This is a genomic window from uncultured Veillonella sp., from assembly GCF_963534045.1.
Lineage (GTDB): Bacteria > Bacillota > Negativicutes > Veillonellales > Veillonellaceae > Veillonella.
In genome coordinates, this window is sequence record NZ_CAUSQT010000001.1 from 1 (window position 1) to 115,343 (window position 115,343).

Annotated in this window: 122 protein-coding genes, 1 tRNA gene, 2 other RNA genes, 1 pseudogene and 1 other annotated feature (1 of these 127 running past the window's edge); of the genes and pseudogenes, 5 read left to right on the forward strand and 121 right to left on the reverse strand. The window is 40.8% G+C overall.

Going from position 1 to position 115,343, the window contains the following annotated elements; translation table 11 throughout:
- From RYP29_RS00005 to RYP29_RS00015, 3 genes and pseudogenes are all read right to left on the reverse strand, one after another.
- Positions 1-223, reverse strand: a pseudogene (locus RYP29_RS00005) (methionine sulfoxide reductase); the annotation flags it as partial.
- A gap of 486 nt (positions 224-709) precedes the next feature.
- A complete protein-coding gene (locus RYP29_RS00010) occupies positions 710-1,552 on the reverse strand; it encodes a BRO family protein (RefSeq protein ID WP_311531369.1) in 843 nt (280 codons plus the stop codon).
- 247 nt (positions 1,553-1,799) lie between these two features.
- Positions 1,800-3,137 carry a hypothetical protein gene (locus RYP29_RS00015; RefSeq protein ID WP_311531371.1) on the reverse strand — a complete coding sequence of 446 codons (1,338 nt, stop codon included), beginning with the start codon at positions 3,135-3,137 and terminating at the stop codon, positions 1,800-1,802.
- Positions 3,138-3,250: 113 nt separating this feature from the next.
- On the opposite strand from RYP29_RS00015, the gene RYP29_RS00020 reads away from it, so the two are divergent.
- A complete protein-coding gene (locus RYP29_RS00020) occupies positions 3,251-3,478 on the forward strand; it encodes a hypothetical protein (RefSeq protein ID WP_311531373.1) in 228 nt (75 codons plus the stop codon).
- Positions 3,479-3,935: 457 nt separating this feature from the next.
- Here RYP29_RS00020 and RYP29_RS00025 read toward each other — a convergent pair whose 3' ends face one another.
- From RYP29_RS00025 to infC, 5 genes are all read right to left on the reverse strand, one after another.
- Complete coding sequence (locus RYP29_RS00025; protein WP_311531375.1) at positions 3,936-4,481, reverse strand: hypothetical protein; 546 nt, start codon at positions 4,479-4,481, stop codon at positions 3,936-3,938.
- 16 nt (positions 4,482-4,497) lie between these two features.
- Positions 4,498-5,139, reverse strand: coding sequence for a PdaC/SigV domain-containing protein (locus RYP29_RS00030; protein WP_156931410.1), 642 nt, complete (start codon positions 5,137-5,139; stop codon positions 4,498-4,500).
- Between the two features lie 170 nt (positions 5,140-5,309).
- Positions 5,310-5,660 carry a 50S ribosomal protein L20 gene (rplT, locus tag RYP29_RS00035; protein ID WP_005376311.1) on the reverse strand — a complete coding sequence of 117 codons (351 nt, stop codon included), beginning with the start codon at positions 5,658-5,660 and terminating at the stop codon, positions 5,310-5,312.
- Between the two features lie 46 nt (positions 5,661-5,706).
- Positions 5,707-5,904, reverse strand: coding sequence for a 50S ribosomal protein L35 (gene rpmI / locus RYP29_RS00040; protein WP_005376016.1), 198 nt, complete (start codon positions 5,902-5,904; stop codon positions 5,707-5,709).
- Positions 5,905-5,925: 21 nt separating this feature from the next.
- Complete coding sequence (gene infC, locus RYP29_RS00045; RefSeq protein WP_005376236.1) at positions 5,926-6,480, reverse strand: translation initiation factor IF-3; 555 nt, start codon at positions 6,478-6,480, stop codon at positions 5,926-5,928.
- A 309-nt stretch (positions 6,481-6,789) separates the two neighbouring features.
- On the opposite strand from infC, the gene RYP29_RS00050 reads away from it, so the two are divergent.
- Positions 6,790-8,304 carry a DASS family sodium-coupled anion symporter gene (locus RYP29_RS00050; RefSeq protein ID WP_311531376.1) on the forward strand — a complete coding sequence of 505 codons (1,515 nt, stop codon included), beginning with the start codon at positions 6,790-6,792 and terminating at the stop codon, positions 8,302-8,304.
- Between the two features lie 445 nt (positions 8,305-8,749).
- Here the strand turns inward: RYP29_RS00050 and RYP29_RS00055 are convergent, their stop codons facing one another.
- The 68 genes from RYP29_RS00055 to RYP29_RS00390 form a co-directional block, all read right to left on the reverse strand.
- Complete coding sequence (locus tag RYP29_RS00055) at positions 8,750-9,271, reverse strand: winged helix DNA-binding protein (RefSeq protein WP_311531378.1); 522 nt, start codon at positions 9,269-9,271, stop codon at positions 8,750-8,752.
- Positions 9,272-9,498: 227 nt separating this feature from the next.
- Positions 9,499-11,409 (reverse strand): threonine--tRNA ligase, encoded by a 1,911-nt coding sequence (gene thrS / locus RYP29_RS00060; protein ID WP_311531380.1) that lies wholly within the window; start codon positions 11,407-11,409, stop codon positions 9,499-9,501.
- Positions 11,410-11,482: 73 nt separating this feature from the next.
- Positions 11,483-11,713, reverse strand: a binding site (T-box leader).
- A gap of 195 nt (positions 11,714-11,908) precedes the next feature.
- Positions 11,909-12,901, reverse strand: coding sequence for a hypothetical protein (locus RYP29_RS00065; RefSeq protein WP_311531382.1), 993 nt, complete (start codon positions 12,899-12,901; stop codon positions 11,909-11,911).
- A 67-nt stretch (positions 12,902-12,968) separates the two neighbouring features.
- On the reverse strand, positions 12,969-13,298 hold the full coding sequence (locus tag RYP29_RS00070) for a DUF4911 domain-containing protein (RefSeq protein WP_311531384.1): 330 nt from the start codon (positions 13,296-13,298) through the stop codon (positions 12,969-12,971).
- Position 13,299: 1 nt separating this feature from the next.
- Positions 13,300-14,541 (reverse strand): U32 family peptidase, encoded by a 1,242-nt coding sequence (locus tag RYP29_RS00075; protein ID WP_311531386.1) that lies wholly within the window; start codon positions 14,539-14,541, stop codon positions 13,300-13,302.
- Positions 14,541-15,146, reverse strand: a complete 606-nt coding sequence (locus tag RYP29_RS00080; RefSeq protein WP_005382665.1) for an O-methyltransferase — start codon at positions 15,144-15,146, stop codon at positions 14,541-14,543. The genes RYP29_RS00075 and RYP29_RS00080 overlap by 1 nt, the downstream gene beginning before the upstream one ends.
- Positions 15,147-15,267: 121 nt before the next feature.
- Positions 15,268-16,680: an endolytic transglycosylase MltG gene (gene mltG / locus RYP29_RS00085; RefSeq protein WP_311531388.1), complete on the reverse strand. Its 1,413-nt coding sequence runs from the start codon at positions 16,678-16,680 to the stop codon at positions 15,268-15,270.
- Between the two features lie 192 nt (positions 16,681-16,872).
- A complete protein-coding gene (locus tag RYP29_RS00090; protein WP_005376289.1) occupies positions 16,873-17,163 on the reverse strand; it encodes a DUF1292 domain-containing protein in 291 nt (96 codons plus the stop codon).
- Between the two features lie 66 nt (positions 17,164-17,229).
- Complete coding sequence (ruvX, locus tag RYP29_RS00095) at positions 17,230-17,652, reverse strand: Holliday junction resolvase RuvX (protein WP_005380531.1); 423 nt, start codon at positions 17,650-17,652, stop codon at positions 17,230-17,232.
- Positions 17,652-17,912, reverse strand: a complete 261-nt coding sequence (locus RYP29_RS00100; RefSeq protein ID WP_005376219.1) for an IreB family regulatory phosphoprotein — start codon at positions 17,910-17,912, stop codon at positions 17,652-17,654. The genes ruvX and RYP29_RS00100 overlap by 1 nt, the downstream gene beginning before the upstream one ends.
- A 99-nt stretch (positions 17,913-18,011) precedes the next feature.
- Entirely contained in the window at positions 18,012-20,630 is a 2,619-nt protein-coding gene (alaS, locus tag RYP29_RS00105) for an alanine--tRNA ligase (protein ID WP_311531390.1), read from the reverse strand.
- A gap of 243 nt (positions 20,631-20,873) precedes the next feature.
- Entirely contained in the window at positions 20,874-21,668 is a 795-nt protein-coding gene (locus tag RYP29_RS00110) for an NlpC/P60 family protein (protein WP_005382650.1), read from the reverse strand.
- An 83-nt stretch (positions 21,669-21,751) separates the two neighbouring features.
- Positions 21,752-22,762: a glycosyltransferase family 2 protein gene (locus tag RYP29_RS00115; RefSeq protein WP_005376014.1), complete on the reverse strand. Its 1,011-nt coding sequence runs from the start codon at positions 22,760-22,762 to the stop codon at positions 21,752-21,754.
- A 247-nt stretch (positions 22,763-23,009) separates the two neighbouring features.
- A complete protein-coding gene (locus RYP29_RS00120; RefSeq protein WP_311531392.1) occupies positions 23,010-23,387 on the reverse strand; it encodes a hydrogenase expression/formation C-terminal domain-containing protein in 378 nt (125 codons plus the stop codon).
- A gap of 58 nt (positions 23,388-23,445) precedes the next feature.
- Entirely contained in the window at positions 23,446-24,021 is a 576-nt protein-coding gene (locus tag RYP29_RS00125; RefSeq protein ID WP_311531394.1) for a HyaD/HybD family hydrogenase maturation endopeptidase, read from the reverse strand.
- Positions 24,014-24,820 (reverse strand): Ni/Fe-hydrogenase, b-type cytochrome subunit, encoded by an 807-nt coding sequence (gene cybH, locus RYP29_RS00130; protein WP_038123078.1) that lies wholly within the window; start codon positions 24,818-24,820, stop codon positions 24,014-24,016. The genes RYP29_RS00125 and cybH overlap by 8 nt, the downstream gene beginning before the upstream one ends.
- 14 nt (positions 24,821-24,834) lie before the next feature.
- Positions 24,835-26,736 (reverse strand): nickel-dependent hydrogenase large subunit, encoded by a 1,902-nt coding sequence (locus tag RYP29_RS00135; RefSeq protein ID WP_295226625.1) that lies wholly within the window; start codon positions 26,734-26,736, stop codon positions 24,835-24,837.
- Positions 26,736-27,875, reverse strand: a complete 1,140-nt coding sequence (locus tag RYP29_RS00140) for a hydrogenase small subunit (RefSeq protein WP_156718424.1) — start codon at positions 27,873-27,875, stop codon at positions 26,736-26,738. The genes RYP29_RS00135 and RYP29_RS00140 overlap by 1 nt, the downstream gene beginning before the upstream one ends.
- 217 nt (positions 27,876-28,092) lie before the next feature.
- Entirely contained in the window at positions 28,093-28,425 is a 333-nt protein-coding gene (locus RYP29_RS00145) for a co-chaperone YbbN (RefSeq protein ID WP_295226629.1), read from the reverse strand.
- A 38-nt stretch (positions 28,426-28,463) separates the two neighbouring features.
- Positions 28,464-28,820, reverse strand: an RNA gene (gene rnpB / locus RYP29_RS00150) — RNase P RNA component class A.
- 65 nt (positions 28,821-28,885) lie between these two features.
- Complete coding sequence (locus tag RYP29_RS00155; RefSeq protein WP_311531400.1) at positions 28,886-29,992, reverse strand: Nif3-like dinuclear metal center hexameric protein; 1,107 nt, start codon at positions 29,990-29,992, stop codon at positions 28,886-28,888.
- 21 nt (positions 29,993-30,013) lie between these two features.
- Positions 30,014-30,751, reverse strand: a complete 738-nt coding sequence (locus tag RYP29_RS00160; RefSeq protein WP_311531402.1) for a class I SAM-dependent methyltransferase — start codon at positions 30,749-30,751, stop codon at positions 30,014-30,016.
- 490 nt (positions 30,752-31,241) lie between these two features.
- The gene (locus tag RYP29_RS00165; RefSeq protein ID WP_311531404.1) at positions 31,242-31,703 is read right to left on the reverse strand and encodes a hypothetical protein; all 462 of its coding nucleotides are present in this window, start codon (positions 31,701-31,703) and stop codon (positions 31,242-31,244) included.
- 15 nt (positions 31,704-31,718) lie between these two features.
- A complete protein-coding gene (locus RYP29_RS00170) occupies positions 31,719-32,108 on the reverse strand; it encodes a D-Ala-D-Ala carboxypeptidase family metallohydrolase (RefSeq protein WP_311531405.1) in 390 nt (129 codons plus the stop codon).
- Between the two features lie 71 nt (positions 32,109-32,179).
- Complete coding sequence (locus RYP29_RS00175) at positions 32,180-32,710, reverse strand: phage holin family protein (protein ID WP_311531407.1); 531 nt, start codon at positions 32,708-32,710, stop codon at positions 32,180-32,182.
- A 24-nt stretch (positions 32,711-32,734) separates the two neighbouring features.
- On the reverse strand, positions 32,735-33,874 hold the full coding sequence (locus tag RYP29_RS00180) for a collagen-like protein (protein WP_311531409.1): 1,140 nt from the start codon (positions 33,872-33,874) through the stop codon (positions 32,735-32,737).
- 11 nt (positions 33,875-33,885) lie between these two features.
- Complete coding sequence (locus RYP29_RS00185; RefSeq protein WP_311531411.1) at positions 33,886-34,206, reverse strand: hypothetical protein; 321 nt, start codon at positions 34,204-34,206, stop codon at positions 33,886-33,888.
- A gap of 13 nt (positions 34,207-34,219) precedes the next feature.
- On the reverse strand, positions 34,220-35,053 hold the full coding sequence (locus RYP29_RS00190) for a hypothetical protein (protein ID WP_311531413.1): 834 nt from the start codon (positions 35,051-35,053) through the stop codon (positions 34,220-34,222).
- A 1-nt stretch (position 35,054) separates the two neighbouring features.
- Positions 35,055-35,369 (reverse strand): hypothetical protein, encoded by a 315-nt coding sequence (locus RYP29_RS00195; protein WP_311531415.1) that lies wholly within the window; start codon positions 35,367-35,369, stop codon positions 35,055-35,057.
- A 56-nt stretch (positions 35,370-35,425) separates the two neighbouring features.
- Positions 35,426-38,656: a phage tail protein gene (locus RYP29_RS00200; RefSeq protein ID WP_311531416.1), complete on the reverse strand. Its 3,231-nt coding sequence runs from the start codon at positions 38,654-38,656 to the stop codon at positions 35,426-35,428.
- Positions 38,656-39,129 carry an NlpC/P60 family protein gene (locus tag RYP29_RS00205; protein WP_298608024.1) on the reverse strand — a complete coding sequence of 158 codons (474 nt, stop codon included), beginning with the start codon at positions 39,127-39,129 and terminating at the stop codon, positions 38,656-38,658. The genes RYP29_RS00200 and RYP29_RS00205 overlap by 1 nt, the downstream gene beginning before the upstream one ends.
- Positions 39,126-39,980: a DUF2163 domain-containing protein gene (locus tag RYP29_RS00210; RefSeq protein ID WP_311531418.1), complete on the reverse strand. Its 855-nt coding sequence runs from the start codon at positions 39,978-39,980 to the stop codon at positions 39,126-39,128. Before RYP29_RS00210 ends, RYP29_RS00205 begins: the two co-directional genes overlap by 4 nt.
- A gap of 9 nt (positions 39,981-39,989) precedes the next feature.
- A complete protein-coding gene (locus RYP29_RS00215) occupies positions 39,990-40,556 on the reverse strand; it encodes a DUF2460 domain-containing protein (RefSeq protein WP_311531419.1) in 567 nt (188 codons plus the stop codon).
- A gap of 1 nt (position 40,557) precedes the next feature.
- Positions 40,558-43,800, reverse strand: a complete 3,243-nt coding sequence (locus tag RYP29_RS00220) for a tape measure protein (RefSeq protein WP_311531421.1) — start codon at positions 43,798-43,800, stop codon at positions 40,558-40,560.
- Between the two features lie 3 nt (positions 43,801-43,803).
- The gene (locus tag RYP29_RS00225) at positions 43,804-43,938 is read right to left on the reverse strand and encodes a hypothetical protein (protein WP_311531423.1); all 135 of its coding nucleotides are present in this window, start codon (positions 43,936-43,938) and stop codon (positions 43,804-43,806) included.
- A 191-nt stretch (positions 43,939-44,129) separates the two neighbouring features.
- Positions 44,130-44,519, reverse strand: coding sequence for a hypothetical protein (locus RYP29_RS00230; protein WP_311531425.1), 390 nt, complete (start codon positions 44,517-44,519; stop codon positions 44,130-44,132).
- 52 nt (positions 44,520-44,571) lie between these two features.
- Positions 44,572-45,057, reverse strand: coding sequence for a phage major tail protein, TP901-1 family (locus RYP29_RS00235; RefSeq protein ID WP_311531426.1), 486 nt, complete (start codon positions 45,055-45,057; stop codon positions 44,572-44,574).
- The gene (locus tag RYP29_RS00240) at positions 45,057-45,575 is read right to left on the reverse strand and encodes a hypothetical protein (protein ID WP_311531427.1); all 519 of its coding nucleotides are present in this window, start codon (positions 45,573-45,575) and stop codon (positions 45,057-45,059) included. Before RYP29_RS00240 ends, RYP29_RS00235 begins: the two co-directional genes overlap by 1 nt.
- Positions 45,535-45,918 carry a hypothetical protein gene (locus RYP29_RS00245; RefSeq protein ID WP_311531428.1) on the reverse strand — a complete coding sequence of 128 codons (384 nt, stop codon included), beginning with the start codon at positions 45,916-45,918 and terminating at the stop codon, positions 45,535-45,537. The genes RYP29_RS00240 and RYP29_RS00245 overlap by 41 nt, the downstream gene beginning before the upstream one ends.
- Positions 45,919-45,930: 12 nt before the next feature.
- Entirely contained in the window at positions 45,931-46,368 is a 438-nt protein-coding gene (locus RYP29_RS00250; protein ID WP_311531429.1) for a hypothetical protein, read from the reverse strand.
- Between the two features lie 32 nt (positions 46,369-46,400).
- Positions 46,401-46,589, reverse strand: a complete 189-nt coding sequence (locus RYP29_RS00255) for a hypothetical protein (RefSeq protein ID WP_311531431.1) — start codon at positions 46,587-46,589, stop codon at positions 46,401-46,403.
- Between the two features lie 44 nt (positions 46,590-46,633).
- Positions 46,634-47,554 carry a hypothetical protein gene (locus RYP29_RS00260; RefSeq protein WP_311531433.1) on the reverse strand — a complete coding sequence of 307 codons (921 nt, stop codon included), beginning with the start codon at positions 47,552-47,554 and terminating at the stop codon, positions 46,634-46,636.
- Positions 47,555-47,579: 25 nt separating this feature from the next.
- Positions 47,580-48,200, reverse strand: coding sequence for a hypothetical protein (locus tag RYP29_RS00265; RefSeq protein WP_311531434.1), 621 nt, complete (start codon positions 48,198-48,200; stop codon positions 47,580-47,582).
- A gap of 109 nt (positions 48,201-48,309) precedes the next feature.
- Positions 48,310-49,392 carry a hypothetical protein gene (locus RYP29_RS00270; protein WP_311531435.1) on the reverse strand — a complete coding sequence of 361 codons (1,083 nt, stop codon included), beginning with the start codon at positions 49,390-49,392 and terminating at the stop codon, positions 48,310-48,312.
- Between the two features lie 25 nt (positions 49,393-49,417).
- Positions 49,418-50,830 carry a hypothetical protein gene (locus RYP29_RS00275; protein ID WP_311531437.1) on the reverse strand — a complete coding sequence of 471 codons (1,413 nt, stop codon included), beginning with the start codon at positions 50,828-50,830 and terminating at the stop codon, positions 49,418-49,420.
- A 12-nt stretch (positions 50,831-50,842) separates the two neighbouring features.
- Entirely contained in the window at positions 50,843-52,003 is a 1,161-nt protein-coding gene (terL, locus tag RYP29_RS00280) for a phage terminase large subunit (RefSeq protein ID WP_314985468.1), read from the reverse strand.
- A 75-nt stretch (positions 52,004-52,078) separates the two neighbouring features.
- Positions 52,079-52,282 (reverse strand): hypothetical protein, encoded by a 204-nt coding sequence (locus RYP29_RS00285; RefSeq protein ID WP_311531441.1) that lies wholly within the window; start codon positions 52,280-52,282, stop codon positions 52,079-52,081.
- A gap of 33 nt (positions 52,283-52,315) precedes the next feature.
- Positions 52,316-52,840, reverse strand: coding sequence for a helix-turn-helix domain-containing protein (locus tag RYP29_RS00290; protein ID WP_311531443.1), 525 nt, complete (start codon positions 52,838-52,840; stop codon positions 52,316-52,318).
- A 198-nt stretch (positions 52,841-53,038) separates the two neighbouring features.
- Complete coding sequence (locus tag RYP29_RS00295) at positions 53,039-53,581, reverse strand: helix-turn-helix domain-containing protein (RefSeq protein WP_311531445.1); 543 nt, start codon at positions 53,579-53,581, stop codon at positions 53,039-53,041.
- Positions 53,582-53,717: 136 nt separating this feature from the next.
- Positions 53,718-54,116 (reverse strand): hypothetical protein, encoded by a 399-nt coding sequence (locus RYP29_RS00300; RefSeq protein ID WP_311531446.1) that lies wholly within the window; start codon positions 54,114-54,116, stop codon positions 53,718-53,720.
- Positions 54,113-54,511, reverse strand: coding sequence for a hypothetical protein (locus tag RYP29_RS00305; protein ID WP_311531447.1), 399 nt, complete (start codon positions 54,509-54,511; stop codon positions 54,113-54,115). Before RYP29_RS00305 ends, RYP29_RS00300 begins: the two co-directional genes overlap by 4 nt.
- A gap of 432 nt (positions 54,512-54,943) precedes the next feature.
- Positions 54,944-55,150 (reverse strand): hypothetical protein, encoded by a 207-nt coding sequence (locus tag RYP29_RS00310; protein WP_311531449.1) that lies wholly within the window; start codon positions 55,148-55,150, stop codon positions 54,944-54,946.
- Positions 55,150-56,571 (reverse strand): YadA-like family protein, encoded by a 1,422-nt coding sequence (locus RYP29_RS00315; RefSeq protein WP_311531451.1) that lies wholly within the window; start codon positions 56,569-56,571, stop codon positions 55,150-55,152. The genes RYP29_RS00310 and RYP29_RS00315 overlap by 1 nt, the downstream gene beginning before the upstream one ends.
- 20 nt (positions 56,572-56,591) lie before the next feature.
- Positions 56,592-57,722 carry a DNA cytosine methyltransferase gene (locus RYP29_RS00320; protein ID WP_311531453.1) on the reverse strand — a complete coding sequence of 377 codons (1,131 nt, stop codon included), beginning with the start codon at positions 57,720-57,722 and terminating at the stop codon, positions 56,592-56,594.
- 6 nt (positions 57,723-57,728) lie between these two features.
- Complete coding sequence (locus RYP29_RS00325) at positions 57,729-58,145, reverse strand: hypothetical protein (protein ID WP_311531455.1); 417 nt, start codon at positions 58,143-58,145, stop codon at positions 57,729-57,731.
- Positions 58,146-58,147: 2 nt separating this feature from the next.
- On the reverse strand, positions 58,148-58,444 hold the full coding sequence (locus tag RYP29_RS00330; protein ID WP_311531456.1) for a hypothetical protein: 297 nt from the start codon (positions 58,442-58,444) through the stop codon (positions 58,148-58,150).
- The gene (locus RYP29_RS00335) at positions 58,422-58,646 is read right to left on the reverse strand and encodes a hypothetical protein (RefSeq protein ID WP_311531457.1); all 225 of its coding nucleotides are present in this window, start codon (positions 58,644-58,646) and stop codon (positions 58,422-58,424) included. The genes RYP29_RS00330 and RYP29_RS00335 overlap by 23 nt, the downstream gene beginning before the upstream one ends.
- 10 nt (positions 58,647-58,656) lie before the next feature.
- The gene (locus RYP29_RS00340; RefSeq protein ID WP_311531459.1) at positions 58,657-58,875 is read right to left on the reverse strand and encodes a hypothetical protein; all 219 of its coding nucleotides are present in this window, start codon (positions 58,873-58,875) and stop codon (positions 58,657-58,659) included.
- Entirely contained in the window at positions 58,832-59,410 is a 579-nt protein-coding gene (locus RYP29_RS00345; protein WP_311531461.1) for a hypothetical protein, read from the reverse strand. The genes RYP29_RS00340 and RYP29_RS00345 overlap by 44 nt, the downstream gene beginning before the upstream one ends.
- 130 nt (positions 59,411-59,540) lie before the next feature.
- Positions 59,541-60,224 carry an ATP-binding protein gene (locus RYP29_RS00350; RefSeq protein WP_311531462.1) on the reverse strand — a complete coding sequence of 228 codons (684 nt, stop codon included), beginning with the start codon at positions 60,222-60,224 and terminating at the stop codon, positions 59,541-59,543.
- Positions 60,172-61,005, reverse strand: coding sequence for a phage replisome organizer N-terminal domain-containing protein (locus tag RYP29_RS00355; protein WP_311531465.1), 834 nt, complete (start codon positions 61,003-61,005; stop codon positions 60,172-60,174). Before RYP29_RS00355 ends, RYP29_RS00350 begins: the two co-directional genes overlap by 53 nt.
- An 11-nt stretch (positions 61,006-61,016) precedes the next feature.
- Positions 61,017-61,259 carry a hypothetical protein gene (locus tag RYP29_RS00360; RefSeq protein ID WP_311531466.1) on the reverse strand — a complete coding sequence of 81 codons (243 nt, stop codon included), beginning with the start codon at positions 61,257-61,259 and terminating at the stop codon, positions 61,017-61,019.
- Positions 61,246-62,121 carry a recombinase RecT gene (locus RYP29_RS00365; RefSeq protein WP_311531468.1) on the reverse strand — a complete coding sequence of 292 codons (876 nt, stop codon included), beginning with the start codon at positions 62,119-62,121 and terminating at the stop codon, positions 61,246-61,248. The genes RYP29_RS00360 and RYP29_RS00365 overlap by 14 nt, the downstream gene beginning before the upstream one ends.
- The gene (locus tag RYP29_RS00370; protein WP_311531470.1) at positions 62,121-62,366 is read right to left on the reverse strand and encodes a hypothetical protein; all 246 of its coding nucleotides are present in this window, start codon (positions 62,364-62,366) and stop codon (positions 62,121-62,123) included. Before RYP29_RS00370 ends, RYP29_RS00365 begins: the two co-directional genes overlap by 1 nt.
- A 142-nt stretch (positions 62,367-62,508) precedes the next feature.
- The gene (locus RYP29_RS00375) at positions 62,509-63,438 is read right to left on the reverse strand and encodes a lambda-exonuclease family protein (protein ID WP_311531472.1); all 930 of its coding nucleotides are present in this window, start codon (positions 63,436-63,438) and stop codon (positions 62,509-62,511) included.
- Between the two features lie 383 nt (positions 63,439-63,821).
- A complete protein-coding gene (locus tag RYP29_RS00380) occupies positions 63,822-64,016 on the reverse strand; it encodes a hypothetical protein (protein ID WP_311531474.1) in 195 nt (64 codons plus the stop codon).
- Positions 63,998-64,747 (reverse strand): phage antirepressor KilAC domain-containing protein, encoded by a 750-nt coding sequence (locus RYP29_RS00385; RefSeq protein ID WP_311531476.1) that lies wholly within the window; start codon positions 64,745-64,747, stop codon positions 63,998-64,000. Before RYP29_RS00385 ends, RYP29_RS00380 begins: the two co-directional genes overlap by 19 nt.
- A 17-nt stretch (positions 64,748-64,764) precedes the next feature.
- Positions 64,765-64,947 carry a helix-turn-helix transcriptional regulator gene (locus RYP29_RS00390; protein ID WP_298608104.1) on the reverse strand — a complete coding sequence of 61 codons (183 nt, stop codon included), beginning with the start codon at positions 64,945-64,947 and terminating at the stop codon, positions 64,765-64,767.
- A 183-nt stretch (positions 64,948-65,130) separates the two neighbouring features.
- Here RYP29_RS00390 and RYP29_RS00395 point away from each other — a divergent pair, with 183 nt between their 5' ends.
- From RYP29_RS00395 to RYP29_RS08905, 3 genes are read left to right on the forward strand one after another with little or no spacing between them, the layout of a single operon-like run.
- Positions 65,131-65,658 carry a helix-turn-helix transcriptional regulator gene (locus RYP29_RS00395; protein WP_311531479.1) on the forward strand — a complete coding sequence of 176 codons (528 nt, stop codon included), beginning with the start codon at positions 65,131-65,133 and terminating at the stop codon, positions 65,656-65,658.
- Positions 65,659-65,682: 24 nt separating this feature from the next.
- Positions 65,683-66,162, forward strand: a complete 480-nt coding sequence (locus tag RYP29_RS00400) for a hypothetical protein (protein WP_311531480.1) — start codon at positions 65,683-65,685, stop codon at positions 66,160-66,162.
- Between the two features lie 55 nt (positions 66,163-66,217).
- A complete protein-coding gene (locus RYP29_RS08905; protein WP_399553307.1) occupies positions 66,218-67,735 on the forward strand; it encodes a recombinase family protein in 1,518 nt (505 codons plus the stop codon).
- On the opposite strand, the gene RYP29_RS00405 is transcribed toward RYP29_RS08905, so the two are convergent.
- The 45 genes from RYP29_RS00405 to RYP29_RS00625 form a co-directional block, all read right to left on the reverse strand.
- Positions 67,692-67,766: transfer RNA gene (locus RYP29_RS00405), tRNA-Ile, on the reverse strand. The genes RYP29_RS08905 and RYP29_RS00405 overlap by 44 nt on opposite strands.
- A gap of 397 nt (positions 67,767-68,163) precedes the next feature.
- Entirely contained in the window at positions 68,164-68,727 is a 564-nt protein-coding gene (gene folE / locus RYP29_RS00410) for a GTP cyclohydrolase I (RefSeq protein WP_311531529.1), read from the reverse strand.
- A 1-nt stretch (position 68,728) separates the two neighbouring features.
- The gene (locus RYP29_RS00415) at positions 68,729-69,391 is read right to left on the reverse strand and encodes a radical SAM protein (RefSeq protein ID WP_311531481.1); all 663 of its coding nucleotides are present in this window, start codon (positions 69,389-69,391) and stop codon (positions 68,729-68,731) included.
- On the reverse strand, positions 69,366-69,704 hold the full coding sequence (queD, locus tag RYP29_RS00420; RefSeq protein ID WP_270523569.1) for a 6-carboxytetrahydropterin synthase QueD: 339 nt from the start codon (positions 69,702-69,704) through the stop codon (positions 69,366-69,368). Before queD ends, RYP29_RS00415 begins: the two co-directional genes overlap by 26 nt.
- Positions 69,705-69,812: 108 nt before the next feature.
- Entirely contained in the window at positions 69,813-70,979 is a 1,167-nt protein-coding gene (rpoD, locus tag RYP29_RS00425) for an RNA polymerase sigma factor RpoD (RefSeq protein ID WP_311531485.1), read from the reverse strand.
- A gap of 21 nt (positions 70,980-71,000) precedes the next feature.
- Positions 71,001-72,758, reverse strand: a complete 1,758-nt coding sequence (gene dnaG, locus RYP29_RS00430) for a DNA primase (protein ID WP_311531487.1) — start codon at positions 72,756-72,758, stop codon at positions 71,001-71,003.
- Positions 72,759-72,922: 164 nt separating this feature from the next.
- The gene (gene rny, locus RYP29_RS00435; RefSeq protein WP_255324120.1) at positions 72,923-74,467 is read right to left on the reverse strand and encodes a ribonuclease Y; all 1,545 of its coding nucleotides are present in this window, start codon (positions 74,465-74,467) and stop codon (positions 72,923-72,925) included.
- A gap of 128 nt (positions 74,468-74,595) precedes the next feature.
- Positions 74,596-75,048, reverse strand: coding sequence for a regulatory protein RecX (locus tag RYP29_RS00440; RefSeq protein ID WP_311531490.1), 453 nt, complete (start codon positions 75,046-75,048; stop codon positions 74,596-74,598).
- A 56-nt stretch (positions 75,049-75,104) separates the two neighbouring features.
- Positions 75,105-76,148 carry a recombinase RecA gene (recA, locus tag RYP29_RS00445; protein ID WP_005376148.1) on the reverse strand — a complete coding sequence of 348 codons (1,044 nt, stop codon included), beginning with the start codon at positions 76,146-76,148 and terminating at the stop codon, positions 75,105-75,107.
- A complete protein-coding gene (locus tag RYP29_RS00450; protein WP_311531492.1) occupies positions 76,148-77,398 on the reverse strand; it encodes a competence/damage-inducible protein A in 1,251 nt (416 codons plus the stop codon). The genes recA and RYP29_RS00450 overlap by 1 nt, the downstream gene beginning before the upstream one ends.
- 63 nt (positions 77,399-77,461) lie before the next feature.
- Complete coding sequence (gene rimO, locus RYP29_RS00455) at positions 77,462-78,808, reverse strand: 30S ribosomal protein S12 methylthiotransferase RimO (protein WP_311531493.1); 1,347 nt, start codon at positions 78,806-78,808, stop codon at positions 77,462-77,464.
- 64 nt (positions 78,809-78,872) lie between these two features.
- Positions 78,873-79,913 carry an extracellular solute-binding protein gene (locus RYP29_RS00460; protein ID WP_311531494.1) on the reverse strand — a complete coding sequence of 347 codons (1,041 nt, stop codon included), beginning with the start codon at positions 79,911-79,913 and terminating at the stop codon, positions 78,873-78,875.
- Complete coding sequence (locus tag RYP29_RS00465) at positions 79,910-81,838, reverse strand: YgiQ family radical SAM protein (protein WP_311531495.1); 1,929 nt, start codon at positions 81,836-81,838, stop codon at positions 79,910-79,912. The genes RYP29_RS00460 and RYP29_RS00465 overlap by 4 nt, the downstream gene beginning before the upstream one ends.
- Positions 81,839-81,872: 34 nt before the next feature.
- On the reverse strand, positions 81,873-82,325 hold the full coding sequence (locus RYP29_RS00470) for a helix-turn-helix transcriptional regulator (protein ID WP_005376169.1): 453 nt from the start codon (positions 82,323-82,325) through the stop codon (positions 81,873-81,875).
- A gap of 13 nt (positions 82,326-82,338) precedes the next feature.
- A complete protein-coding gene (locus RYP29_RS00475; RefSeq protein WP_311531496.1) occupies positions 82,339-85,032 on the reverse strand; it encodes a DNA translocase FtsK 4TM domain-containing protein in 2,694 nt (897 codons plus the stop codon).
- Between the two features lie 77 nt (positions 85,033-85,109).
- Positions 85,110-86,414, reverse strand: coding sequence for a replication-associated recombination protein A (locus tag RYP29_RS00480; protein ID WP_311531497.1), 1,305 nt, complete (start codon positions 86,412-86,414; stop codon positions 85,110-85,112).
- A 28-nt stretch (positions 86,415-86,442) separates the two neighbouring features.
- A non-coding RNA gene (gene ssrS / locus RYP29_RS00485) (6S RNA) lies at positions 86,443-86,615 on the reverse strand.
- Between the two features lie 100 nt (positions 86,616-86,715).
- Complete coding sequence (gene aspS / locus RYP29_RS00490; protein ID WP_005380601.1) at positions 86,716-88,518, reverse strand: aspartate--tRNA ligase; 1,803 nt, start codon at positions 88,516-88,518, stop codon at positions 86,716-86,718.
- A 7-nt stretch (positions 88,519-88,525) separates the two neighbouring features.
- Positions 88,526-89,797, reverse strand: a complete 1,272-nt coding sequence (hisS, locus tag RYP29_RS00495; RefSeq protein WP_005376362.1) for a histidine--tRNA ligase — start codon at positions 89,795-89,797, stop codon at positions 88,526-88,528.
- Positions 89,797-91,224, reverse strand: a complete 1,428-nt coding sequence (gene hemZ / locus RYP29_RS00500; RefSeq protein WP_311531498.1) for a coproporphyrinogen dehydrogenase HemZ — start codon at positions 91,222-91,224, stop codon at positions 89,797-89,799. The genes hisS and hemZ overlap by 1 nt, the downstream gene beginning before the upstream one ends.
- Positions 91,217-91,705, reverse strand: coding sequence for a Fur family transcriptional regulator (locus RYP29_RS00505; RefSeq protein WP_005380706.1), 489 nt, complete (start codon positions 91,703-91,705; stop codon positions 91,217-91,219). The genes hemZ and RYP29_RS00505 overlap by 8 nt, the downstream gene beginning before the upstream one ends.
- Positions 91,706-91,735: 30 nt before the next feature.
- Entirely contained in the window at positions 91,736-92,371 is a 636-nt protein-coding gene (locus RYP29_RS00510; RefSeq protein WP_311531499.1) for an MBL fold metallo-hydrolase, read from the reverse strand.
- Positions 92,371-94,611 (reverse strand): bifunctional (p)ppGpp synthetase/guanosine-3',5'-bis(diphosphate) 3'-pyrophosphohydrolase, encoded by a 2,241-nt coding sequence (locus RYP29_RS00515; protein WP_005376171.1) that lies wholly within the window; start codon positions 94,609-94,611, stop codon positions 92,371-92,373. Before RYP29_RS00515 ends, RYP29_RS00510 begins: the two co-directional genes overlap by 1 nt.
- On the reverse strand, positions 94,608-96,602 hold the full coding sequence (recJ, locus tag RYP29_RS00520) for a single-stranded-DNA-specific exonuclease RecJ (RefSeq protein WP_311531502.1): 1,995 nt from the start codon (positions 96,600-96,602) through the stop codon (positions 94,608-94,610). Before recJ ends, RYP29_RS00515 begins: the two co-directional genes overlap by 4 nt.
- A 278-nt stretch (positions 96,603-96,880) precedes the next feature.
- Positions 96,881-98,299, reverse strand: a complete 1,419-nt coding sequence (hydG, locus tag RYP29_RS00525) for a [FeFe] hydrogenase H-cluster radical SAM maturase HydG (protein WP_016475799.1) — start codon at positions 98,297-98,299, stop codon at positions 96,881-96,883.
- Positions 98,300-98,415: 116 nt separating this feature from the next.
- Positions 98,416-98,607 (reverse strand): hypothetical protein, encoded by a 192-nt coding sequence (locus RYP29_RS00530; RefSeq protein ID WP_182448383.1) that lies wholly within the window; start codon positions 98,605-98,607, stop codon positions 98,416-98,418.
- Positions 98,608-98,657: 50 nt separating this feature from the next.
- Positions 98,658-99,422 carry an ABC transporter permease gene (locus RYP29_RS00535; protein WP_118353686.1) on the reverse strand — a complete coding sequence of 255 codons (765 nt, stop codon included), beginning with the start codon at positions 99,420-99,422 and terminating at the stop codon, positions 98,658-98,660.
- Positions 99,419-100,075 carry an ATP-binding cassette domain-containing protein gene (locus RYP29_RS00540; protein WP_311531505.1) on the reverse strand — a complete coding sequence of 219 codons (657 nt, stop codon included), beginning with the start codon at positions 100,073-100,075 and terminating at the stop codon, positions 99,419-99,421. The genes RYP29_RS00535 and RYP29_RS00540 overlap by 4 nt, the downstream gene beginning before the upstream one ends.
- 216 nt (positions 100,076-100,291) lie before the next feature.
- Complete coding sequence (gene rpmA, locus RYP29_RS00545; protein ID WP_004696430.1) at positions 100,292-100,576, reverse strand: 50S ribosomal protein L27; 285 nt, start codon at positions 100,574-100,576, stop codon at positions 100,292-100,294.
- Between the two features lie 12 nt (positions 100,577-100,588).
- The gene (locus tag RYP29_RS00550) at positions 100,589-100,903 is read right to left on the reverse strand and encodes a ribosomal-processing cysteine protease Prp (protein ID WP_105084698.1); all 315 of its coding nucleotides are present in this window, start codon (positions 100,901-100,903) and stop codon (positions 100,589-100,591) included.
- Between the two features lie 2 nt (positions 100,904-100,905).
- Positions 100,906-101,217: a 50S ribosomal protein L21 gene (gene rplU / locus RYP29_RS00555; RefSeq protein WP_005377353.1), complete on the reverse strand. Its 312-nt coding sequence runs from the start codon at positions 101,215-101,217 to the stop codon at positions 100,906-100,908.
- A gap of 210 nt (positions 101,218-101,427) precedes the next feature.
- Positions 101,428-101,997 carry a manganese efflux pump MntP family protein gene (locus RYP29_RS00560; protein WP_311531508.1) on the reverse strand — a complete coding sequence of 190 codons (570 nt, stop codon included), beginning with the start codon at positions 101,995-101,997 and terminating at the stop codon, positions 101,428-101,430.
- Between the two features lie 28 nt (positions 101,998-102,025).
- Positions 102,026-103,453 (reverse strand): Rne/Rng family ribonuclease, encoded by a 1,428-nt coding sequence (locus tag RYP29_RS00565; protein ID WP_311531510.1) that lies wholly within the window; start codon positions 103,451-103,453, stop codon positions 102,026-102,028.
- Between the two features lie 58 nt (positions 103,454-103,511).
- Complete coding sequence (locus RYP29_RS00570; RefSeq protein ID WP_311531511.1) at positions 103,512-104,207, reverse strand: TIGR03936 family radical SAM-associated protein; 696 nt, start codon at positions 104,205-104,207, stop codon at positions 103,512-103,514.
- On the reverse strand, positions 104,179-106,062 hold the full coding sequence (locus RYP29_RS00575) for a TIGR03960 family B12-binding radical SAM protein (RefSeq protein WP_311531513.1): 1,884 nt from the start codon (positions 106,060-106,062) through the stop codon (positions 104,179-104,181). Before RYP29_RS00575 ends, RYP29_RS00570 begins: the two co-directional genes overlap by 29 nt.
- Before the next feature lie 59 nt (positions 106,063-106,121).
- On the reverse strand, positions 106,122-107,225 hold the full coding sequence (gene rodA, locus RYP29_RS00580; protein ID WP_005377365.1) for a rod shape-determining protein RodA: 1,104 nt from the start codon (positions 107,223-107,225) through the stop codon (positions 106,122-106,124).
- Positions 107,226-107,232: 7 nt separating this feature from the next.
- Entirely contained in the window at positions 107,233-108,147 is a 915-nt protein-coding gene (locus tag RYP29_RS00585) for a P-loop NTPase (protein ID WP_005382591.1), read from the reverse strand.
- A gap of 12 nt (positions 108,148-108,159) precedes the next feature.
- Positions 108,160-110,052 (reverse strand): penicillin-binding protein 2, encoded by a 1,893-nt coding sequence (gene mrdA / locus RYP29_RS00590; RefSeq protein ID WP_311531514.1) that lies wholly within the window; start codon positions 110,050-110,052, stop codon positions 108,160-108,162.
- A 38-nt stretch (positions 110,053-110,090) separates the two neighbouring features.
- The gene (gene mreD, locus RYP29_RS00595) at positions 110,091-110,582 is read right to left on the reverse strand and encodes a rod shape-determining protein MreD (RefSeq protein WP_275249265.1); all 492 of its coding nucleotides are present in this window, start codon (positions 110,580-110,582) and stop codon (positions 110,091-110,093) included.
- Entirely contained in the window at positions 110,579-111,496 is a 918-nt protein-coding gene (gene mreC, locus RYP29_RS00600) for a rod shape-determining protein MreC (RefSeq protein ID WP_005377430.1), read from the reverse strand. Before mreC ends, mreD begins: the two co-directional genes overlap by 4 nt.
- A complete protein-coding gene (locus tag RYP29_RS00605) occupies positions 111,493-112,530 on the reverse strand; it encodes a rod shape-determining protein (protein WP_311531517.1) in 1,038 nt (345 codons plus the stop codon). The genes mreC and RYP29_RS00605 overlap by 4 nt, the downstream gene beginning before the upstream one ends.
- Positions 112,531-112,574: 44 nt before the next feature.
- On the reverse strand, positions 112,575-113,273 hold the full coding sequence (radC, locus tag RYP29_RS00610; protein ID WP_311531519.1) for a DNA repair protein RadC: 699 nt from the start codon (positions 113,271-113,273) through the stop codon (positions 112,575-112,577).
- A gap of 102 nt (positions 113,274-113,375) precedes the next feature.
- Positions 113,376-113,945, reverse strand: coding sequence for a nucleoside triphosphate pyrophosphatase (locus RYP29_RS00615; RefSeq protein WP_005377410.1), 570 nt, complete (start codon positions 113,943-113,945; stop codon positions 113,376-113,378).
- On the reverse strand, positions 113,942-114,559 hold the full coding sequence (locus RYP29_RS00620) for a hypothetical protein (protein ID WP_311531521.1): 618 nt from the start codon (positions 114,557-114,559) through the stop codon (positions 113,942-113,944). The genes RYP29_RS00615 and RYP29_RS00620 overlap by 4 nt, the downstream gene beginning before the upstream one ends.
- Before the next feature lie 138 nt (positions 114,560-114,697).
- Positions 114,698-115,343 carry the 3' portion of an acetate/propionate family kinase gene (locus RYP29_RS00625; RefSeq protein WP_227041523.1) on the reverse strand. It continues 560 nt past the right edge of the window, so only the last 646 of its 1,206 coding nucleotides appear in the window; its start codon lies beyond the right edge, outside the window; its stop codon occupies positions 114,698-114,700.

Below are 115,343 nucleotides of genomic sequence, written 5' to 3' on the forward strand. Positions count from 1 at the left end.
GAATTCCAGCCTGACCAATATATACTAATGGTTCATTATTATCATCCATGCCAAATAACATATAGATTGCACTTTGATGTAATGCACTAATCTCTTTTGATTCATCTAATAAGGATCTAGGTATTTTATAAACCAAACCAGTCCAATTAGCTAAAGTACATTTAATACGACCAGTAACCTCTCCATCTAATAAAAATAAATTTACATTTTGTCCCTTTACCATATATATGCTCTCCTATTTATTATGTGTAATTCTTTTGAATAACAAATCTCATACCAAACAGCTTCATGTGACTCTCATTCTACTACAAAAATAGCCACATATAAACACTTTACAACAGTAATAGTGAAATATATGGCCAAAATTGAATATCATAAAATTATAAACTACTATTCTCTTTTTACTTTAAATTGACTATTTTGCAATGCACCAATATATTCCATAAATTGCGCCCAATATAGATAGTGCACATAATACTTCATCTATATATTCTGGTAGTAACTTAATACGGTATATATCAAGATATCGATATATAATTTTTGTTGGAACATTCTTTGTAAACATAGAAACAAAATACCACATCATACGGGACCAAAAATTCCTATATGATGTGGTATTATTTTCTTTACGACCTATTTCATCACTATATATTAAATGTAATACTACGTTTCGGATTCTTTAGTTTTGGGTTTCATTCATTCAAGTCGTTCATCTATCATGTTTCATCACGTCACTAATTAGTCGCCCTAAATCAATAGCATTTTTAGATGTAATAACAGGTTTGCCTGTTCTAGCTTCAATCGATTTACGTGCATCACCAGCAATAGAACCACCATCTTGAACAACTTGTTTATTCTCGTCTAATCCTTGAGGAGTAGTTGCCTCCGCAATATCCTTTGTAGCCGTTTCGGCTAACATATTTAAGATAAGTTCTGTAGTAGACATATTATCTCGTAGATTTTCTTTTTTTAGCCCCTTAAAGTCCTTATATTCTCTAGTCGTCATTCCAGACCAAGCTTTAGAGATTTCATTCGTTAGGATAGCATATTCATTACCACCCTTAACACCATGATCTTGCCATGTATCTGTAAGTTCTTTACGCACTTGAATCGCCTGTAATCGTTGGTTAATCCATTCTCGGCTATATCCTTTTCTAGCATATCCGTCTAAGGCTCTATCTATAGTTAGCTCTGGATCAATTATTTCATCAATACGTTCTTTACCAACCTCTGCTAACCACATTTTAAAAGGTTCTGCCTTAGGTGATGGAACAGATTGTATGATACGGAAAATACCTTGCATATCGGCTACATCAGTCTTATATGACTTACCATCTGCCGACTTAAGTTTCAGTTGTCGACAAAATGTCGACAACTCACTTCGTTCTTCTTCTGACATACGTTTTTTCACTCGATACCAATAATCACGTGGATTATTGCTTTCAGTCAGAGAACCTATCACATCAACAACACTAAAATACCACTCTTCCCTTTCATTATCCCACACAGAACGAATATGACTACCTTCAAATATCTTTACATCATCACTCATACATCTTCCTCCTCTCTTTAAATGCAAATATATGTTCTATGTTATTATCTATAGTATACGCCTTTTAGCATAAGAAATAAAGATATTTTCTAGAAAAATAGAGCTCTTTTTTAACTTTCATCACACATAAAAAGCCCTCTATCACAAGGTATATACCTCACAACAGAGAGCCTATAGTTACATGAAAAAATCTAACCTATGGTGAGAGTTACTTCACAAGGTATTTTTAAATTCCTTACATTATCTATTATTTCGCATTCTTAATATCAACCGTCGCCATGTCTTTTGGCATCTTAGCCCCAAGTCCACTTTGGAATGTGTTATAGTAGTCCTTATTGTTATTAGTATCTACATATTGCACAATATCTCGCAAATCTTTTTCGACCAAAGAGCTAGTATTATAGATCATAATAAAGTGATTGTATACGTATTGTTTATCATGTGATATTAACATATATATCGTTGTTTTAGGACGCTTAATTTGCATATATATTGATGGCATAGCATCATTCCATACGGTAGCAAATTGGATTGGTTGGTGCATCGAATATTTGTCAGTTAGGATAATACTGCGTACGGCTTTAGGAAAAATCTTCTCTGGATGTTGTATATCTTCAGCCTCAACTGGCATAACCATGATACCTTCTCTATACTGATCGCTATCGTATACATACATGTACGAATCATTCTTATCTTCCCGTATCATTTTACTTGTTTTTAGCGTTAAGAATGTAAAATCATTAATTGTTAATGCTTTGCTTTTTGAAAGTATATCCTTCGCTGGTTCAATGGATGGTAATACATAGTTAACCAACGGGGACATTATTATGTCTTTAGCCTTATCAACACCTTGAGCTTTTAACACGCTAAACTGTTTTCTAGGCATAAAATTATAACCCACATGATACGAAATTGTCGGTGTATTCTTCATCGTAAAATTAAGGCTCCCCACCATTGGTGCATCCTTAGCATACGTGACATCCCATGTCGCTTTTTCAACCGTAGGATACGTAAATTTACCAGCATATAATGAATGGTCATCACCACGAAATACGCCAGCTGTTTTCTCTGCGATAGCTTTCATATCATCAACAGTCAATTTGCTATAAGGAATCTTACTATCCTCCCAATTATTGCCTGCTGGTTGATGACGTAATTCATAAGCCATCATACCGTCGGGGCTCATAATCATTGCATTTCTGAAAGCAGGTGTACCATCTGCAATCTTCTCAGTATTCCCATATCGACTCGAGTATGGCATAGTGAATTTTACATTGGCCCCATCCTCTTTCAATATAAATACGGATGAAGAAAAATCCAATGCATGGTTCAACTCACGATTAGAATAAATGACATCATTTAAATCTAATTCACCGTTACCTACCACTTCTTTTGGCATATATGTTTTTATATCCTTTTCAATCTCCCGTTCCATTTGCTGTGCATCCGCATCAGTCTTGCGATAATTCTGATACGCATCCTTTGATACAGTTGGATCTGCACCAGGTATATTAATATCAATTGCGTTACTACTAAAGGCAACACAACTTAAACAGAGCGTAGCCATCAATACACGTTTCATCATAATAATGCTTCCTTTCACATAAACTCTCTCAAATAGTATATATGTATAGAATATCATATTTTGCTTGACATATTGTAGTACAATATAAGTATAGAAATAAGGAGATGATTACTATGAAATTTACAAAACGTATACTCGTCATGACTGCTTTAGCTGTAACTGCTGTGGTATCTACAGGATTTGCTTACGATTATGTATGCAATAACTCTCAGTACAATTGCAACACTAACACACAATACAACTGCAATAACAATGCTAACTATGCACCATGTAACAATAACAACCAAAACTATTGCGGTCCAAATTCTAATTCTAGAGGATGCGGCGGATACAGAAGATAATATATTAAACATGACAGAAGCCTATAGTACGATTTTCGTACTATAGGCTTTTATCATCTATAAGTATACATAACTCTATAGCACATTAACATAAACAAGGTTAAATAAGTGTCGACAAATTGTCGACACTTATTTATACTGAACCTAGAGTCATCAACGTGAGTTAGGCTCATCACCGAAAGGTGGTGATGCTATGAACAATTATGAAAAAGTAATGCTCATCATTGCTATATTGTCTCTAGCAGTATCCATTCTTACTTTTATTTTAAAATAGAGTAAGAAAAACGCCTAACGTATAAAAGCATTCGCAGTGCTTACACGTTAGGCGCATTCTAAATTTGCAATTTTGTAGATGGGCCTAACGCTAGCTACACGTTGATGGCTCTCTTTGTATTTATAATATAACATACTTTACGTTATATAGCAAAATACAAAATTCAAAGTATCTTACATTTTATTAATGCACAATCAATCCCGCTATCCCCCACATCACGGCGATAGCGCCAAATATAAATCCCCATATACTAAGGAATAGATGCACCATAGAATAATGTGGATAGACTCTAATAGAATACGTGCTATAATCATCATCACTACTAATTAGATAGCGACGAATCGTACCAAATATCTTTACTATTCGACTAGGCTTATCGTTAAATAATAGCTGATATGTCCCAGGATTAGCATAAAATGTATAGAGCTCGAATCGTACGTCGATTACTTTAGTCACACTAACGGGTATCAAGTTAGCTCTTAATGGGACTTCCTTTTCTGTTTTACAGTTAATAAGCTGTAGTCCAAACAGCCCCAACGGAGCTTTTCTAAACCGATTACCATTAAGCCATATACCATAGCGACCAGCGGTTTGTATAGTAAATATCCCTTTGTCTGTTCTATAAGGCATATCATGTATGGCCGTTACAGTATACACTTTCACAATATGTTTAATGCTCAGTACGAGTAACAACAGTCCTAGGGGAATCATCAGTCCGAAAACATACAATATAACGCCACCTTTATTACGAGTTCATGCGGTTAAAGTATTCAATAGATTGCGGTGTAAATCCAATATAGGTAGTGCCATTAGAATAAGGTCCTAATTCATATGGTTGGTAAACTAGATCGATGTTCCCCTTACCGCGTAGGCAGTAGTTATCGGTTACATATTTTACACTCCATCCTTGTGGAATACGACTCTTTGTATGGGAACCGGTGTAATAATCTAATACATAAGACCGTAAACCTCTGTCCAACTGTTCTGCATTAGCAATTTTTACATAATTGTATAGAGGAACACGTTGACCTGTTATTTTGTTATATACAAGACCTCTGGTATTAGTCATACCATGAACGGCACCGGCATAGTAATGATAGGTCGTCAATAGAATGGAAACAACTTGGCTATCTTCATAGGTTACCTTATAATTTTGAGCCACCTTATAAATATGTTGGTTGTAATACATATCCTTTGCTTCTAGCACATAGTTTGCGATATCTGTATTAATCGCTTGTTGAGCATAAGCAGAATCAGTATATACCAAAGGATATTTTAAATCTAAATTGGCATCTGATTGGCTACCAGTTACAACCTTTGCATAACCTGGTACGGCTAACATAACACCTACGGCCCCTAAAACTAAAGCTTTCTTTAATACGTTCATACTAAGCCCTCCTCTATCTGAGATTTGTTAACGAAATATCTATACTGAGTATTTCGCCATGAACTAGTAAATCTCCTTTTTATTGTTTCTGTACCATCGTACTAGAGGAGGCTTTCACCATACAAAAAAGGACCCTCCAAAGAGAGTCCTTAATTTGTTATGGTATGCTATTAAGCGTTTTTAGCTACTTCAACAAGTTTAGCGAATGCTGCTGCATCGTTAACTGCCAAGTCAGCCAACATTTTACGGTTAACTTCAACGCCTGCTTTAGTCAAACCAGCGATGAAACGGCTGTAAGTTGTGCCATTGATGCGAGCTGCTGCGTTGATACGAGCGATCCACAATTGACGGAATTCGCGTTTTTTCGCACGACGGTCACGACGAGCATAGTACAACGCTTTCATTACTGTTTCGTTAGCTTTTTTGAACAAACGAGAACGAGTACCGCGGTAACCTTTAGCTAATTTCAAAATCTTTTTATGACGTGCATGAGCTGTAACGCCCTTTTTCACTCTTGCCATTGTATATTCCTCCTAAATTACGATATATCAATCTAATAGTTAGCGATTAAGCGTATGGTAAGCATTTAACTACGCGTTTGTAGTCAGATTTAGCAACCAATGTAGCTTTACGTAAATTACGTTTACGAGCTGGAGATTTTTTCTCAAGAATGTGGCTTTTGAAAGCTTTTGCACGCTTGAATTCACCAGTACCAGTTACTGCGAAACGTTTAGCCGCTGCGCGACGAGTTTTAATTTTTGGCATAATTATAATCCTCCCAATATCCTATTTACTTACTAAAATCATGGTCATATTACGACCTTCTAATTTAGCTGCTTTTTCAATAGACGCCGTTTCTTTGAGTTCTTCAGCGAAACGTGTCAACACGGCCATACCAAGTTCAGGGTGAGAAAGTTCACGACCGCGGAACATGATGGTTACTTTTACTTTGTTACCTTCACCCAAGAATTTGGATGCGTTTTTCATTTTTACGTAAAAGTCATGGTCTTCAATATGTGGACGTAACTTAACTTCTTTTAAAGTTACGATTTTTTGTTTCTTCTTCGCTTCTTTCTCGCGTTTTTGTTGTTCATAACGATATTTACCGTAGTTCATAATGCGAGCTACTGGTGGTTTAGCGTTAGGCGCAATTTCCACAAGATCAAGATGCTTTTCTTCAGCCAATGCCAACGCCTCACGGCCAGACATAATACCGATTTGTTCGTTTTCAGGACCTACGACACGAAGTTCACGAGCACGAATCTCTTCATTAATGCGTGGTGTATCCTTGCTAATAGCTTTCACCTCCAAGAGAATAAAAAAACGGATGGCATACACCATCCGAATAGAGTTCTCTATATGTAACCTCATACTTCATGGTATTAGGTGAGTGGCGGATGGCCTCTGCTTCATAAATTACTTAATTATAATAACAAATTGACTGGTGAAAGTCAACACTAATCTTGTACTTTCCCATATATTTATTATTACAACTCCTATAGTATAACAAAGTTTGTGAATTTCGTATAGGTCCATACATCTCATTTTAATTATAATGATACCCTCGTATGTATACAATATTCTTATATATTATCACATACTTATTTATGAAATACTGTATAATAATAGCTACAGAAAGGAGTGTTTATTATGAGTACAGTAAGTAGTACTAACACAACACAACAAGCTGCGGCTCCTCCGAAGGGTCGTACGACAGCACAAAATATCGGACTTATTCTCGCATTTATCGTTTTAGGCGTCATTTTATTATTACCAACGCCGGAAACATTATCCACTGGTGGCCATCGCATGATTGGTGTCCTCGCCTTTGCCATCATCTTATGGATGACATCGGCTGTATCCTATCCGGTCAGTGCGACCATGATTACCGCCCTTACGGCCTTATTACTCGGTTTTTCACCAAGTCCTGAAGCTCCGGCAAAAATGATGGGCACCGCTAACGCATTAAAGCTCATCATTTCTGGTTTTTCATCACCTGCCATGATCCTCGTTGGGGCGGCCATGTTTATCTCGGTAGCCATGCGCAAAACAGGCCTTGACCGACGCATCGCCATGCTCGTTTTATCTAGCGTCGGCACCAAGGTAAGTCGCATTTATCTCGGCGTTATTATTACAGGTCTTATCCTCGCCTTCTTTGTACCTAGTGCAACGGCTCGTATTGCCTGCTTGGCACCGATTATCATCGGTATCGTTGAGAACTTAGGTATTGAACGTAAAAGCCGCGTTGCAGCCCTTCTCATGGTGGGCGCTGTACAGGCTGATACATTCTGGAACATCATGATTCAAACGGCGGCCGCCCAAAACCTTGTGGCCGTAGGATTTATGCAAACACAGATGAATACATCTGTTAGCTGGATTGACTGGCTCACAGCTGCTGCTCCATTTTCCATCATCATGGTAATTATTGCCTACTTCTTAACACAAGCATTAATTAAACCAGAGTTCAAAGAACTCGTTGGCGGCGATGTCCAACTCGCTAAGATGCGTAAAGAAATCGGTCCTATGAGCACCGATGAAAAGAAACTCTTATGCATCTCCATCGGTTTACTTGCATTGTGGGCTACAGGTGGTAAATTACATTCCATCGACACCACCACAACTACGATCATAGCGATTGCCCTATTCTTCTTCCCTAAAATTGGTATTATGGATTGGAAATTCGCACAACCAAACATCGACTGGGGTTCCATCGTTATGTTTGGTGCTGGTATCGGTCTCGGTACAGTTTTACTTAAAACAAAAGCAGCCACATGGCTCGCTCAAGTATTCGTTAACGCATTCTCTTTAGAATCCGCTACGGTATTCTTGTTGATTGCCATCATGGCTGCGTTCCTCATCGTAATCCATCTAGGATTTGCCTCTGCTACCGCCCTTTCATCAGCGATGATACCTATCGTCATCTCCATCGTTGTAGGTCATAATGCAGAAGGACTCAATCCCATTGGCGTAACCATGATCATGCAATATGCCATCTGCTTTGGTCTAGTATTACCAGTAAACTCACCACAAGGTATGGTAGCTTACGGTACAGACACATTCGACGTAAAAACATTTATGACAACAGGTATTCCTTTGACCATCATCGGCTATGTAATGATGCTCGTATTTGCACTTACATACTGGCACTGGATAGGGATAGCCTAAAATACTACAGGCCTGTATTATTTCTTGGGACCGTTAATACACCTTCCTAAGAATAGAACAGGCCTGTTCTTTTTCTAGAGACGCATATACATACCTTCCCCAAATTAGTACAGGCCTGTTCTATTTCTAGAGGCGCACATTCACACCTTCCCCAAATTAGTACAGGCCTGTTCTTTTTCTAGAGGCACGCACACACACCTTCCTAAAATTAGTACAGGCCTGTTCTATTTCTAGAGGCGCACATTCACACCTTCCCAAAATTAGAACAGGCCTGTTCTTTTTCTAGAGGCACGCATATACACACCTTCCCAAAATTAGAACAGGCCTGTTCTATTTCTAGAGATGCACATATACATCTCCCTAAAATTAGTACAGGCCTGTTCTATTTCTAGAGATGCACATATACATCTTCCCCAAAAATAGTACAGGCCTGTTCTATTTATTTTTATTGGATATAATCCAAATCAATAAAGTTAGCTATAGGTTTCTTTGCCATTCTATTATGTATATGAATTAATAGTCTTGTTGTTTGTTCTCGTTGTTCTTTAGGTATTTGAGAAAATAAGGCCCCCATTACCTTATTATGCGTTGATGATATGCGTTCATAGGTACGAATTCCTTTCTTTGTTAGCATAACATCCCGAGATCGTTGGTCGCTCCAATGTTTTACAGTGGTAACTAAACCTTTTTTCTCAAGATTTTTTATAACCCACCCCACATGACTAAGGTGTTTATTATTTAACAAGGCTTTGATTTCCGTATAATTTACTACATGCCTAGTTTTATATACATGTTTAATAATAGAAAATTCTTCACGTGTTACATTGCCAGCATCATAGATTTTAGATTCTTTATCATAGAAATCTTTATAAACCAAGTCAATCATCCCCCATAATTGACGATGCGCGAGCGTAAGATTTTTATTCTTTTTACGTTGCAAAATTGAAGCTAAATTTGACTTCTCCACACAAGGTCACCACCTAATCATAATAAGATGTTCATTATAATTTCTCCCGCTACTATAATGAAAGAAAAATCCCCTTATATATGAACTGCTACTATTAGATTATAAAATCTAAAGATAACTGTCCAGTATATAAGAGGATTTTTTATACTAAATTATTATTGACCAAATATCGTTAAATCCATCAAAAAATGATAGATAAATAATCAGATATATCAACAATTATATAATTAGTTGCGTTCTGTAATTTCAATTTTAATGGAATTGAAGAATTCGTCGAATGAAACTGTACCTAATTCGTCGCCACCGTGTTTACGTACGTTAACGGAATTATCTTCCATTTCTTTATCGCCAACAACGAGCATGTAAGGAACTTTTTCCATTTGTGCTTGGCGAATTTTGTAACCAATTTTTTCGTTGCGATCGTCTACTTCTACGCGAACGTAGTCATGGCGCATTTGTTTTGCCAATTGGTTAGCGTATTCCACGTGTTTTTCGGAAATAGGTAATACTTTCACTTGAACAGGCGCCATCCAAGTTGGGAATGCACCAGCATAGTGTTCAGTCAAGATACCGATGAAACGTTCCATGGAACCGAAGCATGCACGGTGAATCATGATAGTACGATGTTTTTGACCATCTTCACCGATATATTCTACGTTGAAGCGTTCAGGCAAGTTCATATCCAATTGGATAGTACCACATTGCCATGTACGGCCCAAGGAATCTTCGATATGGTAATCGAGTTTAGGGCCATAGAACGCGCCATCGCCAGGGTTGATAACATAATCAATGCCTTTTGCTTCGATAGCGTTACGCAATGCTTCTGTAGCTGCTTCCCAAATTGCATCATCACCCATTGCATTGTCTGGTTTAGTAGACAATTCAACATGGTATTTCAAACCGAATTGACTATAGATACGGTCGAACAATTCGATAACTTTCATCAATTCGGATTGCATTTGTTCAGGCAACATAAATACGTGCGCATCGTCTTGTGTGAAAGCACGAACGCGGAACAAGCCGTGTAGTGCGCCGGACAATTCGTGACGGTGAACTAAACCAAGTTCTGCATAACGAAGTGGCAAGTCACGGTAGGAATGCATTTCGTTTTGGTAAACCAAGATACCGCCTGGGCAGTTCATAGGTTTAATTGCATATTCTTCGTCATCAATGATTGTAGTATACATATTTTCACGGTAATGATCCCAGTGACCAGATGTTTCCCACAATTGTTTATTCAAGATGATTGGTGTGCGGATTTCATCATATTCGAAATCATGATGTACTTCACGCCAGAAGTTTTCCAATTCGTTGCGAAGAGCCATGCCTTTTGGCAAGAAGAATGGGAAGCCAGGACCTTCTTCTTTGATAACGAACAAGCCTAGTTCTTTACCGAGTTTACGATGGTCGCGTTTAGCCGCTTCTTCAAGCATGTGAAGGTATGCATCTAGTTCTTCTTTCTTTTCAAATGCTGTACCGTAGATACGTTGCAACATTTTGTTCTTTTCATCGCCGCGCCAGTATGCACCTGCAATGCTTTGTAATTTGAAAGCTTTCACCTTACCAGTAGATGCAACGTGAGGGCCTGCACAAAGGTCAACAAAATCGCCTTGTGCATAGCAAGAAATCACAGCATCTTCAGGAAGGTCTTCGATCAATTCTACCTTGTAGTCTTCGTTTTTAGATTTGAAGAACTCGATAGCTTCTTGACGAGACATTACGGATTTAGTGATAGGCAAGTTTTCTTTCACAATACGGCTCATTTCCTTTTCGATTTTGCCCAAATCTTCAGGAGTCAAAGTATGTTCCATATCGATATCATAGTAGAAACCTTTATCGATAGCAGGACCGATAGCCAATTTTGCTTCTGGCCATAAGCGTTTAACTGCTTGTGCCATAACATGAGAAGCTGTATGACGTAATGTGTGTTTACCACCATCTTCTTCAAATGTTAAGAACGCTACTTCAGAACCATCTACGAGCTCTTCACGAAGGTCTGTTAATTCACCATTTACATTGGCTGCTAACACTTTTTTAGCCAAACTATTAGACAATTTTTTTACTGCTTCCCCAAGAGTAGTGCCAGCAGCGTATTCCTTTGCACTACCATCAGGTAAAATGATTTTTACATCTGCCATTTTAATTTCCTCCAATTTATTATCTAGGATAGACTGAATTTTTGTAATAAAAAAAGACCCTCTATCCCTACCAACAAGGGACGAAGATCATTCGCGGTTCCACCCTAGTTAATTCACCGCATCACAAGGATACAGTTCATTCACTTCATTAAGCCCGATAACGGTGGCGGCCGTATTTGCCTACTTTAAGTTCGACAAATCAGTTTAAAGGGGGTAACTCTAATATATGTGTAAGGCATTTCCAGCATCAGCCTCTCTCTGGTACACAGGGATATGAGAATCATGTCCTTTGCATCACTTTTACTAAGATATCTTATCATAGGTACTAAAAAATTTCAACTATATAAGTACCTCCTAAAAAATAGAACAGGCCTGTTCTATTCCTAAAGACACGCATACACATCTCTCTAAAAATTAGTACAGGCCTGTTCTATTTCTAAAGATACGAATACGCATCTTTCCAAAATTAGTACAGGCCTGTAGTATTTCCAAGAACTACCTATTTACGTTCAAAGTGCGCAGATAGCATGGATCCAATTACTTTTTCAATTTTAGAGTTTGTAATGTCTGGGCCCTTGAATAGGATCAACATTACGTCATCGGAATTGTCTTGTTTAGATACCATCAAGACGCCGCTACCACGAGCACCATTATCGTCGTAATCTTTTGCAACGATAATCATGTTGAGGTAATGGTCTTTCATGTATGTGTAGACTTTGCTTTGTTTAGCGGAGTTGCCGATGCTGCTCGCCATGCCCATAGCGCGGTTAAATACGATGGCATTCGCATTATGCGGGTTGTTGCGAAGTTGTTGTTTTTCTTCATCGTTCAATGGCAATAGGTTAACCATCATGGATTCGCCCATGCGTCCACGAAGCATAGCTGGCATTGTTTCACGAACATCTGCAGGAATGTCGTTACTAGGATTGAGTTTTAAATCCTTAGGCACGGTCATGTACAATGTACCCTTGCTGTTTTGGCCTTGTACGGTTTTACTATTATCGATAGCGCCCATTGTGAAAGTATCTTTAATGATATCCATTTGTACGCCCAATGGTTTTTCAGGTACACCACGGCTAGCCACTTGGATATCGCCAGATTTGGTTTTCTTAATTGTTTCCACGGACCAAGTTGCACCTGGTTTGCCTTCATCGCTAGGAGATGTCAACGCAGCAGGCACTTCTTTAGCACCTGTAAATACATAGGTTTGTGCTGGCACAATTGTATCAGGCGCACCGGACTTGTTGAATACGGCACCATATAATACATTTGGTACAACAGTAGAACCAATTTTCAAATTATTATTTTCTTGGCTTTCAACATCAAAGTTAATATTGCCAGCAAATGTTACATCTGGATTATGATTAATCACAACAACCGTACCTGGTTGTGGAATCATGACAGGACCATTTGGCGCTGCAAAAGCAGCGGTTGCCATAGAGGCACCAAGTGCTGTTAAAACAAATGCGCGTTTTAATACATTACATTTCATTATTATTCTCCTAAATTTGAATAATTCTCTAATCGATGTTGATAATTCTCTAATCGATGTTATTGAACTATATTTCTAAGGTAACCTCTGGCAAGCGCGATAGGATTTCGCTGGCTAGACTGCGCGTATCCGGTGTACACCGCACCATGCAGCGCCCCGACTTGTCTAGGCTAGTCATAACACCTACGTATTCATAGCCTTCTAAGATGCGATTGACATAATTTGTATATTTTGGGTCTATGTAAAAGTACAAATATCCTTCCTCCCCTGTGCCGCTATACAAAGGCGGTTCAGGAAAGCCTGACAGTGAACGAGACGGCATCAATGGTTCTCGATTATCGCGTAATGGTGTCGTTTCATCAAGCATTGACATAGTAGCAGTATTTTCATGTACCATGTTACTCTGCTTTCACCTTGCACTCGCGGCGCATCATGGAATATGGTTCCAATTTTGTATCCATATACAAACGAACCTTCATTTGCGCATGAGGTGCTACGTCGATAGGATTGCCATCTTCGTCTGTCATTTTTTCAATAACAGCCTCTACAAGTTCACCCTTAGGTTGGCAAAATTCTACCTTATCCCCTACCTTGAAATTATTGCGTTGTTCAAGGTCCACATATTTTTCTTCATCGTTATAGCCAAGCACTAAACCGATGAAATCATGGGTTTGAGTATTTGTAGATTTCCCGTAGTTTTGTGCGCTTTCATCAGGGCGACCATTCGCAAAGCCATCTGTGTAAGGGCGGTGGGAAATTTTTTCTAATTCAGCAATCCATTCTGGACGAACGTACCAGTTTTCACGTTCTTTCAAATAGGTATCGATAGCTGTACGGTATACTTTAGCTACCGTTGCACAATAGTGAACGGATTTCATGCGACCTTCAATTTTAAGGCTATCGATGCCTGCTTCATACAATTCTGGAATGCGATGAATGAGGCATAAATCCTTGGAGTTAAAGATGTATGTACCATGTTCATCTTCTTCGATTGGATAATATTCACCAGGGCGATTGGATTCTACAATGCTATATTTCCATCGGCAAGATTGAGAACATTGACCGCGGTTAGCATCGCGTGTGCCTGTCATGTAGTTAGACAAGAGACAACGACCAGAATAAGAAATACACATAGAACCATGAACGAAAGACTCGATTTCAATATCTACATGTTCCTTCATTTCCTTAAGATCTGCTACAGATACTTCGCGAGCTGCTACAACGCGAGCCGCACCAAGTTCCCTCCACATTTGCACAGTATGCCAGTTCGTCGTGGATGCTTGTGTACTTACATGAAGTTCAAGGCCTGGAGCTACGCGTTTAGCCAAGCTAAAGATGCCCATATCAGCAACGATAATCGCATCTACACCGATACTTTCAAGAAATTTCAAATAGTCCTCAAGACCTTCAAAGTCCTCGTTATGAGGAATAATATTGCATGTAACGTGGATTTTTTTACCATGTTCATGTACAAATTGAACGGCTTCCTTCAATTCTTCGTCGGAAAAATTGGAGTTACCTGCACGCAAACCAAATCGTTTACCTGCACAATAAACGGCATCCGCACCATAGCGAATGGCCATTTTTAATTTGTCCATATTACCTGCTGGACAAAGCAATTCCATAAAATGATCTGCCATTATTTGTTGTGTCCTTTCCACACACTTACACTCATGCCATCTCCCATCGGGTAAATGGTGGTGTTAAATAATTCTTTATTTTCTACATATGCTAAATACGCTTGTAATCGCTTAACAATAGTTTTGAATCGATGCGGAGCCTCTTTGTCGCCACGCACATAGCCTCTAAAGAGAACATTATCGGCAAGGATGACGCCACCTTCTTTCACATGAGGTAATATGACCTCTAGCTGATTAAGATATTGTCCCTTAGGCCCATCGAGAAATACGAGATCATATTCACCTTTAATTTGTGTTAATACGTCCTTCGCATCACCTTTAATCAACGTAATTTGATCCTTATACTCGGATTGACCTATATAGTATTTCGCCATCTCATGGCGAACCTCATCCAATTCAATAGATGTGATTTTTCCGCCTCGTTCAATAAGAGGTGCCATCAGTAATGTAGAGTAACCAATGGCGGTGCCCACCTCTAACACAGAGGTGGGCCGGTATAATCCAATCAATTCTTCAAATAAATGCACCTCAGATTCCCGAAGGATTGGTACATTATTAATCATCGCGTAAATACGCTGCTCATTTAATATCTCATTTAATTCCATAAAATGTATTATAAGTTCCCGCTATATATTTGACTATGAAAGTAATCATATACGCACAAATTACTGTGCGTATATGACATGCTAATACAATATAATAGTTTACCGTATCTAAATACACTGATTATCTATCAACGCCGCCTCGATTATTACCAGAAGCAGGTACCGTTTGTGTACTAGGTCTGACCACACGAGGTTCTTCCGCTGCTGGCGCCGATTGAACCGGTGCTGATTGCTGTGGAACTACTTGTTGCATACTTTCCGGTATTTGGCTAGGCGATGATGTTGTAGCCGGTTGTTCAGTCGCCGCTGGTGCTGCTGGCGTTGGCGTTACTTGAGTTGCTGCCGGTACAGTTGTCGGTGTATATGTATATGTTGGTTCTACATCTACATATTGAGAATCCGCTGCTACAGCCTCTGCAGAGCTATAGTTATAATCAGGTTCGGATGTAGCCGCCACATCATAGTTAGGACCAGCTTGTGCCAATGCAGGAGCCTGACCTTGATTAGAAGAGCCTGCACTCGCTTGTTCAGCACCATAAATTTTTTCAACCTCAGCCAAATGCTCAGCATATGTTTTGGAGAAATGATTATGACCATCTTTATCTGCTACAAAGTATAGATAATCTGTATCTTCAGAATGAAGTACCGCATCTAACGCCTTTTTACCTGGGTTTGCAATCGGTCCTGGTGGCAAACCTTTACTTACATATGTATTGTAAGGACTTTGTAACTGCGTATCTCCAAGCGTTACATTTTCCTTTGCATAACCAAGAACATAAGAAATAGTTGCATCAGATTGCAATGGAATACCATGTGCTAAGCGTTTCTTAAATACACCCGCAATAGTTGGGCGATCCGCATCATATAATGATTCACGTTCAACGATGGATGCTAAGGTTACAAAGTCATGAATACTCATATGTTGTGCTTGAATTTGCTTTTTCACAGCTGGTGTTAAATAGCGATTCATTTGCTCAGACATCATCAGAATGACATCCTTTGGCGTAGCACCAACTGGCACTTCATAAGTGCTTGGGAAAAGGAAACCTTCTACAGGATATGTAGTCGGTTTAGTACCCTTCATATATGGGTATGGGACGAATGTTTTCGCCTCTGCCAAGAAATCGGAAGCTTTCATAATTTGAGCTTTTTCAAGAGCAATGGCAATATCCCCTACGGTATACCCTTCAGGAATCGTTAATTTAATGGACTCAACGTGACCCTCTTGTAATAAGTTAATTAATTCATGGACCGATACCTTATTTGGAATTTGGTAGTGACCAGATTGTAATTTTGAACCGGTTCCACTAAGAGCTAACCATAATTTAAATACCTGTGTAGACCGAATTAGTCCATGTTCATAGAGCATATCGGCAATTTCTGTTCCTGTAGCATCCTTACCTATTACGAGGACTTGAGATCCTCCGTCATCATTAAAGGTATTTGGTACAAAATAGGATGCACCTAAAGCACCACCACCTAAAATAGCAAGGCTAAGAACACCTACGGAAACATATTTTAAGGCTTTTCTCATGGATGAGTTCCTTTCTATTACAAACCATTGTATATCACCTTATTATACCATATTAAAGGCTTTCGATGTATCTCTTCTTTTATATTATTCATATACAAAATAACCATGAGTCAATTACTACACAAGGTGTTTACATTATAAAAAAGACCCTAATATAACAGCCGTTATACTAGAGTCTTTAGAACTTAGAAATTACTCTTCTTCGCCCATTGCTTCGTACATATTTACCAATACTTCGAAGTTTTCATCATCTTCATCTAATGGAACATATTCCTCTTCGCCTTCATCGTTTGTTTCGATGCGAGCCAAAATCATATATGTATCATCTTGACCTTCATGTTCTTCATCTTGTACATGAACAAGTACAGCGTATTCTTGACCTTCATGATTCAAGATTACATCTTCTGTAAAATATTGTTTGTTACCATCTTCATCTTCAAATTCGAGATAGAAAATTTCACCTTCGTAATTTTGATCAACCACGAGTAATCCCTCCTTTATTATGTATATAAGAACCTGTATGATATTCGCATTAGATATCTATGCGAATTAAGATTTACTAAATTGTAGTCTGTCTAAATAGCCTTGTAAAATAACGACAGCAGCCATTTTATCGATGACGCCCTTTCGTTTTTTACGACTCACATCAGCTGCGATGAGTTGACGTTCGGCCATAACGGTAGATAACCGTTCATCCCAAAATGTAACAGGCAAGTCGATGACAGCCTTCATTTTTTCGACAAATTCTTCCGTTTTTTCAGCGCGCTCACCCTTGGTGCCGTTCATATTCTTCGGCATGCCCACTACGAGTTCATGCACTTCGTATTCTGAAATCAATTCACGCAATCGGTTAAAGTCATTTTCTAAGGATGTACGACGAATCGTTTCTATACCTTGAGCAGTCATCAATAGCGCATCACTACATGCGATGCCAATGGTGCGACTACCTACGTCTAATGCCATAATTCTCATTATAGTTGTTTAGCCTTTGCGTATTCTTTTAATAATTCTTCGATTAAATCATCGCGTTCTAAACGGCGAATATCACTACGTGCATTATTATAGCTTGTAATGTACGCTGGATCCCCAGAGATAAGATAACCTAAGATTTGATTGATAGGATTATATCCTTTTTCTTGAATAGATTTATAAACGCGAGTTAATACCTCTTCGGCAGTCATCGGTTCATCGTCTACTTTACGGAATAACATAGTTTCATCTGAAACCTTCATGGGTATCCCTCCTTTGTATGAATGGGCCACGTACGTGGCCCACATATATGTATTGTATGTTTCTATTATAGCATATGCAAGATATACCTATAGAACGTATTATGTGTTAAGAGCTTCTTTAACAGCTTCGCCAGCTGCTTTTAATGCATCCATCAATTTAGCTGGTTCTTTACCACCTGCTTGTGCCATATCTGGACGACCACCGCCATTACCACCAGCTACTTGAGCTGCTGCTTTAACGATATTACCAGCTTTTACGCCTTTACCGACAACATCTTTGGAAACTTTACATACAAAGTTTACCTTGTCATCGCCCATAGCGGCACCTACGAGTACTACGCCAGAACCATCTAATTTATCAAGGCCCATATCAGCGAAGTCACGCAATTCATCAATAGAGGATGCTTTCACAGACGCAGCAACAAATGCTACATCGCCAATCATAACCTTACCAGCTACGATATCAGCAGCACCTGCAGCAGAAACCTCTTTGCGAATTTGGTCTAATTCTTTAGCTGTTTCTTTAGCCTCTGCCAATACTTGGTGCAAACGTTCTTCTACTTGGGCAGGTTTAGTTTTTAATTCACTAGCAATGCGTTCGATAGTCAAACGATCATGTTTTGCTGCGTCAAGAGCGGCACGACCTGTAATCGCTTCGATACGACGTACACCAGAACCGATACCGGATTCAGATGTTAAACGGAAGGAACTGATGAAAGCTGTATTGCCTACATGAGAACCGCCGCACAATTCAACGGAGAAACCAGGAACCTCTACTACGCGAACTACATCGCCATATTTATCGCCAAAGAGTGCCATAGCACCTTTTGCTTTTGCTTCGTCCATAGACATTTCAGCAATAGCAAGATCTGTGGCCTTAAGAATTTCTTCGTTTACAAGAGCTTCGATTTGGTCAAGTTCCTCTTGTGTTACAGGAGAGAAATGAGTGAAGTCGAAACGCAAGTAATCTGGTGTTACCAAAGAACCTGCTTGGTTAACATGTTCGCCAAGCACGCGTTTTAATGCAGCATGCAACAAGTGAGTTGCCGTATGATTACGAGCCATCGCTGCACGACGAGCTGTATCTACTTCAAGAGTTACATCATCGCCTTCAGAGATGGAACCTTCTACAACGGTACCGATGTGGTATACAGTACCTTCTGGCAAGCGTTTTGTATTATGAACCTCTACCTTGCCCATTGGACCGACGATAAAGCCAGTATCGCCTAATTGACCGCCCCCTTCTGCATGGAATGGTGTAGTGCGTACGATAACAGTGATTTCATCGCCATCAACAGCGGTTTGCAAGCGTTCAGAGCCTTTACCAAGCATCAATACAGAGGATGCAGTTTCCGCTTCATTTTCTACAAGTTCTTCATCTTTTAAGAATGTAATATCTGGTGTAGCTACCTTTGCATCTTCTTTTACGCGAGCTTCACGAGCACGTTCACGTTGTTCTTTCATGGCAGCATCAAAGCCTTCATGGTCGATTGTGAAACCGCGTTCGGATGCGATTTCTTCTGTTAATTCCCAAGGGAATCCATATGTATCATATAGTTTGAATACTTCTGTACCAGGAACTACAGTTGCTTTTTCAGCAGCCAATGTATCGATTAAGGAATTCAATAATTCAAGGCCTTGTTCCAATGTTTGGTTGAAACGTTCTTCTTCGTTTTGAACGACACGTTTAACGAAGTCTTGTTTTTCAGCAATGGATTTGATACCAGGGCCAAGAATATCTACAACTACATCAATTAACGGAGTTAAGAATAGACCTTCGATACCAAGCAAACGGCCATGACGTACGGCACGGCGCAAGATACGACGCAATACGTAACCGCGTCCTTCATTGGATGGTAATACACCATCGGAAATCAACGCAGTTACAGCACGAGCATGGTCAGCGATAACTTTCAAAGACACATCTGTATTTGGGTCTTCGTTATACTTAACACCAGCGCGTTTTGCAGTTGCTTCTATGATTGGGAAAATCAAATCTGTTTCAAAGTTTGTTTTGCAATGTTGCAATACGGAAGCCAATCGTTCAAGACCAGCGCCAGTATCGATGTTTTTATGTTGCAATGGCTCATAGGAACCGTCTGGCATTTTATTGAATTGAGTGAACACGAGGTTCCAAATTTCAAGGTAACGGTCACAGTCACAACCAGGTGCACAGTTAGGATCATCACAACCATGTTCAGGGCCTTGGTCGAAGAAGATTTCGCTATCTGGACCACATGGGCCTTCACCGATTTCCCAGAAGTTATCTTCAAGGCGTGTAATGTGGCTTTCTTCTACGCCACAATCGTTGTGCCATGTATCATATGCTTCTTGGTCATCTGGATATACAGTGACATATAATCTGTTTTTGTCGAGTTTAATAACTTCTGTTAGGAATTCCCATGCCCAATGAATAGCATCTTTTTTAAAGTAATCTCCAAAGGAGAAGTTACCAAGCATTTCAAAGAATGTATGGTGACGTGCTGTGCGGCCTACGTTTTCAAGGTCACCAGTACGCATACATTTTTGGCTTGTCGTAATACGATGACAAGGAGGTACCAATTTACCTGTAAAGAAAGGCTTTAATGGCGCCATACCTGCCCCGATCAATAATAGAGACGGATCGTTTTCTGGTATAAGAGAAAAACTATCTAATTTTAAATGTCCTTTGCTTTCAAAAAACTGCAAGTATGCTTGACGCAGTTCATTACCTTTCATGTGTATATTCCTCCTAAAATAATTTACTCTTAATTATAACGTAAAAACCATAGAAAATCTATTATAACCTATATATATCCGGATATAATTAACCTTCATTAGCATTCTCTATTCCATCTAGTTGCCATAAAAAGAGATACAAAAAAGAGGTTATACAAATCAACAGAACATAATTGATTCGTATAGCCCCTTTTTATGGCTCATATATAGTTCACCAATGGTTCTACATAGAGAAACCATATATTATATAACGCGTTTCGCGCCAATATAGCGTTCGCCCCAATAACCAGTATCAAGATCAGCTACGGCTACGCCACGGCTAGATGTAGCACTGATAAATTTACCATTGCCAATGTAAATACCGGAATGAGATGGACCTGGTTCATAGGTTTCAAAGAACACCAAATCCCCTGCTTTTAAGTTCGCGCGAGAAACTTCAACACCTACGTTGTATTGTTCATCCGCTAAGCGTGGCAGAGAAATCCCCTGTTTTGCAAACACATATTTAACATAACCAGAGCAGTCAAAACCACTTGGTGTAGTGCCGCCAAATACATAAGGAACACCGCGATATTTATCGGCTTCTGCCAAAATAGCATGAATATTGTTTGGCGTTTGTACCTTTTTCAAATTATTCAATTTAACATTTTGGCCTGCAAGACGTCTAGATTGTGCATTTTGATTTGTGAAAGCAGATTTTGTTGCCACTGCTTTTGTAGCTGCATTATTGGATAGTACTGCTTTAGTTGTACGAGGAGCCCCCATCAACGCATTGTACGTTGCAGGTCCGATAATACCATCTACAGGTAAACCACGATCTTGTTGGAATAGGCGTACAGCCCATTTCGTTTCTTTGCCATACACACCATTTTTATCGGTTGCATTATAACCATGTTTGATTAATTGTTGTTGTACAGCAATTACGTTTCTACCTTTATCACCATATTGTAATGTTGTAGCGCTTGCCATCGCAGTGGTCGCACATACAAATGTTAATGTTAATGCCGCAATTTTACTCTTACTATATTTTGACTTCATATTCTTCCTTCCTAAAACTTCAAAGTGAGTTTACTTATTCAAAATATACTAACCGTCTCTCTATTTGCATCCAACAAATACAGCTAGTCTTTATCTTCTTCAGGGCCAGGTACTTGATTGGCTATAAATATATCAGCTTTTGATGGTTCATAAGCTATTTCTGGATTTTCACCATCAAAATTTATAGCAGCTTTCACCCAGTATAATGGACGTTGTTTTACCTCTTCAAATACGCGTCCCACGTATTCGCCGATAATGCCAAGCCCAACTAATTGGATGCCACCGATAAATAATATGGACACGCCCAAGGTGGTCCACCCGTTTAATGCTTGACCCGTTAAGTACACGTAGAGCAAATGTAGAATCAAGAGAAAACTCAAGCCCCCACATAGGACACCTACATACAAAGCCGCACGCAATGGAACGCGCGAAAACGCCGTTACCCCATCAAGAGCAAAGCGAATCATTTTGCGCACACTGAATTTCGAAACCCCTGCAAAGCGAGGAGGCGCAACAAAATGAAGTTCCGCTTGGCGATAGCCAAGTGCACCAACGATGCCACGCAAGAAACGCCCGTGTTCACGGAAATGTTTCAAAGTTTCTAGCGACTTACGATTCATTAAACGGAAATCAGATCCCCCTTCTACGATGGGAACATCTGCCATTTTATTCATCAGTTTATAATAATATTTAGAAGTGAAGGATTTTGCCCAACTGGCATCCTCCGTAGAGTCGCGTATGGTACGTACCACATCGTAACCAGCCTCCCACAAACGTATCAGTTCTGGAATCAAAGCCGGCGGATGTTGCATATCACCATCCATGGTGATTACCGCATCACCTTTGGCATAATCAAGGCCACACGTCAACGCAGTCTGATGACCAAAGTTTCGTGCCAATAACACGACCTTAACTCGCGTATCAAGTTTTGCAATCTCGCGCAAAACGACAACAGACGAGTCCGTAGATCCATCATCGACATAGATAAGTTCATATTCATATGGTAGACCTGTCATAACTTTTGTTACGGCATTGTAAAAAATAGCTATATTTTCTTCTTCATTATATACAGGTACAACAATTGAAACTAACATATATCCTCCGTCGATTACTTCTATATTTTAGCGTTAAATAGTCAATATAGGCAAATTTAAAAGGTTAACAATAAAGAAGATGAACCTCATAATTCCCATAGCTATGCTACTTTTCAGGATTTTGAGGTTCATTCTCTTCATATTACCATTTTATCTTAAACACTTATTAATAAGCACTATATTTATTAAATTGTTATATTTATACACTTTTACGCAAATCATATATATAGGCATTAAACTATTTATTTTATAGTCCAGCTGCATCAATCCATGTCGTAAGATCTTCTTCTGCTGTCATGATATCTTCATCAAAAGCACCAACTACTTCAGGATAACGAGCTACCTCTACCGTATGTAGGATTGAGTCATCACGACCATTTTTATAGGTACCAATCCAAATGCCAGAAAATTGAGATTCATACCATTCTACAGGTTGATCTGTTTCATTGAAGGTAATCGTAATATGTCCACGTCCCAAAGTTTCTAGCACCTCTACTTGCTCTTCTTCAGTAAGGCCTGTCTTCTCAATATATATGGAATAGGTTGCACCAGTTTCTCGTAATTGCTTTAGTGCTTGACGCAACTCATTTAGAACGGCCCGTACATTATTATAATTTTCAATCATAGTGTCCCTCCTTTCTCATCCTATCAGTCTATTCTTATTTATCTATAGACATATCAGTTTATTTAGGTTCGATTTGTACGCCCCATTCACGAAGAACACGTAGAACACGATCCTTTACCTCAGGTAATGCCTTTTGTACAGGCACGCTAGGTTCAAATCCTACGTCTAAGGACTCCGGTTCAACACCTATAACAATAGCATCTTCCAATGGATTTTCTTGAATGGCACGAATGCGCAATATATCTTGCATGCCTACTTCATGAACAGAAATATGGTCCGTAAAATACTGTTCTAATTCGCGATGTGGGAACTCATAGATTGTGCCAGGTGCTTCGCCACCATTAACGGCGTCAATCAAGAGGATTTTCTTCATGCCCCGCATATAGGTCAATAATTCCATGCCCATCGTTCCGCCATCAATCAAGCTTATCTGAGGGGTGAAAGTATAATTAGCTTTCAAATCCTCTACAACATGAACACCAAGGCCCTCATCGGTAAGCAAAATATTACCTACCCCTAGAACGACAATAGAGTTCTCATAATCATCATAAATGGCATGTAAATCAATACGCGGGCTCTCAGAGCCCGCGTATTCTATGCCACTAAATTGTTCTTCAGTGGATATATTAGTCATCTTGTAATTCCTTTTCTCGTGGATCGTCAGGATTGCTTGGACGATATGTAGTACCAGATGGTTTATCGATACGTTCACCACGACGGCGTTTACCGTTAAGGTCTTCAATATCGATAGGATCATGGGCATAATATTTCATGCCTGAAACCATAGCGGATACTTCGCCAGATTCTTCCATAACATCTTCTCGGAATGCCATGTACACATGAATAATGGTAAAGAATAAGAAGCCCCATGCAATATAGTGATGGATTATATGAACTTTATATTCACCACCAAATAGCGTAATAATCGGTGCAAAAAGAGTTCCTATAATACCATTAGGATCAATCATAGCATACATTGAAAAACCTGTGATGATTTCAAAGAAGAACATGATGTACACCATCATATATGCCGTTCTCGCCAAGGAGTTACGTAACCAGTGATGTTCATGCTTTTGTGGAATCATCAAATAGTGCAATGTTGTTTCGCGAAGGCCATACCAATACCGTTTTTGACGGAATTTAGGCAATAATCTATCCCCGCGATTCCAAAGTGCACCAGCAAATCGGAATATAAAGGAGAATGTCAAAATAACACCCGCAATGAAATGGATACGGCGCATCGTTTCCATAGCGAACCAGCCATCAATGGCAAACGTTGGTTCCGGATGTCCTGTAATAGCTGCAAACCCTGGATCGCCAATATAAAGGCCTGTCCAGAATAAAGCTGTTACGGAAAGCACCATTGTCCAGTGGAATATGCGCAGCCATAAACTAAATACAACATACGCTTTTTTGTCAGTATGTATTAACATAAGCCCACCACCCTTTATTTACACAATGCATCTGTATTGACGGAAACGATTTTTTCGCCTTTTTTATTGTATAAATGGGTTGCACATGCGAGACATGGGTCGAAGGAGTGGATTACCTTCAAGATTTCAAGTGGTTTATCTGCAATTTTTACATGTGTATCAATCATAGAGTCTTCGTAGGCACCATGTTCGTTAGCTGCAGTCTTAGGACATGCATTCCATGTAGATGGTACGATACATTGATAGTTTGCAGAACGACCGTCTTTAATATGAATCCAGTGACCCAAACCACCGCGTGGTGCTTCTACAAGGCCAACGCCCTTAGCATCCTTAGGCCATTTATTTGGTTCAAATTTAGATGTATCCGCCACAGTAGTATCACCATTTTTGATGTTAGCTACGAGTTTATCAAAGAAGTATTGGCTAATATTAGAAGCCACTTGTGCATCGAGACCACGACATGCAGTACGACCAACCATTGTTGTCATCCATACATGAGCAGGCACACCCAATACTTGGGATACAGTATCGATTTGACGAACCATCATGGATTCAGCCCAAGTTGGATCAGTGATAATACCTTGTTTTACCTTTGTATATACAACGATATATTTAGCTAATGGACCCACTTCTGCTGTTTTGCCTTTGAAAGTTGGGGACTTGATCCAAGAATATTTTTTATCTTCATCAAGGTATTCCCATTTTTCTTTTGTACCAGATTTAGGGCCTGTAAATTTAGGATCTGTCACACCATCAAGTGGATGAAGTGTGCTAGTGCCATCTGGATATGCAAACCAAGAGTGATCAACCTCTTCACTGAGGTATTGAGGATCCATAAAATCCTTACCTTCTAATGGGATAAATGTAGCTTTATCTACACCTAATGCAAAGTTTTCTACAACACCATTAGAGCGAACGATACATTTTTTATGGTAATCGCCATCAGAAATACCTGTATACGCATCATCAGGATAATCGCCATAAGACAAAACGCGTTTTTTCGCAAGGCCACCACCATCGACCATGCCTTTTTCAACGTAAATTTTGCCGATAGCTAATAGATCAGGCAAATAGAAATTACTTACTAAATCCTTAGCCAATGCAATAGATTGTTCTACAGCAGCAAGACGTTGTGTATTGATAGGTGCATTCATGTCATTCATAGAAATAGAACATGGCATACCACCTACAATATAGTGTGGATGAGGGTTTTTGCCACCGAATACAACATGAGGAATAACTACGTCACGTTGACGGTCTAAAATGTTCAAATAATGAGATACGGCCATTAAATGAACTTCTGGTGGCAATAATTGGTAATCAGGATGATCCCACCATTGAGCAGAGAAAATGCCTAATTGACCAGATTCTACAATTTTCTTTACCTTTTGTTGTACAGCTGTAAAGTAAGCAGTTGTAGCTTTAGGGAATTCTTTAGGATATGCAGAATCCTTAGATGCTGTTTCAGCTGGTGCTAGACCGCTTACATTATAAGTAGCTAATACATCATTTTGTAATTGAGCTGTTTTAGCTGGATCTGCACTAAGTGCTGCTACTGGGCTAACCCAATCAAGTGCATGTAAATGATAGAAATGCACGAGATGGTCATGTACATCTAAAGAGCTATGCATGATATTACGAATGTAGTTCGCATTTTTAGGAATGGAAATACCAAGTGCATCTTCTACAGCACGTAATGATGCCAATGCATGTGTTGTTGTACATACGCCACAAATACGTTGTACGAATGCCCAAAGGTCACGAGGATCGCGGTCCTTTGCAACAAGTTCGATGCCACGCCAAGCAGTACCAGAGGATAATGCGTCCTCTACCTTACCACTTGCTTCATCAACTTTTATTTCTACCCGTAAATGACCTTCAATACGGGAAATCGGATCTACTACTACGCGTTTCATTAGTGACCTCCTCCATTATTGTGTTTCTTTTCATCCCATAAGCCTTGTTCTTTCAAGCGTTTTTCTTCTTTCATATCAAGAATTTTATTACGCGTAAGAGTTGCAGCACCATGTACGATAACTGCAGCGGTAGCACCAACAGCAGCTACTGTGCCGATTGTATCAGCTGTAGTAATGGTGTTTGCCAATGGAATATCTGGTAATCGTTTGTAGAATACATCGTTATCCCAGAAGCCTTTTTCAGAGCAACCAATACAACCGTGACCGGATTGAATTGGATAGGACAAACCATTCCACCAACGCAAGTTACCACAAGAATTATATGTTTGAGGTCCACGACAACCTACTTTATATAAGCACCAACCAGCTTTGGATGCATCATCGTCAAATTCTTCAACGAATAAACCGGAGTCAAAGAACGCACGGCGGTAGCAAGTATCGTGAATGCGATTGCCATAAAATTGTTTAGGACGGCCTTGAGAATCCAAAGGAGGAATTTGACCAAATAATGCGTAGTGCATAACTACACCAGTCATAACCTCTGGAATTGGAGGACAGCCAGGAACTTTAATAATAGGTTTACCAGATACAACAGAGGATACAGACACTGTATTTGTTGGATTTGGTTTTGCCGCTTGAATACCGCCCCAAGATGCACAAGAACCATACTCGATAATTGCAGCAGCGCCTTTAGCAGCTTCTAATAAAGATTCCTTAAATGTACGGCCACCTACTGTACAGTAGATACCATTTTCATCCAATGGAACCCCACCTTCAACAGCGAGGATATATTTGCCATTTTTCTCAGCCATGATTTTTTTTAGGTGTTCCTCTAAAGGTTCTCCGGATGCTGCAGCCAATGTATCATCATATTCCAAAGAAATCATATTTAAGATAACATCGGATGTAAATGGTGAAGAAGATCGAATAAAGGATTCACTACAACCGGTACATTCATGACCATGAAGCCAGATTACAGTAGGTAATTCTGTTGTTTCTGCAGCTTTTACAACTGTATCAAGCATAGTAGGTGGCAACCCTAGAATAGCAGTCAACGCCACGCAAGATTTCATAAATGTACGCCGACTGAGACGTCTCTCTTGGAAGAGAGTCCATAAACTGTTCACACGATTTTTCATGGAATACAGCCTCCTTACAACAACTTTGCAGCAATATGTATATATTACCTAATCAACTATAACTATTGAGAGATATATTATCTCGATTAACTCATTATATCATTTTAAATTACATAAAACTATGACATTATGTATATATATCAAAAAAATTGATAAGAAAAACACCTATCTAGATAATATTTATAATTATCCAGATAGGTGTTCTTATTAATTGGAATTATTTAATCACTTCATTGATCAAAGATTCTAGTACATCAGCCTTTTTATAACCTGCGATGCGATCCAATAATTTACCATCTTTAAAGAATACCATAGAAGGAATACCTTCTACATCTTCTTTCAAAAGAATAGGACGCAAGGCCTTATCTTCTGCATCTACGCTGAAAAACTTAACGCGGCCGTCTAATTTTGCTGCTACCGCTTCTACTTCTGGACGCATAATTGTGCAAGGTTCGCACCAGCCAGCCCAAAAATCTACAATAACGAGCTCTTTAGAACCTAATACTAATTCATCAAATTGTTCTACGCTTGTAATAGCAGTGATAGCCATCAAAAGGCCTCCTTTATGTGTTAAATAGTATAAACAATATAAGAAGCAAGCAATCATTAAGCCGAGTTCTGTTCCGCTTGCGCGGTGACGATTATCTTTCTAGGCGTACAGTCGCCTGCACGCTCGAGCGACACAACCCGGAAGGTAGGCGGGACCACCGTTAACCCTTCCCTATTCGGTCTTGCTCCGGATGGGGTTTACCGAGCCAGCCTGTTACCAGACTGCTGGTGAGCTCTTACCTCACCTTTCCACCCTTACCACTTGCGTGGCGGTTTCCTTTTCTATGGCACTTTCCCTAAGGTCACCCTCGCCAGACGTTATCTGGCATCCTGCCCTATGGAGCTCGGACTTTCCTCGAGTCCAATGGACTCGCAACCGTCTTTCATACTTGCTTCAATTCAGTTTATCATAGCTGTATATACTATGCAAGAATATCGAAATTTACTATTAAAACAGATTTTTATTCAAAGAAAAAATCTGCTTGATCCTCAAAGGATTGTACCTCAATTTTCCATCCGCCTTTGTCAGATTGGTCTCGTAAATAATCGCGAATACCATCAGCCACAATTTCCTCTGTACCAAAATGGCCGGCATCTACTACGAGCAAGCCTAGTTCTTTAGCTAACTGTGCATCATGGTATTTTACATCTCCCGTTACATATGCATCAGCCTTAGCCGCATTTTTGATAAACTCTGCACCACCACCAGAGCAAAGGGCTACTGTTTTAATGCTATCTTTTTTCAGGCCCCCAAATCGTAAATTAGCATATGGCAAAGATTCTTGGAGATGCTCGCGAAAGCTTTCAAAATCCATAGTCTCAGGCAATTCACCGATACGACCCAACGTACGACCTACATTAGGTTCATGTAAAGTAAATACTTCGTATGCCACCTCTTCATAAGGGTGAGCCTCTTTCATAGCATTGATAACAGCCTGTTTATGAGCACCATCTACGATAACATTAACGGCCACCTCTGGTACAACCGTCAATGTTCCAGCTTCACCAATGACCGGATGGGATTCATCATTACCTCTAAACCGACCTTCGCCTGCAAAACTAAAGCTACATGCTTCGTAATTACCAATACGCCCGGCGCCAGCACTAGCCATTGCTTCACGTACTTCATCGGCAGTATCGGTCGGCACAAAGGTGGTAATTTTATATACTACATCCGAACCAGTCGGAACAAAGCCTCTCACATTCGTCAATCCTAATCGATTCGCCAACATATCATTGAGTCCGCCGGTAGTAATGTCTAAGTTCGTATGCGCACTATATACAACAATATCATTTTTTATCAGTTTCTCGATTAATGTTCCTTGAGGACTATCTAAATGTAATGATTTCAAACCTTTAAAAATAAATGGATGATGGCTAATGATCATTTGGGCCTGTTCAACTATCGCATATTCTATGACCTCAGGTGTAATATCGAGAGTCGTAACGATTTTGGATACATCGCGTTGTTTCGAACCCACCATAAGGCCTACATTATCCCATGACTCAGCATAATGAGGCGGTGCCCATTGTTCCATCGATTCTATAATTTGTTTTGCTAACACCATCGTATCACTCCTAACCGATAATTAGCGCAGGCTGGCTAATTCATCTATTTCATGTTTTAATTGTTTATATTTCTCCGTATGTGAAAGTTCCACTGTCATGCCATCCAGCGCACATTGTCGTTGATATATCAAAAAATCTACATATTCATTCCACAATGCAGGTTTCTCTTTGGTTAATAAAGCCCCTACAGACCAAAGAATAGAGCTCTTTGGCAATGTATCATAAAGAGCATCGTCAGAATGAATCGAATAACTAGCATTGTCACCATATGTATCGATACAGTCAGAACGAACGGCTACAAATGCAGTGTACATTTTCCCCATATCCTTCATGATAATTTCTTTGACAATACGGTATCCTTTTTTCATCATATATTGTCGTAATTCAGCTTGGCCATTCTGAGGTTGTAACACATAGAACTCCAGCGGTTCTGGACCTTCCTCGACGATATCGCGCATTAAAAATCCACCCATACCGCAACAGATGGCGCCATTTAATTCGCCCTTTTTAGTAACTTGCAAGCCATCACCAAGGCGACAGTCAATCACATTGCTAAGCCCTTGAGATGTAACATAGGACTTTGCCGATTCCAAAGGGCCCTTATGAACATCACCAGCGATAACGCGTTTGGCCTTTCCCCTCACAATTAGCTCTACAGCTAAATAACCATGATCTGTTCCAATATCTGCAATAGATTCTGCATGGGGAACGATATCAAAGACCGCCTCTAAACGATCCGTCATAGTTCTTGCTTTCATAACTACCTCGTATACTAACAGGTCCACCGACCTTCATACTATCTATTCTTCATATCTATATTATAACAAAAAACCTGCCCCAGTCGGAGCAGGTTTCATTGATTCAATTTATACAAGTTTGGTGGGCAACTCGTACAGTAAAGCGAACCACTTTTATATAAATTCTACCGCCTACCCTATTACTTTAATAATGCCTTTCGGTGTTTAAAGTGTATATAATGTATTATATAAGATATATTAAATATATTACACTACTATACTATAAATAAAAGGCTTTAAATAGTCAAAAAAATAAAGGCCTATCGTGCTAGTACATCACTAACCACGATAGGCCTTTTATTCTTTTGTCATTCTTTCGATAATCTTTTGAAATCAATCCATATGTCCACCCTCATATGGTAGGGAGATAAAAGGACCACCCCCATATTATTTAACAGCCGCCGCAACTGTAACCACGCCAGCCACTACGCCCCATATTGTGCGTTGCCGTTTAAGGCGCTGTTCTGTCCGTTTGTTGCGTTTTATTTGCTCTCTCAATTCTGTCAACGAGTTCGAGGCCTCTCTCAATTTCTCCTCTTGCTGCGTCGAGATGTTCGAGGCTCTCGCCAATTCTTGCGCCTGTTTCTCGTTGATTTGTTTCAAGGCGTTCAATTCCTGCCCCTGTTTGTTGTTGATAGTCTTGAGCTTGGTCAATTCGTCGCCCTGCGTCGCTGTTAAGTTGTTGGCTTGCTGCAATGCTTGCTTTGAGCTGTTGATTGAGTTTTCTGCTTTCGTCAAGCGCCCTTTGAGTTCGTTCCAACTGCTCAAAGGTACGTTTATAGTCGGCTCTTGTTTCAAAGTATCCGCTTGCGAGGCTGCCAATGAGATAGACGAGCAAAATGCCAAGAATACCATAAACAACGCGCCGAATAGTAACCGCATGTACAATTTTGTTCTTGATAATTTCATACATCACACGCCCCCTATATTAATCTTGGTCTGTCCAACGAGCGGCCCAGCCTCGCACATCAACATGAACGAAATCTTGATTATAATATCGCCCAATGCCGTCGGCACCACATTCCTCGGCCACTTCGGCGAGATAATCAACGTTAATGCCGTCATAAGTAATGTCGGCTGCCGTACCTTCAACGTGTTGAGAGTTAGGAACGCCACCGACTTCCTCATTATGGATAGGGCAACGATAGCCGCTTAACACTTCGATAGGCTTGCCAATACGTTCGCGGATAGCGTCCAATACATCAACGAGCCTTTTATCAATCACATGGTCAAGAATAGGGTGTCCGTCGCTATCGTATCCATGACGGCCGCATTTGCATGCGAATTCATAATCATCGAAATATGTACCAATTTTCATTGTATGCACCTCTGTTTCTGCAATATAAAGCCACGCCCATATATCTCGAGCGTGGCACAAACAACACTATATTATTTTTTGAGTATCATATCCACTCTTGCATGAACCACGTCAAGCAAGCCCGATATGGTAGTATTTCCGCCGTCTCGCATGTTCTCGAGAATGCTCAATAGTTCTACCGAGCCGAGATACAACCACACGATATTGACGGCGAAAGCGTATTGACCTGCCATATAGTCAAAGCACCATGCGGCGCCAGTGGCAAGGCAATATGTTAAAACTTTTGTAACGAAAGGCTTGCGCATATGCTTTGAGGATATAATACCTTTTCCCCATGCAGCAGGTATGGCTATGTATTTATCCGCCATGCTTAGGTTGTCTGGATTAGCACCCATGTCTACCAGCATTTTATACCCAAGCGCCGCCCATTTTGTGATGAGGTCTAGGAATACCAGTAATATGAATATTCCTAGCACCTGCACATGTTTTAAGCCAATCATATATATCGCTACATCAGCGATTACGGCAAGCAAGGCTTTGAGTACGAACGAATCCGTCAACGTCCGCCAAGCCTCGCCCATGAAATCAGTTAATTCTTGCATGTGTTCCCCCTGTGGTTCGATTAATTATAAATGGTCGACTGTATCACCAGTATTTACATATTTGTGTTGACTGTCAGACCATTCAATTTGAGATGTTGTAAATCGAACATCAGATGTGCCATATTCTACGCTTCCGAGCTTAACATATAAATCAGACTTTTCGTTATTTTCAAATGTTAAATTCTTAGGGGTATCAACTAAAATCGGAATATTGCCAATAGGATTGCCAGATACGTCTTTAACAGAGTAACCTCTACCATACCAAGCACCAATTTTAAGAACCGTCGGACGGCTAGCCTTAATCAAGATATTATCGATTGCAGATACTTGCCATTTACCCAAGAATTTAAAATTATGTTCGAAATCGCCATTAAAGTTAACTGCATTAATTTCTAAATTACGACCAAATAGGGCATATTTAACGCCATTTTCCTCGTAAATTTCATCTGGCGTTCTAGTACTTTCAACAATGCCAGCAATTACTGTTTCGCTAACTTTTTCGCCAATAAAGTTATGATAAGTTAAACGCACATCATCTTCACCTAATGGCGGAATTGTAACAGTGCAAGCCCCAGTACTATCTAGCGTGAAAGGTGTATCGTTACCGACTACCTTAACGCTGTAATGAGGCTCACCTGTAACGGATACAATTTGTTGCCCTTGGATTACGCTAGGAATAGTCAGAGGCTTAAATTCTGTACGAGGAAACGGTTTCCCCATATTACCGATTAAGGCTGTGAGCACGTCGTCAACGCTAGCACTATTGCACCATACGTTACCTTGCAGCAATAATTGATGAGCATTGTCAGCTGTAGCACTTGTGCCGTCCTTGCCTTTTAACGATTTTAGCCACTCAACATATGTACCTTGAAATCCGTTTAATTGAGCGATTTGAAAGGCACTTAGCCCGTCCTCGCCCTTATCACCTTTAGGCCCTTTTAAAGCCTCTAACTGTTCTTGTGTAAAATCTGCATAGGTGAATGGGTCGCCTTTATCCCCTTTAGGACCTTGCTCACCTCTTGGCCCTTGTTCGCCCTGTGGTCCTTGTAGGCCTTGCTTTCCTTGTTCGCCCGGTAATCCTTGCGCCCCCGGAATAACAATATCAATCACTTTCGGAACCCTTGCTTTAACGTTCACATATTCAAAGTTATTTGTATCTTCCATAATTGCACCCCCTAATGTGCTGAAATATCATGAATGAATTTCATATCACCCATTACGATTTTAGTGGTATCGTTCCCATGAATAAGGAACACATCATATTGACCGCTCCTATAATTGCGGTTGATGTTCTTAGTTGCCTCGGCGCTGATTGTGCAGTAAACGATATTCTCATGAATCACACATTCAGCCTCGGCCAATAATTTGCCTTGTAGGCTCCGCACTTTCATGATTGCCGTGCAGTTGCTTAAATCAAAATCGGCACTGACCTCGTAACCTCTACGATAGTCCGCGCCGATGTGTAATGTTTCTGGCTCATTTCTTATAAAGTTCATATGCACCTCGCTATTAAATCATCATTATTTCAATAGCTGGAATATTTTGAGTTCCGTCAAGTTCACAAATCAATACTTGTGTTGTTGTGATTGAGTTTTGTCTAATAGTGCCGCCAGCATTTCCGCCGTACGTTGTTATAATATCAACGCCGTCGCCGTCCCAGCTAACTTTATGGGCCATAAAGCCACTATCTGAGCCAATAGCTGCCAATGGATAGGTAAAACTCAACCCAGCTTTTTTAATGCCATGAAATTTGACCTTGCCTATTTCATATTCTTCCTTAGATAAGAATGTAGCAGGATAATCCTTATGAATGACTAATGCTAACCGCATTGTTAATAGATTGCTGTTAAATATAACGTTGCCATTCTTATCGTATATTTCCATGCCATATTTATCTGTTTTAGGCATTTTGTTAGAAAATACATATACTTCCATAGTGTCAGCAATCTTGCGTATGTTTTCAAGGCTATCTGTTTTAAAGCTGATTCGCAAGTAATTCGTCCATTTCCCGATGCGAGTAGGGTGGTTCTTATTTCTTGTTTCTGCAAGTTCAATGTCCTTGATAGGCATGTTCGTACTCATAGCATATACATATTGCTCGTTAGCTTGTCGCTGCAAGATTGGAATGTATAAATAAGTGTGGTATATATCCCCGTTTGGTGTCCTCTGAACGACGTATATAATTCCGTCGCCATTGTATCCGTAATATTTATTTTGTGCCACTTCAATCGACTGTTTAATTGGCATACCCTTGAGGCTAATTTTATATTTTAAATACAAACAACTATCTGTATCGTTAATTGTTACTATGCTGTCATTATTATGACTTTCAAAATGTTTCATATTACATCACCCCATAGATTAATGCTACTTTACAAGGTTTATTGACGTTATTAGGTGCTTTTAAATTCCACGAAATTTTACCACCCTCAACAACAATATTGTAATTAGGCCCGAATCCATACAAAAGGTCATCATTATCGCCTGCATACGAATTTAAGTAATACCATATATGCTGGTCTTTGCTCAATTCGACTGTAGCGCTACCGCTTTCCTCAATCACGTCAAACCGTTTAACGCCAGATACTTTTGTAAGTCTATCCGTTAAGCTAACAATTTGAACGCCATTCTTATTAAATACTTGTAATCCCGCTGGCATGTTATTTTCACCCCCATGCTTAAATAATCGCTTAAATAACTTCTTGAAAAATATAATTATTCCCATACGCCTAACCTCACTCGCAATTGATTGTCATCGTCATACACTTCAATAAGATTATCGCTAATCTCAACCCTTGCGCCACTCGTTTTAGTTCGCAATGTGCCGATTGTTGCGGTGATAGATGAAAGGCTATCCACCTGCATTTTATCAGCAGTAACAGCCTTAGCCTGTATCATGCCCTCGGTAATGATGTTCTTATCAAATAATGCGTCGCCAGTAACATGCAGTACTTTGCCGTCAATGCGTGTACCTGCTGGGCTCAAATTAATACGGCTCACCAGTTCGGCGCCGTCCATATTATTGATAGCTTGCGTTACTTTAAAATCAATACCGCTTGAAATCTGCGTGATTTGTGAATTTACGTTATTTTGATAATCGCTCAAAGTGCGCTGGTAAGCCTTGCCAATGTCGATTATCTTGCTATCCATGTCATTGACGGCTGTCTTGACTGTGCCGACTTCGCCTTTTAAGTCATTTACTGCTTTGTCTATACCCTCTAGGCCTAGGCTTTCCATATCGAGTAGGGACTTATCGATTTTAGCTTTCACTGCTACATTCTCCGCGCTGCTGCGTGGCCCCTCTCCGAACATATCAACATACGCCACTTGTACAGCATATACGCCAGCCTCGAGCGGTACACTGATAATGTTTGTAGTGATGTAATACACATTGTCATCAATATATACGTTTGCACCCTTGCAATTGACTGGAATCGGCTCAAACGTAACACCTATACCGCTGATATTGGCCGTTGCTTTGACTTTCGTCGGCTGCTTTGGTACAGGTATGTTATAAGTCAATTCGGCTGGTGCGCCGTATCCTTTAGCAGGATTATGAGCGATACAATACACTTTAGCGGTACGTTCCGTTAATAGGGTGCTGAATGTGGTGTTATTACTTCGGCCAATTAGTCCGTCATTTTGCCCTGCGCTGAGGTCTAATCTGATTTCATAATAATCTACATCGGCATTTCTAACTTCTAGCCAATTAAAATGCGCCATATCGCCGAATGAAACAGAAAAGCCCTGCGGTGCATTCGGTATTTCGCTTTTCATTTCAACTGTAATGCTTTTAGTTAAGCCCTGCGATGTATTCCCATGTGTGTCCTTTACTTGAATTTTCACGTCATATGTATGGCCGAGTTCGCACCCGCTAACAGTAATAAGGCCCTCACCAGCGCCGCCGTATTTCCATGTGCTGCCTTGTTCTCTATACCACAATTCGACTGTATCAAGGCTATTGATACGCGGTACATCGAATTGAGCTACTACGTCAAAGGATAATACCCCGTTGCCAATTTCGTAATATTTGGTATATAGCGCTAAATTGCTGACCTCTGGGATATAGTAAGGTACTATCTTATATGAATAAGCCTGTACTTCATCAAGACCTTGCTCATTCGTGCCGAACAGATTCATAGAGGTAAACTTCAAATATACTGTTTTCCCTATATCTTCCTTTCGATAAGAATGGCGATATAACGCCTCATCAATCCGAATGAACCGCGCACCGCTTGCGTGGTCTGTTGGTATGGTTGCATATTGTCCGCGTACTAATCCAGTCAGTTTATAGCTGCCGTCGGTTTGTAGCTGCGCACCCTCATAACTCAACGCCTCGCCGTCAATCCATGATAGGGTATTCGCACGTTCGGCGTCGATGTGTGTACCGCCTTTCATGCTGCCTTGATTGAGTTTGACGCTTACGCTGTCGCCTGTATTAGACAATGCGGTAAGAGTTCGCCCCATGCGTGCCTGCTGCGTGATAGAACCTACTCTTGCATAGTTTTCATCATTATCAGATAGCCACACGGAACAGCCACCCCAGCCACTCGGCGCATTTACACCGATAAATACTTGATTACCGCCAACGTCGCCGACTGTTTGGAATATTGCCACATCATTGACGCTCGGCGCCTCTTGATTGTAATCCACAAAAGGGCGCTCGTTTTCATGCACATCATAACGTGCTGGCGCGTATGTCCCTGCTGGCTTGCCCTCAGCCGTGAATTCAAGTTGCCCGTCGGCGGCCTCATTGACTGCGGTTATAACAACGATTTGCTTATTGAGTTGACAAGCCTCATCTGTGAGCGTTACAAGGTCGCCGACTTCAAGCGTACAAAAGGCCCAATCTAGCCTAAAAGTATACTGTGTTTTTGAATACAGCCGTTTCATGGCTAATTGCTCGGCATAGTACTGCGCTCTAGCTTTTGTATAAAGGTAGTGAGCTGTTTTCTTTGAGGCTGGTTTGAGGCCGTTCTTTTGCACGTCCGCTACTACTTCAAAAGAAACTGTTTCTTTCTCGTAGCTATTGGCGCGGTTAATAAATTCAACTGTTGCCTCGTTGTATGCCTCGCTTGTATCCTTACGCTTATATAAAATAAGTTGCCCGTCTGTGCCTGCGATAAAATCATCGGCCGTGAGGTCATATTGAATTTGATTTTCTGGCGTCCAATCGCCTACAGGCTTATCGGCCAAAGGTACAATTTTTAGGCGGTCGGTACTCCAAAATACAAGGCTGTTAGTAATCTCGGCTATATCGTTGATAATACTTTGAGCCTTGGCACTCTTTTGCTCGGGCGGTGTGCTGATTAATATATCGGCTGCTCTACAATAGGCTCGATAATTCTCAATGCCCTCGATTTGTACATCGGCCCCAACTGATTGCAGTACATGCTCGATATAGTCCGCTGGGTTTACGTCAATTCCGTCGCCTGTATCTCTGAGTTTACCCATAATTTCAAAGTTGTATTGTGGTAAGCTGCCACGCTCACCCAAATCAACCACGCCAGCCATGTAAGCCAATCCACTATATGGTAGCGCCTTGTCTGGGTGCTTAGACAACATATAAGGCCAAGGGGCTTGCCCTTGCTCGCCATTGAATAAGGTGAGTTCGATTTTTTCACTAGGATAAGAATATATTTCCTTATCTCGCCACACCTTGCCAACGCCAGCGATAGGCCCCTCACATAATGCAATGGCTGCCGCCACTGTATATGTGTAAGTAATTTCAGTGTGCGATGAACCACCGCCGCCCTTACCCGTTCGGGTGGTGCTGCTGTGTTCGTGCGCTGTGAAATCCTCATAGTCGATAATATTACCACTAACCCGAGTAGTCCCCAATATTTCGGGAACCACCTCACCATAAGAGGCCGTATTGATTTGAAAATCGGCTATCATGTCGGCGCGGGTTGTAGTATTTTTCCCTCTATGAAATAGAAAGCCCATTATTCACGCTCCTCTCTGTATCGGTACACTGCTCTCAATCGTGAGCGGCCTTTTTTATCGAAAAATAGTACATCGTCAAGTTTTGAGATGATTACGCCATAGTCAACAAACGAATGAATTACAAGACCTTTCCCTATATAGATAGCGCCGTGAGAAATACAACGTCCATATTGATATAGTAGGAAGTCGCCTATTTCAAGCGGTGCGCCCTCTTTCACCTCATCGGCTACTTGCTGCACATACTTGAGGTATTTTTCCTCGGAATGGTGCAGGTGCCACTCGTTTGAATAATCTTCTATGTCAATTCTGTCGCGTTTCATTACGCCGCTATCAACAACTGCCGCAACGAGCAAATAAGAACAGTCAACGCCTACGCCTTTAACCATTGAATTATTGACATACGGCGTACCTAACCATTTAACGGCCGCATTGGCGATTTTCTCGCCTGTTGTTAATTCATTAATATCTGTCATCGTATGCTCTCCTTTAATGGAACGTAAGGCGTTGCTCTGTTCCTATCCCAATTATTGAATTTATTCTTGCACTCTGTAGGCGTCTTATTGCAGCCCGCATATATATAGAATTGGTCGCCAACTCTTGGGCTTACTTCGAGAGCGCTCATGTACAGAATTACGCCGTCATTGCTTTGTAATATCTGTGTTGATTGCCCCGCCATTGGGCCAGTGAGCCAATCTATACCGCCAGCCGTGTAATAGCCATTCTCGAATGGAATATCTATTCTTATCGAATTGGCGCCGCTACCTAGACCTGTAACCTTGCCACTTTTGCGGAACCGCTTAATATCAACGCCGCACTCCTTAGAGTACACGCTGAAAGGGCATTGAGGATAATATCGGCGGTTAGGATATTCAATATTGAGCTTTTGCACGATTGATTTTACATTGAGCTTTAATGTGAGGCCACCGCCTTGTGTAACCTCACATAAGCCAGTAAATAAACCAACTACACCGATGATTTTATAGCTATCGTCAAAGAACGCTCGGCGTAGCGTCATCTCAGCGCCGTCGAATCCACCATTATGAGCCACGGCCATAATAGGGACGCCGCCTATTGTATCCTGTTCATTCGTCGAAATGCTAACAGTCATTTTATCAACGCTTACAGTGCTGTTTGTGGTTATCTTATCCCTTACAATAATAGGCCCGTTACTCTTATAGACTTGGCCGTTATAAGAAACGTCCGCGTCTGAATCGGCCCAATAGTAAGAAACACCACTGCGCAAGCGCAACTCGTAGAGGTCGCAACTTACGAAATACTTATCATTGTTTAGGTGCTGCCTTAGCGCCTCATTTACTGCTTTCATGATTGCCCCCTATCGAGTTGTTACTAATTTGAATGTTTTCGATTTGTAAACATCGGTAAAAATATACTCGGCCGTCATATCGCCGCTAAACCGCACTAACCAATAGTAGGTATAATCTGCAGTTATAACTGCATTCGGTGCTACTGTCTCGCCTTGCGCTAACTTTATAACGCCTTTATCGCTAACTGCACGAATCGGCGTACCATTGGCGTATAGTTTCAAATCCTCAACATGATAAACAGGCTCGAGGAAGTCGCCGAATTTTCTCACGGCTTGCCATGAACCCTCTGAGCCTGTGCCGAGTTGTATGCCCTTTTCTTGATTGTCCTCGGGGTCTAACCACAAGAAAGGAATTGTACCGCCCTTTGTCTTGGAATAGAACCCCATGAGTTCCTTATATTCCGCTGGCTTTAGTACCTCGAAATCTGTCGAAATCGTATATTGCGGATATTTCCACGTTGTCATGGTCCGCACCTTACCAGAGCCAGTTGTCTTGATTTTAGTATCCCATTTTTGTATTTTTTGAGATTTCCACCCCAACGAAATAATCTTAGGGAATTTCAATAAATCTGCCATGCTACCACGTCCCCGCTGTTGCTATGAATTCCCTATCTTGATTTACAAGGAATTGACGTAAAGCCCTACCGCCTCGACTTTCGAGGAATCCGCCAAAGCTTTCGGCGTCAATCGCATTAATATTGATAGTAGCGCCGCCAGTACCTGCACCACCATTCGCGCGGTTGATTCCGTCGCCTAATCGGTCGAATACTGTATCAGATAACGGGAGAACAGCCTCTTCATATTTACCCTCACCAATTTGTGCAAGGGTAGCGCCATAGGTAAGACCACCCTCGGCCAATTTTGGCATGCTTTTATTGCTAAACATAGCGCCAAAGTTGCCGCCTTTGAGTGAGCCGCCTAAATTGCCGACGTTACTCAATGCGGTGGCTTGTGCTATACCTGCCGCCGTGCTACTGCTCCAAGCAGCTAACCCAGCCGCCGCACTAGCGCCAAACGTTGCCATACTAACCTGTTGGGCTAATTGGGACCATGCAGGGAGTTGAGCCTGTGCCGCTGCCACGCTCGCCGCTGTTTGTTGCGATTGTAGCATTTTACCAAGAACGGCCTGCTTAACCTGTGCCGCTACCCATTGAGCCAAACTATCGGCGATTGTTTTCAATATAGCTTTACCCATATTTTGAAAAGCCTGTGTAATCGTCATAGTGCCTTGTAATAATCCAGAAATGCCCTCTTGTAACTTATCAATACCAGCACTTGCAGCGTCCCATATCAATTGTTGGCTGTTGAAATGGCTGTTCATTACTGCGTCTTGATATTCTGTAAGTAGTTCTTTCTTAAGGTCATAGCTTTGTTGGGTTGCTACATATTCATCGTCAAGTGCTTGCTGCAACGCCTCGAAATTCTGCGTCCGCATAGCCTCATCAATAGCCCATTTCTCTTCCTGTAATTCGCGATGATATTGTAAGGCTTTATCGTTATATTCTTTTTGTTTCGCCAATAACTCAGCATTTTTCATTTCTTCAAACGAAATAGTGCCGTCATCATGGTCCTTGAATATAACGCCCTTTTCTTTTAACGTGTCAATGTAATGCTGTTGTTGCATTTTATCCATTTTCACGAAATCATCGTTCATTTTAGCGTACTTATCAGTGATTTCATCAATTGCGTCGGTGTAATCCTTTTTGAGTTGCGTCATAGGGGACGCGCTGCCTGTGGAATCCTTACTTACAAGATTAAAATTGAAATCCTTGACGTAATCGCGTACAGATTGCTCAATTTCTAGTAATTTTTGAGCCTCTTCCTGCTTGGCTTTTATGCGCTTGTCTGAGTATACCGCCTCTAGGTTGGCTAAATCCTCATTATAATTGACATTTGCGGCTTTCGATTTGTTGAGTTCATCAAGCTCTTTCTTGTATTCAAGTTCGATGAGTTCCTCTTTATTCCCAAGCATTTCAAGATAAGACTGTAAAATCTTTTCATGTGTTTGCTTGGCCTCTTTGGCTAGGTCTTTGCCTTTACTACCTTTGCCACCACCGCCGCCGCCTTTGCCTTTACCTTTGCCGCCGCCAGTGTCATAGTCGCCACCACCGCCGCCACCGCCAACGTCTAGGCCTGTATCACCGCCAGCGGATATGCCCTCTGTGATTTGAGCCGCCATATTGACGCCAGTATTTACAATATCTTGCGCCGTGTCAGCGCTGATAGTATCAACCTGTTGAATTGCTGTGAATGTTCCGCCGAAGAATTTCGCAACTTTCTCGCCTACGCTGTTTAATTTAGCAATCAACCAATTAAGGCCCTCAATAATCTTATTCACGCCCCAAACGGCCGTATGAACAATTGTAGAAAATACTGAGGCCAACGTATTGCCGAACCCATTAGATGCCGCCGCTGCTGTTGCAAATACAGTTACGAGCGTCATAATTACGGATATTAATATCCCGATTGGGTTGGCCCTCATCACCAAATTAAGCACCCGCTGCGCCGTAGCTGCCGCTAGTGTACTGCCACGCAATGCCAAGAATAAGGATTTCAATACAGTAGTCCCCATTGTTAGCGCCCCAACTGTCAATATAGTGCCTTGAATTGCCACTCTGACCGCCGTCATTGCCACGCCGTAGGCCCTAGTTGCTACTGCCGAGGCTAATTGTGCCGTTTTCAATGCTACTGTTTTAACAGTCAATGCTGCCGTCTGAGTGCCGCATAGTGCCATAGCCGCCCTATATGTAGTAAACGCTACAACAACAGCCAATACGGCTGCGCTAACCCTTGGCATGGTAGTGATAAATAAGCTTGTAAAGCTGCGTATCGTTTGGCTTATGACTGTTACGATTGTTTTAAGCCCATTAAATGAGGCGCTTATAATGCCAATCGAGGCCGAGGCTGTAGCAGCCATAGCACGAATTGCAACGCCAACGCCTTGAACGAACCCTTGAAAGTCGCCGTTTTGAGGAATAGCTGAAAGCTGTTCAAGTACAGGCTGAAAGGCTAATAACATTTCATTCTGGATAGACTGCCCCATTTCTGCGAACGTCATCGGAATTTCTGCAAATTTTGCATTTGTTTCCTCAGCACTATTGAACAAAGCCTCTTTGATAATATCGGCGGTGATTAGGCCTTGTGATGACATATCTTTTAATTGACCTACAGTAAGGCCCATTTCTTGCGCAATAGATTGGGCAAGCATTGGCGCGTTTTCCATAATAGAATGGAATTCATCGCCTTGCAATTTCCCCGCCGCCATTGCTTGCGTCAATTGATACATCGCCGCGCTTGATTCTTCAATGCTGGCGCCCGAGACTTTGAATTGTTTGTTCAACTGCTCAACAAACATAATTGCCTCATCATTCGAGCTGAATGCGTCTTTTGCTAACATATTCAGCTTGGCTACACTGTCCGCCATATCTACATAGCTACCACGGGACCGCTGTGCAGCGTCGAATACCTTATCCATAATTTCGGCCGTGGTCTGCGTGCCGTCATTAATAAGATTAATCCGTGAGCGTACGCTCGTTAATTGGTCGGCGGTCTGTGCTGCTGCCGTTGCCACGTCTTTGACGGCTGTCGCGGCCAAACTAATGCCAGTAACAGCGCCAGCAAATTGCAAGCCCTTATTCACTTGGGTCATTATAGATTTGATTTCATCACGAATGCCAGCCGCCTCTTTGGCTACCTTACTGCCCGCCTCTGATACGCCTTTCGGTATATCTGTACTCAGCTTATTGGCAACCTTGCTTATGGCCGCCTGTGCCTCTGTACTGTCCGCGCTAATCCGTACATTGATATTACTATCTGCCATTGTCTATATTTCACCCCCTGCCTCTCTAAATTCACGAATAAAATCCGCCTCATCTTGGCGCTTTTGTGCGTCTGTAGGCGGATATAAAATGTCTATAAATTTCTTCGGCTCAATTGCCTTTGATAATTGCGTGTTCATGATGTTTGTTACCCAAAACGCTCTATTCTGGTCTTGGATTTTGCAGCGCCGTTCATAGCCCTGTACGAGTTTCCTATACTCAATAGGCTGTAATCGCATTAATTCCCAAGGTTTTAGCTCTAGCACGCTGTAAGCAATTTCTTCGGCGTTTCTTAGCCATAAAGAAAAAGAGGGGGCGCGTTGGCCCCCGTCTAGTTTTTTAGTTGTTCGGCCTCTTCCTTGATTGCCAATTTATCAGCTTTTGTAAGTTCGTCGGGGAACATTTTATAATACATTTTCATGCCGTATGCTCCGCTCGCAACAATCGCTTTCATCAATGGCGCTTGCAGTGTCAACAAGCTTACATCGCTATCTTCCTTAGAAAGTAAATCGTCAATCAATTCAAAGTATTGCTGAGGGTTCCGCTTATGGTGTTTCATGCCGATAGCGTAACCCGAAACAATACTATTAATAGGCCATGTCGGCATTTGTAAAAGTTCACCAATAGGCTTGCCTACTGCCGCCTCTAATTCCATGAGGCGCTGAATGTTGAACATAATATAATCGCCGTCTCTAAATAAATTACATGTAACTGTTTTCATAAATAACTCTCCTATTGTTTAGCGCTAAAAAAAGTAGGATTATTCTGTTAAATTAGCCGCCAACCGCTGGGCTGCTTGCTGGTGCGTCTTGTAATTCGGATAAAGGACCGACGCCATTCAAGGACCCTTTATAAGTCGCTACGCCGTCATGAGGCGTGTTGATAGATAATTCTGTTACGCTGGCGATACCAGTGAAATAGCGTTTATCTGGGTACTCGAATTTAATCATTACATTGTCGCCGTCAAGGAATGCTTTTTCTAATAGTTTTAAGCTTTCCTCTTTTGGCATGAGCAATGTTTCGATAGAGAAAGACCATTCCTTAAGGCCTGCAATAGTAGATTTCCAACCGCCAGAACCTTTGTGAGACGCGTCAATGCTATCAGCTTTACGAGAAAGGTCGCCGCTACGTTGACCGCCTAATAATAGCCATTTAGCGCCAGCTTTTTCGTCTGTGCCAACGTTCAAATATAAAAGGTAGTTCTTGCCAGCCGTTGGCATATCTACCGCCGCTGGTTTATATAGTTTTGTTTCAGCCATTAATAAATACCCCCTTTAGTATCATTGTTTAAGTCATACAAACGAGCCTCGAGCCTGTATTGAGTGCCTATAAAAGGCCTCATACTGTCATGGTCGTCTGTCTTGTTAGTGCAGCGAATATCAACAACTTGATAGCCGCTATTTTGCAATACACAATACTCCTCATTAAGCACGCCGCACGCCTCACGAAACGCAATCAAGATTTTCTCTATTTTGCTTTCAAGTTCCGATATTTGTGCATAGGCCGCACCAAATTCGTTGCCGTCCTCTTTAGTCCATACCTCAACATAAAACTCTTGTTTCAGCATGTTATGCACTTTATCGTCTATCGGCGTACATTCGCCACGCCCTAGCATTACCATGCCAAGCGTATCAACGCCAGCATTTTGAGGATTTAAAAAGCCGAGTTCGACTTTTCCGTCGAACCCAGCTTTCTCGATTGTGTATTTAATTTTGTTCAATAATTCAAGCCACATATTAGCCACCTCGATATAGTGGAATACATCTATATCCCGCATATTTAGCTGGCTGCCCTGTTAGCTGCTCCGCCGTGATTTGGTTTTCTAAAACCGCTATTCTAGCATTGATATATGTCAATTTCTTAGAATAATAATCATCGTCTTGGCCGTTGCGGCTATACTGCCCTACCAATGAGGCTGCTTTATTCATGCATGTCTCTCGATAGCAGTATAGTGTTACGAGTTCATCAGCAACAAATGAACGTATTACATCGCTCTCTTGCACGCCTAGCCGTTTAGCTAGCACATACAGCCATTGCTCGGCTTTTGTCAGCGTTGTTTCAAGCACGTTAGGGCCTAGTAGCTCATCGTCGAATGTCATCTCTTGAAATTCGTATAGCATATATCAAACCCCTTACAGTTTAATTTCTAAATGCGTGCGGTTAGCGTTTAATTCAATATCTCGAGCCACATCATTGAGAGATACATCAACCGCTTTTGAAAATATATCACGAATTTCGTCGCGGCTATGGTCTAGTGCCTCGTATAAGAACGGGTCGGCCTTTGTGCCTCTGTGATGTACACGTTTAGCGAATACAAACCCATTACCGCCTACAGGAACCCAACGCAAGGCCTTTTTATTTTTCGGAAAAATGTCATGCGGTCGAGTTCCCTCATGCACGAATGGGCCATAATATGCGGCTTGACTGTCGATATATACCTCTGCTGTCTTATCGCCAATCATGCGCACATCAATAGCCCTCTCGAGTTGCCCAGTGTGCGATGTGAATTTATGGTTATTTTGCGCCGCCGTTTGTACCTCTCTAGCGCTAGCCTTTACCGCTTGCCTCAATCTTCTCTCAAAGATTTCACGAGCATTCATGATTATTTCTTACTGGATTTTGTAGACTTTTTCGCGCCGTCTGTTGGCTCTTTGTCTGGCTCTTTATCGTCTACTCCGCCAGCGCCGTCTGTTGGCTCTTTGTCTGGCTCCAATACAGGGCTTAATGAGTAGCCCTCGTCAAGCAATTGCTCAAGAATGAATTCATCATCTGTATATTTGACTACGTTCATTCTTACAAGTCTGTATTTCTCCATGATGTACCCCCCGTTATTAATTAAGCGCCAAAGTTAGCCCATACACTAGCCAAGCGATTTTTTGGAACCCATACATCGTGGAATTTACGATAATCAAGCGCCCAAGCGTCTGCCTGTTGGTTTACTGTAGGGTCGAAAATACGCATTTTGTCAGTTTTAGATACCGCAATAGCTGCCGCACGGCTCATAATAATCCAGTTGATAGCTTTCGCGCCTGTATCTGCTTTAAATCCGCCTTTTTCTTGGCCGCTAGTTGTGCCGTCATTGAAAACATATTGAGATTTCATACGAGCACTAGGCACGCCAATAATAGGAATTTCATTGTAAGTGCGAACGCGTGTATTGTATGCGCCATGTGTAAAGTTAGCTACATCGAGCAAGCCTTTTTTACCTGCTGCCTCGTTCAAAATACTTTGAACGCGCGCACTCATTACAATTACAAGGTCGCCAGTTTCACCGATTAAGTCCTCGATTTCCGTGATTTCCTTGTTTAATTGTTTGATGATGTTTGTATCATCTGGCGTGAATGCGTCGGTTTTACGGCTTTCGCGAGTTGCGTATGCAGCTACTTTTGAGTAACGATAAGCGTCTACTTCTGGAATTACTTGTTCTTTTTGGAACGTAGTCATAACGTTGGTACCTGTTGCAAGGAAGTTTGTTTCATCTACGTCCATAGAATCAAGCAAGAATTTACGGCCGCGGTCTTGTGTTAGTTTGAAATCTTCAAATTTCAAGGATACTGCACCACGATTATAACCATTGTCGCGGTCATAATTAGCCAAGCCGTCAACGGATAAAGTAGGAATTTTAACAGTGTCGCCTCCGTTGTATTTAACCTCGCCAGCGTTTACTTCCATAAATCCAGATGTAGCACCTACTACCATTTGTTGGTCTAGCAATGTTTGAAAGTTTTGTGCCATTTGTAAAGTATTAATTGCCATGTTTTACCTCTTTTCTGTGAGTAAATCAATTATTTTCGCTTGGCGGTTTAATGCCAGCGATTTTGAACATTTCGACAAGTTGTGCGTTTCCGCCTGTTGCATTGCCAGCACCTGCACCGCTGCCGCCATTTTGTGCAGGTTTAACAGCATAAGGCTTGTCAGCAAGGAATGCAGTCGCACACTCTTCAATAGTGCCAATAGTGCCGTCCTCTTTCTTCCAGCCATATGAGCCGTCATCTTGTACGCTGATTTGTCCAGCGACTAGCTTGCTGAATGTTTGGGCATCCGTACAATTTGCCTTTGTTAGTGCCGCAATAGTTTGGGCACTAATTTCTGAATCGGTACGCTTTTGAATTTCATCTTGTCGAGCCTTTTCTGCTGCCTCGTATTTGTCTGTGAGGCCTTTGATTTGCTTTTCAAGTGCAATAATTTCGGGTGTTTTTTGTCCTTTGTTCGCCTCGTACTCGTCAACTTTACCTTTCAACTCGTCGCGCGCCGTGGTTAATTCGGTAATTTTGCTTTCCAATTTCAGGCGTTCCGTTTTTGCCCCGTCATTGATTTTAGAAATCTCGGATTTGAACCCTGCAATTAGGTCTTTACCGCCCTCAATTCCCTCTAATTTTGCGTACAATTCTGCTAAAGTCATGTATCTGTCTCCTTTTCAACATGAATGCGCCACCTTTCGCCGCTTGCTACTTAATGGCAATATAAAAGGCCTATGAGTTCACTCTCATAGGCCTGTAGTTCTGATAATATTATGTTTTCTTTGGTTCTCGAACCTCGAACGGCTGATTATTCCAACTTCGCGCCTGTTCTTGCCACGATACTTTACCTTTTTGCACATCTTTCCGCCCTTGAACGCCAAGAATGCGCTCTTGATTGACTTTAGACAATGAATTAATGTATCGCTTTCCGCCCTCTTCGATGTTTTCTTTTGCTTGATGTATATCAACCTCGAAATCATAAACAGGGGCAATCTTGCATAAACAGTGAGGATGAGCGGGTAACGTTGGAAATTTATCCTTTGGATATATTCCTCTACCTAATCCGTAGAAATCAGCATTTGCATACACGTCGCATATATCGCATACAGGGTGGCGGCTGTTTAGCTGCCACTTCAAGGCCACTACATCATCATCATTCTTATAACGTAGCATTTGCCCGTCTGCGTAGGCTCTCGCCGCCTCTGTGCGTGCTATCCGTTCGGCGTTGTATCGTGCTTTCTCTTGCACGGCCACGTTTACCGATTTTGATAGGTCAATCGCACTCGCCTCGTCAACGGCTTTTATCAATCCAGTATATGCAGCGCGTAGGCTCGGCGTTGTATTCTGCCGAACCTGCCTTTCTGTTTGGCGTAGCACATGCTTGAATTGAGCCACCTCGTCATCATTCAAATAGTTAGGCCATTTTAGTCCTCTAACCATTTCGATATATTTAGGTAGCTTATCCGTCTGAATTGTTCCGCCGTTTCCGTAGCCCTCAAATATGGCTCTTGCCATTTGCTTGATTGATTTACCGCGTTTCAGCGATTGCCGAATCACTTCCGCCGTATCTCGTTGTATCTTCGCTGTATTATTGTGTAACCGCATTGATAGGGTTAGGCCGTCGCTCGTCCATGCCTCTTGCATTGCCTCGCTAATTGACTGCGTAGAGTAATTAAAAGGCATATGACCCGCTACATGATTAGCAACCAGCACGCCATGATATGCATTATTGAAATTCTGCACCATATCAGCCGTAAGAGGTACCTCTAACAATTTCATAATAGGATAAGACTTATAGGCTACTCTAACCGCCATATCGGAGGAATAGCCAAGGTCTATAAGTTCATTTATCATGCGTTCAAATTGTTCGAGTGCCTCGTCAATCGTTTTCGCCGTCTCTGTTTTCTTCATCGTCTACGCCCTCATCATTGTCATGCGGTGCGCCGCTGTCTAAATCATCAAACGCTTTATTTTGACGTGCCTCATCGGCTGCTTGTTGTGCCTCTTTGATGATTTTGTCTTTAACTTCCTTATCAAGGTTAGGCATATAAGCGTCAAGCACTTTTTTCAAGATTTCACTGTCGAATGTATCAGAATTAAATTCAAGGTCTTTCGCTTGTTGCGCCTGTGTTAGGCTTTCCGTTACATCATTTACTTTGAAATCTCTAGGGTACTCGCAAGAATACTCAATATTATCACCGCTCCATAGTTTATATAACGCGATAATGTCATATTCTGCGTTTTCGCATTGTACCGCAAAATCAGAAAGTCGCTGATTAGTACGCTCAAAGTCCCATTGTTTAGCCACGCCGCTTTTAGCTTGCTGCACTCCAATTACCGAATCAATGCCACTCATGCGATACATTTCATTGATTAGCTTATCGATTTGAGCCATAAGCACCTCAGCGGGTCCCTTATCTGGTGCGATAAAGTCGGGAGCCCTCGCTGAATCATGAGGATATGCGAGCAGGTTATCCGTGCCAATTGTTACATCTGAAAGGCCGTTGCTATCTACAGGCATAGTTAAGATTGAGAATGTTTGATTGTAAAGGATTTGAGACAATAATGAGCATAGGTTATAAACATGTGCATTCGTTTTGGCGATACTCAAATACTCGGGCGGTGGTAATATATCCCGCTTACGAGCAGCACGGCCAAACCACTGCACAATAGGAATGCGCCCGATGTTATGCTCACCCTCGCCAATCGTCTTGCCGTTGCCGTCTTTGATGTTCCATGATGTAGGCGTCCAAGTATGGTAATGCGTTTTGACTGTGCCGTCCGCATTTGCCAAGTATGTCGCATAGGTGAATACAGATAATCGGCCATTATCATCGAATGTGAAATTCATTACATTCTTAGGCTCTACCGCTGTTAGGTATGGCATAGAACGATTTGCCAACGTATCAGCCAACGAATTGCCGAATTCCGTTACATTGTCAACAACGATGTACATAACGCCGTAGAGTTTCGCAAGCGTTGCGTTTTGACGTGTGAATTCCTGTAATGTGGTACCCTCTCGGTCTACATCGTTAATGAATTCATCAAATAGTACAGATTTGCTATACTCCCGTTTGATTTCATCTTTAAAAATAGGGTCTACGCTCGCGTTGAGGATAGGCCCTGTATAGTTTAGATAATATGCAATTTGACGCCTGAAATTAATCGATTCAGTTCCCTCTCGCCTGTGTGGCGTAATTGCTGCGCCGCTGGCGAACATACCGCTACCATAATAGGCGTCATGCAGTATTTCATACTCGTCTGTTCGAGGATTAGAATAAATAGTTGCCATGTATTCCCCTTTCTAATATATGTTAATGCGGCCACTTCTAACCTGTGGCGCGTTTATCTTCTCCGCTATCCCTGTTAATGCGTCGGGTGCGTCATCATGTGCATTCTTGCCCTCTCTTTGGTATCTCGTAATGTCAGCAGCCAACTGAGGCCACCTATCACGCCAATTTTTAGGCATATACACATGATTCATAACCCATGTAGCATTTGACTGAATGCGGGCTATTTTGTTGCCGCTTTGATGAAACATATTAATCACGCACTTATTAGAATTGTATTTCTGTTTGAGTATACTTTGAACGTTACGGCCAAACCCTCGGCCGCCGTTATTGCTTTCAATGTCCGCCACATTCACGCCGTTTCTATGTAGCATATCCGCTACCTCTGGCTCTGTGGTTTCCATAGCGTCCTTTGTATAGACTACATCAAGGATATAAGCCTCGCTCTCATATACGCCGTATGTAAAGCTAGCTAGGTAATCGCTGCCAGTATCGGCTGTATCTGTATAGTTCTTGATACAAGAAAATAACACATTGCCTTTGGAATCTCTTGGCAATGCGTCATATGTAAGTATTTGCGTATACAAGCACCCTTTGAGGTCAATCGGTACTTGCTGATAGTTAGCGCTGGCTATATCTTCGCCCATAGCCCTAACCTTTGACATATACGAGGCCTTGGATAGCACCTCTTCGCATAGCATTGAGCCGTCATCTTGCAGGGCTTTCATGGTAATGACTTTCGCCTTGAATAGAGGGTCATCTTTAAAGTGTTCAATGGCTCGGCCTGCTAGGTCATCGCTAGCCCAGCGCGTCATGATGATGATAATCTTGCCGCCCTCTTCGAGCCGTGAAAGCATGGTATTGGTAAACCATTCCCAGTGCTTTTCTTTCACGCTGGCATTATAGGCCTCTTCGCTGTTCTTAATAATATCGTCAATAATCATCAAGGAACAGCCGAACCCTGTCGCCGTACCTGTTGGCGATGTAGCTAGATATGAATTCGTATATCCCTCTAGGCTCCATAGATGAGCCTGTGCGTCGCCTACTGCTACATGAACACTAGGGAATACATCGCTAAACACGATAATATCATCGTCGGCCTTATTCTCTTGAATCGCATTTCTTACCGATTTGCTGAACATTTTAGATAATGTCTCGTTATATGAACCAGTCATTATCTTGGCGGCTGGATTATTCCCAAGCCACCACTGCGTAAGGTGCTGCGCTGTTAAACTCTTACCATGTCGAGGCTACGGAGGCAAATTCATGATAAGAACGTTATATTCATCATTTTTGATAAAGTTCTCTAGCTCATCGCATAGCTTAACTAGGTATTTTCTGCTCTTTTTATAAAAGCTGCCCGTTTTTAGTTGGCAATAATAAAAAAACTCGCGCCGTGCGAGTTCCCTTTTAGCTAGCTCTATAATTGTTTCTTTCTTATCTCGAATTTGCATATCCTCACCACCTTTCATGCGTGTATATCGAGTTTAGTCATCGCCTACGAGTTTTTTAATATCAGCCGTATCAATGCCGTCAAATGGGTTTTTAACCTCAACGGCTGCGTCTATGTTCTTAGTGTCTCGCCAATCTGCTGGGCGTCGATTCTTAAGCCAGAATATTAATGAGGTCGAATTCGGCGCCACTTCCTTAGTAGTTCGCTTTACCTCTACAATTTCGCTCTCGCCTGTATCTGGGTTGTATATACGCTCTTTTACCACTTCGTCATACTTATAGCCCATAGCACTTTTAAGCAAGGCATTTTCAACCATAATGTCGATAACTTCCTTACCTCTTTTTAATGCGTTTGAAAAGTCGGTATATTTTGCTTTCCATGCGTACAAAGTAGTTCGATTAATACCGATATTGTTGGCTATTTGTTCATCGGTGAGGCCATTACGCGCCCAACCCTCTAGCTTAATCAAATTATCTGGCTCAAGCCATTGCTCATATTTAGGCGTACGCCCTACTCTACGTTTTTTCTTTGGTTCTGCTTTCTTCGTCTCAGTCGCCATAGTCTCACCTCGTTTCTATGAATAGCAAAAGCACCCCGCCGAGTTCCCTGTTACTCGTGCGAGGTGCTTTCTGCCGTTATGCATTATAAGTACTATGAAAGGAGGATAAACGAATCGTAAAATCTTTTACAACACCATTCACCACTAACATTATACCATTGCTATATTGCACTGAATATGACAACTTTTTGACAACTTTTACAACGCATAAGCTCCAAACAGATATATTGAAAGGTCATCTATCCCTTTTTCTAGCCACCTGTATATGTTCCGCTCTACTGTGTTATGTTTCTCGGCTATTTCGCCGATAGTCATATCGTTAATATAGCGGTCAATCACACATTCACAATAATGCTTGCCGCTATTTGTGCAATATTCGCTATAAGACACTAGCATTCTATCAATGTGTTCAATAATCAATTCGGTGCGCCGCTTGCTGGCAAGAATCGCCTCAATTTGCAGTAGTCCGCGGCGGTTGAATACTTCATACAATACTGTTTGTAAGTCGCTCGGCGTCAATGTATCCTCACTTTTAGCGATAGCGCTTTTACAATGCGCTTTCATGGCTGTGTATCCCTCGAGTAGCGTTGTAGTGTTCTTATAGGCTCGCTCGTTTTTCTTGGCAAGCATATCTTCATTGTGCCTGTTAAATTCAGAAATCGCCGTTTGTGCTGCTGTTTCTGCAGCTATTTTGACGATTTGCTCTACTTCCCCCTCTGTGAAAGTCCTTTGATGTTCCATATGCTACCCCTTTGCCCATTGCGAAAGTACTGCTACTACAAATATGCCAATCATGAGAAGAGTTGTGCAAAACGCCACCCCTATAATCAACATGGCAATATCGAATACTTTTTCCATTATCTCGTTAAGCGTCTCTTTATCCAATTCTTACCGCCTTTCCGTTGACTATCTTATAGGCTGTTTCATTTCCATAATATGCACCTTTGGGGATACGCTTGTTTCTTATTAGCCACTGCTTAACCAACTTTTCCACACCTTGACGCAATTCGTCAGTTTCAGCCTTTGATACATTACTCATCACGTCATCATCGTCTGCTAAAAGTTCGCATTCGTCTTTAAGAACATTGACAAGCTCATAAGCCCAACTATATGCACGAGGCCACCACTGCGTACATTCAACGAGATAAAATATATCTTTATTTTGCTCTTTTGCCTTTTGTGCGCCTATACACTTAGCGGCCGCCATGCCTTTGATTTCTTTTTCTTTGGTCCATTCATAATTGCCGCTCTCGAATGTAATCAAGTATTTATTCATTCCCTATCACCTGCCAATTTTGCATAACGCCAAGGCGCAACATCGCTTGCATTTCCTTTACTCCACGATGTAGACCCGTAACACCATGTATACACTCTTCCGCACGTATATCTTGCAAAATGGCGCTTATGCCAGTTTGTCCCGTCATCGCTCACTAACACCCGTGTGTCAATCTTTACTTTATCCCAGTCAACAACGCCGAGATACTCGCCAATATCAATACATTGCCATTTATCAGCGAAACATGTGCATTCTGTCGGCACTCTAGGCGTCCATACAGTCATGAGCGTGTCGCCCTTGTAAAAAAATACTCCGCCTTTTGCAACTTCGGCTTTTTTGTACCCTAATTCGTACATAATTTTAAATAAATAATCCGTGAATTCTTTCTTTGTCATACTGCCGCCTCATTTCCTATCAATTAATACATTGGCTCTTACATATATTTCGTTACAAGGCTCGCCTTTTGTAATTTCTCGAACGTACTGCAAGGCTTTTTGAAAATTATCGGGGCTTATCTTATCCATACATTTGAATTCAACTATTACGAACCCTCTATAATCCGTATAGCTTACAATTTCATCAATTCCGATTTTTATCAATTCATTGCGATTATACATGCTACACCTCTTTTACAATCCAATTCTCTCGCATTTGCAACCTTTTAAAACTACCCTGTCGATACATTTCATTAGCTTTCGATGTTCTAGCTTTGTGATTTCTCCATTATCGTAAAACGCTGTGCATTTATGGCTGGCGTTGATTAAACTGCTTAAATCATAGCTTTTTAAAATGTAGTCTTTAAGCTTTTTGTATAACAATGTCATATGCTAGTCCTCTTTTGATTCGGCGATTACAAACAACATTATCGACGCTGTGTAAAGTCCAATTACTGTAAATAGTACTCTTAACACATCTGCGCCAGTAATTCCGAATAACCCAATTAGCCAAAGTATGAGGGCGATTGCGAGCGCAACGCTCGCAACCTTTCCCATTAATCCCAATACAACCACAATTGTTAGTAATAACCCCTTCATTATTTCGCCTCTTTCAATTCTGCCACTTCATTAATCAACTCATTGACTAGCGCCTCGAGCTGTGCGATTTTGCCTTTATGGTTCAATTCGTACTCGCTGCCTTTACCCAATCGGAATGATATGCCAGCGTTTATCATTGCAGTGCCGCCAAGCGTTGCGCCGATGTTGAATAATACACGTTCATTCGGTGCGTAGAATGCCCCAATAGCGGCCGCATTAGCGTTTTTGTAATGTCCATAGCCAGCTGCAAAAGTTAGTTTATCATCGGCGTTATAACCTAGATAATGCAAGGCGGAAAGCGCTGCATTAGCTGCGCCAGTTTTTGCCACTTCGCTCAATACATGAGAAATCTGCCCCGCTGTGTTATGTTCCAGCGTTGTAATTCTAGCCTCATGATTTTGTAATTGGCTTTCATGTTGAAAAATCGCTGCCGTATTATCGCCTATGCGCGTATTTTGTGCGGTGATAGTATTATTTACCGCTGCGAATTGTTGGCTGGTAGTATTGGCTAAATTTTGAATTGCTACGCCGTTGCTGCTGATTTCGTCATAAGCAGCATACAGCTGACTGCCATTAATGGCGTCGGTACTGCTAGGGTCTACTTGCCCCGCTGCGACGTTGGTGATTTGTCGAGTGTAATATTGCACGCCGCCATAACCAGCGCGGCCCTTGCTGCCTACCGATACAACGGATTGAGGAGAATCACCAGCGAATACATGTGTTACGCCGTTTACAATTGCTTGACGAATGGCTACAGCCTCATCTGTAACGCTGTTAGTCCCCAATGCCACACTGTTCGACTTATCTGCGATTGTATTATTGCCAATCGCTAAAGCGTCAATTGCTGTTGCTTTAGAGTGCGTCCCGATAACTGTCGCGCCTTGTCCTGCTGTTTGGCTGTTAGCGCCTAGAATAGTCTGTTCTTGGGAATTATCAACGCGGTTATTGTATCCGAGTACAGTTGACTGCCCGCCGTCTACTTGCATATTATTAGCACCAATTACAACGCTATTCTTGCCGTTGACTGTGTTAGTTCTACCGATAACGATAGTACTCTCACCGCCTGCATAAGCGCCGTTTCCTACGGCGATTGTGTCATAAGCCGACGTTTTGGCCTGCGAGCCAATCGCGTAGGTATATTCGGTTAGTGCCTCGGCGTGGCTGCCGAATGCGAATGTATTCCGCCCATCGGCTTTGGAATTATTACCACCTGCGAACGCATTCGTTCCGTTTGTGATGTTATTCTCGCCGAATGTTAGCGTATTATTGGCGTTTGTTTGGTTTTGATAACCGAACACCGCCGCACTATTAGCCGTGGCGATGTTATCAGTGCCACCGATTGTATTGTTTGTACCAGTTGCATATGCTGGCGCTGTTAATGCTGTGATTGTCATAATTGCTGCTAAATATTTTGTGTTCATTGTGTTATCTCCTTGTATGATTAATTTCCGTTTTCTATGTTCATAATATGCTTGCCAATTTCCGTTACCACATTGACTGTTACGGCGTTGCCAGCTTGCTTATATAGTTGGCTATTGCTGTTTATTGCCGCTGCTTTATCAAATTGTTCATCTGTAAATCCTTGCAAACGCCAGCACTCTCTAGGTGTCAGCTTTCTTATTTTTATACACTGATTATCAATCAATACGCCTAAATTATCGCTACTTGTCAGTGTAAATGACGGCTCGCCCTCACTTTTTACTCTTCTGCCGTTTTGCCGTTTTTCTAATCTATCTGGTGTAAGAATTGGCATGACTTTAATATGATTATTATCAAGTGCTACTTTAGGCACATGCTTATAATCTGTTGCGGTTAATGTTCTACTAATGCCAGTGGCTAAAACAGTATTTTCATTTTTGTAAGCTGTGGTATTCCCTAGACTTTGAACGTCGCTTTTTATTTTATACAGCCCTGTTTTTGCACCCATACCACCGCCTTGAGATGATAAAGTGCAACTTATTGTATTAAGGTTATACACTCGCATTCCTTGTGAACCGCCTATAATTTGCTCAAGAGTTGCTGTGTTTTCTCTTTTGATAGGTAAAAGTCCGCTGGCACATCGTTCTCCATAATATCCAACAATGTACACGCGTTCTCTGTTTTGAGGGACTCCATAATTTTTGGAATTGTACACTTTCCATTCAACACTGTACCCTCTTTCGGCCATTTCACTAACAACATTGAGGAATCCGCCCCCCCCGTCGATTGATAGCAAATTCTTAACGTTTTCACACACAAGCCATTTGGGTTTATTTTCTTTCCGCTCATCTAATAACCTCATAATTTCATAAAACAATCCGCTACGAGTACCTTTTTTTAATCCTTTTTGTTTACCTGCAATGCTCACGTCTTGGCAAGGAAAGCCGAAAGTCCATAAGTCAGCACTTGACAATTCTGAACCTTTAACTTTTGTTACATCGTCGCCGAACCATAAATTCGTTGTATCGTATATTGCTCTATAAGAGGCTTGTGCAAATTTGTCGAATTCACACCAGCCGACGCACTCCATGCCAGCAAGTTCTAGACCGCTATGAAAGCCACCTATACCGCTGAAAAAATCTATAAATTTCATTTCGATTTATTTGATTCCCCTTTCATTGATATTTTTCGTCTCGCCTCGTTTAATATGATATAGCTCGCTATTCTCTACGAACATACCTCTATGGTGGTATCCGTGGCGGTTACACCACGCACGAAATACATTCGTTAGTTCTTTACTTAACTCGTCTACATGCTCACGTTCGACGTTATATAAATAATCCTCGTCCGTGTCATAGACTTCATCTGGTAATAAATCTATAACGCTTTCAATCACGCTGTCCCCGTCAATATCAGGAATGTAAAAACTAGGGTGTCCGATTCCGATAACAATATCATCGTTATCTGGTCTATGTAATTCTAGGTAGCTTTTGACTGCCTGCTCTACGCTATCCTCTGGGCCGCCGATTCCGTTGGGCTTAACCCAGCAATATTGTGTATTATCTTCTACAAACACAATTAGTCTCCTTTCATCGCTGCTTTCCGTTTTGCCATTGTCTCGCCTCGTCTAATACCGCCTAATCTATTACCGCACGCTCTACTGCAACATAATTGGCGTTTGTTGTAATTTGTACAAGTGAATGTTTTCCCGCAAATTACACACTTTTTAGTGTAATTCTGTTTGTGCATTTCGCGCTTATAATTGTGTGTTGTATATTTGCAATCATTCATAGGTGTGTCGTTCCATATATCGAGATGAGCCAAGAATGTCGGAATTTTGCGTTCAAAGCGTTCAGATATTGCTTTCATAGTCATTCATTTCCATTCTTTCAATTTCATCAATGAGCAACCCTTTATATCCCTCAAACGCTATGGCACTACCATGCGCTACATTGTTGAGAATTGTATCTGCCACGCCACTCACAAAAGCCAAACACTCAATTGCGTTAAGCCCTTTGATTTCGACTTCTAACTCGAATTTTCTATTCTTGCCGCATTCTGCCTTAATATATCCCATGTTATCCCCCTTAATCCGCAATTTCTGCGCATACGAATTTCAATGTAATTTCATTTGTGATAATTTCTTTCACGTTGGCGATATTACCGCAATCAATTGTGATTTGATTGTTGATTGCCTCTTGCACTGCGGCCGCTTTATCAATTGCATAGCTTTCCGATGAGGCCGCTATAACCGCCTCTATATCAATTTCGCCTTTTAGGCGTAGTCTGTACTCTGTTTCGTTCATGTGTGTGGTTTCCTTTCATCATTAACTTTCGATATTCGATATATGAGATTGAGGTAGGGGCTTTCGGTTTAGCCTTAGCCCCTCTCTTGGCAACTTGTCGGCGTTTTGGCTGTTGAGCGGTGTCGCACTCTCTAGCTTTTGCCTTGGCATATTCATCGCATAAGATACTTGATTCGGCAATTTGATGAATTGCAATCACTACTCTAGGATTATCCTTATCAAGCCCTACGATTTCCGAGCCGTCATAATTCACGATATATTTATCGTCCTCAATGATTCCAGCGTCTTGCAATATGTCGGAAGTTGCTTGTAATAGGCCAACCAAATCGGGCCAGCTCCGTCTGTCTTGTAAGTAATAACGGCAACATACTGAGATTGGTCCTTGAACAGCGCCAACATGTGCCAGCTGCAACAATGCCGCCTTTTCGTATCGAATAAATGCGTCCGAGGGTAGGAGTTTTGTGATATTGTCCCTCTTAACAATGCGGCTGCTGTTCTTTTTCGTCCTTGGTTGGCCGTGAATTACAATTTCCAAGATTTCACCTCTATATCTTTTACATTATTTTTTGATTTAACATTGATTTCCGCCACGTCTTGCCCTATGTAATATTTCTCACGAGTATTTTATCGTCGAAAAATTTAAATGAGCATACAGGGCGAATAAATCAATTTTGGGTTCTATGAGACTGCCCCATGAATACCGCGACTTTATACTCGCCGCGTAAGCGGTCATATATGCGGCCGCTGTAATTGTCCTTAGTCCATTGGTCGCTGTAGTTTGTGGTAAGGATAATCGGCCTCATGCTGTTGTATCGTTCAATGATGATACTTTCGACTTTAGCAGCCACCCAATCCGATTTAGAATATTCCGCCCCGAAATCATCAAGCAGCAACATTGGGATGTGTTTCAATTTTTGCTCATAGGCAAGGTACGCCACTCTATCGCCCTTTGATAAGGTGAGCATAGTATCAAGCAAGTTAGGCATTGAAATCATCATTGCCCCTGTGTTTAACTTCATCACCTCTTTTAAAATGCATACAGCGAGGGACGTCTTACCTGTGCCAGCTGGTCCCCTTAATATGAGGCCCTTTCCTGTATTCATGTACTCCGCCAGATTATCCCTGTAATCTTTAACAACGGCATACGCCTCTTTATCATCACTTTGAAATACGCCATTTTCTTTAAGCCAGTCAAAACTCATGCCGTAGTAACGTTTAGGAATGCCAGCAGCTGCATATGTTTCATTGATGTTCGAGCGGATTACAATCGGCTTGTCATAGATTGGCTTAAAAAACTCAATCTTGTCCGTAGGTCTTGGCCGCCTCTTGTTCCCAGTCGACTTGCTCATCTTGTCTCGTAGTCGCTCGAGCGCTGCCATTACGTCCATTTGCTCCATTTTCTAACCTCTGATTTTTCAAAATTCCCTCTACATATTGCACCCGTGATTTTCCTCGCTCTTTTGCTATGCGTAAGGCGTCCGCTACATTGACAAGGCCATATTCAGCGATAAGGTCATCAAGTGAGCCTTTCACAAAAGAGGAAATCACCCCGAATGAGTTCGTCCATAAATCATAAATATCAATATTTGAAACAGGGGAAAGAGATTGAGGATTTTCGATTTCTTTATCCTCTCTAGTTGTAGATATAGTTATATCTCTATCTCTGTGTTCTATCTCTATATCTTTCTCTTTATCTATCTCTATCTCTCCGTTACATAAATGTTTCATTTGCGTTACATCGGTGTTACATTGTAACGCTTTTTGTTTCTCTCTATGTCTGCGAACCCTTGCAGCTACTGCGGTCTCGCACCCTGTACTATTTTTTGTATCGGGAAGATAATATTCATCGTCGGAACGCATTTCTAACAAGCCACTATTTAGCAAATATGTGATAGTTATTTGTACGTTTTCCTCGCTTTCGTCTAGGTCAAGCGCCACCTCAGCGGCGAAATCTTCCTCTAATCCGTCAAAATATAGCTTGCCCTCGCTCATAATCGAGCGTAAAAGCATTTTTAAATAGATGATTGTATATGTATCGCCGCCAGCGATTTTTCTCAAGCGCTTGATTTCTTTACGTTGAAAAAAATCCTTGTGCAGTTTCAACCAAAAATATCGCTTAGGTTCTGCCATGTTGCTCCTTTCTATTTAACAGGTGCAAATGTGATTATGTCGCGGTCATTTGTGCGCCTAAATAATCCAATTTGTAAGCCGTAATCTAGCACGCTTTTTACAGTATTAGCCTTTACGCCTGTTCTTGTTTCTACATTCACCATGAATGACGGCGTATATGGTATATCGCAATTACCAAGGGCGAGCAATATATCTCTTACCTTTACCCAGTCAGCGCCGAATTGAGCGAGCATTTTATCATTATTTGTCATCATGCACTACCTCGCCAGTTTCTGCGTCGATAACCTCGCCACCTACGATATAGGTATCGTGATTTTCTGCAGGTTTGTCCGTCGATTCCTCTGTTTCGGTTTCTGCGTCGATAGTTTCACCGCTAAAATTGACATCAAAATCGCCGTCATTATTCATGCTAATCACGCCGCCGTCATTGGCTAAGGCTTGGTTCATTTGAATGCTTTCAATGCTCAACGGGCCATATTTTGAAAGCAGGCGTTTAAGTACTGTTTTCTCGGCCATTACATCAAAATCCGCAAGGCCCCATTTGCTCGTGCCGCCTTTGTAGTTCTTGCTGTATTTCTTGGCGTGTGCCTGTGCCTCATCAAGAGTCATATACAGCATTTTTTCAAACCCATTTGTTAGTCTGAAATAGGCTAGGTATCCGATGACTTTATCGCTTGTGCGTTCGCCAAATCTAAACTTATCAAGCAGTCTGTTTTCGTATTCAAGCTCGCCCTCGTATACTGTTTTGGCCCCAATATCTGCATATTGTCCGCTACGTTGAGCTAGTTGGATATACCCCTTATATCCGAGTTGGAATTGCGCCTCGCCTTTATAAGGAACGATATAGGCGAACCCAAGAGACTGATTAATCGGCAAGTCTAGCATGGCCGCTTGTGCAGCTGCGCCGATGACTGTCGCGGGGTTAGCTTGCATCAGATGATTGTTGCTGTTCGTAACGGCGATAATACTAGAAATAAACCCAGCCGCCTTTTTGCCGAGCATTTCTTCAAATTTCTTTTTGAATGCTGGTGTTTCAAGCATGCCTTTTACTGTTTTAGCCTCTTTTTGAGCTACGATGTTATTTTTCTTTAGTTCAATTCCTTTTGTTGTTGCCATTATTTATCCTCACTTTCTGGGAATGCATCGCCTTTAACACCAGCCACATAGGCACGCAATGCGGTGATTTCTGCTTTTAAATCTGCGATTTCATCTTTCTGATTTTCAATCTTGTAACCGTTATATCTGAGGTCATCTTCTAGCTTTTTGTTAAGCTCTTTTAATTGAGCTATTTCAGCAAGTAAATGTTTTCTTTTTGGCTTTGTTTCTACTGTTTCGATTGTTGTATTTTCTGTATTTTCCATTATTCCACCCCTATGGTTACTGTCTTTCTTTTATAATCAACTCGTACAATATACGCGGTATCAACTCCGCAATTGCCTATGATTTTTACATCAAAATCACAAGGAACAACATTAAGCAGCTGTGTCAATGAATATGCTTTCATTATTTAATGTCCATTCTGCGGCTAGGTTCGCCGACTTTAATATATTGCTTATGCAACTCTGGATAGTCATTCTTAAACGCTTTGGCGTCGAACGTTTCCCGCGCTTTTGTGGATTTCCATGAGACAAAATGCTCGCCGTATGTGGCTCTTTCATTGTCTTTCAAGAAATCTTTCATCACGTTTTCAATACCACGCTTTTTAGTTTCTAGCTCGGATAGTTGATTCTTGATTTCTAAATAGTCAATAATCATGTTCCCGTAGTTAGCAGGTAGTTCCACGCTTTGGCCATTGCTCTTTTGATAGAGTTTTTTGAGTGCATTTTCGCATTGTTTCGTATCGTCTGGCGCTGGCATGGTCTTATTTTTAACCAATTCCCAGAATTCCGCCCCAGTATCAATAATCGCTTGAATGACTTCATCATTGCGCTTGATTTCTTTATAAACAAACGTATTGCCACCAATAAGAGCCGCTATCCACCAGCTAGATTTGCCAGTTACCGCCATATAATGCTGACATTGGATATAATAGGCATCTGGCACATTGTCGCCGTCCCATTCATTAGCTTTGAATGCGTTCGCTGTCTTACATTCGAGGCCAGCGTCTAGGCCGAGGATTTCGCGGTCAATGTTAGCCAATAAATAGGGATATTCCTCACTTTGTAGAGTAAAGTTGTTATTGCGTACCTTATACCCGCTGCGTTTGGCGAATTCTTGCGCTACTACTTCCTCAAGTACGTTACCCCAATACATCGGCTCGCTTTCTTTTTCCTCAACGGCGTCGCTCGTTTTATCGAGCCATACGTCAATAGGACTGCGCCAAGGGCTTAGCCCTAATACTGCGGCCATATCTGAACCGCCGAGGCCTAACTTGCGAGCCTTTAACCACTCCTCACGAGTGGCGTTTTTACTGTCAAAAATTTTCTTGTACATGTTTGTGTGGTTTCCTTTCTTTTGACAATTAAGAATAGATACATTACAATGTTGTTGTGTGGTTTCCTTTCGTTATTAACGATTGGAATGTTGAACAGTCAGCTTTTTGTTGACTGTTCTTTTTTTATGCCAATAACACGGCGATAATAACGAGGCAATGTAAAACGAGTACCGCCGAGAGTGCCATACCTGCAATCATTAAACATTCAATAATAAAATTCATCGTTTCACCTCTAAACTACCCAAAGCACCAAGGCCGCATATATCAACGCTACCCAGCCAATAACGCCTATAATGTCAATGAGTTTCATTCTGTTTTTCTTCACACGTCTGCGTCTGCGCCGTGGTTTTTGTTGTGTCATCATTGTTGCTATTTCCTTTCTTTAAAGTGATATACTAGCTGGCTTAGAATGTCGCCGTACACCCAGCCCATTAATTTGTGAGCTTTCTTTAGTTGCTGCGTTCTTGTTTTCATGTTTTTTCTTTCTCCATTCTTCAAAAGCTTTCACGTTTTGAGGGTTACTATAAAATTTGTGAATTTCGTCAATGAACAACGTCATCACATCACGCCCTTGCATACCGCCTCAATACCTTTAGCGGTTAGGATTTCATGAATTCGTAAGCGCCCTTTTTGCGTCCATTTCGTTTGAATTTTAGAATCAAGTCGGCCGTCATTTCGTGTGAATGTAAACGTTTCTGATTTTGTATATCCTTTACCCATTTCGGATTTATACAATATCCATTGTCCGTTTACGTTCCGCTGGATTTTTGCCTCATGTAAAATCTGATTCAAGGCTCTAGCCGATAAATCATAATCAGCAGCGACTTGCGTAGTTGTTAGTGTGCTTGTGCTGCTTAGAATTTCGTCAACATAATCTCTTACTGGTTGAAATTCTGCGATTTGTTGCTCTTGCTGTGCTATAAGTGCCTTTTGCTCATTGATTACATTGTTGGCAATCTTTAAGGCTCGGCTCATGACTTTTTCTGGGCTGTTCCAGTCTCTTTCTACTGCGATAAAGTACTCTCTAGCCTCTCGGCCTTTGTCATTTCTTGCAAGCATACAAAGCTGTTTCGCCATTTCAATGGTTAATTCATGGTCTGTAACAGTACGTTTGACCTCACGATTACCCTCAATTTGAACTCGCTCTTTTTTGAGCGAGTTGAAATCTACGCCAGATTTAAAGCCGTATTCACACATTCGAGGGAACCAATCTTTATAACCTGTTTCAATTTCTAGGAACATATGTAAATCTCTACCGCTTACATATTGCTCATCGTTTTCGCTTACGTTGATTGGAATCAAATTCATATTGTGTGGTTTCCTTTCTATAAGAAATAATCAATAGTAGTCCCAAAGAAATCAGCAATCTTTTTCAAGTTGTCGACGCTCGGCTTATATTTACCCTGTTTCCATGCCGTCATAGATGATGTTTTAATGCCAAGCACCTTGCACATTCTATAAGGTGTAATGTTGTTGTCTTTTAATAACTTGTCGATTTTTTCATACATATTGTAAAATCACCTCTTTTCTGATATATTGGAATTAATTAATATTTGTTAGCTAATAAATACGAATTTATGTGTTTGTTAGTCTATCTCGTATTTGTTAGCTATCTTGTGATTACATAATATCTCACATTTACGAGTTAGTCCAATTAAGCGTTCATAAAAATTTTAAATAGGAAATTAACAATGAGTAAAAATATTATTTGGGAACGGATAGAAAGCCTCATAAAGAAAGAAAATATCAGCGCTTATAAGCTCGGAAAGGATACAGGTATATCCACCGCATCACTTACAGATTGGAAAAAAGGCCGCTCGTCGCCTAAACTTGATAAATTAAAAACGATAGCCGACTATTTCGGCGTATCCGTGTATTACTTAACTGGCGAGGTTGACGGTTTCGACGCCATGCGTCAACAAAAAATAGACTTCATTCATCAATGTGGTGCTGATATTGACTTATCCATGTACGATGACGAGGCTATTGATGATTTATATGTGGCGTGTGCTTTAAAAAAGGACGTTATCCAGCAACTTGAAATACCACAACTAAAAAAGGAACCCTCTACATTGCTAAATATAGAAAGTTCCGACGGGATTAATTTAAAGGTTATTCTTGAGCGTGATAATGTATTATCTTATGGCAAGCACATCATCACCGATGATGAGAGGGCTACCATTAAGGCACTTATAGAGGCGTTTTTAAAAGGGAAATAAATATATACTATTGGGGGTATTAGTATGAAAAAGTTAATTATTGCGGCTGTATTATGCTCATTTTTATCAATTCCAGTAATGGCACATAATCCAAACGCGCCATTTGTACCAGCTTACACTACGGCCAATGGCGTAAACGTTAGCGTGCGGGCTGATTTAGATGTAAAGAATTATGACGGCGGGAGCGTTGAAATACTCTTATATACCAGCCAAGATGACCCAAGCAAGCCATATATTACATGGAAGTTAAACCATTTTCATTATATTCTTGACCCGCACGGCTCGGGCAAGCCTTACGCCGTACTCTATCAAGTAGATAGAGAGACAAACTTCGCGCGCAACGCTGATTATGTGATAGGTGGCACAATCACGCCTACGCCTATAGTTCCAATCGTCGAGGGTTCCGACGAATACAAAACGGCAATATATGCTTTCAATTTCGCCGTTCAAAGTGGCAAAATGGCCGAGGCACAAGCAAAATATAATAGTAAGCATAAGAAATAAAAAAAGCCCCCTATCAAGGGGGCTATACTTATACAATTTGAAAGGAAATCACACAATGAACACTACCGATTTACAAACAGGCGTGATATATGCACGTTACTCGTCCGATAAGCAACGGGACGAATCCATAGAGGGCCAAATACGAGAATGCACCGAATACGCCCAGCGTGAGGGTATTCTTATTACTAAAATATATACAGATAGGGCTTTATCGGCGCGAACGGATAACCGCCCAGAATTCTTACAGATGATACGAGATAGCAACAATCAAACATTTAATTATGTGATAGTGTATCAGCTCGATAGGTTCAGCCGTAGCCGCGAGGATAGCGCTAAATACAAGGGTATACTCCGCCGTAATGGGGTTAGAGTGTTGAGCGCCAAGGAACACATCACCAATGAGCCTGCTGGCATTATTTTAGAAAGCATGCTTGAGGGTATGGCTGAATATTATTCCGTTGAATTATCGCAAAAGGTAAAGCGAGGCATGACCGAAAACGCACTCAAAGGCAAGATGAACGGCTCGGCCATTCCGCTCGGATATGACCTTACAGAAAGCCACCATTTAGCCGTGAATGTTCATGAGGCCAAGGCGGTAAGGTTAATATATGACTTGTATCTCAAACAGTACTCGCTGACTAAAATAGCGAATATTCTACATAGTAAAGGATATACAACCAAACGAGGCGGCAAGATTTCGTATAGCGTTGTCCGTAGCATATTGAGTAATGAGAAATATATCGGCGTGTATCAATGGGGCGATATTAGAATCGAGAATTCTATCCCGCCTATTATATCAAGAGAAATATTTGACGAGGTGCAACGAGTGCTACCGACTAGAATTAAGAACAAAGGACGTAGAAGTGAAATGTATAATTTATGTGGCCGTTTGATATGCGGTCAGTGCGGCGGGCATTATATGGGTTCCACCGCTACATCACGCAACGGCGAGAAACATCATTATTATGTATGCACAAATCGCCGTAAACATCACACATGCAGCGCGCCAAACATACGCCGTGATGAATTAGAAGATTTAGTAATCAATCGTACTCTTGAAATCTTAAAGCAACCACAAATTATCGCCCGTATAGTCGATTTGGTTATGTCTGGGTATAATAACACTACCCAAGAGGCTAAAACAGCCATACAGGGCATACAGAGCAAAATAAAGGCCATTGATATAGAATTGAATAATTGCATGACGGCCATTAAACAGGGTTTTATTAACGAACGTTTAAAAGCTGAAATTGAAAGCCTAGAAAAAGAACGTCAAGACCTACTCGAGCAAAAAGCGAACCACGAAAGCGTAATCTCGCCTATCAAATTTACAGCCGAACATATCGAGTATTTCCTCGAAAGAATGGCAAACGAAAACCCTACCACAAAAGCAGGCCGTTCGCGTATTCTTGATACTTTCATCAAGAACGTAACCATACATAGTGATAGGGTTGAAATCGTATTTAATTATAAGAATGAAATGCCAGAATTTAGCGTTCAATCTGCAAGCGGTTCGCATTTTAGCGTTTTGGTGGGCCCACCTGGGATCGAACCAGGGACCGACCGGTTATGAGCCGGTTGCTCTACCCCTGAGCTATAGGCCCAAGCTTGCGTATAAAATTATACTGAAAATTCTTGCTCACGTCAAGATACGTATTGCCACGAAAAGGTACCGCTCCCAAGCCTCCACCGGCCGGGTCTGTCCCTTCGGGACAGGGCCAAAGTCGTTTGTGAGCGGTACCTTTCCGTTACACTTCGACATCTATGCGAGCAAGAAATTTTCAGCATCTACGGGGCTCCGGGCACAGACAGGCAAAGTCGCACCCCATCTTTTTGTTACTATACGACAACTGAGTCCCTAAGAATTCTCAGCATTTACGGGAATCCCGGATTAAACAGACAAAATCGTTTGAGAGGGACCGCATGTTCTACATTTTCCTAATTCCGTAAACAAAGAATTTTCAGCATCTACGGGGCCGAGATTAGACAGGATAATTTGTCTTAGGCGTTTTTTAGTGTTAGGAATCGGTTGATCATGTCTTCTTGTTGGAAGGCGCCTTTGGTGGCGAGGGTTGTGGTTTTGCTGTTGGCGGATTTTACGCCGCGGGCGCTGACGCAGCTATGGGAGCTTGTGATGTGGACGATGACGTCGTCGGTGCCGGTGGCAATGGAGATGACTTCGGCAATGTCTTCGCCAATTTTTTCTTGTAGTTGTAATCGTTTGCAGCACATTTCTGCAATGCGCGGCATCTTGGACAAACCGATAACACGACCGCAAGGAATATAGCCGATGCTGATGTTCATGTCGTACATCAAGGCCATGTGATGTTCACAGTGAGAAAAGCAGGTAATATCCTTTACGATTACCATTTGGTTTGTATCGACGTCAAAGGTTTTACCAAACATCTCTGCAATGTCTGCATTCGTATATTGGATACCTTCAAACATTTCTTCCATCATTTGAGCCACCCGTTTTGGTGTTTCTACAAGGCCTTCGCGATCTGGATTTTCGCCCAATGCTTCCAGTAATTGATACACTAGAGATTCGATTCGTTTTGTGTCCATGTTATACTCCTTTCGCATCAGGGTCCCAAATGAATTTATGAATTTGTAGCTGGAATCTTACGTTCTGCCAGTCGTGAACTTTCATATAATCAACAATCGTAGCCCCTTCAATTTGGCCCCATATAGGAGACACGAAAATCTGCGCTTCTGTAGGATATGTTTTTAGAATTTCATCCATACGATCTAAATCTTGCATAGAACCGACTACGAATTTAATGATATCCGCAGACGTAGCCACCTTGAATATATCTAAGTTCATAGCATCTTCTACTAAGGATGACGGCGTCTTATAGTCATAGGTAAACCATACATTGTCTCTGTGAAAGCTCGGTATGATGGTACCATTCGTTTCTATATTAAAATCATACTGGTCATTACGACTCGTCAATTCATTGATTAATTCGACAACGGCTGATTCCTGTAAGAGTGGCTCTCCACCGGTAATGGTGATGCGGTGATTCCCTAATTGTTCAATCGCATCAGCTACCGCCTGAACGCTCATGCTTTCAAAGGTGCTTTCAGGGCCATAACTATACAAAGTATCGCAATAGGAGCAGCGAATATTACAGTCATGGAGGCGTAAAAAGGTGGTCAAAAAACCTTGTCGTTTCCCTTCGCCATCAATGGATGAAAATAGTTCAATCACGTTCATAGATAGCAACATTTCCTTCTGACTCTTGCACCTCTACCTTAAAACATTTTGGACCTAATTCATCGGCAATCCATTTCGCCATATTTTCGGCCGTAGGATTAATATCCCCTAGTACATCATTAATATGTTTATGATCAAGACGACCATGAATTTTCTCTTTAATGATTGTAAAGTCGATTACCATGCCATTGTGATCTAATTCTTCACTGCGTGCATGAACTGTAATAATCCAATTATGACCATGTAAATTCTGACATTTACTCGGATAATCTAATTTTAATTGATGAGATGCACTCACCTCTAAGCGTTTGCTAACGGTATACATATTATCCCCTATATATCTAAAAACTTAGTGTATTACATTACTTTTATTATAGCACAAAAGGGCTGCAATACATGTATGTGTACTGCAACCCTAATGGTTACTATGATCTTATAAGAAATCTTTAATTTTATCGCGTTTACCACGATTGCGTAATTTTGTTAACGCCTTACCTTCGATTTGACGAATACGTTCACGTGTTACATTAAAGTGTTGACCAACTTCTTCAAGTGTACGTGGTTTACCGTCTTTCAAACCAAAACGTAAAATCAATACTTGTTGTTCACGATCAGTTAAGCATGTGAAAACATCTTCGATTTGCTCTTGCAACAAGATGTAGCTAGCCGCATCATCTGGTGCCACCGCATCTTGGTCTTCAATGAAATCGCCCAAATGGGAATCTTCTTCTTCACCAATTGGTGTTTCCAAGGATACTGGCTCTTGTGCAATTTTTTGAATTTCACGAACACGTTCAGCTGTAATGCCCATGCCTTCTGCAATTTCTTCCGGCGTTGGTTCTCTACCTTTGTCTTGCAATAATTGTCGGGAAATACGGATTAATTTATTAATCGTTTCAACCATGTGAACTGGAATACGTATTGTTCTTGCTTGGTCTGCAATAGCCCGCGTAATCGCTTGACGAATCCACCATGTTGCATAGGTGGAGAATTTATAACCTTTTGTATAGTCGAATTTATCGACCGCTTTGATAAGCCCCAAGTTACCTTCTTGAATCAAATCCAAGAACAACATGCCTCTACCAACATATCGTTTAGCAATACTTACAACAAGGCGCAAGTTAGCATCTACCAATTTTTTCTTAGCCTTTTTGCTAAGTTGAATTTCTTTATATGTAGCATCTTCCTCTGCACCTGCTTCGATTTGTTTTGCTAACACGATTTCTTCATCGGCTGAAAGCAATGGAACACGTCCGATTTCTTTCAAATACATGCGAACTGGGTCATCGATATTAACGCTTGCATCTACGCTTAGGTCAATGGAGATATTTTTTTCAGACGAAGCATCATGTTCATCATCTACATCATCGTCTGGTTCGAGGGCATCATCTTTATCGTCGTCCTCAACATCTGGAACAACTTCGATATTTAGTTTATTAAAAGTAACATAAATATCATCTAATTGTTCTGCTGTTAAATCAGTTTGCTCATGAAGAGCATCTGAAATTTCTGATTGTGTCAACACACCGCTTTTACGGCCTTTTTCAAGAAGTTGTGCTACAATCTCCTCTATTTGACTTTTTTGTACTTTCTTAGCCACAGCGCTCTCCTTTATTACTTACTATTTAGACCATTCTCTAATTAGATTTTGTATTTCCTGACATTTATGTAATTCGCTAATAAATGTCGAATCTCCTGCACGTTTTAACTGATCGGCCAAAATTGAGTGCATTTTATATTGTTCCCGTAGGGAATGTAGCCGTATTTTACGGATAAGTACAGGTACAGCCTCATTTGCTTCAATCATCATAAGCCGTGAGAAAATTTCATATTCTTGAGGCGTCAATACGTCCTCCACAGATTCCGGCTGATATTGACCTGTTTGAGTAAATAAGGTGTATATCTTTTCTATTATACCCCGATATTGAATATTTTGAAAGTCCTCAAGCGGTAAATATTGTACAACCTCTTGTAAAGCCTTTGGATCTGTAATGACATGGGCCATCAATAACTCTTCATCACCACTAACAATCTTCTTAGGCTGTGTAGTCTTTTCATCAACTAATTCAATATTCCCCTTTTGGGTATAATTCCTAAAATAGCGGAATATAGTACTATTATCTAACCATAATGGCAATGCTAGTGCCTTTAACGCATCATCTCGTACCGTTTGACTATGAATATTCGCAATAAACGGGAATATATCTTGCATAACTGCTTGTTTGCCTTCTGCGTCATTCGTATCGTGCTTGATAAGAGACTCACTTAATAAATAATCGAGTGGCTTAACGGCCTTTTCTACTAATTCCTTAAACGCTTTTCCGCCGTGATTTCGCACATAGTCATCTGGATCCTTGCCGTCAGGCATGGCCAAGACGCGAACCTTGAAATCCGTATTCTGTAGTAATTCAATAGCACGCGCAGCAGCCTGACGACCGGCCCCATCCATATCGTAAGCCAGTATAATTTCATCTGCTTGGCGCATCAAGATATGACCATGATCCTTTGTATATGCCGTCCCAAGCGAAGCAACTACATTGGTTACCCCCTTATTATGGGCGGAAATAACATCCATATAGCCTTCTACTAAAATGGCTTGTTTTTCTTCGCGTATCGATTTATAAGCCTTATCAAAGGCAAATAAAATCTTACCCTTTTCAAAGATTTGGCATTCTGGAGAGTTCAAATACTTCGGCGTGCTATCATCCATAACACGGCCCCCAAAGCCGACTACACGACCTTTGCCATCCATAATAGGAAACATAACACGATTACGGAAGAAGTCATAGACCTGCCCTTTATCATTCTTACGAATTAAATTAAGCTCGAGCAAGATTGATTCTTCGATGCCTCGTTCTCTAAAGGCCTTATATAATCTATCCCAACCATCGGGAGCAAATCCAAGTTTAAACTTTTCTATGGTTTCATCTGTAAGGCCCCGTTTTTTTAGGTACTCTAATCCAACCTTACCAAGAGAGGTTTTTATCAAACAGTTGTGAAAGAAATTCGCCGCCAAATCACAGGCCTCATATAATTTCTTTCGTCGTTCCTCTCTTGCCCGCACCTGTGGTGAAAGTTTAGCCTCTGGCAATGGTATATTAGCTCGATTAGCAAGCCGTTCCAAGGCCTCAACAAAGGTAATACCCTCTAGTTCCATCAAAAACTTGATGGCATTTCCCGATGCATGGCAGCCAAAACAATAATAAAACCCCTTGTCAGGAGCCACACTAAAGGATGGCGTCTTTTCATTGTGAAATGGACAACAACCCCAATAATTCTTACCTTTTTTCTTTAAGGTAACGTGTTCTGATACAACGGATACGATATCATTGGCATCTTTAATTTGTTCAATTAATTCATTTTCAAAATATCGACTCACCAGAACACCTCCCTACATATTTTTATCGACTATACAATCATAGACGAAACATGTCTATAATTCTATATTCGATAAAACTTTCAAAAATCCTCTAATAAATAAGTGACAATTAAAAAGGATAGGCTGCAATACAATATTGCAGCCTACAATTTTAAGTATAATGCCTATTTAGCAAAATCAACAACGCGTGTTTCACGAATGACAACAACCTTGATTTGACCAGGATATTCTAATTCGGATTCAATGCGTTTTACAATATTCCGAACAAGTAATGTAGATTCAGCTTCATCAATCTTATCCGGTTTTACTACAACGCGAATTTCTCGACCGGCTTGAATAGCAAAGCACTTTTCAACGCCTTCGAAAGATTCAGCGATTTCTTCCAATTTAGATAATCGTTTTAAGTAATTTTCTAATGTTTCTCTACGAGCACCTGGACGGGCTGCAGAGATAGCATCTGCTGCTGCTACGAGAACAGCCTCTACTGTTTGGAATTCTTCATCACCATGGTGTGCACCAATACAGTTGATTACAGCTGCGCTTTCACGATATTTACGAGCTACATCAACACCGATTTCCACATGGGAACCTTCGATTTCACGATCTAGCGCCTTACCAATATCATGAATTAAACCACCTCGTTTAGCCAATGTTACATCACAGCCAAGTTCTGCGGCCATAAGACCTGCTAAATGAGATACTTCGATAGAATGTTTTAACACATTTTGACCATAACTAGTACGGTATTTCAAACGCCCTAAAATCTTTATAATTTCAGGATGTAAGCCATGAACGTCAGCTTCAAATGTAGCTTGTTCACCGGCCTCTTTAATTGTTTGGTCCACCTCTTTACGAGCTTTTGCCACCATCTCCTCAATGCGAGCAGGATGGATTCGACCATCGACAATCAATTTTTCCAATGCAATACGCGCTACTTCGCGACGAATTGGATCAAAACCTGATAGAATTACGGCTTCTGGTGTATCATCGATAATTAAATCGATACCAGTTAATGTTTCTAGAGCACGAATATTACGACCTTCACGACCAATAATACGACCCTTCATTTCATCATTAGGTAATGCTACAACAGAAACAGTCGTTTCTGCAACATGGTCAGCTGCACAGCGTTGAATAGCGCCGGAAATAATTTCCTTAGCCTTTTTCTCAGCCTCATCTTTAGCTTGCTGTTCCATTTCTTTTACCATGATAGCCGTTTCATGACGGATTTCTTGTTCTACATTTGTTAACAAGATGTTCCGAGCTTCATCAAAGGTCATGCCAGAAATACGTTCTAATTCTGCCATTTGCTTTTCATACAAAGCATCAATTTTTTCTTTGCTTTGAACTAAGTCAGCTTCTTTACGATGTAAAGCTTCCTCTTTGTGCTCAATATTGTCTAATTTTTTATCCAAAGATTCTTCTTTTTGAAGAATACGGCGTTCCATACGTTGTAGTTCAGAACGACGCTCTTTATTTTCTCGTTCCACATCGGAACGGAGCTTATGAATTTCTTCTTTCGCCTCTAATAAAGCTTCTTTCTTTTTAGACTCGGCCATGCGCTCACCATTTGCGACAATGCGCTCAGCCTCTTGCTCAGCTTGATTCAGTTTTCCTTCAGCGATATTTTTTCGTAAAAAATAGCCTACACCTAGTCCAATTAGCACCATTACTACTGCAATTAGACTATACTCTAAAATCAGTCTCACCTCCTGTATCTTCACATACGGGCACAACGCCACTTGTTTCCTGATTTTTTAACATATTAAATTAATAGCCTATAATACATTATATGTTTACAAGGCTATTTTAATTTTATGCTTGAAAGCCCATTCTGTCAAGGTTGATAAGCCTCGCAAACCTTAGTAATAGTGCTCATAGAAAATCCCCTATTTCTTAGGAAATTCATTATTTTTATACGCGGAATATCGCTTATGGATTCACCATATTTTTTATCTACAATTCGAAAAGCGGCTGCCATTTCATCATAATTCTCAATGTCACGAGGAACATCCAATCCTCTCTGTTTCATTTTTTGCTTTATGAGGAATGTACCGTATTTCTGCTCTCGCATCAAGTATGATACTACCTGTTTTGCCAATCTCTCATCATTAATGTAATCATAGTAAATCAATCGTTCTTCTACATAATCGATGAGCTCCGATGCAATCTGTTTTCGTTTCATCTTTTGACGCAATTCATAAGAGCTTAGAAAGCGCTGTGCAAGAAATCGATACGCTTGATCTAATGCGGCCTGCTTTTCCTCTTCTGTAAACATTTCATCTATCATACTAACCTCAATGAAAAAGGGCTACACAGTAGCCCTTTTTTTATATACTATATCGATTAATCTTCTTCTGGAGTAGCATCTTCGCCAACAACGTCAAATGTTTCTGGTTCAGCTGCTAATGTATCACGAATGATACGATCGATTTCTTCAGCTACTTGAGGATTGTCGAAAAGGTATTGTTTTGCCGCTTCTTTACCTTGTCCCATCCGTTCCCCATTATAGGAATACCACGCGCCAGATTTTTTGATAATTTCCATATTAGTACCGATATCGATAAGAGTACCTTCTCTGGAAATCCCTTGACCATACATCAAATCAAATTCAGCAGTTTTAAATGGAGGGGCCACCTTGTTCTTAACAACCTTAACCTTTGTACGGGCCCCTACATTTTCATTATTGGCCTTAATCAATTCGCCCTTACGCACATCAAGACGTACAGAAGAATAGAATTTTAAGGCACGACCACCGGTCGTTGTTTCTGGGTTACCAAACATTACGCCTACCTTTTCACGCAATTGGTTGATAAAGATAACAACGGTTTTTGTCTTATTAATAGTACCTGTTAATTTACGCAATGCTTTACTCATTAAACGGGCATGGAGACCTACGTGAGCATCCCCCATTTCCCCTTCAATTTCTGCTTTAGGTACCAATGCAGCAACAGAGTCAACTACAACGATATCTACAGCACCACTACGTACAAGCGCCTCTGTAATTTCTAAGGCTTGTTCACCATTGTCTGGTTGGGAAATTAACAAGTTATTAATATCTACGCCAAGATTACGTGCATAGATTGGGTCCATCGCATGTTCCGCATCAATAAATGCAGCGACGCCACCTTGTTTTTGCGCTTCAGCTACAGCGTGAAGAGCAACAGTTGTTTTACCAGATGATTCTGGGCCATAAATTTCAATGACACGACCACGAGGGAAGCCACCTACACCTACAGCGAGGTCAATGGCAAGAGAACCAGAGGAAATAACCTCAACATTCATACGATCTGCCGCTTCACCTAGGCGCATGATAGCACCTTTACCAAAGTCTTTTTCTATTTGTTTTAATGCGTTATCCAACGCTGCTTGTCTACCATCAACAGCCATTATTTATCCCCTTTTTCTTGAATGTACAAATTCATGTAATATAATGCTAATTCAGCCGCACTTTGGCGGATATCTTCTCGATTACCAATAAGATTAGCTTTGTGAGCAACGGTTCCATATGGTCCAGTTACGCCAAACCAAACGAGGCCCACTGGTTTATCCGGTGTGCCACCACCAGGGCCTGCTATCCCCGTTGTAGACACCGCATATGTCGTATTGCATACGCGTTTTGCACCTTCAGCCATCGCTTTGGCTACTTGTTCGCTCACGGCGCCATATGTATCGAGTAAATCTTGTGGCACACCTAAGACCCGATGTTTTACATCATTGCTATAGGATATAATGCCACCCATATAGTAATCACTACTACCACTTACGTTTGTCAATAGTTTACCAACTAAACCAGATGTGCAAGACTCTGCCGTAGCCATGGTAGCAGACGATTCTTTTAACGTATTACCGAGTGTTTCCTCCATAGAAATATCTAACTTACGGCCAATCAAAGAACCTAAACGGCGACGAATGATTTCATCCCAAGGATTTAACAATCTATGTGCTTCATCGAGAGATGAAGCCTTTGCAGTAATGCGTAATTCAATGTAGCCTTTTTTTATTAACAAAGCTATGGTTGGATTTGATTGTTGCTTAATCAAATCCATAACGCGTTCTTCTAAATCGATTTCACGAATGTTATAAACGCCATAACGATAAGACGTTACAACACCTTGTGAACCAAAACGCTTATGAAGATAAGGCACTACACTTTGTGTAAACATCCCCTTCATTTCACCTGGAGGTCCTGGTAATAGTATATAGGTTACATCGCCATCTACGGTTACTACGCCTGGTGCAACACCGACAGGATTAGCTAAAACACTAGAGCCATCAGGCAACATAGCCTCTCTACGACTCGCATCAGGCATTTCACGACCTACTCGTTTGAAAAATTGTCGCACCTCAGCCATAGCATCATCATTATATACGACACCGCGATTTAAGGACGATGCCAAAACTTGCCGTGTTATATCACCCTGAGTTGGACCCAACCCACCTGTACTAATCACGAGATCAGCACGTTGTGCCGCTTTTTTAAACACTTCAGACATACGGCCTGGATTGTCTCCCACCACAGACTGATACGCTATGGTATAACCTAATTTATTAAGTTCCTGAGCTAACCAAGAGACATTGGTGTTCACCGTATCCCCTAACAATAATTCAGAACCTGTAGAAATTAATTCTACAATCATTGTAAATACCTCCCATCACTTCAGATGTGTTAATAGTGGTATTACCTAATACACCAATCAATATTATTCTACGATAGTAGCTACTACATCGTAAGCAAAACCTTGCTCTACTTGTACCTGTACAATATCTCCAGGTTTAACCTTATCGCCACAGTCTTCGATATACATGTTCCCATCTACATCTGGAGCTTGTGATCTCAAACGACCTTTTGCAAGAACAGTATCATTATCGCCTTCTTCTAATTCTTCAATCATGGCATAGTCAATAGTGCCTTCTAAATCGCGGTTATTCTCTTCAGAAATAGCAGCTTGTATAGACATCAATGAATGATAGCGTTCTTCTTTAACCTCTTCTGGTACTTGATCTTCGCGAGCCCCTGCAATGGTTCCTTCCTCTTGAGAATATGTAAAAACACCCATGTTATCAAACTTGATATCCTTCACAAATTCACAAAGTTCTTGGAACTGTTCGTCTGTTTCACCAGGGAATCCAACAATAATCGATGTACGCAATGTAACATGAGTTGGTGCATTGCGGATTTTCTTTAATAATCGCTCAATATCCTCACGAGAATCACGACGATTCATTTGTTTAAGAATATCGTTGTTTACATGTTGTAATGGTATATCAACATATTTACAAAGCTTCGGTTCATTGACGATAATATCAAGCAATTCATCACTAAAGAATGTTGGATATAAATAGAGCATGCGAATCCACTCGATTCCCTCAACCTTAGTTAATTCTTTTAACAGCTCTGTAAGTAATGGTTTACCATTATTTAAATCAATGCCGTAGCTAGTCGTATCTTGTGCAATGAGAACGATTTCTTTAACCCCTGATGCAGCTAATCGTTCAACTTCAGCCTTAATAGATTCAATGGAACGACTTCTAAATGCACCACGCACCTTAGGAATGATACAGAATGTACAACCATTGTTACAACCTTCTGCAATTTTTACATACGCACTGTAGCGTGGCGTCGTTTGAATGCGAGGCATGCGTTCATCATAGATATTAGTGATATTTTCCATGATGCAGCTACGATTGCCATGCTCAATCGCATCAACAGCTACCATAACTTGATCCCATGCACCAGTACCAATAAGGGCATCAATTTCAGGGATTTCTGTAAACAACTCATCTTGGTATTGTTGACTCAAGCAACCTGCTACAATTAAGCCTTTACAACGACCAGTTTCTTTATACTGAGCAGCTTCAAGAATCGTATTGATAGATTCTTCCTTAGCTTTCTCTATAAAGGTACATGTATTTATGATAATTAAGTCAGCCTCATGTAAATTATCGGTAATGGTATAACCATCATCCTTTAACAATCCAAGCATAACCTCTGTATCTACTAAATTTTTAGCACAACCTAGGCTAATATATCCCAATGATTTGGTCATTCTAAATCCTTTCTTATTTATAGAATGTAACGATATTGTATACGTATTTTATAGAAATACTCTTCTATTGATCTTTTCTAAAACGTACTTGGCTAACCCAGTGATTCAATAAAAGTTCTTTTCCCTCCACTGTATAGCCGCCATTAACAGGCCATAACACTACGGAACGCCCTAGTGCATCTACGGGTTCGGTAACTTCAGGATTGGCGAATATATAGGTAAAATTATTATTCATCATATATTTTGCAGTTTCACTAGATAGTAACCAAGTAATAAACTCTATACTTTCATTTTTATGCTTAGAATCTTTTTGCACCGCTGCACCTGTTATATAAAATGATGTGCCATCACTAGGATAAATCATTTTTACAGGATAAGAATGGCGAATGTACTGTTGTGCATCAGAAAGATTCCCAATGCCAATATCCGATTCACCAAGAGCTGTTAGCCGTACAGGTGTGGAAAGGAACTTAGAATGTTGTATAACATGTGTTTTTAAAGCTAATAAATCTGCAATAGCATCTGGCTCGCCTTTATATTCCACCAAATTGTACAAAAGATTAGCCGCATTTTGAGAAGCTCCGAAATCTGTCATCACCACACGCCAGTTCCCAGGCTTTTGCAAGGTATCCCAAGTCGTAATATGTTGACCTAGTTTATTGTAAAATGATTCATTTTGTACAAAAACGATAGGATCATACCATAAGCCGACCCAGTAACCATTTGAATCCTTTAGGCGATCCAAGACCTCATCTATGCGTTCATTTACAATAGGAGCAAACTTATCTTTACTAGCACCGATGACGAGGTTATCCTCAGATGTAATCACTACATCACCAGATGAATCTGCTAACTTAGAGGAAACCCGTTGTTCCATTTGCTCCTCAGTGAGTGGCATAATATTAACTTTTACGTTTTTATCCTCTAAATATTTATCAGCTAATAGTGTTGTTAAGTTATTAGGTAAGTCAGTGTAAACCGTAATTTCACCACGTACAGGCGCTTTTGATTTTTCAATTTGCTCCTCTCGATAAAAGTATATGCCATACCCCATCATACCTAAGACAAAAAGCATTAACACAATAAATGCCATCCATCGTTTCATCGCGTAAATCTCCTTTTACGTTCTCCCTTAGTCTTATTGACCTGTGAAGGAGAACCACTTCGAGCATATCGAGATTGACTGCCTCTCGATTGTCCCGTTTTTTTTCGTCCTTGATGTTGCATTTTACCTTGTCCAATTGGTCTAGATGGAATTAAGCACTCAGGTCCAAAGCCGATTAAATCACGCCGATTAGCTTCGATAAGAGCCTCTTTTACCAAGTCGTAATTTTCAATGTTTTTATATTGCATCAAGGCTCGTTGCTTAGCCTTGTCCCGACCTTTTTTAGCCACATAAACAGGCTTGCCATCAAGAGGATTAATACCCGTATAATACATACACGTTGAAAGACTGCCCGGTGTAGGAATAAAATCTTGAACTTGTTCAGGATACATATGCTGATCTCGTAAAAATTCAGCTAATTCTATGGCATCCTCTAATGTACATCCAGGGTGAGAACTCATAAAATAAGGAACTAAATATTGTTTTTTCCCTAATTCACGATTTGCCTCTTCAAACCATTTTTTAAAGGTCAGGAATTCTTCTTTTCCAGCCTTGCCCATCATAGTCGTTACACGCTTTGATACATGTTCAGGCGCAACCTTTAGCTGACCACTCACATGATATTGACAAAGTTCCTTTACAAAGGCTTTGTTATTGTCGGCTAAAACATAATCATAACGTAACCCCGATCTGACGAAGACCTTTTTTACGCCCTTTAACTTTCGTAACTTGCGCAATAATGCAATGTAATCATCGTGATTAGTATTCAAATTTTCACAAGGTTCCGGCGCCGCACAGGTGCGACCTTTACAAGCACCAAAGACGGCTTGTTTATCGCATGCTAAATGTCTGAAATTGGCCGTTGGCCCACCTACATCATGAATGTAGCCTTTAAACCCATCCATATTGATCATCAACTTAGCTTCATCAATCAAAGACTGATGGCTGCGATTTTGAATTATACGCCCTTGATGATTGGTAATAGCACAAAATGAGCAACTACCAAAACAACCACGTTGACTAACGAGGCTAAACTGCACCTCGCTTAATGCAGGCACGCCCCCTTTATCATCATACGATGGATGCCATTTACGAGTGTATGGTAAATCATACGCCGCATCCATTTGCTCCTGTGTTAATGGTAAGGCCGGTACATTTTGTACAACATAGCGATCTCCATGTTTTTGTACAATAGGTCGTCCATAGAATGGATCTTGTTCATCATATTGAATGCGAAAAGCATCGGCGAAGGCCATTTTATCTGCCTTGATTTCTTCAAAGGAAGGACATGCAACACAATCAATGGATGGTATGTCTTTTGACATATAACAAATACCACGTATATTGGGCAATGATTCTTCGAATCGATTTTGATCTAGTGCTTCGGCTAACTCTATAATCTGTAATTCACCCATGCCATATATAAGTACATCAGCCTTAGAGTCTACAAGAATGGACCGACGCACCGTATCAGACCAATAATCATAATGCCCAAAACGCCGCAATGAAGCCTCGATGCCACCAATGATAAGAGGCACATCTCTAAAGGCTTCTTTCATACGGTTAGAGTATACCAAGGTCGCTCTATCGGGGCGATGTCCTGCCTCACCTCCCGGTGAGTAATCATCTTCACGGCGGATTTTTTTAGCTGCCGTAAACTTATTGAGCATGGAATCCAAGTTGCCTGCAGTAACAAGCGATGCAAGACGAGGCTTTCCTAATTTTTTAAAAGCATTAACATCATTCCAATCAGGTTGGGCAATAATACCAACTCGATATCCTTTGGATTCTAGATAACGACCAATTACGGCAGGCGCAAAAGATGGATGATCTACATACGCATCGCCACTGATGAGCACGAAATCGAGTTCTGCCCACCCGCGCGCTTCCATATCTGCGCGTTCTGTAACTAAAAATGTATCCATCAATATAACCTTCCTTTAACTGTAACGATGTATCTTAGAATAAAAACAACCATATCAAAAATATCACCATGAATACGGCAATAATAGCAAGCATAATACGTTCTTGTTCAATGGACCGTTGTCGCTTTTTCTGTCTCGTTTCAAGCGACATACGACGTTTTGCCATCTGATGCTCAACGTACTCACTCTGCACAGAATTAATGGTTTCCTGTTTCTTTTGACGCATAATAGGACGTATTGTGAATGTATCCACTTCACCTACTTGATTTTGATAAACCTTCACTAAGCGATCTCCATCAAGGCCAAGGTAATTTCCATAATTGCGAATAAAACCTTTCGCGTATACACGTCCTGGGATAACTGCATAGTTTCCATCTTCGATGGCTTCTAAATAGGTTGTTTTAATATGAAGTACTTGTTCAATATCTTTAAATGTGAGATTTCTACGTACTCGTTCTCGACGTAATTCTTCACCTAACTCAGCCACAGTATATCCCTTTCTATTCCTCAGAATCAGAGAAGTATCGAGCTTTCACCTGTTCTGGACTCATTAAAATCTCTCGTGCTTTACTACCCATATTAGGACCTACAATTTTAAGATCCTCCATGGTATCTACAAGGCGTGCAGCACGCGTATAACCGATACGGAATCTACGTTGCAACATCGACACGGATGCTTGACCAGATTCCATTACAAGATTGACAGCTCGTTCTAATAACTCATCACGATAAATATCTTGTTCATCATTATCTTGTGCTGCGGTTTCCTTTTCTGCCTCAGCCGTTACCGTATCATCATATTCTGGTTCTCGTTGTTGTTTTACAAACTCTACCAAATGTTCCACTTCATCATCAGAGATGAAAGCACCTTGTACACGAATTGGTTTATTAGCCCCAATTGGAGAGAACAACATATCACCTTTGCCTAATAGTTTTTCAGCACCCGCCATATCGAGGATTGTACGAGAGTCGATTTGGGACCCTACGGCAAAAGAAATACGGCTTGGCACGTTTGCCTTAATAGAACCAGTAATAACGTTAACAGATGGACGCTGTGTAGCCAGTACCATATGAATACCAGCAGCACGTGCCATCTGAGCCAATCGACTAATGGATTCTTCAATATCATCAGGAGCAGTCATCATCAAGTCCGCCAACTCATCAATAATCAATACGATAAGAGGCATTGCCGACTTAGGATGCGCTTCATTATAGCTTTTAATATCGCGCTTGCCAGATGCAGCAAACGCCTTGTAACGAGCTTCCATTTCTCGAACTGCCCAACGCAATACAGCAGCCGCTTTTTTCATATCCGTTACAACTGGTGCCATCAAATGAGGAATGCCATTATACACAGATAATTCAACCATCTTAGGGTCGATAAGTAATAACTTAACCTCTTCTGGTTTACGGCTAAAGAGAATACTGGAAATCAATGTATTCACACATACAGATTTACCGGAACCTGTTGTACCAGCTACCAATAAATGTGGCATCTTAGCCAAATCAGTAATCACAGGTTTGCCAGCGATATCCTTACCAAGGCCTACAGGAATACCACCACGCGCCTCTTTAAAGTCATTACAATCAAGTACATCACGCAAGTGAACGGCTTCTGTTTTCGTATTAGGTACCTCGATACCAATAGCAGATTTACCAGGAATTGGTGCCTCCATACGTATATGTTGAGCCGCTAGATTCAAGGCAATGTCATCTGTTAAGTTTACGATTCTACTTACCTTAACACCTTGGGCTGGTTCAATTTCATACCGTGTTACGGTTGGGCCTTGCGTAGCATTAACTACCTTAGCAGAAATGCCAAAGCTAGATAAAACATCTTCGAGGCGCATCGCATTATACGCAACCTCGTCATTATTATTTTGACCTACCTCCCCTTTCGCCAAAATATCAAGGCTTGGGAAGTGATATGGTTTGTCATAAGTTCTATGAATTTGACCATCTTTTGATACGGCTACCTGAGCTGTATCCTCAGCAGTACTTGCCAAAGATGGTACAGATAATGGCATAGAACTCATGCCTGCACCAGCACTAACAGAGCTTGCAGCCGCACCACTTCCAGGTACAGCACTCGCAATCGCCGCATGATTGGTTTCTAACGGACCAATAGTCGTTGGTTGATAAGAGTATTCTGCTGGGCCTGATTCATCGGTGGTATGCACATCATCCTCAACACTATCATCTGTATCAAATTCTTCAATATCGGCATGTTCCTCATCATGATCATGGAGCCATGCAGGCATTGTTTTTGAATCATCACCGGTACTATCAGTATGGATTTCACTGTTATCAACAGCATCACCAGATTCTTCAGAGATTTGCGCTAATCGTTCTGCCGCTCTATTACGAGCCTCTAACTCGGCTAATTCTTTCCAAGAAGACGGCGTATGTGTATCGATTGGCTCAACTTCATAATCATCATTAGCAGCTACAATACCTCTATTTTCAATAGCCTCTACAGCATTCTGAGCTGCATCAGTATATCGCGTATCCTTTTCGCGGTCATAAGCCTTGCGCTGTGCTGCTTCTTTACGCTGTTCATTCCAATCTTCGATAACCTCTTTAGCTACCGCTACCTTTTCAACAGCCACTTCTTTTGCCTTATCAAGGCCTACTTGCGTTTTATCAGCAGCCTTACGCAATCCGTTACCTAAGGATAGGCGCGTAATAAGGAGACCACAGCAAAGCATAAGTACGGCAACAACAATAATGGAGCCAACTTCACCGAACATAGTTCGTATAAAGGAAGCCAAGAAACCGCCCACAACACCACCTTGATCTGCAAGCGCTGTAGTCGCCAATTCATCACCCACAGGTACACGATATAGTGGAACCATGGTAATAGCTAATAAGTAAAAAACTGTTATGAGAAGACCACGACGTGTGATAGACATAAATTTACCTTGGTATAATAAACGCCATCCAAGCCATAGTACAGCAATGCACGGAATTATGCCCCCAAAGCCAAATCCATAGCGAAATATTCCCGTCAATATTTCGCCTACAATGCCTAAATCAAAGCCAAAAAAGCCTAGCAATGCCAGTATGGCAACACCTATGACAATAATGCCTTTCACTTCATTACGCAGTGAAAATCCTTCTTTTTTTGGTGCCGGTGTAGCTCGTTTTTTGCGAGGCTTCCGCCCTCGTGTAGAAGTTTTTTTCTCTTCTGCCATAATAGTATACAAACCCCTTACTTTTATATAAAAATCTATTTTAAATCATCATTATATTATACCATATATTGACTATTCTATTTATCTTTGCGTCTATCATTCCAATCTTTTAATAGATTATGTTCTACCCCACGATCGACGCCCTTATAATACTCAGCATTTACCAAAGAATCCGGCAAATATTGTTGCTTAACGTATCCATTTGGATAGTTATGAGCATATTTATAAGTTAGCCCATGTCCTAGTTTACTCGCCCCACTATAGTGGCTATCACGTAAATGATCCGGCACTTGCCCACAATCTTTATGACGCACATCAGAAATAGCCGCATCTATACCTAGATATGCGGAATTACTCTTAGACGCCAACGCCACATAGCACGCCGCCTCAGATAAAATGATACGCGCCTCTGGAAATCCCACCATATGCGCGGCCTGTGCTGCTGCATTAGCCAATATTAAGGCTTGTGGATCTGCTAATCCTACATCTTCGGCGGCACAAATGACAATACGACGAGCGATAAAATTAGGATCCTCACCGGCCTCTATCATACGTGCTAAGTAGTGAAGCGTAGCCTGTACATCGGATCCGCGCATACTTTTAATAAAGGCAGAAATTGTGTCGTAATGACTATCTCCTTTTTTATCGTATGTATAAATACGACGGCCTACGACCTTTTCAAGTATTTCCAAAGTAATTTCTTCGCCATCGTGCACCATAGCCGCAGCTTGCTCCAAAATATTGAGTGCCATACGACCATCTCCATTGACGAAGATACCTATATCCTCAAGCAACTCATCCTTTACCTGTAAGTTACGAGCCCCTAAGCCTACTTCGCTATCTGTAAGAGCTCGCTTTAAAATTTGACTAATTGCCTTCGGCGTTAAGGCCTCCAATGTAATAAGTCGTAGCCTCGATAATAATGGGCGATTGACTTCAAAAAATGGATTTTCTGTAGTTGCCCCAATAAGAATAATCGTACCATCTTCAACGCAGGGTAACAGTACGTCTTGTTGACTCTTATTAAAGCGATGTATTTCATCGAGAAATAAAATGGTTCGTTGTTGCAAAGAACGAACGCGTTTCCGCGCATCTTCTATAATATTTCGCAATTCACCGATACCTGCATTTGTCGCATTTAAATTGACAAAATGGCTGTTGCTCATCTTAGCAATGATACCGGCTAATGTCGTTTTACCAGTTCCACAAGGCCCGTAAAACAACATGGATGGTATTGTATCCTTTTCCACCATGGCGCGAAGGAATGTCCCCTTCCCTACCGCCTGTTCTTGACCATACAAATGATCAAGTTCTGTCGGTCTCATTCGCACCGGTAGTGGTTCATATTTATTCGTAGGTAATGCATCAAATAAACTATCCATGCTACCTCCATTCATTCTTTACATGCAAAAAAGCCCCACCATGCCGTAATGTACCGCGTTTTGATCCTGCAAGAGCAGGTGGGTGTCCTCCTCATCCTGCAGTTGTCCCGTGAGGGCGTAACGTTCAGACGAGAGTTCCGGACTCCCGAAGAAAATGTGTTGGCTCAAAACTGCGATATCACACGCACATGGCAGGGATATCTTATACATAAATAGTAGCAGAAAGATTTATCATTTACAAGACTTGACTTTTAAAATTTTAGCAATTCTTGCGGTCCTTTTATAATATGTTTACTTGCGATTATACCAAGGATTGTTCTTCTTCCTCTACATCTGGTTTTATGTGTAATTCTTTTAATTGTTTAGGTTCTACTTCAGATGGCGCTTGGCTCATGATATCAGAAGCGGATTGTGTTTTAGGGAATGCGATAACGTCGCGGATGGATTGGCGTTTAGCCATCAACATAACGAGACGATCAAGACCAAATGCACAACCTGCATGAGGTGGCGCACCGTATTTAAATGCATCAAGCATGAAACCGAATTTAGATTTAGCTTCTTCTTCGGATAAACCAATTGCTTTAAATACTTTTTCTTGTACGTCAGATTGATAAATACGCAAGGAACCGCCACCGATTTCAACGCCGTTCAATACCATATCGTAAGCAATTGCTTTTACGCTACCAGGATCGGATTGTAATTTATCAAGATCTTCGTGGCGAGGCATTGTGAACGGATGATGCATAGCAACATAGCGTTTTTCATCTTCGTTATATTCAAACATAGGGAAATCTGTTACCCATGTGAAAGCCAATTTATCTTCGTCAATCATGTTCATACGACGAGCCATTTCAAGGCGCAACTCACCAAGTGCACGAGCAACAGTTGCTGGTTTATCAGCAATCATCAATACAAGGTCGCCGCCTTTAGCGCCCATTTTTTCACCGATATTGCGGATTGTATCTTCACCTAAGAACTTCATGATTTGAGATTTAATGGAACCGTCTTCATTGAAGCAAGCCCAAGCCAAACCTTTTGCACCGTAGCGATTTACATATGCTACCAAATCATCGAGTTCACGACGAGGAATACCTGCATCACCAGGTACTACGATACCTTTTACGATACCGCCATTGTCGATAACAGAGCGGAATACTTTGAATTCAGTATCTTTTACGAGTTCAGTTACATCTGTGAAAGCCATATCAAAGCGAAGATCTGGTTTATCAGAACCGTATTTATCCATCGCTTCATCCCATGTAATGCGAGGCATTGGCAATGGAATTTCTTTGCCCAATGTCTTTTTGAACACTTCTGCAACCATTTGTTCCAATAGTGCATAAATGTCCTCTTCATCAACGAAGCTCATTTCCAAGTCGAGTTGTGTGAATTCTGGTTGACGGTCTGCACGCAAATCTTCATCGCGGAAACAACGTACGATTTGGAAATATTTTTCATAGCCTGCTACCATCAAAATTTGTTTGAAAATTTGTGGGGATTGAGGCAATGCATAGAATGTGCCTGCATTCACACGAGAAGGTACTAAATAGTCACGCGCACCTTCTGGTGTGGATTTTGTAAGCATAGGTGTTTCGATTTCAAGGAAATCGCGGCTATCGAAAAAATCGCGCATAGCCTTTGTTACCTTATGACGTAAAATCAAGTTGCGTTGCATTTCTGGACGACGCAAGTCAAGATAACGATATTTCAAGCGGATATTTTCATCTACATCGATATTATCTTGAATGTAGAATGGAGGTGTTTTCGCAGAATTCAATACGCGAAGTTCTTCACAATACATTTCATAAGCGCCTGTAGGCAAGTTAGGATTGATTGCTTCTTCATCGCGTTTTGTAATTTTACCACGTACACAAAGCACATATTCATTACGAACATCTTCAGCCTTGTGGAAAGATTCCACATTATGATCTGGGGACGCTACAACTTGAACGATGCCAGAACGATCTCGCAAGTCCAAGAAGATCAAACCGCCGTGGTCACGACGACGTTCAACCCAACCACATAATACAACCTCTTTACCTACTTCTGCTTCAGAAATAGTGCCACAACCGTGCGTACGGTGTAAGCCTTTCATTGTTTCCATTCTACTGTCATCCTTTCACCAAAGAAGATATACGTTCAGAAACAGATGCTAATGGCACTGTTTCCTGTTCACTTGTTTCCATAAAACGAATGATGGCCTCTTGCTTAGCCAATTCATCATCACCCACTATGATAACATATTTTGCATGAATTTTGTTAGCATATTTTAATTGAGCTTTCATACTTTTACCTTGTCCATCCATTTCCGCAGTGATATATGCGCTACGCAAAGTTTGGCAAATCTTGAAAGCTTCTAATTTTGCAGCCTCTCCAAGGGCTACTACAAATACTGCTGGTTCGATTGTCGGTTCAGGCAACAAGTTTTGTTTTTCCAAAGCCAACAACAATCGTTCCATGCCCATTGCAAAACCAATAGCTGGTGTATGAGGACCATCGAGTTCCTCTACAAGGCCATCATAACGACCACCACCGGCTACTGCACTTTGCGCACCTAATGGAGTATATTGAACTTCAAAAGCAGTTTTTGTGTAGTAATCTAGGCCACGAACCAAACGTGGATTTAGATTATATTGAATATTCGCCGCATCAAGTAATGTTTTAAGTTCTTCAAAATGTGTATTACATTCTTCACATAGATGTTCATGAATTTCAGGAGCGCCTACGGATAAGGCTTTGCACGTTTCATTTTTGCAATCCAATAAACGCAATGGATTTTTGTACAACCGCTCTTGGCAATCTTCACAAAGTTGATCTTTTTTAGGTTCAAAGAATTCAATCAACTTTTGACGGTACGTAGGACGACAGTTTGGACAACCTACAGAGTTCACCTCTACATTGAGATCCTTAAGGCCGAAATCTTTCAACAACTGTACGATCATACAGATAACTTCGCTATCCACTACAGGAGATGGAGAACCGAGCACTTCTGCACCAAATTGATGGAATTCACGATAGCGACCGGCTTGCGGTTTATCGTGACGGAACATAGACCCCATATAGAACCATTTTGTTAAATTTTCTTTACCATACACCTTATTTTCAAGGTACGCCCGTACGGCAGAAGCCGTATTTTCAGGGCGCAATGTATAGCTTTGTTCCTTGTCATCGCCAGTGGAGAAGGTATACATTTCCTTTGATACTACGTCCGTAGTTTCCCCAATGCCCCGTAAAAATAATTTTGTATCTTCAAAGGCAGGTGTACGAATTTCACTAAAGCCATAAGCTTTACAAATTTCGCGCATATGCTGTTCTATATAATGCCAATTTACAATTTGTTCTGGCAAGAAATCTTGTGTACCTCTTGGTCTTTTAATAGCCATTACACAACCTCCCAAAATGATTTACATAATGCATGCCTCTTAGCTAATAAAGTCTTTAATGTATCTGTATATACATCTACATCCTTTGGCATGTGTTGCTTTTTCTGTCTAAACGCAGGAGCCTTAATCCATTTAGATGATCCACCTGGTCCCATAGACATAATTGTTTGCCGCTCTTCCATGATTTGAATATTATATTCACACGCTTTACCTGGCAATGTATACCCAATATTTTCAAGTTGCCCTCTCATATATTGTTGACGATATAGATAATACGGCACATAACCTGCCTGCTCTAATCGCTCCTGAGCATACTGTACCATGTGTTTTACTATGGACTCATCAGGTACATCATGTTGCATGTTCAAATCATATAGCGGACTACCGCGTTTAATAGCTAACGTATGAATTGTAACATTTTCAGGCAAATTATGACAAATATAATCCATGTTATGTACCATATGTTTTATATTTTGCCCAGGTAGACCTGCTATAAAATCCATATTAACAGCAAAATCTGTATGTTTTTTTACATATTGATACATATCATCGATATCTTGTGCGCTGTGTCCACGCCCGATGCGACGTAATATAGTATCGTCCATCGTCTGAGGATTAATGCTAATGCGATTCACATGACACGCTTGCATAGACTGTATTTTTTCAGTGGTTATAGAATCGGGTCTTCCCGCTTCAACCGTAAATTCACGCCCTTTAGGTATCAATGTAGATAATCCAGTTAAAACACGATGAAAATCTTCATTATTCAATATTGTAGGTGTACCACCACCCATATAGAGCGTTTTCATGTGCAAATTGTAACTTTCACAAATATGGCGCACATCATCTATATCATCTAATAAGGCTGCTATAAATTCAGATTGTCGATGATACTCTTGATATAAACCGTATGGAAATGAACAATATACACAACGTGTTTCACAAAATGGAATACCACAATAGAGGCTTATATTCTTATTAGAGTGAGACTCTAAAAAAGGACGTTGATATTGTCCAATACGGCTAAGAATATCTAATTTTTCAAAAGACACAGAAAACTCGTCCCTAATGTGACGAGTTGCATCCTCTAATGAACCATATTGGTCTATATATTTATGAAGTAATTTAGTAGGGCGCACCCCTACCATCGTGCCCCACTCATTATGAGCAGGTAAACCTTGTTCTGTACGCAACAACACAAGTAAGGACTGCCCTATTGAGCGTCGGCCCATAGAAGATACAGGACCTGTCAAAGTATGTTCAACGCCACGAATAGATACGGTCAAGACATACATATCATCACGTTCGACAGCACGCAGAATCACATCAGCCTCTTCATTGCGTGAAAACAGCCCTGCGGCACCACAGTTGTGGGCCACTACCGATCCAAGCGGTAGTGGCCCTGTGTAATGATATCCATTAAGCATGATGTGCCATTTTATCGAGCTTTTCAAGTTCTGCTGGCGTCATATGTGCTTGGCAATCACTGCAGTAACCATATACTTTTAATTGATGATCGATGGTACGGAAATTCAATTTCTTTGCAATGATAGATTCCAATGTTTCTAGCATATCATCTTCAAACTCGGAAACCTTACCACATTTTACACAGATCAAATGATGATGGAAATGGGCAAACTCTTCGTCATTTAATTCATAACGATTACGGCCATCACCAAAGTCAAGACGTTTTAACAAATCTAGTTCTGTAAATAAATCCAATGTACGGTAGATAGTAGCAAGTCCGATATCTGGGGCTACTTCTTTTACCAATACATATACGTCTTCTGCGCTCAAGTGATTTTCTTCAGCATCGATGAAAGCTTGTAAAATCGTTTGACGTTGTGTAGTCAATTTGTATTTTTTATCTTTAATACGTTCTTTTAATTTTTCCAATGTTGTATTCATAATTACTATCCCCTTTACTAAATAAATTAATTAAGCACCTACAAATGGATTATATTGTTTTTCATAACCAATTTGTGTTTCTGGACCATGTCCAGGATATACCATCGTATTGTCTGGTAATGTATATAACTTTGTTTTAATCGCGTTGATGAGGGCATCATAATCACCTTCTACAAAATCAGTGCGCCCCACAGATTGATTAAATAAAGTATCTCCAACAAATACTAAACCCGGCATATAGTAGCATACACCGCCAGGTGTGTGACCTGGTGTTTCGTATACTGTCAAATCAATAGCACCACATGTGATGTGATCACCTTCATGAACCTCTACAATGCGCCCTTTTACGGTAATCGGTGTAGGATTGCTATAATTGCTTAGATTCAATTCCGGATCACTTAGGTATTTCACATCATTATGATGTATATAGATAGGCACATCGTAAGCATCTACAATGCCTTGTACGCCACCGATGTGATCCCCATGACCATGAGTTAAGAGAACTGCTTTCGTCTTTAAATTATGCTTTTTTAAGGCTTCCAACACTTCTGTCGTAGCAGGATCGATAATGAACGCTTCCCCCTGCTCCTTATCGCCTATCACATAACAATTGGTTCCAAGCGGTCCCAACGGCATACGCATGAGAACTAAATTTGATGTATCCATTATGCACCACCTTTACTACGTTGTACCGTGTACACTTCACGGATACGACGCAATTTAGTCATAACAAAATCAAGTTGCGATATATCTCGAATTTCAACAACGATGTTGATCATTACATTTTTCGTATTTTCAAGGACTTTGGCGTTCATATTAGTAATGGTAATTTTCAATTCTGAAAGCACCGCCATTACCTCCATGAGGATTCCTGATCTATCATAGGCTTGAATATCGATGCCTACATGGAAGGATTCACTCGATGCTTCATCCCACGAAACTTCAATCATACGCTCTAGATCTTCCGGTGTATGACCAAGGCTTGTACAATCGGATCGATGTACGGAAACACCACGACCTCTTGTAATATAACCGATAATATCGTCGCCTGGTACAGGATTACAACATTTCGCCATACGAACCATAACACCAGGCTCTCCTTTTACGAGAACACCAGTGCCATTCTTAGCTTTTTTGGCCCCTTGTACCTTTAACTTTTCAATGATTTGTTCCGTTGTTTTACGAGCATCTTCATGCTCTTTAGATTTTTTATATAGTTCAACCAATCGCAATAGAACGGTACTTACCGGTATCCCACCATAGCCACAAGCGGCATATAGTTCATTTTCAGTATTGGACTTCAACTGTTTTACAACTTGTTGAATGCGATTATCACAACAAAGCTCTTTCCAACTATAATTAAGACGTTTTGCTTCACGTTCAAGGGCTTCAAGACCTTTTTCAATATTTTCTTCTTTATTTTCTCGTTTGAACCAATTACGGATTTTGTTCTTACTTTCAGAAGAGCCTACAATATTGAGCCAATCAAGGCTTGGTTTACCAGTTTTAGAGGTAATGATATCGACGATGTCCCCATTTTGCAATGTGTAATCTAGAGGCACAATTTTACCATTAACCTTTGCCCCTACACAACGATGGCCTACATCGGTATGAACGCGATAAGCAAAGTCGAGTGGTACAGAACCGATAGGCAACTTAACCACATCACCCTTAGGTGTAAATACAAATACCTCACCAGAGAATACATCTAATTTCAAAGCATTAACAAGTTCCTTAGGGTTAGACGTATCTTGCCATTCTAACACTTGGCGAAGCCATGCAACCTTTTGGTCAAATTCTTTATCAGCGCCCTTATTACCTTCTTTGTAACGCCAGTGAGCGGCGACACCATATTCGGAAACACGATGCATTTCCCATGTACGAATTTGGATTTCTACAGGTTGCCCCATCGTACCGATAACCGTAGTATGCAATGATTGATACATGTTGGATTTCGGCATAGAAATATAATCTTTAAACCGATAAGGCAACGGTTTCCAAATGCTATGGGCAATACCTAGAACGGCATAGCAATCCGGCACAGTGTCAACGATAACGCGTACAGCCAATAAATCATAAATTTGAGACAAGTCGCGATTATCCTTTTTCATCTTTTTATAAATACTATAAAAATGCTTTGGTCGTCCCTTTATATCCGCTTTGATACCGGCCTCGCCAAGAGCCTTCGTCAATTGTTCCATCGTATCGTTAACGATATCTTCACGGGCTTGACGCTTTTGTTTCATTTGATCAACGAGATCATAGTATTTATCTGGTTCTAGGTACCGGAAGGATAAATCCTCCAGTTCCCATTTTACGTTGAAAATACCGAGGCGATGAGCTAAAGGAGCAAAAATCTCCAACGTTTCTTTAGCAATGCGTTTTTGTTTATCGCTACGCATATGTTTCAAGGTACGCATATTATGCAACCGGTCACCCAGTTTGATAACGACAACGCGCACGTCTTTCGCCATGGCCAAAATCATCTTGCGATAATTTTCCATTTGGCGATCTTCTTTAGTTTCATATTGGAACTGATTTAATTTTGTTACCCCATCAACGAGGAACGCCACTTCAGAGCCAAATAATTTTTCAATATCTTCCTTTGTATACTCCGTATCCTCAACGACATCGTGGAGTAGGGCCGCAATCAATGTAATATGATCGATTTGCAAATGCGCCAAAATCTCTGCCACTGCAAGAGGATGCATGATATACGGTTCACCGGAGGCTCTAAATTGACCTTCATGGGCTTTATCTGCAAGGGTGAAAGCCTTCATGATTTGGTCGCATTCATCATCTCCTAGATACGAATGCACATAATCCATAAACTCTTTTAAGGCCTCTTCTTTATTAAAGCCTTTTTGCTCAACTAAGGCTTTACCTTCTTCATTTATGGTCATCATTGTATCACCTCCTGCTGACTATATGTAATAAACGTAACGGATGTTGTCAAATCAAGCTTACCATTGATGACATTCCAACGGATCATCGCTTGTCCATTATCGTTCGTTTCTTCGCTAATAATACCTAATTCTTTAAACACATCAAGGGCCATCAATGCAGATGAACCATTTTGATTATCTGGTTTACGCCGCAAAATTTCTTGTTCCACATGGTATAAAGAATTAGCGCCGCCTTTTAATGATAGGCGTACAATTGTATATATTTCACGTAAACCTTCAGCACTTAATTGAATAGGTTCTTCTACGATGGGCTCTATATCTTGAATCATGAGTTGTGGCGATACAAAACCTTGCCATTCATTTTTTTGAAGTGTAAAGGCCACTTTCACATTCATGCCCTGAAATATACATCTAAACAAATCAGGACGATTCCAAGCGATAGCATCAACGCTACCATTGGCTGTAGACAAAATCACCTTACAGTGATTTTTGAGTTGCCCCATCAGCATAATGTCCTGCACCTTAGCATCCATAACGCCAAATATAGGGGTACTATTGCCCATCCCATACGGTTCTAAGGCGGACACACGATCTACAATATCAACATCGATATCATCAACGGGCAATGTGGCATCAATGGATACAACAGGAATATACTCATCAGGAGAAACATGAGCCTTACAATACTCGGTTAAGCGCTGACGCAATTCATCAATACGGCTAGCATCTATACTAAATCCAGCCGCTGCGGCATGGCCACCAAATTGAATCAATATATCTTCACAGGATTTTAATGCATTATATATATTAAAACCCTCAATGCTACGACAAGAGCCTTTACCTACGCCATTATCAATGCTAATAACAAGTGTAGGCTTATAAAACTCTTCTACCAATCGCGATGCAACGATACCGATAACACCGGGATGCCAATTTTCTCCAGCTACTACGGTTACATAATCTGCTAGATGACCTTGAGCAGCCACATTAGTACGGGCCTCTTCGTGAATAGAGCGTTCTATTTCTTGACGTTCCATATTCGTTTCTTGTAATTCTTGAGCAATTGTTTCTGCCAAATCTACATCGTCCGTAACAAGTAGCTCAACGGCACGCGTTGCATGAGTAACGCGGCCTGCCGCATTTAGGCGCGGTGCTAAGGTAAATCCAATATGTCCTGCAGTGATCGTTTTATCATGTAAGCCGGCCACATCGATAAGTTTATCGATGCCTAAATTAGGCAACTCGTTCATCTTCTTAAGTCCAGCCTGAACGATGATGCGGTTTTCTCCAACCAACGGAACGACGTCAGCAACGGTTCCAAGTGCAACGATGTCTAAATCATCAAGATACCACTCTCCGCATTGACGCAACCAGAGCGCTTGACATAATTTGAACGCAACGCCTACACCGGATAAGTTTTTATCCGTGTACGGGCAATCTGGTTGTTTATGATTAATAACGGCACAGGCAGGAGGAATTTGAGGTGGCGCCGTATGATGGTCTGTAATAATGATATCGATGCGATCACAAACGGCCTCGACAATATCATAAGAGCTAATACCACAGTCCACGGTTATAACTAAAGATGCGCCATCAGAGATAATATGCTCTAACGCCTCTAAATTTAATCCATATCCTTCGCTTTGCCGTTCCGGTATGTAATAACTTACACGAGCCCCCATTTTAACTAAAAAGCGATATAACAGCGATGTAGCCGTAATACCATCCACATCATAATCTCCATAGACGACTATAGATTTTTTTGCTTCTATGGTTTCTAAGATAAGCGCAACCGCCGTTTCCATATCCTTTAAGGTAAAGGGATCAAGCAAATCTTTAAGTGTGCCTTCTAAGAAGCGATGGCCTTCATCGCTATCTATATTCCGATTCACCATCAATCTCGCTACAATCGGATTTACACCGAGTTCACGGATCAATGTATTTTCTTTTTCTGTATCCCTTGGCATAATATGCCAACGTTTCTTCTTCATAATCCAAAACCTCGGTGACATGTATATAAAATAATGTTGATGAATAATGTAATAATTCATAATCAATATTAACATTGTTTATAAATCTATTATCATTATCATTTTCTTTCATTATACAACAAACGCCCTTATAAATAAAGGGTTTTATCATTATTTTCCATATATAACTCAGTTGTTTTTCTCAACAAAACAGCACTGCTTATTATCATTCTCATAATAAGCAGTGCTTGTTCATATAGTTATATACTATTTTTTACACATGAAATATTAGCAAAAAACTAGAAACGGAAATCTCGTTTTCCATCTTCCATTTGAGCAATGTAAGCCTTTGCCTTATCTTTTACCAAATCATTCTTGATATTTTCCAATTGGTCTTCAATAACCTTGGCACCATGTTTTTTCGTCTTTTCATCGCCGTAATCCATGATGTATTCATTCAACGTCATTAATGCATTAGGTTGGCAACAGTTATGAATTTGACCCGATTTAGCAAGCGCCATAAAGCGGTCGCCAGTACGTCCTGCACGATAACAAGCGGTACAGAAACTAGGTACATAACCAAGGCCCAAGAGCCAATCTACAATTTCATCCAATGTGCGCGTATCGCTGCGATCGAATTGTGCGGAGTTATCTTCTGGTTTTTCCTCTTCTTTATAGCCGCCTACACTAGTGCGAGAGCCACCGCTGATTTGGGAAATGCCTAATGCTAAACCACGTTCACGCATAGATTGGCTTTCACGAGTGGACATAATCATGCCTGTATACGGTGTAGATACACGGATAAGAGCCACGATTTTTTCAAAGATATCATCTGGTACAGCATTGCTGAAATCATCTACATCGATATCATCAGCAGGGCAAATACGAGGTACAGAAATCGTATGAGGGCCTACACCATGAACAGCTTCTAAATGCTCAGCGTGCATCAAAAGACCTACAAAATCATATTTGTAATGTTCTAGACCATACAATACACCAATACCTACATCATCGATGCCGCCTTCCATAGCACGGTCCATCGCTTCTGTATGATACGCGTAATCGCTCTTAGGACCTGTTGGATGCAAAGCTTCATAATTTTCCTTATTATATGTTTCTTGGAATAATGTATAAGTACCAATGCCAACATCATGCAATTTTTTATAATCTTCAACGGAACATGCAGCGATATTTACATTAACGCGACGAATTTCACCATTTTTATTTTTAATACTGTAAATCGTCTTGATAGATTCCAAAATATAATCAAGAGGATTGTTAAGAGGATCTTCGCCAGATTCGATAACAATGCGCTTATGCCCCATTGCTTCTAAGGCAATAACCTCCTCTTTAATTTGTTCTTGGGTCAATTTTTTTCGTTTAATATCGCGGTTCTTAGAGTGATATGGGCAATATACACAGCCATTGATACAATAATTAGATAAATATAGCGGCGCAAACAATACAATGCGGTCACCATAAATAGCTTTTTTAATTTCTTTAGCTAGTGCAAATAGCTTTTCTTTGTATTCAGGCAACGGACATTCTAAGAGAACTGCTGCTTCTCTATGATTTAGCCCCTTAAACGTAGCCGCCTTAGCTAAAATTTGGTCTAATAATTCGCGATTTTCTTTATTTTCCTCTGCATAGGCAAGAGTATCAAGGATTTCTTGATGAGAAATAAATTCCTCCGCCTTTGGAGATTTTACATCATACATAGTACTTACCTCAAATCTTTCCGGTGGTCACGTCCACCATTTAGGTCTGTGAAAGTATATCATCACCATTTTAGTGTTCTTTCACTGATACTGTACTAAGTATACCACTATTCCTACTAAAAAGCATAGGAATTTGATACTTTTCTCCACGCATCATAGAGATTTTTCATAGCCCGTTCTTTAGCTATAATCCCATGAGCCATCCACAATGTACTATCTACCTGCAATACATGATTATTTTTTACAGCTGGTAAACGTTCTAAAGAAATAGCATTATTTGTAGGGTTAAGTTCAGTTTCTAATACCATATCAGGTGGTTTATTGTTGTACTATAAAAATATATATAAAGCATAAAAGCTTACCTATTTAATTGATTTCTATTATTAAAAAATGTTCTATACGCTAATTGACATGTGATAAAACAGGCGATAGAAATGGTAGATAAACTCATAAATGTAACGATCATTTGATATTTTACCGCTTCAAGTGGTGGCATACCAGCCAATATAAGGCCTGTCATCATCCCCGGCAAAGATACAATGCCTAGAGTCTTAGCACTATCCACAGTTGGCTGCAACCCAGTCTTTATAACATCTCGTACGATGGCTTTTGACGCTTGCTTAGGTGTACTTCCTAGGGCTAATTTAACCTCTACCTCTTGTTGACGCAATTCAAAATTTGATAGCATTTGGCGATAACAAAGCCCAATCGCTACCATAGCACCACTAATGACCATACCACCAACAGGAATCATTTGATAAGCAGTAAAGTTAAGCACGCCCGTTAAAAGCAGAATTATTAAAGTAATACTTGCGCCTACGGTTATAGCAAACCAAGAAATCCATATAGCATAAGGAATTCCTTTTCCGCGCTTAGAAGCATTATAGGCTGCATTGATAGCCATAAAGCCTAACAGCCCAATTATAAATATAGGACTTTCGGTACTAAAAATATAAGCTAAAATAAAACCTATGACAAATAGCTGTATTGTAGCGCGCAAAGCACTTATAAAAATATCTTTCTCTAATTTCAACTCCTGCCGATAGGACATGAACATACTAATAATAACTAGTACGGATGCAAGGCACAAGGACATAGTAGAAATACTGTGAAACTGACTCATCGCAGTACCTCCTCTTTAGCTAATTGACCATCTACGATAGTGATACGGCGATTAGCAATACGCAAGCTTTGCTCTTCATTATGAGTAATGGAGATAATCGTGATTCCCTTTTTATGAAGCTCATCAATAACATTTTCTACAATCGATGTATTCGTCGCATCTAAGGCAGATGTCACCTCATCCAAAAGTAACACATTAGGCTCAAAAATAAGGCTCCGAATAAGGCATATTCGTTGCATTTCACCGCCGGATAACTCATCATTACGGCGCTCCATATAATTTAGAGGCATATGTAGTAGGTCAAAGAGATATTCTATACGATTCATATCCGGTTCTAAACCGCGAATATCATAAGGAAATAGAATATTGCGACGTACTGTTTTCGCAAACAAATACGGTCTTTGAAAGCAATAGCCCACCTCTTTACGATAGCTTTCAGGCTCTATAGTAGCTAAATCACGTCCATTATAAGTAATAGTCCCCGATGTAGGACTAATCAGATTACTACATAATTTTAAAAGTGTACTTTTACCACTTCCAGACGGGCCTACAATAGTAATGTAATCACCTTGATTTACCGATAGTGATATATCGCGGATAATCGACTTGTCTTTTACAATATAAGATATATTAGATAATTCTAGTAGTGTCATAAAGTCCCCTATCTCATCTTATGTATATTAAAACAAAGCATCGCCTCACTGTGACTAGTTATTCAGTTATTTCAATCTATAATGATTTTTAATATTATATCATTGTCAAAATAATAATGCTAACCTTAATTATAATATTTCTATAACACACACATACTACAGAAAAGCAAAAAATCCCTAGTGGAAAACCACTAGGGATTAATAGTCTATGTAAAATTAAGCTTCTACAGGGTATACGCTAACTTTACGGTTATAACGACCAGCACGTTCAAATGCTACTTTACCTGGCACAAGTGCGAATAAAGTGTCATCTTTACCGATACCTACGTTAGTACCAGGGTGGAAGTGAGTACCACGTTGACGAACGATGATGTTACCGCTCTTTACGATGGAACCATCATGGCATTTAACACCAAGACGTTTAGATTCACTATCACGACCGTTACGAGTACTGGACACACCTTTTTTATGTGCGAACAATTGCAAATCAAAAGTAAACATGAAGTTCACCTCCTATATTTCGTGTATTTGGACAAACTTTGGATACTGTTTACTAATTTCTTCTAGTCCGAGAAGCATAGTATTTAATATATCCTGACCACTCCGGGTTATTTCACCAGAGAGGACCATATCACATTGGCCTTCGCTATTGGAAAACTCACCGCGTTGCTTTGCAATTTTGGTAAGCCCTAATATAGCTGTAGCAGACAATACAGATACTGCTGCACACACTATATCATAGCCATGTTCATCATATCCTGCATGACCGGACATATGACAACCAATGACTTGGTTATCCTTGTTTCGCTGGATTCCAATGGAAACCATAATTAAGCTTGGATAGATTCAATACGAACTTTTGTGAACGGTTGACGATGGCCTTGACGACGACGGTAGTTGGATTTAGCTTTGTATTTGAATACTAAAACTTTTTTACCTTTACCATGTTCAAGAACTGTACCTGTAACTTTTGCACCGTTTACAAGAGGAGCGCCAACTTTAACGTCGCCGTCATTCACTACAGTCAAAACTTCTTCGAATGTTACGGAATCGTTAGCAGCTGCTTCCAATTTTTCGATAGTAATTACATCGCCTTCAGCAACGCGATATTGTTTACCACCAGTTTTAATAATTGCGTACATGAGAACACCTCCTTGTTATCGAACTCGCTGAATTCGGTATCCCGACCCGAACATCGGTCGGGCGTTTAAACCTGCTTCACGCGGATTGCAAAGTTCAGTAAACCGAACTAATACTGATATAGTATATCGTATTTACACATCTATGTCAAATACAAATCCTCTTATATACGCTCAGTTTCTGACACTTTCATATATATACAACGTTTAAAATTATCCGATAATACCAAGGTGTTGCAAGAGTATCTTAGTACCGATAAGAATTAGGACGCCTCCACCGAGTATGTCTGCATATTTTCCTACGAATTGGCCCATGAATTTACCTAAATATACACCAATCAAAGATATACCAAAGGTAATAACACCAATCATAGTCGATGCCTCCCATACATTGATTGGTAAAAAGGCAAAGGTTAAACCTACAGCCATCGCATCAAGACTCGTTGCCACAGAGAGCATAATCATTTCCCAAGCGCCTAAGAATTGCTTATCATCATTTTCATCATCGTCATCACTAAGACCTTCTCGAATCATAGCAATCCCAAGATATCCTAAAAGGCCAAAGATAATCCAATGATCCCATTCAGAGATAACATCGATAAACTGACGACCAATAAGCCATCCTATAACGGGCATAAGAAACTGAAATAGCCCGAATAAAAAGGCTAAGGTCACTTTTCGACCATTTTCGCCTACTGGCATAGTCAAACCTTTGCCAATAGAAACGCCAAAGGCATCCATCGCTAGACCAATACTAATTAAAATGATTTCAAAAACAGACACGATACTCACCTATCAACATACGACTTACTTATTCTGCTACAGCCATCAAGGAATACCCTTCCCGGCTAATTTGTGGATTCACTACGATTGAAATACTCCGACCAATAGAAGCACCTAAATCATCGAGCACAGATTTGGTTAGATATTGTGCCACCTCTGGGTGGACCTCAATTTCTAAATTGGATTTAATGCGACCAGATTTAAATAGTTCCCGGATTCGACGTACAATCTGCATATATACAGTTCTACCAGACAACATATATCCGGTACCGCCACATTGTGGACATGTATCAAACATCAAGGTTTGTAACCCTTGGCGTGCACGCTTTCGCGTCATCTCCACTAAACCGAGCGAACTAATACCACAGACAACGGTTTTCATCTTATCTAGTTTAGCCTGAGCACTCAATAATTTTAATAACTCTTGTTGATGCTCTTTATCCTTCATATCAATAAAATCGACGACGATAATACCACCGATATCGCGCAAGCGCAATTGGCGACAAATTTCTTTGGCTGCCTCTTTATTAACTGTGAAAGCTAAATCTTCTAGCTTATTCGATTTCCCTGTATAGTGAGCCGAGTTTACATCAAATACGGTAAGGGCCTCCGTATGATCGATACGGATAGAGCCACCAGAAGGTAGATTAATATCACGAGCGATAAGATCTTCTAATTGAGGTTCAATGTGGTTCGCTTTAAAGATAGGAGTACTATCTCGGTGGCGTGTTACTTTGATTTGTTGAGAGGTAGGTCCGTGTCCTAAAAGATCCAACAGTCGAGATTCGCCCATATCAGAATCAACGATGATTTCCTCTACATTGCGATGCGCGTAATCACGCACAAGGCGGAACCAAAAATCTGCATCACTGTAAAGATCTGTACCACTTTTGGCAACCTTAAATCGCTTTAACACATGTTGCCATGTGCGCCATAAGTAGTCCATATCACGAGCGATTTCATCGGCACTGGCCTTAGCTGCAGCCGTACGGATAATGAATCCACAACCTTCTTTTACATAAGGCGCCGCCAACTCTTGTAATTTAGCACGTACAAATTCATCGGTAATCTTTTTGGAAATATGCATACCTTCAGAATATGGTAGTAATACCATAAATCGTCCCGCTAAACTTACATCTGCTGTAACGCGTGCCCCCTTGCCGAGCATTTCTTCTTTCACCACTTGAACGAGAATTTGTTGCCCCACAGATAGACGTGGCAATATTTTCTGTTCCTTACCTTGTTGAAGGTTCAAGTAAGCATTTTGAGAACCGCCAATATCAACGAAAGCAGCTTGCATTCCATTCAAAACATTTTTAACAGTACCCTTGTACATATGATTCGCCATGTGAGACTCATCAGTGCGTTCCAAAACAAAATCTATAAGCTGTTCCTTTTCATCGATGACAGCCATGCGAATTTCCTCGCGCATAACATTGACCAAAATTTTATGCATCCTATCCCTCCCTTCTGTTCAGTTTAACTGTAGTATATGCCAAATCAAAAACATAGCCTTAATAATTAATTTCTAATGGTGTAAAACGACCTTCTTCATTTTCTACCATAATCGCTTTACGGTGAATTTCGTAACCAGAAGTAATAGGCCAATTATATTGATCCTTGCCAAGATTCCATACTTCACTCGGTTTTATAGTGCCTTGTGGATAGATACCAATCCCCATCGTTAGTGTCACCATACCATCGTGCACGGACGCTACAATCGGTTCTTTTACGAATTCTTTTACATCGATAATACGCGTCTTTTTAGGGGTAACCTTTTCATAGGGAATTTCAGTAGCCTCATTAAAAGGCTTAAGTAAGCTATCCCAGTCCACATTCTGTTCCGTTACAGGACCTGTTACTTCGTAGATTGCGTAATTGCAGATGGCCATCATCTTCTTAACCTTATCAGGCATGACCTTACCACCGAGAACCTCAAGTCCACGAGGAGCCACTGCATTTAATCGCGCCATAATAGACTCTAAGCTATCATCTTCCAACACATCCATATCAATATATTCTGCTTCTGCCGTTACACCTAGTGCTAGTGCAGAAGAAAAACTAATTTTCATGTGCGGATTAAAGCCCTCGGAATAGGCCATTTTGATTTCTGCACGGCGAATCATGCGTTCTACGGCTTGTGCAAAATCGAGATGGGACAAGAATCGTAATTCTTCGCCTTTATGTAAGGCCAAACGTAATTTTTTCAACTCTGCCACCCTCCTTATAATCTACAATAGCCGTATCTAATTCAGGGCATACATTACAACCCTTACATGGTCCACGACGGCAGTCTGGTGTCAATTTTTCAGCAACGGCCTGTTCCCATTCGCGTTGTAAGAAAGCCTTGCTCACGGTACAATCCAAATGATCCCATGGTAATGGCTCATCAAAATCACGGGTGCGACGCGCATAATACGCAGGATCAATACCGCAGTTTTCAAAAGCCTGTAACCATGTTTCATAGCTAAAGAACTCAGTCCAGCCATCAAATTTACAACCGAGTTTCCATGCTTCTACTAATACTTTGGATAATCTACGATCCCCACGGGCAAATACAGCCTCCATATAACCGGTATAGCCATCGTGATAATGGTAGGAAATATTGCGATTATTAATAAGCGATTTTAAATATTTTTGCTTACGATGGATTTCTTCCACATCTTGTTGGCCATACCATTGATATGGAGAATGTGTTTTTGGTACGAAAAACGATACACTAACGGTTACGCTACCATTGCGCTTACCCGTAATATCGCGATGCAAATCAAGCACCTTGTACGCCAAATTAGCAATACCCGCTAAATCTTCATCAGTCTCAGTAGGCAATCCCATCATGAAGTATAGCTTTACCGTGTTCCATCCGGATTTAAAAGCATTTGTACAAGCGGCTAGCAAATCTTCTTCGCTAACACCTTTATTGATAACATCGCGCATGCGTTGAGAACCTGCTTCTGGTGCAAAGGTAAGACCACTCTTACGCACTTGTTGTACCTTCTTAGCAATATCGATAGAGAAGCTATCGATACGCAATGATGGTAAGCTGACGCTAACCTGTTTGTCTTTAAACTCTTCCATGAGCATATCTACCAGTTCTGGTAACTTTGAGTAGTCAGCAGAGCTTAAACTCATCAAAGAGATTTCATTGTAACCTGTATTAGCAATCGTTTCTTTTGCAATTTCTAACAACCGTTCAGGTGTTCGTTCACGAACAGGACGATAGAGCATACCGGCCTGACAGAATCGACAACCTCGCGTACAGCCACGGAATAATTCAAGAACAGCCCGATCATGAACGATATCCAAAAATGGTACCACCGGTTTTGTAGGGAAAAATACATGTTCTACATCTTCTATGATGCGTTTTTGAATCGTAGCAGGTACGTCTTCAAAGCGTGGTGTAATCGATTTAAAATCGCCTTGTTCCGTATACTCTACATCATATAATGCTGGGCAATAGGTACCGGGAATTTGTGCTGCTTTTCGCAAGAAAGCTTCTTTACCACCAGGGAATCCCTTCGCTTTTTCGGCTTTCAATAGGTCGATAAACTCATCGCCCCATTCTTCGGATTCACCAAGGGACACAATGTCAAAGAAATCCGCAATTGGTTCCACATTATACGCACAAGGTCCACCACATACGAGCAATGGAAAATCCATATCCCGATCCTTTGCATACATCGGTATACCTGCTAAATCTAGCATATTTAGAATATTGGTAAAACTCATCTCATATTGTAGTGTGAATGCAAGTACATCAAAGTCCTTAATAGGCGTACGGGTTTCTAAAGAGAATAAAGGAATATTGCGTTTTCGCATTTCCTCTTCCATATCATGCCATGGTGCAAATACACGCTCTGCTACTGCATCTTCACGGCGATTGACTAAACCATATAGAATTTTGATGCCCAAATGACTCATAGCCACTTCATACACATCGGGAAATCCTAGCGCCATAGTTATATCAACAGTACTGTGATCTTTCACTATACTGTTATATTCGCCGCCCGTATAACGAGCTGGTTTTTGGACATGTTGTAACCATGACGTATCTAATTGAATCATACATCCTCCGTCTTTTGTGAAAGACTTCTTTCAAACTCATTTCTAAATTAGAATCATAACTAAAAAATATATTTTTTACGCTGCATTGATATATTTAATAAAATACCAACACTAATCATATTTGTGGTCAACGCACTAACACCATAACTGATAAATGGCAATGGTATGCCTGTAACCGGCATAATCCCCATGGTCATCCCCGCATTGACCAATACCTCGAAGCATAACATGGATCCAATCCCTGTAGCCAATAACATACCGAAGCGGTCATTACATGAATACGCCACCTTTATACTTCGATAAATAAGCATAAATAAAAGAATTAATACAAAGATACAGCCTATAAAACCAAGCTCTTCACCTATAACAGAAAAAATAAAATCTGTGTGATTTTCAGGCAAAAAGTTTAGCTGACTTTGTGTACCATTAAATAATCCTTTACCAAATATAGTGCCTGAACCAATAGCAATCTTAGACTGAATGATATGATATCCAGAACCAAATGGGTCGATATCAGGATTCATAAATACGAGAATCCGCTGCTTTTGATAGTCTTTCAACACAAACCAAGCCAACGGCATTAGTAAAACGCCTACCGTAGCGATAATACGAACTAAGCGCAATCGTATGCCAGAAACAAAGAGCATGCCCACAAAAATCGCTATATAAACGAGGGACGTTCCCAAGTCTGGTTGCATGAATACTAGCAAAATAGGTATGCCTACATATAAGATAGGCACAACAAGAGATTTAAAGGTATCTAATTTATTGTAACGAGACTCTAACATCTTTGCCATACAGATAATCATCAGTAATTTAGAAAACTCTGATGGTTGCAGCGTAATAGGCCCTAACTGAATCCAACGCTGTGCACCTAAGGCAGATGTCCCTACAAAGATTACGGCTAACAACAACATAATCGTTACTATATATATGCCGTTAGCCCAATCTTTTAATTTATGATAATCCATAAATTGAATACCAATCACAAGGGCCACATTAATAAGAAAGAAGATTAGTTGCTTCGCTACTAGTGTGGAAAAATGAAGTCCTGTTTGATTAATATGGGTGGCACTACCGATGGCAACTACCCCCATGGCAACAAGTAATAGTGTACATATGATGATTGTCCAATCACAATCACGCCAAATTCTTTGTAACATATGGCACCTACTTTATACGAACCCGACGCCACATACTTTCTTTACCAGAAAGAAGTCGATTTCGCGTAGACCAAGAATTTGTATATATTACAGGATTAGTAGAATTATCATCATCGGACTCAACAGGCTGAGCTAATGTGGCCGTCACAGAAGGTTCTGTAACTTTTACAGTCGTCACTTCGTTGAAGCGCTCAATAAGTTCTTGTTCATCCCAAGCATCTCCAGAGGTTATGTACTCTACTACAGGAGCTAGCATATGGCGATATGCTTTTGGCATATCTTGAATGAGTACACCATCCTGTGTATTATCTAGTATTTGTGTGTCATAAGGTAATATAGAGCCCACATATTCAGCACCGAGTGCATCGAGCATATCATACATATTCGGCATATCCCGATCCGTACGGACTGCATTAAATACAACGGCATAATCACGATGGCCATATTCACGACAGAATTGAATAGTACGTGCTGCATTTCGTATGGACACCCACAAAGGTTGAGTAACAATTAGAAACCGCTGTGCTAGCTCTACAATAGATTCCAACCCACGACCGATACCTGCAGGACAATCTACAAGTACATAATCATAAGACTTAGCTAAGTGGCTTACAAGTTTTCGATATTTTTTGCGTCCCATATCTTCCCAGCGCACACTTTGACTAGCTGGCAAAAAATATAGATTATCCTGAACTTTCATGACTACATCATCAGCCATGGATTTATCTTCTAATGCATTATATGCATCAAAACATACCTCATCCTCTTTTCCCAAGATAATATCTAAGTCGCGCAAACCAAAATCGCCATCACAAAGAAGAACTCGATATCCTTGTTCGCTAAGCGCAGCCCCTAAGCAGGCTGTTATCGTCGTTTTACCTACGCCACCTTTACCTGAGATAAGACCGATTATATCCCCCATTGTATATCCTTCCTATTCCTTTACACTTGGCTTAATTTCCTGTGTTTCTTTTTTATTGGTTGTTATTTTTGTATCAGTTGTTTTTGTGTCAGTCGTTTTTGAACCACTAGTAGGCACCTTAAAATAGGCACTCAAAATATCCCGTACAATCGGTCCTGCAGAACCTGCACCAAAACCACCTTGCTCAACGAGAGCAACGACGACAATTTGAGGCTTATCATATGGTGCATACGCAACAAACCAGCCATGATCTCGGCCATGTGCGTTTTCCGCAGTCCCTGTTTTACCTGCTACAGCAACAGGGAAGCCTTTAAACAATTCACCAGCCGTACCACCTTCGCTAGTTACATCGCGAAGACCTTCTCGAATAAGGTCCATAATATTTTTAGGTACTGGAAGTACGCCTAGGTTCTTAGGTCCAAAAATTTCAGCTGGTGTCCCATCGGGATTATCAACACGACTCACCACATACGGTTGGTAACGAGTACCTCCATTCGCCACTTGACTGAGAAGTACAGCCATCTGTAATGGCGTTACCAAATGGAATGATTGCCCGATAGCCGCATCAAAGGTTTCGCCCAAATACCAATCTTGATCAAATACTTTCCGTTTATATTCTGGACTTGCCACATTACCGGCTGCTTCACCAACAAGATTAATACCTGTTTTTTCACCTAAGCCAAAGTAATGAGCATAGGTATCGATGTTTTCAATACCTAAGCGATTACCCATTTCATAGAAATACACGTTATCAGACTTAGCCAAAGCGCGATTAAAATTCAACCAACCCAATGCTTCGCCTTCTGCATTTCTCTTATCAATGAGCCAGTGTTTCCCACTATCAAAAATCATTTCATCAGGAGTTACCTTTTTCAAGTCTAATGCAGCTGTACCAGTTACAATTTTAAAAGGTGATCCTGGTGGATATTCACCAGCAATGACCTTATTTTCAAAAGGATGACTTTTGTCATTGTTCAATTGATTCCATTGAGTCGATGTAATGCCCTTGGCAAACCAATTAGGATTAAATTCTGGTGCACTTACCATGGCAAGAACCGCGCCAGTATTAGGGTCTAATGCAACCACGGCTGCACCCGTTGCACCTGAACTACGCAACTGATCCAATTCCTTTTTAACAGCCTCTTCTGCCGCTTTTTGAATATTCACATCAATAGTAAGATGAATATTTGAACCCGGTACAGTATGCTTGCGATCGACCTCTGCTACAGGTCGGCCAGACGCATCAACCTCTAATTGCTTGCCACCGTCAACGCCACGAAGCACTGAATCATATAATTTTTCTAAACCAGCACGGCCTAGGATAGATCCAGCACCAACCGTTGTATTAGGATCTTGTTCCTTAATTTCTGCTAGTTCATCTTCACTTACTTCACCAACATACCCAAATAGCTGAGATGCCATAGTTTCATATGGATAATATCTTAACGGTTCTACATCGATAGAAACACCAGGCAATTCATGACGATGTTCTTCGATACTAGTCACCACGTCCATGGAGATATCGTTAGCTATACGTATCGGTTCATAACCATGTTTGTGGTCTTCTACCTTTTTTTGAATTTCTTCTGGCTTTTTATGTAACAATGTAGCTAGCTTAGCCAATTCATCATCATCTAAAGGTTTGCCATTAGGCATAATAGAAATGGTATAGGCCGGTCTAGAACCGACTAAAATCTGACCATTTCTATCATACATAACCCCACGAGCAGCAGTCATAGGTACAATGCGCAAGCGGTTACCCTCTGCTTTAGCTTGATAATAACCACCTTCTAATATTTGCATAGCAAATAGACGGAGCCCTAGAATAACGAAGATACCCATTACAATATAGAAAAGCACATCAAAACGGCTCGTTTTTTTTCTTTTATATAAACTTTCAAGCACCTATGATTCCCCTTATATGCTTTACTAAATCAGCAATACTACCAAATATAATCCTCTTTTTCTTCCATAAGGCCCATGAGTTTATGGCCTATACCACCTAATATGGCATTCCAAAATACAGTTGGCATCACCATATGCCCCATGTAAGAAATGAATTGGATATCACCACCACTGGCACCGATCATGATGCAGCGCATAATTCCATCTAGAATTGTACAAACACCGATAATGCCGCATGACCAGTACCAACGCTCTTCGTATACACTACTTTTTACAAGAGACAATAGATATACTACGACAATGTACGGAAAGAGATGTAATCCAAAAAAGTTAGATATCAAAATATCGTGAATGGATCCACCCACTGCAGCAGCGATAAGCCCCATTTTTCGACCTTTAAAAATCGTGACTAAAACTACAGCAGTCAGTATACAATTGGGTAGCCAATTCGTATGAAATATGGCCGGTAATAATTGAGCCTGTATAAAATACAAAGCACAACACACGAGAATTAATGCAATATATCTCATTGATTTACCGCTCCTTTAGCCCCTTGCACTTGGTCACGTTGCGTTTGAGGAACTAATTTAGGTTCTAATTTTGCTTTATCTGGTGTTTGCACTGTAGAGGCAGTAATAATAAACACCTCTTCTAAGCGATTAAAATCAACGCTCGGTTGAATAGCCGCGTTTTTCACGAAACCTTCTGTATCATTTGTAATGGTTAATACATTACCCACTAACAGGCCCTTTGGATAAATTCCACCATAACCAGATGTAATTAATTTATCGCCTACAAGGACATCACCATCACGTGCAATATTGACCATCATTGGCTCATTAGGATGATTACCATCCCCTTTTACCACACCGGCCAAGCGTGATTCCGGACGCTGTACAATAACACCAATTGCGCTACGAGGATCCAAAATAGTTTGAACACGCGCTGAATTAGGATATACATCGGTAACAAAGCCCACAACGCCACTTGGTACGACAACGGCCATATTAGGTTGTATACCGTCATTCTCGCCGCGGTCAATTGTAAATGTATTTGACCATGTACCGAAATCCTTAGTAATAATGCCCGCCAAGGTCATTGTAAACTCTGGATGGGACGATTTATAGTTAAGCATCTGACGAAGGCGAATATTTTCCGCCACAACTTCATCGTGATTTAGTACCTTTTGTTGCAAATCTGCAATGGTATTATCCTTATCATTGCTTTCAACAAAACCCGATATAGCATTATCAATGATACGTATGCCGGTTTGAATCGTTGAAAGCACACGAGCTGAACCATATGTGAATGGGGTAACAATTTTTTCAAATGGTACGGTTACAAAGGGGATACTAGTTCGCTGTTTCCAGGCAAAACCAAGAAGGGCCATGATAATACAGCCGAGGACAACAAAGATTAATAATTTACGATCTGACTGTATCATACACGTCCCCTTCTATCCTTTGAATTAATAATAAAACGAGCTAATTCTACAATTTGACCCGAACTACGATGCAAACCTTGTACGACCTTTAATTCTGGATCAGAAGCAACCTGAACAGGCACCCCCATTTCGGAGCTAATTCGCTCTGCTAGCCCCTGCAAACGAGCCATACCACCTGTTAACAAAATCCCATGCTGCATAATATCAGCCACTAACTCAGGGGCCGTAACGCGTATCATTTGTTGGATTGCATCTAAAAAGTCTGCAAGGCGTTTATTAATCACTTCGTAGATTTCAGATTGATGAAGTACAGCGCGTCTAACTATACCACTTGTCATATCGCGACCAGTAAAGGAAAACTCACAATCCTCCGCAGGTAGAACCGCAGTACCTATAGCATGTTTAATATCCGTTATAGTTTGCTCGGATACCATTAAACCAAAACACTGATTAATATATTGCATGATGGCGCGATCTAAATCGCCGCCGCCAAACCGTATCGTCTTACTAATAACCGTGCCACCTAATGAGATAATCCCCATGTCGGCAGTACCTTCACCAATATCAATAACCATAGATCCACGAGCCTCAAAAATTGGTAAACCGGAACCTATAGCGGCAGCCACCGGGCGTTCAATCAGAAAGACTTCCCGCGCGCCTGCTTGGATTACGGCATCCATCATGGCCCGTTGTTCTACATCAGTCATGCCACAAGGAACGCCAACGAGTACACGAGATCTACGCAATGTATTAGATACCTTGTGAAGAAAATATTTTAACATCGTATGCATTACGCGGTAATCGACGATAAAACCATCTTGTAGCGGTGTCAACTCCATCCACATATCAGGCATGCGTCGTACAATGCGATCTGCATCATCACCGACAGCAACAATTTTATCTAATTTTGTATCAGTAGCCACAATGGAGGGCTCACTCATCATGGTCTCGCGCGTGCCCCCCATGACACGTGTCATAGACGTACCAATATCGATACTCACGTCTTTTCCAAAAGACGGTAAAATGGAATTCATAATGCTAATCTCCTTCATTACATCATCATTCCATTTTACCACAACTAGCTTAATTTACCAATTTCACTCAAGCTTGTAAACTCGCCATCACCAATGACGATATGGTCTAAGACTGGAATGCCCATAAATTGTCCAGCACTAACAAATAACTTGGTAACACGTATGTCATCATCACTAGGTCTACTATCGCCGGATGGATGATTGTGAATCAAAATAATAGCGGCTGCATTACAAGCAATGGCTTTTCTAAAAACAGCCCGTTGCTCTACAAGACTCGATGTGAGGCCTCCATTAGATATGGTCTCGATGTGAATTAATTTATTCCGAGACGTCAACATAGCCGCTAATACATGTTCTTCTGTTTCATGGCGCAAGCGTTCCATTACATATTGAGCGATAACATAAGGCTGAGAAAAATCTTCGTATGTAGAGGTGATTTTTAACTCACCCAAACGTCGCCCTAACTCTACAGCAGCACAAATAGTAACCGCTTTATCGATACCAACGCCCTTAATTTTTACTAAATCATCAACGGTCATATGGTTTAGCCCATGAATGCCATCTGTGAAAGAATCGATAATCGTATGTGCTAAATCAATTGATGATTGACCTTTTAAACCGGTACGTAATAATATAGCCAATAATTCTTCCATCGCCATTTGTTTAGCCCCTAGAGCAACGAATTTTTCACGTGGCCGTTGAAATGGCAACATATCTTTTACGCTGATAGTTCTGATTTGCATTGAATTTCTCCATTCTTACAATACATAAACAAATCAGCCTCATATTTCTACCATAACATTAGAATATCTATTTGATGTGTTAACATGACCATCAATATTAATTTAAGACTTTACACCTAATGCTTTACATAATTCTTCATATACATGTTCTACAGGCAACCCTACAACATTTGTATAGGACCCTTCAATCTTATCAACCCACAAAGCGCCCTTTCCTTGGATGCCATAGGCTCCAGCCTTATCCATCGGTTCCATGGAGTCGATATATGACTCGATTTCAAAATCCTGCAGCGTTTTAAAATACACCTTTGTTTCATTGTGAAAGACGATTTCGCGTCCCTTAATGAGTAAGGCTACACCGGTAATAACAGAGTGAACTTGACCAGATAATGTACGAAGCATTGTACGTGCCTCATCCTTACTATGCGGTTTCCCTAGCACCTTTCCATCAAATACAACAATTGTATCAGCACCTAGTACGATGCTACCATCAGGCACATCATTTGCGCAGCGCGCTTTACCAAGAGCTTGTGCTTTCACCATTTCAATAGGATCTGTAATCACTACATTATCTTCTACATAAGAACTAGTAACAACAGTATGGTCTATACCCACTTGATGCAATAATTCCGTTCGTCTTGGTGATTGACTTGCTAAATATAATCCGCTCATTCTTGTTCCTGTTCTTCCGCACTTTTAATTAGACTGTCATAATATTCCTTAACATCAATGCCTTGTTTTACCGCATCAGCACGTACCGTAGCATAGAAAATAACATCTGCTTCTGGCACGCGCACACGATTAGGTACAAACTGTTCTAGTGTTTCATAGAATGCATCCTCTGCTTTCAACATAACACGGCCATATTGAACCTTTTTCCCTTTAGTAATGGAATATACCATGAACCAAATCGGTCTATCATCAGAGGTAGAGCATTTTCTATATTTATAGCGATAACGTAAATTCGTTAGAAAATCGCGATTATACGCATAAATACCATCAATATCATCATATTTTACAGAAAATGTACGTTTTCTAAAAAAGGATTTTTCTTTGATGATAAATTCAGAATCCGTCAATATATATGTATAGCGGCTCACAGCTTGTTTAACAATGACAATGAGCGCCATGATTTCTATGAAATATTCTGAAAGTAATATATGGCCCTGCGCAAAACTTCTATAGGTGGTAAAAACCATAGCCCCCACCAACAAAATAACAAATACCACTACTAATAATTCTGCACTACGGGTGCGCTGAGATTGTTCACTATATAAAATATTCATACGTAACCCCTTTCAATAGACTCTGCATACTATTTATTATATAGGATTCAGCTCTGAAAAACTACAAAAACCCCGCCTATATCTAAGATATAAGCGAGGTTTCTATATAAGAGTTTAGATAACCATTAAGAGGTTATATTATTTTTTCAAAGCGCTTGTAATACGTTGAGTATCGCGAGCGATCATGATTTCTTCGTTTGTAGGGATTACGAAGATTTTTACTTTAGAACCTTCAGCACTGATTTCTTGTTCTTTACCGCGAATATTATTGCGTTCAGGGTCAATACGTGTGCCAAGGTATTCCAAGCCATTACAGATAGCATCGCGGTTACCGATACCGTTTTCACCGATACCAGCTGTGAAGATGATAGCATCAACACCGCCCATAACAGCAGCGAACGCACCGATTACACGACGAACTTTGTAGTGGAACATGTTAAGAGCCAATTGAGCGCGTTTGTTACCATTAGAAGCAGCTTCTTCGATTACGCGGAAGTCATTGGACACACCGGAAATACCCAATACACCGGATTCTTTATTCATAACACGGTCAACTTCTTCATAAGACATGCCTGTTTTATCCATCAAGAATGGAACGATAGCAGGGTCGATATCACCAGTACGAGTACCCATGATCAAACCGGACAATGGAGTGAAGCCCATTGTAGTATCGATGGAACGACCACCTTTGATAGCGGATACGGAAGAACCATTACCCAAGTGACATGTGATGATGCGAAGATCAGACATATGTTTACCCATCAATTCTGCGCAACGTTGTGCT

Coding starts and splice junctions, on each gene's coding strand:
- hemZ (WP_311531498.1), bottom strand. CDS start 91,224: ATGCTTAATGGATATCATTACACAGGGCCACTACCGCTTGGATCGGTA.
- RYP29_RS00505 (WP_005380706.1), bottom strand. CDS start 91,705: ATGAATACAACATTGGAAAAATTAAAAGAACGTATTAAAGATAAAAAA.
- recA (WP_005376148.1), bottom strand. CDS start 76,148: ATGGCTGTTGATGGTAGACAAGCAGCGTTGGATAACGCATTAAAACAA.
- mreC (WP_005377430.1), bottom strand. CDS start 111,496: ATGATACAGTCAGATCGTAAATTATTAATCTTTGTTGTCCTCGGCTGT.
- mreD (WP_275249265.1), bottom strand. CDS start 110,582: ATGAGATATATTGCATTAATTCTCGTGTGTTGTGCTTTGTATTTTATA.
- folE (WP_311531529.1), bottom strand. CDS start 68,727: ATGGACACAAAACGAATCGAATCTCTAGTGTATCAATTACTGGAAGCA.
- cybH (WP_038123078.1), bottom strand. CDS start 24,820: ATGTTAATACATACTGACAAAAAAGCGTATGTTGTATTTAGTTTATGG.
- RYP29_RS00050 (WP_311531376.1), top strand. CDS start 6,790: ATGAGTACAGTAAGTAGTACTAACACAACACAACAAGCTGCGGCTCCT.
- rodA (WP_005377365.1), bottom strand. CDS start 107,225: ATGTTACAAAGAATTTGGCGTGATTGTGATTGGACAATCATCATATGT.
- rpmA (WP_004696430.1), bottom strand. CDS start 100,576: ATGTTTACTTTTGATTTGCAATTGTTCGCACATAAAAAAGGTGTGTCC.
- RYP29_RS00450 (WP_311531492.1), bottom strand. CDS start 77,398: ATGATTGTAGAATTAATTTCTACAGGTTCTGAATTATTGTTAGGGGAT.
- ruvX (WP_005380531.1), bottom strand. CDS start 17,652: ATGAGAATTATGGCATTAGACGTAGGTAGTCGCACCATTGGCATCGCA.
- RYP29_RS00390 (WP_298608104.1), bottom strand. CDS start 64,947: ATGTATGAAAAAATCGACAAGTTATTAAAAGACAACAACATTACACCT.
- RYP29_RS00225 (WP_311531423.1), bottom strand. CDS start 43,938: ATGAACACGCAATTATCAAAGGCAATTGAGCCGAAGAAATTTATAGAC.
- rpmI (WP_005376016.1), bottom strand. CDS start 5,904: ATGCCAAAAATTAAAACTCGTCGCGCAGCGGCTAAACGTTTCGCAGTA.
- RYP29_RS00215 (WP_311531419.1), bottom strand. CDS start 40,556: ATGGCAGATTTATTGAAATTCCCTAAGATTATTTCGTTGGGGTGGAAA.
- RYP29_RS00330 (WP_311531456.1), bottom strand. CDS start 58,444: ATGACTATGAAAGCAATATCTGAACGCTTTGAACGCAAAATTCCGACA.
- RYP29_RS00575 (WP_311531513.1), bottom strand. CDS start 106,062: ATGATTCAATTAGATACGTCATGGTTACAACATGTCCAAAAACCAGCT.
- RYP29_RS00110 (WP_005382650.1), bottom strand. CDS start 21,668: ATGAAGTCAAAATATAGTAAGAGTAAAATTGCGGCATTAACATTAACA.
- rplU (WP_005377353.1), bottom strand. CDS start 101,217: ATGTACGCAATTATTAAAACTGGTGGTAAACAATATCGCGTTGCTGAA.
- RYP29_RS00550 (WP_105084698.1), bottom strand. CDS start 100,903: ATGGTTTCCATTGGAATCCAGCGAAACAAGGATAACCAAGTCATTGGT.
- RYP29_RS00285 (WP_311531441.1), bottom strand. CDS start 52,282: ATGCAAATTCGAGATAAGAAAGAAACAATTATAGAGCTAGCTAAAAGG.
- RYP29_RS00080 (WP_005382665.1), bottom strand. CDS start 15,146: ATGGAATTAAATGAGATATTAAATGAGCAGCGTATTTACGCGATGATT.
- RYP29_RS00260 (WP_311531433.1), bottom strand. CDS start 47,554: ATGGCAATTAATACTTTACAAATGGCACAAAACTTTCAAACATTGCTA.
- RYP29_RS00205 (WP_298608024.1), bottom strand. CDS start 39,129: ATGACAGATATTAATGAATTAACAACAGGCGAGAAAATCGCCAATGCG.
- RYP29_RS00300 (WP_311531446.1), bottom strand. CDS start 54,116: ATGAATAAATACTTGATTACATTCGAGAGCGGCAATTATGAATGGACC.
- RYP29_RS00120 (WP_311531392.1), bottom strand. CDS start 23,387: ATGATTGAAAATTATAATAATGTACGGGCCGTTCTAAATGAGTTGCGT.
- RYP29_RS00200 (WP_311531416.1), bottom strand. CDS start 38,656: ATGGGCTTTCTATTTCATAGAGGGAAAAATACTACAACCCGCGCCGAC.
- RYP29_RS00295 (WP_311531445.1), bottom strand. CDS start 53,581: ATGGAACATCAAAGGACTTTCACAGAGGGGGAAGTAGAGCAAATCGTC.
- RYP29_RS00145 (WP_295226629.1), bottom strand. CDS start 28,425: ATGGCTATCACTGCTATTACAAGCGTAGAACAATTTGATGAATTAGTA.
- RYP29_RS00010 (WP_311531369.1), bottom strand. CDS start 1,552: ATGAGTGATGATGTAAAGATATTTGAAGGTAGTCATATTCGTTCTGTG.
- RYP29_RS00510 (WP_311531499.1), bottom strand. CDS start 92,371: ATGGATACATCAAATTTAGTTCTCATGCGTATGCCGTTGGGACCGCTT.
- RYP29_RS00185 (WP_311531411.1), bottom strand. CDS start 34,206: ATGAACTTTATAAGAAATGAGCCAGAAACATTACACATCGGCGCGGAC.
- radC (WP_311531519.1), bottom strand. CDS start 113,273: ATGCAAATCAGAACTATCAGCGTAAAAGATATGTTGCCATTTCAACGG.
- RYP29_RS00125 (WP_311531394.1), bottom strand. CDS start 24,021: ATGACTAATATATCCACTGAAGAACAATTTAGTGGCATAGAATACGCG.
- RYP29_RS00440 (WP_311531490.1), bottom strand. CDS start 75,048: ATGATAGATGAAATGTTTACAGAAGAGGAAAAGCAGGCCGCATTAGAT.
- RYP29_RS00165 (WP_311531404.1), bottom strand. CDS start 31,703: ATGTATGAAATTATCAAGAACAAAATTGTACATGCGGTTACTATTCGG.
- RYP29_RS00135 (WP_295226625.1), bottom strand. CDS start 26,736: ATGAAACGCGTAGTAGTAGATCCGATTTCCCGTATTGAAGGTCATTTA.
- RYP29_RS00535 (WP_118353686.1), bottom strand. CDS start 99,422: ATGAGTCAGTTTCACAGTATTTCTACTATGTCCTTGTGCCTTGCATCC.
- RYP29_RS00030 (WP_156931410.1), bottom strand. CDS start 5,139: ATGAACGTATTAAAGAAAGCTTTAGTTTTAGGGGCCGTAGGTGTTATG.
- RYP29_RS00245 (WP_311531428.1), bottom strand. CDS start 45,918: ATGCTATACGAATTTCAAGAGATGACATTCGACGATGAGCTACTAGGC.
- RYP29_RS00160 (WP_311531402.1), bottom strand. CDS start 30,751: ATGAAAGCAAGAACTATGACGGATCGTTTAGAGGCGGTCTTTGATATC.
- alaS (WP_311531390.1), bottom strand. CDS start 20,630: ATGAAAGGTAATGAACTGCGTCAAGCATACTTGCAGTTTTTTGAAAGC.
- RYP29_RS00355 (WP_311531465.1), bottom strand. CDS start 61,005: ATGGCAGAACCTAAGCGATATTTTTGGTTGAAACTGCACAAGGATTTT.
- RYP29_RS00315 (WP_311531451.1), bottom strand. CDS start 56,571: ATGAACACAAAATATTTAGCAGCAATTATGACAATCACAGCATTAACA.
- RYP29_RS00190 (WP_311531413.1), bottom strand. CDS start 35,053: ATGAAACATTTTGAAAGTCATAATAATGACAGCATAGTAACAATTAAC.
- RYP29_RS00305 (WP_311531447.1), bottom strand. CDS start 54,511: ATGACAAAGAAAGAATTCACGGATTATTTATTTAAAATTATGTACGAA.
- hydG (WP_016475799.1), bottom strand. CDS start 98,299: ATGTATGATGTAAAATCTCCAAAGGCGGAGGAATTTATTTCTCATCAA.
- RYP29_RS00370 (WP_311531470.1), bottom strand. CDS start 62,366: ATGGAAAATACAGAAAATACAACAATCGAAACAGTAGAAACAAAGCCA.
- RYP29_RS00310 (WP_311531449.1), bottom strand. CDS start 55,150: ATGAAGGGGTTATTACTAACAATTGTGGTTGTATTGGGATTAATGGGA.
- RYP29_RS00475 (WP_311531496.1), bottom strand. CDS start 85,032: ATGGCAGAAGAGAAAAAAACTTCTACACGAGGGCGGAAGCCTCGCAAA.
- RYP29_RS00395 (WP_311531479.1), top strand. CDS start 65,131: ATGAGTAAAAATATTATTTGGGAACGGATAGAAAGCCTCATAAAGAAA.
- RYP29_RS00565 (WP_311531510.1), bottom strand. CDS start 103,453: ATGCATAAAATTTTGGTCAATGTTATGCGCGAGGAAATTCGCATGGCT.
- RYP29_RS00340 (WP_311531459.1), bottom strand. CDS start 58,875: ATGAACGAAACAGAGTACAGACTACGCCTAAAAGGCGAAATTGATATA.
- RYP29_RS00195 (WP_311531415.1), bottom strand. CDS start 35,369: ATGCCAGCGGGATTACAAGTATTTAATAAGAATGGCGTTCAAATTGTT.
- aspS (WP_005380601.1), bottom strand. CDS start 88,518: ATGGAAACAATGAAAGGCTTACACCGTACGCACGGTTGTGGCACTATT.
- RYP29_RS00180 (WP_311531409.1), bottom strand. CDS start 33,874: ATGGAAGATACAAATAACTTTGAATATGTGAACGTTAAAGCAAGGGTT.
- RYP29_RS00255 (WP_311531431.1), bottom strand. CDS start 46,589: ATGAACGTAGTCAAATATACAGATGATGAATTCATTCTTGAGCAATTG.
- mltG (WP_311531388.1), bottom strand. CDS start 16,680: ATGAGAAAAGCCTTAAAATATGTTTCCGTAGGTGTTCTTAGCCTTGCT.
- RYP29_RS00350 (WP_311531462.1), bottom strand. CDS start 60,224: ATGAGCAAGTCGACTGGGAACAAGAGGCGGCCAAGACCTACGGACAAG.
- RYP29_RS00385 (WP_311531476.1), bottom strand. CDS start 64,747: ATGAATTTGATTCCAATCAACGTAAGCGAAAACGATGAGCAATATGTA.
- RYP29_RS00210 (WP_311531418.1), bottom strand. CDS start 39,980: ATGAAAGCAGTAAATGAGGCGCTAAGGCAGCACCTAAACAATGATAAG.
- RYP29_RS00320 (WP_311531453.1), bottom strand. CDS start 57,722: ATGAAATTTATAGATTTTTTCAGCGGTATAGGTGGCTTTCATAGCGGT.
- rimO (WP_311531493.1), bottom strand. CDS start 78,808: ATGACCAAATCATTGGGATATATTAGCCTAGGTTGTGCTAAAAATTTA.
- RYP29_RS00515 (WP_005376171.1), bottom strand. CDS start 94,611: ATGATGACCATAAATGAAGAAGGTAAAGCCTTAGTTGAGCAAAAAGGC.
- rplT (WP_005376311.1), bottom strand. CDS start 5,660: ATGGCAAGAGTGAAAAAGGGCGTTACAGCTCATGCACGTCATAAAAAG.
- RYP29_RS00380 (WP_311531474.1), bottom strand. CDS start 64,016: ATGCAAGGGCGTGATGTGATGACGTTGTTCATTGACGAAATTCACAAA.
- recJ (WP_311531502.1), bottom strand. CDS start 96,602: ATGAAGAAGAAACGTTGGCATATTATGCCAAGGGATACAGAAAAAGAA.
- RYP29_RS00065 (WP_311531382.1), bottom strand. CDS start 12,901: ATGAAATGTAATGTATTAAAACGCGCATTTGTTTTAACAGCACTTGGT.
- terL (WP_314985468.1), bottom strand. CDS start 52,003: ATGACTGGTTCATATAACGAGACATTATCTAAAATGTTCAGCAAATCG.
- RYP29_RS00615 (WP_005377410.1), bottom strand. CDS start 113,945: ATGAGCGGATTATATTTAGCAAGTCAATCACCAAGACGAACGGAATTA.
- RYP29_RS00365 (WP_311531468.1), bottom strand. CDS start 62,121: ATGGCAACAACAAAAGGAATTGAACTAAAGAAAAATAACATCGTAGCT.
- RYP29_RS00140 (WP_156718424.1), bottom strand. CDS start 27,875: ATGAAAAATCGTGTGAACAGTTTATGGACTCTCTTCCAAGAGAGACGT.
- RYP29_RS00175 (WP_311531407.1), bottom strand. CDS start 32,710: ATGCAAGAATTAACTGATTTCATGGGCGAGGCTTGGCGGACGTTGACG.
- RYP29_RS00360 (WP_311531466.1), bottom strand. CDS start 61,259: ATGATGACAAATAATGATAAAATGCTCGCTCAATTCGGCGCTGACTGG.
- RYP29_RS00275 (WP_311531437.1), bottom strand. CDS start 50,830: ATGGCAACTATTTATTCTAATCCTCGAACAGACGAGTATGAAATACTG.
- RYP29_RS00170 (WP_311531405.1), bottom strand. CDS start 32,108: ATGAAAATTGGTACATATTTCGATGATTATGAATTCGCATGCAAATGC.
- RYP29_RS00335 (WP_311531457.1), bottom strand. CDS start 58,646: ATGGGATATATTAAGGCAGAATGCGGCAAGAATAGAAAATTCGAGTTA.
- RYP29_RS00465 (WP_311531495.1), bottom strand. CDS start 81,838: ATGGATACATTTTTAGTTACAGAACGCGCAGATATGGAAGCGCGCGGG.
- RYP29_RS00230 (WP_311531425.1), bottom strand. CDS start 44,519: ATGAAAACAGTTACATGTAATTTATTTAGAGACGGCGATTATATTATG.
- queD (WP_270523569.1), bottom strand. CDS start 69,704: ATGTATACCGTTAGCAAACGCTTAGAGGTGAGTGCATCTCATCAATTA.
- RYP29_RS00075 (WP_311531386.1), bottom strand. CDS start 14,541: ATGGCAGATCATTTTATGGAATTGCTTTGTCCAGCAGGTAATATGGAC.
- thrS (WP_311531380.1), bottom strand. CDS start 11,409: ATGGCAGATGTAAAAATCATTTTACCTGATGGTAGTGCAAAGGAATAC.
- hisS (WP_005376362.1), bottom strand. CDS start 89,797: ATGGCTATTAAAAGACCAAGAGGTACACAAGATTTCTTGCCAGAACAA.
- RYP29_RS00540 (WP_311531505.1), bottom strand. CDS start 100,075: ATGACACTACTAGAATTATCTAATATATCTTATATTGTAAAAGACAAG.
- RYP29_RS00240 (WP_311531427.1), bottom strand. CDS start 45,575: ATGCGGGATATAGATGTATTCCACTATATCGAGGTGGCTAATATGTGG.
- RYP29_RS00070 (WP_311531384.1), bottom strand. CDS start 13,298: ATGGTACATGAAAATACTGCTACTATGTCAATGCTTGATGAAACGACA.
- RYP29_RS00220 (WP_311531421.1), bottom strand. CDS start 43,800: ATGGCAGATAGTAATATCAATGTACGGATTAGCGCGGACAGTACAGAG.
- RYP29_RS00100 (WP_005376219.1), bottom strand. CDS start 17,912: ATGAAGGTTTCAGATGAAACTATGTTATTCCGTAAAGTAGACGATGAA.
- RYP29_RS08905 (WP_399553307.1), top strand. CDS start 66,218: ATGAACACTACCGATTTACAAACAGGCGTGATATATGCACGTTACTCG.
- RYP29_RS00480 (WP_311531497.1), bottom strand. CDS start 86,414: ATGGATAGTTTATTTGATGCATTACCTACGAATAAATATGAACCACTA.
- infC (WP_005376236.1), bottom strand. CDS start 6,480: ATGGTGTATGCCATCCGTTTTTTTATTCTCTTGGAGGTGAAAGCTATT.
- RYP29_RS00400 (WP_311531480.1), top strand. CDS start 65,683: ATGAAAAAGTTAATTATTGCGGCTGTATTATGCTCATTTTTATCAATT.
- RYP29_RS00415 (WP_311531481.1), bottom strand. CDS start 69,391: ATGTTGCTATCTATGAACGTGATTGAACTATTTTCATCCATTGATGGC.
- RYP29_RS00155 (WP_311531400.1), bottom strand. CDS start 29,992: ATGGTGTTAGCAAAACAAATTATAGAATCGATGGAACAATGGGCACCG.
- RYP29_RS00015 (WP_311531371.1), bottom strand. CDS start 3,137: ATGATGAAACGTGTATTGATGGCTACGCTCTGTTTAAGTTGTGTTGCC.
- RYP29_RS00270 (WP_311531435.1), bottom strand. CDS start 49,392: ATGATAAATGAACTTATAGACCTTGGCTATTCCTCCGATATGGCGGTT.
- RYP29_RS00530 (WP_182448383.1), bottom strand. CDS start 98,607: ATGGTATTAGAAACTGAACTTAACCCTACAAATAATGCTATTTCTTTA.
- RYP29_RS00235 (WP_311531426.1), bottom strand. CDS start 45,057: ATGGCTGAAACAAAACTATATAAACCAGCGGCGGTAGATATGCCAACG.
- RYP29_RS00020 (WP_311531373.1), top strand. CDS start 3,251: ATGAAATTTACAAAACGTATACTCGTCATGACTGCTTTAGCTGTAACT.
- RYP29_RS00605 (WP_311531517.1), bottom strand. CDS start 112,530: ATGAATTCCATTTTACCGTCTTTTGGAAAAGACGTGAGTATCGATATT.
- RYP29_RS00290 (WP_311531443.1), bottom strand. CDS start 52,840: ATGGCGACTGAGACGAAGAAAGCAGAACCAAAGAAAAAACGTAGAGTA.
- RYP29_RS00620 (WP_311531521.1), bottom strand. CDS start 114,559: ATGAATATTTTATATAGTGAACAATCTCAGCGCACCCGTAGTGCAGAA.
- RYP29_RS00265 (WP_311531434.1), bottom strand. CDS start 48,200: ATGACTTTAGCAGAATTGTACGCAAAATTAGAGGGAATTGAGGGCGGT.
- RYP29_RS00460 (WP_311531494.1), bottom strand. CDS start 79,913: ATGAAACGATGGATGGCATTTATTGTGTTAATGCTTTTTGTCTTAGGT.
- RYP29_RS00585 (WP_005382591.1), bottom strand. CDS start 108,147: ATGGGGGATATAATCGGTCTTATCTCAGGTAAAGGTGGCGTAGGTAAA.
- RYP29_RS00115 (WP_005376014.1), bottom strand. CDS start 22,762: ATGTTAGTTTCAATTGTTGTACCTGTATATAATGAAGAAGAAAATATA.
- RYP29_RS00375 (WP_311531472.1), bottom strand. CDS start 63,438: ATGTACAAGAAAATTTTTGACAGTAAAAACGCCACTCGTGAGGAGTGG.